Source organism: Bacteroides sp. 1001302B_160321_D4, from assembly GCF_015667765.1.
GTDB classification, from domain to species: Bacteria; Bacteroidota; Bacteroidia; order Bacteroidales; family Bacteroidaceae; genus Bacteroides; species Bacteroides xylanisolvens.
Genome location: NZ_JADPLO010000001.1, coordinates 115,344 through 230,686, shown reverse-complemented (window position 1 = coordinate 230,686; position 115,343 = coordinate 115,344). Strand labels below are relative to the sequence as shown.

The following is a 115,343-nucleotide window of genomic DNA, read 5'->3' as shown; positions in this document are numbered from 1 at the left end:
CTCTTCTCGGATTTCCGTCCTTATCAAAGAAGGGGAATTTTTTATGATCAGGATTGTTCCAGTCGAATTCTGTCCCGTCTTTCATCTGAAACATATCGACATAGGTCAGTGTAGGAGAAGCAACTCCATAACGTACCTGGGCGAACGGTGTCTTTCCCGTAGCATAAGTGGTGAATCTTCTAGAAGAAATCAAGACTTCACCGTTATGGCGATTGAAATATCCTGCTGCAAAATCATCGCGGGGATTACCTGTATTCACCAGTTGATAAGCGTCTGAGTTCTTTTTATTAGCCCGCATAAATTCTAATCCGGCATCCAACGCCTTCTGCCACCTGTCCGGTGAATAGTTGCCATACCAAGTAAGGAACTGAGACGAAGCATCTCCTTCCAGATAGGGCTTTTCAGCATTAAATAAAGGACTCGCCACAAACTGAAGCACTCTGGACTTTAACGCTAAAGCAGAAGCAGCCGTCATTCGTCCGTCATTATCTGCATTCACCTGCCAAGGCAGTACAGAGGCCGCTGCATCCAGTAATCCAACAATCTTCTGTACGGTTTCTTCTACTGTCATACGAGGAAATTTCATCGCATCTTCTGCCGTATATGCATGGTCTATCCACGGCATACCACCATAATAACGGAGCATTTGAGAATAATGATAGGCAATGATTACTTGCGCTTCCGCTTTTCCTATCGCTTTCTCATCCGCAGTCATATCCGGCACTCTATCCACATTCTCAATGTAAATGTAGGCTCTTCGAATACCATAAACCGGCCCTACTCCTATCGTAGTATTGGCGACATCCAACCGATATGGAAGATGTTCCAGATATGTATTTGTTCCGTCCACTGTTCCTGTATAGAATTTAGGCGCTCCCTTTTTCGTCCAGTCACCCAGATCGGTTAGCATTTCCAGAACGCCATATCCCAGACGTCCTTGCATCGGCAGATAATCCGGCAGGGAATGATAAGTTTCCGCCAGTGCCTGCTCAGCATATACCTTTTTGTTAAAAACAGAATCGATATTCTGTTCGTTACTTATCGGCTTATCCAGAAATTTCTCTCCAAATTTAAGGTCTTCGCACCCTATCAGTGTCAATACAGAGAGAGAAAGACAACCTATATATTTTTTATAGTTTTTCATTGTCAGCACTATTAAAAGGTTAGATTAATACCTAAATTATATATTTTAATGATAGGGTAAGAATCCGCATTATTCGGATTACATTCAGGGTCCATGATGTCAAACTTATCAAAAGTCAGCAGATTATAGCCTGTCAGTTTTATGCCTAACTGCTGGATACCCAGTTTCTTCAACATCTTCTTATCTGTGAAGTTATATCCTATTGTCACATTCTTCAGCTTCAAATAAGAACCGTCTCGCACCCACAAAGAGGAGGAACGCATATTATAGACTGCATTTGTCTCTGTAAACCGCGGTGTAGTAGCTGTATTAGCTGTTTCCGGTGTCCAGCGCGTATCTGCATGGAACTGCATCAAACCACGGATTTTACCATTACCAAAAGGTTCTCTGAAAGCTCCGTCCAGCAACAAAGAGCGTTGTGCAGCACCAGTCCAGTTCATCGTCAGGAAAAAGCCTTTGTAATTGATACCATAATTCAATCCGAATGTATAAGCCGGACGAGTCGGGTTTCCAATAATAGTCTGGTCGTCGGAAGTAATTTCCTCATCACCGTTCAAATCCCGGTATTTCACATCACCCGGCTTCACAGACACACCCGGATCGGGCAGACCTGCCACCAGTTTGCCGTTCTCTCCGAAGTCCGCTTCTGTATAGAAACCGTCCGCCACATACCCGAAGAGTGTTCCGACCGGATTTCCTGTCCGCCACATATAAGGTTCATTAGGCTCAACTTCGTCTTGGAAAATAATCTTATTCTTTGAATAGGAAACGTTTGCCTGAACATTATACTGAACCTGCCCGATCTTGTCATTCCACCTCACTTCTACCTCATATCCACGGTTTTTCACTTTACCCATATTTACAGCAGGTAGAATAGATGAAGTCAATCCCGTTAATAAAGGTACTGTCTTACGATTGATGAGAATATCCTTACGTTCTTCGAGGAAATAGTCCAAAGAGATTTTCAGACGGCTCTTCAAGAAATGAACGTCCAATCCATAGTTCTGTTTCAGCGCAGTTTCCCAAGTCACGTTCGGATTGCCCAGACGCTTCTCCAATGCACCCAGAATTAACGCCTTGCTGTTATAACCAAAGTTGAATCCATACTTATTGTTATTCCACCCGTCTACTCCGCTCAGATTCACATCATAAGAATCCGGCAGGAACAAGAAGCGGTTATTTCCAAGATTGTCATTTCCGACCAAGCCGACAGAAGCACGGAATTTCAGATAATCAACCACCTTCTGTTTTTTCATGAAGGCCTCTTCCGACAGGATATAACCGATGGAACCGGCAGGAAACGCACCGAATCTCTTACCCGGAGCAAAATTCTCAGAACCATTATAACCGAAGTTAACTTCTGCCATATAACGAGATTTGTAATCATACGTCAGACGGCCTACAAAACCGATGTAAGCAGACGGTACTCCCACCCACTGAGCGGGATAGTATTTCTTACTCTGATTGTACAAGAACAATCCCCCGACATTATGAAAACCAAACTTACGGTTATATCTCAAGCTTGCTTCCAGATACCAGTCTCGTGCCCGCGAAGAAGTTTCCTCATATTGCAAGTTCTTATTTTCTCCTTTGATCTTATAAACAATATTCTTGTTGAAATCCGGCGAATCATAACCAAGTGACGGATCTTCCAAAGAAGATTGATAGAAAGGCATAAATTGTTCCACTTGCCCTTTACGTTTTTTGGTAAAGCCATAACTCGTATTATAAGCACCTTTTATTTCCGCCGACAACCCTTTGGTTATGAAGTCTAACTTCTGATTCAACAGAAGGTCCAGATTCATCGTATTATTAATAGCTGTTGAGTAACCTGTCCCATAACACTTAGGCAAAGCACTATTGCCCAGATTGATTTTATTATCAAAACGTTCTTCAGGGGTAACTATGAGTTGTCCGTCAATCACACCCGGACTACTGAACGGAGTTGTCTGATTAATCAGTGTCCAAATCGAATTAGTCGCATCATTAATCATCGGCTCATTTCGGTTACCTACAATCCCGCCGATACCGATCTTCAGCGTGGTAGTCTTAGTTACATTAAAGTCTAAATTCGCGCGATAATTATATCTTTTGTATTTATAATTATTATCATACCCCACTCCTTCAAACTGTTTCAGCAAGCCATTCTGATATAAGAAACCTAAAGATATGAAGTAACGTATATCCTTTGTTCCTCCGGAAATATTAAGGTTATGCTGCGTTTGCACAGATGTTTTATTAAGCAGGTACTTTCTCCAGTCGATACTGGGGTACATAATAGGTTCATCATTCAATCTGAACCGTTCAACTGCATAATTATTAAACACCAAATCGTTCTCGGTAGCATTTGGCTTATCATTTGTTATAATCTCATTTCTCAAAGTAGCATACGTATAGCTATCTGCCATTTTAAGCATTCGGGTAGGCATCTGGATACCAACTGAAGAATTCACTGAGATTTTCGCTTTACCTTCTTTACCACGACGTGTAGTCACCAAAATTACGCCATTTGCACCACGCACACCGAACACGGCAGTAGCAGAAGCGTCTTTCAGAACCGTCACGCTCTCTATTTCATTCGGGTCCATTTGATAAAACGAACGTTCTATACCATCCACCAAAATCAAAGGAGAGGAAGCACTTTCTGTTAAGGAACCCACTCCGCGAATAAATACCTTAGGGTCCTCCTGCCCCGGCTGACCGCTAGTCTGAACGGATGAAAGTCCTGTAATCTGGCCCGCCAGCGAATTGGCCACACTTGCATTCGGCGAACGTATCAACGCTTCATTGTTTACAGCAGAAATAGCTCCTGTCAGAGTTTCTTTCTTTTGTGTACCATAGGCCACAACTGTAACTTCCTGAAGTTCATTGGCCGTTTCTTTTAAAATAATTTTCAGTTGTTTGCGTCCATTTAATGGCACTTCTTGAGGTTCATATCCCATGAACGAAATTTGCAGAACTGCTTTTTGAAGATTGCTTACTTTTAAATGGAAAACACCATTCATGTCAGTAATAGCACCGTTAGCCGTGCCTTTTTCCTTTACATTGGCACCAATCACCTCTAAGTTGGATTCATCCAATACAGTTCCCGTTACTGTATTTTGCGCCCATGCCAAGAGCGAACAACACATAAGCATTAACGTACTAATGCACCTCTTGCATCTTTTTAGTCTCGTTAGTTTGTTCATAATAATAAATTTAAGAATTTGAAATAGGTTTGTTAAAAACACTCGCCGCAAATTAAGTGAATGTAATAGTTTTTAAGATACAATTATCATACTAAAAAGGGACAAAATAGTACAAAACAAGAAATAAAAAGCATTAAAATTAGCTGTATTACTCATAGTATCAGGATGTCACGCTAGAAAAATACAGCCTATTCATCGTTTCTTCTTTACTTTACCATACTCGAGAGGTGATACTCAAAAAGTTAATTTACCAAGTTCTTCTTTCATCATAAATCTATGCCAACTTCACATACCATTACCAGACTCCATTGAATAGTTCATAAATAAATTAAAATTGAACTATTGACATACCTATTAGACTTATTATTCTCCTTTATTAATCAAATTATTCCCTATCTTTGACTCCAGAAATTCAAACCTAATACAAAAAACCCATGAAGAAACAACTACTCTCTTGCTGCTTGGCTGCATTGGGACTGACAGCAATTCAAGCACAAAGCTTCAACGAGTGGAAAGACCCGGAAGTGAATTCCGTAAACCGCTCCGCTATGCACACTAATTACTTTGCTTTCGCATCGGCTGATGAAGCTAAAGCCGGCATTAAAGAAAATTCCACAAATTTCATGACCTTGAACGGTCTTTGGAAATTCAACTGGGTAAGACACGCAGACGCACGCCCAACCGACTTTTATCAGACTAATTTCAACGACAAAGGTTGGGATGACCTTCAAGTTCCCGGCGTTTGGGAGTTGAACGGCTACGGTGACCCTATCTATGTCAACGTAGGATATGCCTGGAGAAGTCAATTCAAAAACAACCCTCCGCTAGTGCCGACAGAAAACAACCACGTAGGCTCTTACCGCAAAGAAATCATCCTTCCTGCCGACTGGAAAGGCAAAGAAATTTTCGCACATTTCGGCTCGGTAACGTCCAATATGTACCTTTGGGTGAACGGACGCTACGTAGGATATAGCGAAGACAGCAAACTGGAAGCTGAATTCAATCTGACTAACTACCTGAAACCGGGTAAGAACGTCATCGCCTTTCAAGTTTTCCGCTGGTGCGACGGTAGTTACCTGGAAGATCAGGACTTCTTCCGCTACTCCGGCGTAGGACGCGACTGTTATCTTTACGCACGCGACAAGAAATACATCCAGGACATTCGCATTACTCCCGATTTGGACAGCCAATATAAAGACGGTACATTGAATATAGCCGTTGACCTGAAAGGAAGCGGCACAGTAGCTTTAGACTTGACAGATGCTCAAGGCAACAGCATAGCGACTGCCGACCTGAAAGGTTCGGGCAAATTAAACACGACCCTGACCGTCTCCAATCCGGCGAAATGGACTGCTGAAACGCCTAATCTCTACACGCTGACCGCTACACTGAAAAACGGCAACAACGTAGTAGAAGTAATCCCTGTTAAAGTAGGTTTCCGCAAGATTGAATTGAAAGGCGGACAGATACTCGTAAACGGACAACCGGTACTCTTCAAAGGAGCCGACCGTCACGAAATGGACCCGGACGGCGGTTATGTGGTTTCTACCGAACGTATGTTGCAGGATATCAAAGTGATGAAAGAACTCAATATCAACGCCGTGCGTACCTGCCATTACCCGGACGACAACCGTTGGTATGACCTGTGCGACCAATACGGTCTGTATGTAGTAGCCGAGGCAAACGTAGAATCTCACGGAATGGGCTACGGCGACCAGACACTGGCAAAGAACCCAATCTACGCCAAAGCTCACATGGAACGCAACCAACGCAACGTACAACGTGGTTACAACCATCCGTCCATCATCTTCTGGTCATTGGGTAATGAAGCCGGCATGGGACCAAACTTTGAGAAATGCTACACTTGGATTAAAAATGAAGACAAGACACGTGCCGTACAGTACGAACAAGCAGGAACCAGCGAATTCACCGATATTTTCTGCCCGATGTACTATGACTACGACGCTTGTATCAAATATAGCGAAGGCAATATCCAAAAGCCGTTAATCCAATGTGAATACGCGCACGCTATGGGTAACTCCGAAGGCGGATTCAAAGAATACTGGGACATCATCCGTAAATATCCGAAATATCAGGGCGGATTTATCTGGGACTTCGTAGACCAGTCCTGCCACTGGAAAAACAAAGACGGAGTAAGCATCTACGGCTATGGCGGCGACTTCAACAAATACGACGCTTCGGATAATAACTTCAACGACAACGGTTTGATTAGCCCCGACCGCGTACCCAATCCGCATGCATACGAAGTAGCTTATTTCTATCAGGATATATGGACGACTCCTGCTGATCTTGCCAAAGGCGAAATCAACATCTTCAACGAGTATTTCTTCCGCGACTTATCTGCTTATTACATGGAATGGCAATTACTGGCAAACGGAGAAGTAGTGCAAACAGGCATCGTATCCGACCTGAAAGTAGCGCCCCAACAAACTGTGAAAGTGCAAATTCCATTTGACACAAAGAACATCTGTCCTTGCAAAGAACTGCTACTCAACGTGAGCTACAAACTGAAAGCCGCCGAAACACTGCTGCCGGCCGGAACCACCATCGCTTACGACCAACTAAGCATCCGTGACTACAAAGCACCGGAACTGAAACTGGAAAACCAACAAGCCTCTAACCTTCCGGTCATCGTGCCCACCATTTTGGACAACGACCGCAACTTCCTGATTGTAAAAGGTGAAAACTTCTCTATGGATTTCAACAAACACAATGGTTACCTCTGCCGTTACGACGTCAACGGCATGCAACTGATGGAAGATGGCAGCGCACTGACTCCTAACTTCTGGCGTGCACCGACCGACAATGACTTCGGAGCCGGACTGCAACGCAAATATGCTGCCTGGAAGAATCCGGAACTGAAACTGACTTCTCTGAAACATGCTATTGAAAACGATCAGGCAGTGGTTCGTGCCGAATATGACATGAAGTCGATTGGCGGAACATTATCACTGACTTACACCATTAACAACAAGGGAGCAGTGAAAGTTACCCAAAAGATGGCGGCAGACAAGAGCAAGAAAGTTTCTGACATGTTCCGTTTCGGTATGCAAATGCGTATGCCGGTCAACTTCAACGAGATAGAATATTACGGCCGTGGTCCGGGAGAAAACTATGCCGACCGCAACCACGCGGCCATGTTAGGAAAATATCGCCAGACAGTGGAAGAACAATTCTATCCTTACATCCGCCCGCAGGAAACCGGAACAAAAACGGATATCCGCTGGTGGAGACTTCTGAACATCAGTGGCAACGGACTGCAATTCGTATCGAGTGCTCCTTTCTCCGCTTCTGCCCTGAATTACACCATCGAGTCATTGGATGACGGCGACGGCAAAGACCAGCGTCACTCACCGGAAGTAGAAAAGGCAGACTTCACCAACTTCTGTATCGACAAGGCACAAACCGGACTTGCCTGTGTCAACAGTTGGGGAGCTATCCCACTGGAAAAATATCGTCTTCCTTATCAGGATTATGAGTTAAGTTTTATTATGACTCCTGTATATCATAAAATAAAGTAAAAAACATAGTTAAAAAACACGGTATCAGAGAACAAGAATACCGAATTTAAAGTACTTTTGCAACCGGAAACTAAATTATCTAATTTAGTTTCCGGTTTTTCTTCCTTAACCCCCTTATCTATATAGATGAACAGCACACTGGAAACAAACGCATTAAATTAAAAAACAGATATTTATAAGTATGAAAAGTAGAATTGTTTTATTTGCATTTTGCGTAGCCCTCTTGTCTAGTTGTGGCAATAAGGGCAATGACACAGGAAAGGTTCCTGAATATGCAGTACAAGAGTTACAAAAAACGACTGCTAATTTAACAACTGCCTATCCGGCTACAATTAAAGGAAAACAAGATGTAGAAATCCGCCCCCAAGTATCGGGCTTCATCACGAAACTCTGTGTAGACGAAGGAGCAGCTGTACGTAAAGGACAAGTGTTGTTCATTGTTGATCCGACTCAATACGAAGCAGCTGTACGTACTGCCAAAGCAGCCGTAGCTACAGCAGAAGCAGCAGTGAGTACTCAACAGATGACGTATGACAATAAGAAAGAGTTGAACAAAAAGCAAATCATCAGTGACTATGACCTGGCAATGGCAGAAAACTCCTTGGCACAGACTAAAGCCCAGTTGGCACAAGCAAAAGCGCAACTGACCACTGCTCAACAGAACTTGTCATTCACACAAGTTAAAAGTCCGTCAGATGGCGTTATCAACAATATCCCTTATCGTGTAGGAGCATTGGTAAGCCCTTCTATCGCTACGCCGATGACTACTGTTTCCGAGATTGACGAAGTATATGTATACTTCTCAATGACAGAAAAGGAATTGCTGGCAATGACCAAGTCCGGTAGCACTATCAAAGAAGAAATCAGCAAAATACCGACTATCAAACTGCAATTAATTGATGGTTCCACATACGATATAGAGGGTAAAGTAGATGCTATCACAGGGGTTATCGACCAATCTACCGGTTCGGTAAGTATCCGTGCTATCTTCCCGAATAAGGAACATGTATTGCGTAGCGGAGGTACTGCAAACGTTCTGATTCCTTATACCATGGAGAATGTTATCACTATACCACAGTCTGCAACAGTAGAAATCCAGGATAAGAAGTTCGTTTATGTTTTGCAACCGGACAGCACGGTAAAATATACAGAAATCAAAATCTTCAATCTGGATAACGGAAAAGAGTACTTGGTTACTTCCGGTTTGAATTCAGGAGATAAAATCGTAATCGAAGGAGTACAAAACCTGAAAGATGGCCAGAAGGTTCAGCCTATCACACCGGCGCAAAAAGAAGCAAACTATCAACAACATTTGAAAGACCAACACGACGGTAATTTAGCCACAGCCTTCAACTAATAATCAGATAATCATTATGAAATTAGATAGATTTATTAACCGTCCGGTACTATCAACCGTTATTTCTATCCTGATAGTCATCCTGGGGGCTATCGGATTGGCGACACTGCCTATCACGCAGTATCCGGACATCGCGCCTCCTACCGTTTCGGTAAGAGCCACCTATACGGGAGCCAGTGCATCGACCGTATTGAATTCCGTGATTGCTCCGTTGGAGGAACAAATCAACGGTGTAGAAAACATGATGTATATGACCTCAACTGCGTCAAACACGGGTTCCGGTGAGATATCCATATATTTCAAACAAGGAACAGACCCGGACATGGCCGCCGTCAATGTACAAAACCGTGTTTCTATGGCACAAGGTCTGTTGCCGGCCGAAGTAACTAAAGTCGGTGTAACCACTCAAAAACGCCAGACTTCCATGCTGGTAGTATTCTCTCTCTATGACGAGACAGATACATATAGCGAATCGTTTATTGAAAACTATGCTAAGATCAACTTGATTCCTCAAGTACAACGTGTACCGGGTGTGGGTGACGCCAACGTTTTGGGTCAGGATTATTCTATGCGTATCTGGTTACGACCGGACGTCATGGCACAATACAAGCTCGTTCCCGGTGATGTTTCCGCTGCTCTGGCAGAACAGAATGTCGAAGCTGCTCCAGGACAGTTCGGTGAACGCAGTAACCAGACTTTCCAATACACCATCCGTTATAAAGGACGCTTGCAACAGCCTGAAGAGTTTGAAAATATCGTTATCAAATCTCTTCCTGACGGTGAAGTACTCCGTCTGAAAGATATAGCAGAAATTCAGCTGGACCGCTTGGGATATAACTTTACCAACCGGGTAGACGGACACAAGTCTGTGACTTGTATCGTATACCAGATGGCAGGAACCAATGCGACACAGACCATCAGTGATATTGAAGCATTGCTGGATGAAGCATCAAAAACGTTGCCTACCGGATTGAAGCTGAACATCTCCATGAATGCCAACGACTTCCTTTTCGCTTCTATCCATGAAGTGTTGAAGACGTTGATCGAAGCATTTATCCTGGTGTTTATCGTAGTGTATATCTTCTTGCAGGATTTACGTTCCACATTGATTCCGACTATCGCCATTCCGGTAGCTCTGATCGGTACTTTCTTCATCCTGTCCCTGGTAGGATTCAGTTTGAACTTGTTGACGTTATGTGCGCTCGTGCTTGCTATCGCGATTGTGGTCGACGATGCGATTGTGGTCGTCGAGGGTGTGCATGCCAAGCTTGACCAAGGTTATACATCTGCGCGTCTGGCTTCTATCGATGCTATGAATGAATTGGGTGGTGCTATCGTATCTATTACGCTGGTCATGATGGCCGTATTCGTTCCGGTAAGTTTCATGGGAGGTACAGCAGGAACATTCTATCGTCAGTTCGGTATGACTATGGCAATCGCTATCGGTCTGTCCGCATTGAACGCATTGACTTTGAGTCCGGCTTTGTGCGCTGTTCTTCTGAAACCTCACAAAAAAGAAGATGGAACTACGGAAGACTCCACATTGAAAGAACGTATGAAAGTAGCCTATACGGCAGCCCATACAACCATGATCAACAGATATACCGAGGCTATCGGAAAGATGTTGCATCCGGGAATTACACTTACTTTCACGCTTATTGCCATTCTCGGCATGATCTTTGGTTTGTTCAGTATCAATCCGATAGTTACTGCAATTTTCGTAGTGCTTAGTATTCTGGCACTGATCGGAATGAGTACGAAGAAGTTTAAAAACAGATTCAACGATACATACGAATCAATCCTGAAACGTTATAAGAAACGAGTACTGTTCTTTATCCAGAAGAAATGGTTGTCTATGGGATTAGTTGTCGCTTCCATTGCGATACTTGTATTCTTCATGAACACCACTCCGACAGGTATGGTGCCTAATGAAGATACCGGAACGCTGATGGGAGCAGTGACATTGCCTCCGGGTACCTCCCAAGACCGTTCTGAAAAAATCCTGGCACGTGTAGACAGTTTGATTGCTTCCGATCCTGCGGTATTGTCACGTACCATGATTTCCGGATTCAGCTTTATCGGTGGCCAGGGACCGTCATACGGTTCTTTCATCATCAAACTGAAAAACTGGGACGAACGTTCTATGATACAGAATTCAGACGTTGTAGTCGGTTCCTTATATATGCGTGCACAAAAGATTATCAAAGAAGCACAGGTATTGTTCTTCGCTCCTCCTATGATCCCGGGTTACTCGGCATCTACGGATATTGAGGTAAATATGCAAGATAAGACCGGTGGTGACCTGAACAAATTCTTCGATGTGGTTAATGATTATACGGCAGCACTGGAAGCACGTCCGGAAATCAATTCGGCAAAAACTTCCTTCAACCCGAATTTCCCGCAATACATGATCGACATCGATGCAGCAGCTTGTAAAAAAGCAGGTATCAGCCCGAGCGATATCCTCACTACCATGCAAGGATATTACGGAGGTTTGTATGCATCCAACTTCAACCGTTTCGGTAAGATGTATCGTGTTATGATTCAATCAGATCCATTGTCACGCAAAAACTTGGAATCTTTGAAGAATATCAAGGTGCGTAATAGTGCAGGTGAGATGGCCCCGATTGCCCAGTTCATCTCTGTGGAGAAAGTATATGGTCCGGATATTATCAGCCGTTTCAACCTTTATACCTCTATGAAAGTAATGGTAGCTCCGGCAAGTGGTTATACATCCGGTCAGGCATTGACTGCCCTCGCCCAGGTTGCCCAAGAAAACCTGCCTACCGGTTATACGTATGAATTAGGAGGTATGGCGCGTGAAGAGGCTCAAAGTAGCGGAAGTGCTACCGGACTGATTTTTGTGCTCTGTTTCGTATTCGTTTACTTATTGTTGAGTGCACAGTACGAAAGTTACATTCTTCCGCTGGCTGTATTGTTATCCGTTCCGTTCGGTCTGTTAGGCAGCTTCCTGTTTGTGAACGGTGTAAGTGCTATCGGTAATATTTCGGCATTGAAGATGATTCTGGGTACGATGTCCAACAATATCTATATGCAGATCGCGTTAATCATGTTGATGGGTCTGTTGGCGAAGAACGCCATCCTGATTGTAGAGTTCGCCCTCGACCGTCGTAAGATGGGTATGAGTATCACTTGGGCAGCTGTATTGGGTGCCGGTGCCCGTCTCCGCCCGATTTTGATGACATCATTGGCTATGGTAGTCGGTTTGCTTCCGTTGATGTTTGCCTTCGGTGTAGGTGCCCACGGTAACCGTACACTAGGTACTGCTTCTATCGGTGGTATGTTAATCGGTATGATTTGCCAAATTTTCATCGTTCCTGTCTTGTTTGTTATCTTCCAGTATCTGCAAGAGAAAGTTAAACCGATGGAATGGGAAGATATCGACAATACAGATGCCGTAACAGAGATTGAACAATACGCTAAATAATGAAATTCGATATGAAGAAACAGATTCTATATATGTTGTGCGCAACTGCTCTCTTGAGCAGCTGCCACATCTATAAGTCGTATGACAGACCCGAAGACATCACTACTTCCGGCCTGTATCGCGATCCGGTAGCGGATAATGATACACTGGTTTCGGATACAGCCAACTTCGGTAATCTGCCGTGGAGAGAAGTCTTCACCGACCCGCAACTCCAGTCTCTCATCGAAACGGGACTGAAACAAAATACGGACCTCTTGTCCGCCGCTCAAAATGTGAAAGCAGCAGAAGCATCCCTCATGTCGGCACGCCTGGCTTATGCCCCGTCATTAGGATTGTCTCCGCAAGGAACGATCAGCAGCTTTGACAAGAATGCAGCTACAAAAACTTATTCATTACCTGTCACAGCCAGTTGGCAAATCGATTTATTCGGTCAGTTGCTGAACTCGAAACGAAATGCGCAAGTTACACTGAAGCAAATGAAAGCTTACCGCCAGGCAGTACAAACACAAGTTGTCTCTAACATCGCCAATATGTATTATACATTAATGATGTTGGACCGCCAACTGGAAATAACCAAAGCCACGGCTGAAATTCTGAAAAAGAATGCCGAGACAATGGAAGCAATGAAAAACTCTGCTATGTACAATATCAATTCGGCAGGCGTAGAACAGAGCAAGGCTGCCTATGCGCAAGTACTTGCCACTATTCCCGACATTGAACAAAGCATCCGTGAGACAGAAAATGCCCTGTCCACTTTCCTCGGAGAAGCTCCTCATGCCATCAAACATGGTGTATTGGAAACACAAGTACTTCCAACGGAACTTTCCGCAGGTATACCTATTCAATTGCTATCCAACCGCCCGGACGTGAAAGCAGCCGAAATGTCATTGGCAAGTTGTTATTACAATACAAATTCGGCACGTGCTTCATTCTATCCGCAAATCACGCTCAGCGGCTCTGCGGGATGGACAAACAGCGCCGGAAGTGCGATTATAAATCCGGGTAAGTTGTTGGCTTCTGCCATTGGTTCGCTGACACAGCCTTTGTTCTACCGGGGACAAAACATTGCTCGTCTGAAAGCTGCCAAAGCGCAGGAAGAACAAGCGAAATTATCTTTCCAGCAGGCCTTGTTGAATGCCGGTAGTGAAGTCAGCAATGCGCTAAGTTTATACCAAAAGACGAGTGAAAAGGTAGAATCTCGTCAAATGCAAGTAGAATCTGCCAAAAAAGCTTCGGAAGATACAAAAGAATTGTTTAACTTAGGGACTTCAACCTACCTGGAAGTATTGTCTGCACAGCAGGCTTACTTGAGCGCACAAATTTCACAGGTTTCTGATTGCTTTGATCGGATGCAGGCTGTAGTAAGCCTTTACCAGGCACTGGGTGGTGGAAGAGAAGAATAACTTTAAACTTATACTATTATGATTAGTCCGTTAGCTTACGTAGATCCCGAAGCAAAGCTGGGCAAGAATGTAACCGTTCTGCCTTTTGCCTACATTGAAAAGAATGTAGAGATCGGGGATGATTGCGTCATCATGTCTTACGCTAGTATCCTGCAAGGTACTAAAATGGGAAAAGGAAACAAGGTACATCAGAATGCTGTCCTCGGAGCGGAACCACAAGATTTCCACTATACTGGAGAAGAAAGCAGCCTGATTATCGGAGATAATAACGATATTCGTGAGAATGTAGTAATCAGCCGCGCTACATTTGCCGGCAATGCTACCAAAATCGGAAACGGAAACTACCTGATGGATAAAGTACATCTTTGCCATGACGTACAAATCAACAATAACTGTGTGGTAGGTATCGGCACCACTATTGCAGGAGAATGTACGTTGGATGATTGCGTTATCCTAAGTGGAAATGTCACCTTGCACCAGTATTGCCATATAGGTAGCTGGACACTGATACAGAGCGGATGCCGTATATCTAAAGATGTACCTCCGTACGTTATCATGTCAGGAAATCCGGTAGCATATCACGGTGTAAACGCCGTAGTTCTTTCTCAACATCACAATACATCGGAAAGAATCCTTCGTCACATCGCTAATGCATACCGTTTGATTTATCAGGGTAATTTTAGCGTTCAGGATGCTGTACAGAAGATCATCGATCAGGTTCCTATGAGTGAGGAGATCGAGAATATTGTAAATTTCGTGAAGAACTCGGAAAGAGGGATTGTGAAATAAACAAAGTGAGTCCATATAAAGAAGGTTGATACTTTTTCAAGTATCAACCTTCTTTTTTATATTCAAATTCAAAGATTCAATTCACTATTCAAACTCCAACGTTCCGAAGAAATCAGGGCGGTGGAAATCCGGCTGTTCAATCTGTATCGGATTCCATGAAAGGAAATGAGGGGTCTGCAATTCATCGCCACATTTATAGAAATTAGCTTTTATCTCCTTTCCGTCGAGCGAATCAATCTGGTGCTTAAAGAACACAGAATACGGAATAATAAGGGCCACTTCCCAGTCCGTTTCACCGATGCGTTCAGCAAAAGGCTGATTACCCAGACTAGACCAGCGTTGTACAAGAGCAGTCACCTCTTTCGGTGCATGTTCGCGGTTGTTACGCACAGGTCCGGCACCCACCAGAATAGTTCCGATGCAATTGCATTCTATATTATAATAGATCCCGTCGCCTGCAGGTATGGAAAAGAATTCCACGCAGGAGTCAGTCCATACAGAACCGTTATCTTTTCCATACTTGGCACGTACACTCTCCTCTTTCACTTTAAAATGTAGCAAAATCGAGTTCTGTGTGTGAGCAATTCGAAAATTCACTTTAGGTTTGTAAGGATATTCAGCCCAATTGACACACTGAATCGACTGAAAATCTATTTTTTCTTCATCGAATAGTTTAGGAAGCGAACAAGCCTCCACGTTAGCCGCACTAATTTTCTTTACTTTCATATATCTTTCGTTTGAATGATACAAATATAGTTACTTTCTTTGGTTTACACCTTATTTCTATGTTATTTTTAAATTGCAAATTATTATATCAAAAAATAATATTTAGTTAAATATTACTCAACTATTATATAATGAGATATTTTTTCATATATTTGCCATCACTTAACCGATTAAATAGATACTGTTTATGAAAACATCCCTTAAAGACATAGCAGAAACCTTAAAATTATCCAAGACAACAATCTCTTGGGTACTTTCTGGTAAGGGGGATGAAAAAGGTATTAGTCTTGCTACACAAGAAAAAGTCTTTCAATGCGCCAAACAGTTGAATTACCAGCCTAATTTATTAGCCAGAAGCCTAAATACGGGTATATCAGGCACAATCGGATTAATCATACCGGATATTACAGACTCTTTTTACTCCAAAGTTGCCCGTTCTATAGAAAAGGAAGCGGAAACACAAGGCTATTCATTAATGATTTGTAGCTCTGAATCTGAAATAGAAAGAGAAAACAGAATGATCCGGTTATTCAAAGCGAAACAGGTGGATGGAATTATAGTAGCCCCCACAAAAGTTTCTAAAATTGAAATACAGAATCTAGTCAAAGAAGGCTATCCATTAGTCTTATTTGACCGCTACTTTCCTGAGATGCAGACAAACTACATCATTATTGACAATGAAGGCAGTAGCTACGAGTTAGTAAAGAAAATGATCGATAACGGATCATCTAAAATAGCTATTATTACCACGAATCCTCATCTCCGCACAATGAATATGAGACGAGAAGGGTATGCAAGAGCTTTAATTGAAGCCAACCTACCCGTTGATCCTGATCTATATGGAGAGGTGACCTTTGTTGATTATGAGAAGAATGTTTTCAAGACTCTTGATCAAATATTCAGCAAAGTACCTGATGTAGATGGGTTCTTCTTCACAACCCATATTTTGGCTCTGGAAGCATTCCGTTACTTTTATGAAAAAGGAATCAATATAAATAAAGGATATGAATTGGCTTGTATTCATGGAGTATCAGCATTCCGTGTCTTAGCACCTAATATGAACATCGCAAGAATGCCAATAGAAGAGATCGGTAAGAATGCCGTAAGGATTCTACTTGGCGATATCAAATATCGCTTGGAAAATTCGACCGAAAAAAGAGAAGTAGAAACACTTGTCCTGCCATGTTCATTACCCTAGTCATGATTTTACATTTTTTCTTCAATCACTTAACCGGTTTAGTGAAAATAAATAATGATATCAAATTAACAAATGTAACAATAAAGAAAATAGCCCTCTAATTATTAACATAAAGATACAGAATTATGAAGTTCCAAATTAAAAATGAAAAATACATGCTGGCTCTATTAGGACTTCTAGTATGGGCATGCAGCAGTAACAACATTGATATTGAAAATATGCGATGTGAATATCAAATTTCTCCAATTGGCATTGATTCACCAGCACCGCGTTTTACTTGGAATTACACAACCAATAATGAAGATGCAACAGAGTTTTCTCAAGACAGCTATCAGCTATATATCGCCACCCGGGAACAAGATTTGAGAAACTCATCCGATAATAGCTGGCAATCTGACACTATTTACTCTGATACTCCTCATGCGACCTATCAAGGATCAGAAAAATTGAAATCCAGAACTCGTTATTACTGGCAAGTAATAGCATGGGATAAAACAAAGGAACATAAGATTATCTCTCCTATATCCAGTTTTGAAACAGCTCAACTCAACCAAAGTGACTGGACAGGAGTATGGATTACTGATAATCATGATAAAGATTATACGCCAGCGCCCATGTTGCGCAAGTCGTTTATCGCTCAAGATGATATACAACAAGCAAGATTATATGTAAGTGCCGCTGCATATTATAAAATGACATTAAATGGTAAATCAATAACATCATCACATCTCAATCCGGGTTTTACTCATTATAATAAAAGAAATCTGTATAACACATACGACGTCACTTCACAACTGCTCAAAGGAGAGAACGTACTATCTGCAATACTTGGGAACGGATTCTACAACGAATCGGCCCCTGTAGCAACATGGAGCTATGAGCAAGCCCGCTGGCGTAACCGCCCAAGAATGATCTGCGAAATGGAGATATTATATAAAAATGGAGAAAAGCAAACCATCCATTCAGATTCTACTTGGAAAACGAGTATCGGTCCTTATATACAAAACAATATTTATAGTGGTGATACCTATGATGCATGTCTTGCAATTGCTGGATGGGACAAACCGGGTTTTGATGACTCTAAATGGACAAATGCAATTCAGGTGGCTGCCCCTTCTCCCCTACTAGTATCACAAAACATGCCTGCTATTGAAACGGAACAATTTATCACTCCAATCAATATGCGTTCTTTTGGTGATACAGTCTATGTATACGATTTTGGAGTTAATATGTCAGGGGTCTGTACTCTTTCTATCAATGGCAAGAAAGGCACTAAAGTCAGTATGCAACACGGCGAATTGCTAAAAGATAACGGACGCTTGGAAATGCGCAACTTAGATATTTACTACAAACCATTACCTGGCCTCGCTTTTCAAACAGACACTTATATATTGGACGGAAAACAAGGTACATTCACTCCAGATTTTACATATCATGGATTTCAATATGTAGAAGTTCGTTCAGATCGTCCTGTAAAACTTACTAAAGAGAGCTTAACCGCTCAATTCATACATACGGCTGTTCCTCCTGTTGGTAAATTCAGTTGTTCAAATGAACTATTAAATAAAATATGGAAAGCTGCTAATCAATCATATTTATCAAATCTGATGAGTATCCCGACTGACTGTCCCCAACGAGAGAAAAATGGATGGACTGCCGATGCACACATAACAATGGATTTAGGATTATTAAACTTCGATGGTATTACTTTCTATGAAAAATGGCTCGATGATATGATTGATAATCAAAATGAAGAAGGACGTATATCGGGAATCATTCCTAGTTCCGGATGGGGCTATGATGACTGGATAGGTCCTGTATGGGATGCTGCCATGTTTATCGTGCCAATGGCAATTTACCACTACTATGGAGATACAAGAAGCATCGAAAAACTATGGCCTGTATGTACTAAATACCTTGCCTACCTCGCAGGACGCGAGGACGCGGAAGGAACCGTAACTTACGGAATTGGTGACTGGGTATTCCATAAAACACAAACCCCTACAGAATTCACCACTACCTGCTATTACTATTTAGACAATCTGTATATGGCTAAATTTGCAGAACTCATAGGAAAAGACGGTAGTAGTTATGCTAAGAAAGCAGAAGAATTGAAATTACTTATCAATCACAAATACTTCGACACATCCAAAGCTATTTATGCCAATGGTTCGCAAGCAGCACAAGGAGTTGCCTTATACCTTGGAATCGTTCCTAAAGAATACGAACAGCAGGTTGCAGATAATCTTTCTACGATGATAAAAGCCAATAAAAACCTGCTCGATTTTGGAGTTTTAGGCAGTAAAACAGTCCTGCGGATGCTTTCCAAATATGGATATGCTGACTTGGCATATCAGATGGCCGCACAAGAAGAAGCTCCATCTTGGGGCAATTGGATAAAACAAGGTTTCACTACACTAGCAGAAACATGGATACTTTCACCTGAATTTAGAGATGCCTCCGTAAATCACATGTTTCTTGGAGACATTAATGCATGGATGTACAATATATTGGCAGGCATTAATTATGATGAACAGAAACCCGGATTCAAACATATTCTTATCCAACCTCATTTCGTAAAAGGTCTTGACTGGGTAAAAGCAGAATATAAATCTGTAAACGGAATCATTCGTTCTGAATGGGAACGTAAAGGAGAACAAGTGATTCTCAAAGTCACGATCCCAGTCAATACGAATGCAACAGTAGAATATAATGGTAAAAAGATAGATTTAAGGTCAGGAAAACATCAACTCACATTTTAATTGAAACAAAAGAAAGGAGGTTTAATAGAGGTATATAAAGAAGCAAAAAATGAGACCGTTATGTAATACTATAAAAATATAACACTAGTTACTTTGTCACACCATCAATCAAATCTATTAACAATGAATAAAATCAGTACACTGCTATTTTTGATATTTCTCACTTGTACAAGTGGTGTTTTTGCCGATTCCGGTAGTTCCATCTCCTTAAATGGAACATGGGAACTCTCTTATTGGATGCAACCTGAAGAACCTATAACTTCGCCCAAGGACATGCAACTAGCTGAAGTGAAACATCTATCAGCCCAAGTCCCCGGTAATGTAGAACTAGACCTAATGGCTGCCAACTTAATTAAAGATCCGATGATTGGCAGTAATGTAAATGAATTACGCAAATGGGAAGGCTATCAATGGTGTTATTCCAAATCATTCGTAGCGCCACAACTAAAACCAGGACAACAATATCAACTCTTCTTTGCCGGAATAGACTGTCTGGCCGATATATGGCTGAATGGAAAGCACATTGGCAAAGCAGAAAATATGATGATTGAACATGCTTTTGATGTAACTAAAGAAATAAAAGCAGGAGAAAGCAATCAACTCCAAGTGATACTCCGTTCATCTGTTATTGAAGGACAAAAACATCTGTTAGGGACATTCAGTATTGGAAACTTCCCGTCTGAAGAATCCGTATTCATCAGAAAAGCTCCGCACACCTATGGATGGGACATTCTGCCACGATTAGTCAGTGCAGGTTTGTGGAGAGATGTAGAATTACGCGTATTGAATCCGGCACGTCTCACAGATGTTCACTATATGGTCGCCAATGTAGACACTGCTACCAGAAATGTACGTTTGTATACTGATGTACAAGTAAAACTACCTTTCGAAAAGTTCGACAAAGTGAAAGCCGTATATACATTAAGTCGCCATGGGAAAGAAATATATAAAGGAAGCTCTGTTGTCGTTTCCCCAGCATTCCGATATATAATGGAAATCAAGAATGCTGATTTATGGTGGCCAAGAGGATATGGAGAACCGGCTTTATATGATGCAAAAGTAGAGTTAGTAGATTCTGACGGCACTATTTTATCAACAGATAATAAACGGGTAGGCCTCCGCACGATTCAACTAGACATTACAGACATCAACCTCCCACCGGATCATCCGGGTAAATTCTGTTTCATAGTCAATGGAGAACCTATTTTTATTCACGGAACCAATTGGGTACCCATGGATGCACTCCATAGCCGGGATCATTCTTTCGTAGACGAATCTATCCGCATGGCTGTAGAATTAAACTGCAATATGATACGTTGTTGGGGTGGCAACGTGTATGAAGATCATCATTTCTTTAATTTATGCGATGAAAACGGCATTATGGTATGGCAGGATTTTACGATGGGATGGACTTTCTATCCTCAACGCAGCTCATTTACACAAGCATTGGAAGAAGAGGCCATTTCCGTTGTATGCAAGTTACGCAATCATCCATCACTCGTTTTATGGTCAGGAAATAATGAAGACGATTGTGCACTGCGCTGGTCTTTGCAACCATTTAATATTAATCCAAATCAGGATGTAGTTAGCCGCAAGGTCCTCCCGGCAGTTATTTATGAGTTTGACCCTACTCGCCCTTATCTTCCCAGCTCTCCTTACTACAGCCAAGCGGTATATGAAAGAGGAAGTGCTGACCAATATTTACCAGAAAACCATTTATGGGGTCCCAGAGGATATTACAAAGACAAATTCTATACGGATGCTACCTGCTGCTTTGTCAGTGAAATCGGCTATCACGGCTGCCCTAATTTAGAAAGTCTCCAGAAAATGATGACAAAAGATGCCGTATATCCCTGGACAAAAAATCATGAATGGAATGATGAATGGGTTACCAAATCTGTTCGTAGATTCCCAGAATGGGGAAAGACATTCGATCGCAATAATCTTATGATTAATCAGGTACGTTTACTTTTTGGTGAAGTTCCCTCCAAACTGGATGATTTTATATTCGCTTCTCAATCCGTACAGGCAGAAGCTATGAAATATTTCATAGAAATGTGGCGTGGAAAGAAGTTTGACGACAAGACTGGTATTGTCTGGTGGAACCTGCGGGATGGATGGCCAGTGATCTCTGATGCGATTGTTGACTACTACAATTCAAAGAAGATGGCATATTATTTCATCAAGAATGTTCAACAGGATGTTTGTGTACTAATCAATGATGCAGAAGGCGGAAATTACCCACTGATAGGAACGAATGACACACGCAACGTACAAAGTGGTAATGTAACGGTAACAGATGCATCCTCGGGACGTAAAATCTATGAGAGCACTTTCCGTATTCCAGCCAATCAAAAGGTCAGAATAGCCTCACTACCGGAAGAAAGCGGTCAAGGAATCTATCTGATCCAATACCAGATCGGTAATCAGAAATTCATGAATCATTACCTATACGGCAAGGCACCTTTCAACTTGAAAGAATACAAGCGGCTGTTACAAAAAACCGGATTATACGCTAAAAAATAATAGTTATGAAAGAGAACTTGTTAGGAATTGACGTAGGAGGCACCAAATGCGCCATCATCTACGGTATCAAAGAAAACGACGAGCTACATATCATCGACAAAAAGAAATTTGATACGACCACAGTCGACGAAACAATAGACAGAATTCTCTGTGAAACCGAAAAGATGATGAACCTCCACCAGCTAACCCCTACTAACACAAAAGCGATTGGAATCTGTTGCGGAGGTCCTCTCAACAGTGAAACAGGCATCGTGATGTCTCCCCCTAACCTACCGGGATGGGACAACATCCCCATTGTGGCAATGGTGGAAAAAAAGACGGGCATTAAAACCAGTCTACACAATGATGCCAATGCCTGTGCTTTAGCCGAATGGAAGTTCGGAGCAGGAAAAGGAACTAAGAATATGGTCTTTCTCACATTCGGTACGGGACTGGGAGCAGGATTAATATTAAATGGCAAACTGTATACGGGCACCAATGACAATGCCGGAGAACTGGGACATATCCGCCTGTCGGATTTCGGTCCGATAGGTTACGGTAAAAAGGGCTCTTTTGAGGGATTTGCCAGCGGTGGAGGTATTGCTCAACTCTCCAAAATGTATGTGATGGAGAAATTGCAGACCGGACAGAAAGTTGAATGGTGTACCTTACAGGAACTAGATCAGCTTACTGCCCGAAAAGTGGCTGAAGAAGCTGCCAAAGGTGATAAATTAGCCCAAAGCATATATGAGACGTCTGCCATTTATCTGGGAAAAGGATTATCCATGGTGATCGATATCTTGAATCCGGAAGTCATTGTGATAGGTGGCATCTATACCCGGAATAAAAATATGATGGAACCCATCATGCAAAAGATAATCGATCAGGAAGCATTATCCTGTGCAAACAGAGTATGTAAAGTGAAACCAGCCGCCTTGGGAGAGCAGATAGGAGATTATGCAGCTCTTTCTGTAGCCGCTAACTTAACCGATTAACTATTATGAAAGAGCTTATTGAAACAACACTGGAAGAGGCTCGGCAAACGTTGGAGAGCTTTCTTGAGGAAACAACAACAGTTGAGGTTATTTCACAGGCAGCCTCTACCTGCGCCGAAGCATTAAAAGCCGGAAATAAGATTATCAGCTGTGGTAATGGAGGTTCTTTATGTGACGCCACCCACTTTGCAGAAGAACTAACCGGACGTTACCGCAACAACCGCATCCCACTACCGGCAATTGCAATCAATGACCCGGCTTACATGACCTGTGTGGGAAATGATTTTTCGTTCAACGAGATCTTCTCCCGCTATGTAGAAGCTATGGGATGTAAGGGAGATGTATTATTGGCCATCAGCACAAGCGGACATTCCGAGAACATACTGAAAGCTGCCGTACAAGCACACAACAATGGAATGAAAGTGATAGCGCTGACTTCAAAAGGAAAGAATGAACTGTCACGACTGGCAGACATTGCAGTCTGCGCCCCACGAGCAGCACATTCCGACAGAATACAAGAAATTCATATCAAAGTTATCCACATTCTGATTCAGGCAATTGAGGCAGAATTAGGCTTTGAATAATAACCTACTAAATTTAATCAATATGGCAATGAAAATGACACATATCAGTAAAACTCTATTAAGTATTGTTTGCACACTCTGGGGAATGTCCGCCTGCTCGGATGATTATAACAAATATGACGATTGCCCGGCTTGCAACTATTATCCTGTTGCAGTAGGGAATTCAACAGGAACTCCGGTTCATGCTATCGGTGTCGAGATGGATCCACACTTCTTCTCACAAAACATCACCCGCAATGATGGTTCAAAGGCTGAAGATTGGGAAAATATAGTTGTACAACGGGTAAAGAAAATGAAAGTACAACAATTCCGAATCATGATGCAGCCACAATGGTGGGAACCCTCCAATGACAACAACGATCCTAATGTCGCGGATATGAGCAAATTCACTTTTGATTCGGAAGAAATGCAATCTGTATACAAAGTATTGGATATGGCCCAGGAGAATAATATCGGAGTGACATTAGTCGTATGGGGAGCCATTACCAATATCGACTTACTATCAGGCATTAACAATGGTCAAAAGCATTTCTTATGTGATGCACGAAGTTATAACGTTAATCCGGGTTGGATTGCCGGTATAGATAACTATGAAGAATTTGCAGAAAACTTCTCCACAATGGTGAAATACCTGATTGAAGAAAAGCATTATACCTGTATCAATCAAATTACTCCATTCAATGAACCTGACAGTCATATAGCAGGTTATGGCCGCATCATGTGGCAAGGTGATTTTGAAACCATGGGTTGGCAGGACACCTACGCCCCCATGGTGAAAGCACTGGATGCCAAGTTTAAAGCAGATGGAATACGCAGTAAGGTACACTTCAACCTTTCTGACAATACAGACGGTACACCCGGATATATCGCTGCCTGTGTTTCCGCTTTCACAAACGATGAAGCCGACCTGTATAACTCTCATGTATACAAGTTTGACTACAACACCCCTAATTCGACTCTCGTAAATTGGGAACGTCAGAATATAGCTTCTGCAGGAGGTAAAAGACATTTTGTTGGAGAATTCGGTTTTCCTGGATACGGAAGTGCCCGTCAATATGGTATAGACACATATACGCGAGGGGTACAGCTAATCCGCGTTGCTCTGAACTATCTGAATGCCGGTGCTTGCGGAGTAAGTTACTGGAGTCTGATCGATCAATATTATAACCGCAATGCCTCCTATTCGGAAATGCAGCAACTCGGTTTATGGAAATATCTAAAATCCGCTTATACCGAAGACCCAGATGTATATTCCAAAATCAAGGAAGACTACGAGGTACGTCCTCAATACTATGCATATAGTCTGTTGACACGTTTTGTCCGCCAGGGCGACGAAGTATATCCATTGGATCTCGGCGACGAGTTGATAGCCGGAAGTGCTTTTCTCAACACAGAGGGAAAATGGACGTATGTACTTTCCAACGCTACAGACAAAGACAAGATGATACAGTTGGAAAATGATAAAGAAGGTGCCAATGGAGAATACAATGTCTACAAATATATGGAAGGACGCCTACCGGAAGGTGATAATCTTATAGAATCAACAGAAACGGTCAACACGCAAGAGAATAACCTAAAACTTAAATTATCTCGTTCATCAATCAGGGTATTAGTACAAAAATAGAAGTATATACACCCCATTTAGTGGGGATATATATATACACCGTATTGGGCATATATATTCACCATGTTAGCCATATATATCCACCGTGCTGGATATATATGCCCACCAACCAAGTAATTTATCATCAAAAGTACACGAATGAAAAAAGAAATATCCATAGTAAAAATGCTCTCCGTCATGTTCGGATTCTTCGTTATGGGATTTGTTGACATTGTCGGAATAACCACGAGCTATGTGAAGAATGATTTCAGCCATCTCACCGATACGATGGTTAATCTCATCTCTCTATCCTGTTTCTTGTGGTTCCTGGTGCTTTCTATTCCCACCGGAATGTTAATGAATCGCATCGGACGCAAGAAAACCGTATTACTTAGCTTCGCATTCCATGTATTAGCTATGTGCCTTCCACTCGTTGCATATGACTTTACCGCCATATTAATCGCATTTGCCTTGATAGGTATCGGTAACACTCTATTGCAAGTTTCACTCAACCCATTAGTAACGGATGTCGTTGCAAACGATAAGTTGACAGGTACATTAACCCTAGGACAATTTGTCAAAGCAGTCAGTTCATTCCTGGGTCCTATCCTGGCAGCTTGGGTGACTGGTAGTTTTTTCGGATGGAAAATGATATTCCCCGTTTATGCCGGACTGTCACTGCTCGCTTTGATATGGCTATGGCTTACCCCTATACAAGAAAAACAACAGGAACGGAAGAACATTTCTTTCAAAGTCACTCTTGAATTATTCAAAGACAAATACATTCTTGCTTTCTTTATCGGTATTCTCGTGCTGGTAGGTGTAGACGTAGGTATCAATATGACTTTCCCTAAATTCCTGATGGAACGTTGTGATCTACCACTGACAGATGCAGGAATGGGAAATAGTGTGTATTTCTTCGCCCGCACTGTAGGAGCCTTTTTGGGTGGTATCCTACTGATGAAATATTCAGAAAGTAAATTCTATATTTATAGCGTCTGGATAGCTCTCGCAGGATTGATACTGATGACCATTAGCACTAATCTCTGGTTTATCCTCGGATGTGTAGCAGTTTTCGGGATAGGATATGCCAATCTGTTTTCCATCATCTTCTCTCTGTCTTTGAAACGTGTTCCCGAGAAAGCGAACGAAGTATCTGCACTTCTTATCGTCGGTGTATCTGGCGGTGCCGTCCTCCCGCCTATTTTAGGAGTAATTACTGATTCATTCCACAGTCAGTTATCTGCAATCATAGTACTTGCCATTGTATGGTGCTATCTGATCGGAATAATGAGAAAAATAAAAACCACATAAACCTATATTCTAATGAAACATTTCAAGAAAATCGAATCGAAATTCCTGTTCTCATTACTGATTATGAGTGTGTGGAGCATCATAGCCGTGGGTCAGACGACGGCTAAAATCTCCAAACACATTCCTGAAATCGAAAAATGGATTCAGAAACAATTCGCTAAAGGAAAAACACCTCCGTTCTCGTTTATATGTGACGGGAAACCTTCCGCAGAATTTATCCGCCAATGGGACTATTCCCAGCAAAAGATAGAATCCGAAGAAGCGGATGTGATAAAGTATCTCTTTACCTACTACAATCCTACCAACGGACTGAAAGTAGAATGTACCGTAAAAGGCTATCCCAGTTATCAGGCTGCCGAATGGGTATTGAACTTCACCAACAAAGGTACGAGCAACTCTCCCACTCTGGAACAAGTGAAAGTAGTGGACCTTGCCATGCAATACGCTTCTAAAGGAGAATTCAAGTTACACTATGCAGACGGAAACCATATCTCCAAATATGATTTCCATCCACGTTCGGTTACTCTGGCAACGGGTGAAACCAAACAGATGTCTCCACAAGGAGGACGCTCTTCAGAAGGGGACTATCTTCCTTTCTTCAACATTGAATCACCTGCCGGACAGGGAGTCATATTAGGAGTAGGCTGGTCGGGCACCTGGTATGCAGATGTATGCGCACAAGATAATCGTACAATATCCATGGCTTCGGGAATGAAAACCATGAAATTATACTTACGTCCACAGGAAACAATTCGTACCCCAAGTATCAGTCTGATGTTTTGGGAAAATATCGACCGGATGGCAGGACACAATAAATTCCGCCGTTTTGTCCTGGCACACAAGTCACGGAAAATCAACGGAAAATTTGCCGAATATCCTCTTTCCAGCGGATTCAACTATCGGGACCCCGCACCTTGTACGGAATACTCATGCCTGACAGCCGATTATGCCATTGCCATGGTGAAACGTTACATACAGTTCGGATTGAAACCCGAAGTATTCTGGCTGGATGCCGGATGGAACACCGATGCTGCAGACTTCGAACATGGCAAGACCTGGGCCAACACAGCCGGTAACTGGACTGTAGATACATTGCGCTTCCCCAAAGGACTTCGTCCTGTAGCCGACGAAATACACAAAGTAGGAGCTAAATTCATGGTCTGGTTCGAACCCGAGCGTGTCATCCGTGGTACCCAATGGGCAGTAGAACACCCCGACTGGATGCTCGACATTCCCGAACACAACAATGACACCTACCTACTGTTCGATCTGGGAAATCCGGAAGCCTGCCACTGGATGAGTAAATATATAGGCGATATGCTCGAAGAAAACGGCATAGACTATTACCGTCAGGATTTCAATATGCAGCCGGATATCTACTGGGCAGCCAACGATGAGCCCGGACGTACAGGAATGAAAGAGATACGACACATCGAAGGACTATACTACTTCTGGGATTATCTGCTGAGCCGATTCCCGAACCTGCTCATAGACAACTGTGCCAGTGGGGGACGACGTATTGACTGGGAAACAATCGGCCGAAGCGCACCACTATGGAGGAGTGATTATTATCATTACGACGATCCGGACGGCTACCAATGTCACACGTATGGCCTGAATTTCTTCCTACCTTTACATGGAACAGGTAGTTTACAGACCGATCCGTATTCTTTCCGCTCAAGCGTCAGCACAGCTTTGATTTATAACTGGAAAATAACCGATAAAAATGCCTCCGTTTACGAAATGCAACGTTGTCTGAAAGAATTCCACGAAATCAGACCTTACTATTACGAAGATTATTACCCACTGACGGGTACAGAAGACATGACGCGGGATAATATCTGGCTAGCCTATCAAATGCATCGTCCGTCGGACGACAGTGGTATTATCGTTGCTTTCCGCAGAACCGCCTCCAAAGACAAAAAAATCACCGTCAGACTTTCAGGAGTGGATCCGGAAAAATACTATACAGTGACAGACATGGATAGCCGACAGAGCAAAATCTATCAGGGAAAAGAACTGACCAGTCAGTTGCCACTGATCCTCGAAAAGCCACATAGTTCCTTATTACTAAAATATAAAGTTACCAACGAAAAACCGAATAAAGAATGAAAAAAAGAATACTATATTATCTATTCATTCTGCTTCTGTTCCCTCATAATGGAACAGGACAGACGGTAGCCCGCATGAGCGACCGCCCGGTAAACACCAGCCAATGGATAACCACCCACTTTGCCCGCGGTGTGGTCCCTCCTTTCTCTTTCGAATATGGAGGTAAACCTTCACAGGAATTTATCAAAAGCTGGTCTTATACGGCTACGCGTCAGAAAAGTGACGATCCCAAGGTTCTGAAATGCCTTTATACTTATCGTGAACCATCCGGAGGATTAAAAGTAGAATGTGAAGTGAAAGGCTTTACCGACTTCAATACGGTGGAATGGGTACTCCGTTTCACCAACCAGGGAAAGAAAAATACGCCGGAGATTGCCAACGTAAAAGTGTCTGATATCACATTCCGCTACCAGCATCCGGGAGCATTCAACCTTCATCATTCCGAAGGCAGCCATGCATCCAAATCAGATTTCAGCCAGCAACTTACAATCTTGTCTCCGGGTGATAATCTTTATATGAGACCGGAAGGTGGACGCTCTTCACAAATGCGTATGCCATTCTTCAATATTGAATCTCCGGCTAATCAAGGAGTTATCGTAGCCATCGGATGGACAGGAACCTGGTTTGCCGATGTACGCTGTGCAGACCAGCAAAGCGTAGCGCTTACCTCCGGAATTGAACGTTTGAAAACCTATCTGTATCCGGAAGAGAGCATCCGCACTTCCAGTGTATGCCTGTCATTCTGGAACGGTTCCGACCGGATGAAAGGACACAACCAGTTCCGCCGTTTCGTGCAAGCCCACCACACTTGGAAAGTAGGTGGTAAACCGACCGTATATCCAATATCGACCAGTTTCAACTACGGTGATCCTACTCCCTGTAATGAATATACCTGCCTGACTACAGATTATGCCATTGCTATGGTGAAACGGTATGAACAATTCAAATTAGTACCCGAAGTATTCTGGCTGGATGCCGGATGGTACAATCACTCTGCAGATGTAGCCAATCATAAGAATTGGGCGAACACCGTAGGAAACTGGACCGTCGACTCTATTCGTTTCCCCGAAGGATTACGCCCCATCGCCGACGAAGTGCATAGAGTTGGTTCCAAGTTCATGGTATGGTTTGAACCGGAGCGTGTTATGAAAGGCTCAGCTTGGGCACTGCAACACCCTCAATGGATGTTGGATGCCAGAGGAAAAGCCAAACAGGAAGACTGGACAAAAGATGGTGAGCACGACTCTTATCTATTCAATCTCGGAAATCCGGAGGCATGTCGATGGATGAGTAAATATATCGGAGACTTCCTCGAAGAAAATGGCATAGACTACTACCGCCAGGATTTCAATATAGAGCCGGAAGGTTTCTGGGCTGCCAATGATGAACCTGGCAGACAAGGTATCTGCGAAATCCGATACATTGAAGGACTTTATTCTTTCTGGGAATATCTGCTGAACCGCTTTCCGGGCTTGCTGGTTGATAATTGTGCCAGTGGCGGACGCCGTATTGACCTCGAAAGTATCTCACGCAGTGCACCGATGTGGAGAACAGATTACAGTTATGGAGAACCAATCGGCTATCAATGCCATACTTACGGATTGAACTTATACCTTCCCCTGCATGGTACAGGAACTGTGAGTGCCGATAAATTCACTTTCCGTTCCAGCCTCGGAACCTCTATTATCTACAACTGGAAAATAACCGAAGCTGGACAATCCATCTATGATATGCGCGACCGCCAGGCAGAGTTCAAAGAACTCCGCCCCTATTTCTATGAAGATTACTATCCGTTGAGTGGAATAAACAACATTACTTCGGAAAATATCTGGCTAGCATACCAACTTTATCGTCCGTCGGATGACAGCGGATACATCGTAGCTTTCCGCCGCAAAGACAATCCGGACAAGAGCTATACTGTCAATTTATCAGGGCTACACCCTGACCACACTTATATACTCACCAATAAAGATACAGGAGAAGCTATAAAGAAAACCGGTAAAGAACTGGCTAACGGCTTCACGCTGACACTGGATAACCCGCAAAGTAGTCTGATAATCAAATACCAAAGTTCAACAACTGCCATACAGAAACTTTCTGTAGGAAAGAAAACCGGTGTAAAGCTCCGTGCTATAGGTGCAGAACTAGATCCCCACTTTCTCTCACAAAATGTGACCCGCAATGATGGAGCTAAAGCTGAAGACTGGGATCGCATCGTTGTGAAACGTGTCAAAGAAATGGGACTGCAAAGCTTACGGGTGATGGTGATGCCACAATGGTATGAGCCAAAGAATGACAATCCGGATGCATCCAAAATCGACTGGTATAATTTCACTTTCAACTCTGTAGAAATGCAATCACTCTACAAAGTATTGGATATGGCACAAGAACAGAAAATGGAAGTCACCCTTGTACTTTGGGGAGCCCCTCCGGGACATTTCCTGGCCGAAGGGAATTATGGTAACTGGGTAGTAGCCCCGACTAACTATGAAGAATGGAGCGAGAACTTTTCCGCACTTGTACAACACCTGCTCAACAACAAAAAATACACGTGCGTCAAAGAGATTACTCCGATCAACGAACCAGATTGGTCATATATCATCAAAGGTAAAGCTGCTCCCACCGCCGGCTATATTGAAATGTGTAAAGTACTCGACAGACGTTTCAAAGAGGATGGAATACGAAATAAAGTACATTTCAGTCTTTCTGACAATTCAGACGGAGGTACAGGAACGCATAAATATCTGGCAGCCTGCACGAAAGGACTGGCGAACGTTGCTGACGTATTCAACTCCCACACCTATATCTTCGGCTACGAAACTCCGAACTCCACAATTCTGGATTGGGAAAAACAAAACTCTCAATTGGCCGCTTCAGTTGGAAAAGCCCATTTCATCGGTGAATTCGGAGGTAATCAATGCGTAGGTGCCACCAGGCAAAAAGATATCGACTTGTATGAACGAGGAGTACTCATGACACGCATAGCCATCAATCTACTCAATGCAGGAGCAAGCGGTGTTAGCTATTGGAGCCTGATAGACCAATACTATGGTAAGGATGCAGACTACGGAGCAATGCAGCAACTGGGTTTATGGAAGTATGTAAAGAAAACATACGCTTCGGAACCATACTACAACGATATCAAAAGTGATTACGAGGTACGCCCACAGTACTATGCCTATTCTCTGTTGACACGTTTCATACGCCCGGGAGCTGAAATCTATCCGATAGCAACACCGGAAGAATGGTATGCAGGAACTGCTGTTCGAAACACAAATGGCAAATGGGTATATGTTTTCGCCAATGGAATGGACCAGGAGAAAGCAATAAGCCTCATCAACCAACATACGCAAACCAAAGGGAATTATCAGGTTTACCGTTATATCAAAGACGGTTTACCTACCACAGACCAAATGTTGGCTCCGGACGCCCATCCTCTCAAAGTGAACGATAAAATTCTATGTTTACTTCCGGCTCATTCTGTGATCGTCTTAAAACAAGAATAACTATGTACTCTATTTATTCATTAAACAAATAGTATTTATGAAAACACATTTCTACATTTTATTAATGCTTGGAATGGTATTCCTTTTGGGATGTGAAGACGAAAAGTTAGGCACAGACCTAGGAGTAACCAATGTAGTGCTTCCGGATATTTCGGAAGAATCCCTGGGCACAGAGATTACCATTCAGGGAAATGGCTTTATCGACTGTGATGTACTGGCTCTTTCTCCCCTTTCAGGAGGTACTGAACAGCCCATCTACATGGAAACCAGAGAAGTACAATCCGATCATATCACGGTACTTTACCCCTCTACGGCCACCAAAGATTCTTATGGACTTGTATTGGTACGCGGTAGCAAAATGCGAACATTAGGCGTCATCAACAGTACTGTTGGAGTTATGCCCGACGAAAACCTGCGTAATGCCTTGTCTGCTCTTTTCCCTGATATATTTAAAGGAGAAAAGATATCTTCCAGTGCTAAATATGTCACTTTCACTGATGGCACACTAAATATCAGCGATAAAAATATCACTTCTCTGGAGGGACTCGAATATTTCAGCAACATTCGGAAACTGATCTGCAACAATAATGATATCAGTGAAATTCCTGCAGAAGTACTATCCAGACTGTCTGAACTGACTGCACAAAACACTGGTCTGACCAAACTGGAACTAGCCACTTCGGAACAGCCGAACACGACATTGGTATCTCTCAACATAGATGGAAGTACCAAACTAGAATCTGTCGACCTGTATTATTGTTATAACATTGAGAAGTTCTCTGCTCTAAACTGTAAACTGGTATATCTGGATGTACGCAATTACCACAGTATCTATGGCGGATGTCTGAACTACAACAGCACAGACTTCAAATTTACTTTCAGCGATGACGCAAGTAAAGAACGACTCCTGAAAATGGAATCCTGGTGGATGGACTCATACTACAGCAATAGCGGTTCTATCGTAGATGCCATCAATAATGGAGTGACAGTGGAAGGGTACGACTGGATGCACGACTATCCCGATGGAAACAACAACTATTATTACAGTTACGGAAAATATCAGAAGACAATGAAAAAGTACGGAGAAATTCCTGATATCAATCTGCGAAACGCACTCAAAGCATTGGTTCCGGATGTATTCGATGGAGATAAAGTTCTGACAGTGGCTGCTCTGAATACTGAATACTTCAGGAATAACACGACCCTTGATCTTAGCAATAAGGGAATCACTAATCTGGAAGGACTACAATACTTCTGCGGATACAAAAACCTCATTCTGGATGGAAATAATCTGGGAGAAATCGATCTTAGTAAATACGCAATCAGTACCAGCTACACGGCAGGTCCGGTAGATGAGAAAGGAATTCAGACTTTCAGTGCCAAGAATGCAGGATTAACCAAATTCATTTCTGGCGATCAGTATATGATAACCTCTATAGATGTGAGCAACAATCCGGGATTAGCATATCTGGATATAAACCGGTGCAAATCCATCACATCACTAAATGCATCCGGTTGTCCGCTCACTTATGTTGATCTGCGTAATCTGGCAGGTACTTATTCCGTACTAGGTTACTCCGGTGGAGCTGTAGATGCCTCAAAAGTTCAGTTCTCATTTACCGACAGCTCTTCAACTCAAAGGAAGCTACTAGTAGAAGAATGGTGGATGGATAGCCCATGGAATGGCACAAGCCCATGTATTACCGCAAAGAATCAAGGTGTCCGGATAGAACGCTATGAATACATAGGATACGACAAGGATAAAATGTTGAGTTCATTTAATTAGACAGAAAACAATCTTAAACGTTATAGTTATGAAAAAAAGTTATTGGCTATACAAAATGTGCCTGTTGCTTGGGTTGGGAATCTGTATTCCCGTTACAGGAAATGCATCGGATATCGGAGATGCTACCCTGACACAGCAACAGTCTAAAATAACAGCCTCTGGAGTCGTCGTAGACGAGTCCGGTGAAAGCCTGATCGGAGCTTCCGTCATAGAAAAAGGAGCAGCAACGAATGGTACTATTACAGACATAGACGGTCGTTTCTCTTTATCGGTTGCCCCCAACGCTATACTGGAAATCAGTTATGTAGGTTATCAAAAGCAGGACATTCCTGCTAAAAAAGACATGCGTATCATCATGCATCCGGACGTAGCGAACCTGGAGGAAGTTGTAGTGGTAGCTTACGGTACCCAGAAAAAGGTTTCTGTCATCGGTTCCGTAGCTTCCATTGATCGAAAAGATTTGATGAAATCCTCATCGCCCAACCTAAGTTCCGCTTTATCCGGAAAACTCCCAGGATTGACAACTATCCAGACCTCCGGTGAACCGGGACGTGACGAAGTCACCATGTTCCTGCGTGGTGCTGCCACTACAAACGGAACAAACCCATTAATTATGGTAGATGGAGTAGCTGTAGACGATATGCGATCTATCGACCCGAACGAGATTGCTAATATCTCCGTATTGAAAGATGCTTCCGCAACAGCAGTATTCGGAGTACGTGGTGCCAACGGAGTGATAATGATTACCACTCGTAGAGGTGAAAAAGGAACTGCCCGTATCAGTGCCAATGTAGAATTCAGCATGCAGGAAATCGCTTTCAAGCCCGAACGTCTGGATTCATGGGACTGGGTCAGACTTCGCAATGAAGCACTCGTGAACGACGGAAATTCCGCTGAATTCCTCGGGCCGGACATTGATAAGTTCGACTCATGGAAAACAGGTAATCCTGTAGACCCGGATTTTTATCCGAATAATAACTGGCAAGATATCTTGTTCAGAGATTATGCTCCCATGACCAGAGCCAACATGAACGTTTCGGGAGGTTCGGACAAACTTCAATACTTTGTAAGTGCAGGCTATCTGCATCAGGGAGGTATGTTCAACGTAGAACCTAAATCCAAGTTGGGATACAATGCCCAGTCTTCATTAGACCGCTACAACTTCCGCTCAAATATCGACTACAAAGTCAATAAGTCGGTAAAGATTAACTTAAACGCTTCCTCTTATCTGGAACGGATCAACGGAACTTCCGCAAGTATGTCAAGTGTATTCAACAGCGCTTTGACCTCACGCCCTACTTCCATGTATCTCACCCCGGAAGGTGCATACGCTACTGATGCTATACGTACTTTCCCTATTGGTGCCGGATTATCCGTAGAAGATCCCGCCAACAATTCATTGAGTGCATATCCGCTAATCAACCGTTCGGGCTATCAACTGGAAACCAGATCGGGAATCAATGTTATCGGAGGAGTAGAAATAGATTTGGGATTTATCACTAAAGGGCTCTCTGTCAAAGGCCAGGTATCTTTCGACTCCAAAGGATTTGGGAAAACAATCGGAAAACGTTCCTATACCTGGTATACGTATCAGACATTAGCTTCAGGAGAGCATTTGTTTATCAATCGCCATCCTAGCCTGGAGGACGAAGACGGCCCGATTGAACTCACAAAGTCTTCCGAATCTTATTGGGTTATGAACTTACAGGGACAAATCAACTATAACCAGACCTTCGCCGGAAAGCATAATGTCACTGCTATGTTTCTAGCTCAACGGGACATCAAAGAATCCAAAGAAACATCCGGTGACCTACTGCTTCCTTACAACGTCATCGGTATTGCCGGACGTGCAACTTATGACTATGACAGACGTTATTTTGCAGAGGTCAACGTAGGTTATAACGGCTCTGAACAATTTTCACCGGACAAACGATTTGGTCTCTTCCCGGCTGCCTCTTTCGGTTGGCTGATTACTAATGAGGGCTTCCTTCAGGATAATCCGGTTTTGACCAATCTGAAGTTAAGAGCTTCTTGGGGAAAAGTTGGTAACGACGCCTTCGGTTCAGCCCGTTTCCTTTATCTGGATAATATCAGTCAATATTCCGTAGTCACCGACAGTAAAGGAGATCATTGGTTATCCCCAAGCTTGGGATATGCTTCCAATGGTTCCGGTTGGGGACAAGGTTACAAGATAGCCGAAAACTACATAGGAAACAAAAGCATCACATGGGAAACAGCTGAAAAACAGAATTATGGTATAGACATATCCTTGTATCATGATCTTTCCTTCTCATTTGACTACTTTGTTGAAAAAAGAAAAAATATTCTGATTATCCCGCAGACTACTCCTATGATTCAAGGTCTTCCCTCATCCGCTCTTCCACTGATGAACGATGGTGAAGTAAAGAATCAGGGATTCGAAATGGTCCTCGGATATCAGAAACAATTCAAAAACGGGCTATCTGTTTCTGCTAATGCAAACTTCAGTTATGCCAAAAACAAAGTATTGGAATATGACGAGCCACTATTAGGTAAGGATTATGCTTATCGCACCCGCACCACCGGCTTCTCATTAGGACAAAACTGGGGATATATCATCGACCACAGCTATGATCCTGAAAAAGGGCGTGACGGCACAGGATTCTTCTATAGCGACGAGAGTATTGCCAAGAGCGGACTGACTTATGAAGGTGTAGGAACACCGGAACCCGGAGACTTTATTTATAAAGATCTCAACGGAGACGGTGTCATCAATGACCGTGACAAGGCTCCCATTGGCTATTCCTCCCTATTGCCTCGCATCAACTACGGTTTCTCTTTATCTGCCAACTGGAAAGGATTCGATGTTTCTATCATGTTGCAGGGAGTAGGCCAATACAGCAAGACTTATTCAGGAGCCGGTATTTATGAAAGCAGCGGCAACTTTTACAAGATGCACATGGAACGTTGGAGCGAAGAACGCTATAATAATCACGAAAAGATTACGTATCCTCGTCTGTCCAGCAGTGGCGGCCCGAGCTTGCAGCCCAACGACTTCTTTATCATGGATGCCTCATATATACGTCTGAAAAATGCAGAAGTAGGATATACATTACCGGAAAGCATCAGCAAGAAAATCGGTGCTTCCAATGTACGTTTCTATTTAAGTGGTAACAACTTGTATACATGGACTCACCTGAAGACTGACAGCTTCGATCCCGAACAAAACAGTCCGGCAGCCTATCCAACAATGCGTACGTACAATGTAGGTTTAAATATTACATTTTAACGGCTAAAACAAAACCGATATGAAAAAAAGATTGATTTATATATGCATGTTTGCTTCCTTGCTCACATTCAGTTCTTGTAATGAAGCGTTGGATGTAGCTCCCGACGGAAGATTATCACTGGACGAAGTATTCCAAGATCCCGATCTGACTAAAGCTTATTTCAGTACTTGCTTTGACTATCTGCCTAAAAAGAGTTTACGATATCATTTCTGGAGCAACTATCCCGTAGCACTTAGTGATGAAGCGTGGGATTGCACGGATGGTTCCGGTGCCGGCTTTGCACATGCCGCATCCGGCAACTGTACCACCACCGACTTCTATCTCGACGTTCGCAGAGATATGGGTGACACCTACTCAGAAGGAGGATACTGGCAGTTATACTGGGGGCAAATCCGTATTATCAACACATTCCTCCAACGGGCAGCCACCGCCGCCATACCAAGAGAAAGCGACCGTGACCGTTGGGTAGCAGAGGCTCATGTACTCCGTGCTTATTTCTATATGGAGTTACTGAAATGGTATGGTCCTGTGCCTATTGAGAAAGAGCCATACGGTTTAGACTATGATTATTCAACTCTATCACGTCCTACTTTCGAAGACTGTGCCCGATTCATTGTAGATGATTGCGAAATAGCTTTGCAATCCAGCAACCTCCCTTGGCGACTGACAACACTCAACGAGAAGATCAGAATGACCAAAGGTATCGCAATGGCTATCCGTTCCGAAGCATGTCTATTCGCAGCCAGCACTTACAACAATGGCGGCAAAGATCTTTGGGAATGGGCTTACACAATCAACAAAGACTGTCTGGAACAGCTGAAAGCCAATGGATATGAATTGTATACTAAATGTGCGGATACTGAAAAGTACTATAACAATGCTTATATGGAGTACTTTACGCTCAATAACTATATCGGAACAGATCCCAGTGATAAAGAAACAATCTGGCAAAGTACCGAAGGCTATTGGCCCGACCCATACACCAATCCTTTGTATGACGTTATCGGAGCTCCGGTATTGGGAAACGCTCAATTAACTATTGTTCCTTCCCAAGAATTAGTAGACGCCTATGATATGCTAGCAACAGGAAAGCCTGTACTGGATTTATCGAAACCTTATAACGATGAGAAGCATCTGTCACCTAATTATAACCCTAATAGCGGTTATGACCCAGCCAACCCTTATAAGGGACGTGATCCTCGTTTCCAGGCTACAATTTTTTATAATAACAGTCCTGTGCTGTTAGGAAAGGAACCGGCAGTAGTAGAAACGTACGTGGGAGGAAATAGCGAAATCCGTACAAGTGGAAATACGAATACACGTACCGGTTATTATTGGAGAAAAAGAATGGTAAACGGTAACTGTAAGGCAGCCGGAGTGGCTGGATATGATGGCCGTTTCCGTTTTTACCGATTAGGCAAAATTTATCTGAATGCCGCCGAAGCCGCTATTGAAAGCGGACACCTTACCGAAGGCCTGGAATGGATCAATGAAATCCGTCATCGCGCAGGTTTTGATCCTTCGGTTGATCTGTCGACAAACGACAAGAACGAAGCTCGTTTATTGGTACGCCACGAACGCCAGATAGAGCTGGCTTGTGAAGAAGACAGATATTTCGATATTCGCCGTTGGACACCCGCCAATGAGAATATGGAAAATGAGAAGTTTACCACAGGTATGAGAATCACCAAAAATGGAAACTCATTCTCTTATGAAAGAATCAATCTAGGAACAGACGGCAGCAAACCGAGCAAAATGAGTTATGAAAAGAAATGGCACGTATATCCTATCCCTGCCAATGAAGCAGCCGTATTGGAAGGCACGACAGGACAGACGTGGCAAAATGCAGGATGGTAATCATAAAACAGAATGTATATGAAAAACAGAATAATCACACTTTTGTGCATCGTATGCCTGTTCACAGGCAATGAAGTATGCCGGGCACAAGTGCAAGAAGTTATATCCGGTGTGGTGCGGAATGAGAGCAACGAACCTTTAGACGGCGCAATCATTTCTGTCCCGGACAATCCCGAATACACCACAAGCAGTGATAAAGACGGAAAATTCATCATGGAGATTCCGTCGGGAGCCAGTATGGTCATTTGTAAGATTCCGGGATATCGGAACCAGACAATGAAATTCACTCTGAATAAACCGGTAGAGTTTTGTCTGATATCAGACATCGCCGGTCAGGATACATCTCTCGAAGTAGCCATGCTGCAGAAAGAGAGAAAAGGAGGTTATACAGGAGCAATCTCTACCGTTCAGGGAGAAGAGTTAGTTAAAACACCTAATAGCGGATTTTCAGCTACGCTGACCGGACGCTTGGCAGGATTGACTTCTATCCAATCCACCAGCACACCAGCCGATGATGCAACAACGATGTATATACGTGGTCTGAATTCCATAAACGGTAATTCACCTTTGGTTGTACTCGATGGAATTCCGGCTCCATTATTCGATATGAATACACTCGATGCCAACACTGTAGAATCTGTCAGTATTCTGAAAGATGCCGCAGCTAAAGCATTATATGGTCCGCGAGCTTCTTCCGGAGTAATTCTTATTACTACAAAAAGAGGCGAAATAGGACGTACTAAAGTAAATGTGAACATGGACTTCTCCATACAACAGGCTACCCAGCGTCCTAAAATAGTAAGTACCGGTGAATACGCACAAATGCGTAACCAGGCCTTACTCAATGACGGTGGCACTCCACTCTATTCTTTATATGAAATAGCCGGGTTTACAGATGGAACTATGCCGGGACACGACTGGTATGACACTTTCATGAATGATGCAGCCAGTATGCAACGTTACAACGTAAATATCAGCGGAGGTAACAACCGGGTTAAATACCTTGTTAATGCCGGTTATCTTCACCAAAACAGCCTGATTGATGCAGAGAAGAATGATAATTATAATCCTGCACTCAAATTGCATCGCTTCAACATTTTAGCTAATGTGGACGTCACTCTGCATCGTTATCTAAACTGTTTCCTTAACACAAATGTCACTATCGACCGGATAAATCAAGGATACAACGGGACAGGAGATATCATGAATTCGATCTATCAGATGGCCCCCACCGTACCTGGACCTATCACCGAAGACGGAAAAGTGATTACTGCAGAATACAATGAATATCCTACTTACGGACTTATCAACCGCTCCGGATATAGCCATCAAACAGGTATCAATCTGAACGTCGCTTATGGAATGAATCTGGATCTGGGATTCCTGACTAAAGGATTGAGCGTAAAAGGAATAGTAGGTTATGAAGCAAACTATCACGGAACAATCTATGGTTCTACTGACTACGCACGTTATGCAGCCAATGGCAGCGGACTTTTCGGTACTCACACCACTCTTCCTCTAAGTTTAAGTAAGACCGCTAATATGCGCTACTTTATCAACTTCCAAGGGTTCATCAACTATAATCGTATTTTTGGAGGCAAACATGAAGTAGATGCATTTGTCAGCTATTTCAATGAGAATATGATGAAAAACGGTGATCTCCCATACGATCGTTTGTCATTAATGGGACATGTGAAATACGGCTATGATTCACGGTACTATATACAGGGAGACTTTACCTATGATGGCACAGAACAGTTCAAACCGGGTAACCGTTTTAAATTCTTCCCGACAGTATCTGCCGCTTGGGTGGTATCCAACGAAAGTTTCCTGAAAGACACAGATTGGTTGTCCTTCCTCAAAATACGCGCATCTGCCGGCTGGCTGGGCAATGACCAGATATCTGACACCCGTTTCCTGTATGCTACAGATGTACGTTATAAAGATGCAGGTTACTTACTAAGCAACTACTATGGCTTTCATACTGTAGAAGGTATGCAAGGTAATCCGTATATCCATTATGAAGAATCTTTCCAGCAAAATTACGGAATAGATGTTACCTTATTCAACTCACTAGGTATCACATTTGATTATTGGAACGTGAAACAGACCCAAATGGCTATCCAAAATAACAGTGTATCTTCTGCACAAGGTATCGCCAGTGAAAATCTGCCATTTGAAAATCTGGGTAAGATGAACAACAAAGGATTTGATCTTGAACTATCTTATATCAAGAATCTGAAATGTGGATTAAGAATGACTATCAGAGGGAATATGGGATACAATAAAAATGAAGTAACTGACATAAAAGAGTTGAACCGTACCGCCAGCGGATATTACTATCCATATCGTAAAACCGGCTATTCTGCAGGACAACAGTTCGGATATCTGATTGACTATTCCAACGGAAACGGCTACTATAATAGCCAGGAGGAAATAGATAAAAGCGGTCTGCGATTCTCTGGTGCTTCTCCGCGCCCAGGTGATTTCATTTACAAAGACTTAAATAACGACGGAAATATAGATGAGCGTGACCAGGCACCGATGGACAAAGCCCAGACACTACCTACACTTTCTTATGGTGGTTCTATTCAACTGGAATACAAAAACTTTGACTTGTATGTTCAGTTACAAGGTGTATCAGGTACAGCAGCCTATTACAGTGGATGCGGTATCTTCGATAATGCTTACCAAGGAGTGTACACAGACCTGCACCGTAATGCCTGGACAGCAGATCGCTATGCGGCAAATGAAAAAATCAGCTATCCGGCTTTGACCACAGGAAGCTCTTCAAGTCTCCAATCGAATGAATTCTTCTATTCCAAAAATAACTATATGAGATTGAAGAATGTAGTATTAGGTTATACACTTCCTAAACGTTGGAGCAGTAAGCTGAAACTGGAGAAAATGAGATTCTATATCAGCGGAGCCAATTTGTTGACCACCTCATCTCTCAAGTTCGATAATCTGGACCCGGAACAATATTCCTACTCTGTATACCCCATTTACAGAACATTTAACATAGGACTTAACCTGAATTTCTAAAGACTGAAGTTATGAAAATAAATAAAATCATATCAGGAGTATTCTCCTTGCTCATATTATCCTCATTCATAGGATGTACTGAAATCGAAGATCATCCGGACGGCCGTACGGATTACAGCGATTTGTTTACCACGAACCGTAAAACGTATACTTATATGAATCAATGTTATGGATGGATTCTGAATTACGGAATGAACTATAACTATACCATGCTAGCTGGTTGTACGGATGAAGCCAAAGATTCCTGGGAACTACAGAACGGAGTTACCCGCAAATGGAATGAAGGACAATTATCTCCCTTCAGCAATCCGCTGGAGGGCATCGAAGGAAATCCGGAAAACTACAATTATTATTATCAAGGGATTCGTGCCTGCAACATCTTTCTTGCCAATATCCCTACTGCCAGTGTCTACTCGGAAGATATACGTAACAGTTTCAAGGCACAGGTACTTACATTACGCGCTTTCTATTATCTTCAATTGGTGAAACGTTATGGAGGTGTTCCCATCATAACAACTCCCGACTACGATTATACCAAGGTTAAAAGAGGTACATTTGGCGAGTGTGCCCGCCAAATATTAGCTGATTGTCAGGCTGCTATTGATATTCCCACTGTTGAAGAATGGGGATGGCGTTCCTTAGATAAGGAGAATTACCGTCACGTTATGACAAAAGCCATCTGTGCAGCCATCCGTTCACAGATATCACTCTATGCAGCCAGTCCTCTGTACAATGACGGAACAATCACTTGGACAGAAGCCGCAGAAATTACTAAAAAGTCTCTGGATGACTGTCTGGCGAACAATTATGAACTTTATAAGAAACAGCCGAATGCTACAGCTGGTTATTCTCCTTATGATGTGTATTTCTATTCGCGCACTGACTTGCCGGTAGTTAATGACAAAGAAACCATTATGGAAGTTGGACAAATGTATATGTGGAATTATGCTGGCCTGCCAACTACCGACGGCCAGACAGATGCCGGTGCGTGTCCGTCGCAAGAGCTACTTGATGCCTATGAAGTTGTGAACGGTGACATGACAGAATCTTATCCTCTGCTCAATTTAGAGAGCCCTTATCTAGATGCCAATCATCTGCAGCCTAACTTGAATTCGGCTGTTCAAGGTCTCTACAATCAAGCCAAACCGTATGAGAACCGTGATCCGCGTCTTAAAGCTTCTATTTATTATGATGGTTCCAAACTAAACCTGGAAACCGGTGCACTACTCTCAACCAAGACAGGAGGAAACTGTGCACTTGATCCCAGTAATGCACGTTACACCTGTACCGGCTATTATACACGTAAGTTCTCGCATTATAAATCCGGACGTTCCGGCAATCTGGATGGCTACTTCAAAGAGTTCCGCCTGGCTGAATTATATTTGAATTATGCAGAGGCAGCTAATGAAGCATCCACTACCGGAACTGTACCCAATGATGCGGTAGACGCAGTCAATGCAGTACGTTCCAGAGTAGGTATGCCAGGCATTCCTTACGGATTATCCTGTGATCAGTTTCGTCTGCGAATCAGGAACGAAAGACGCGTAGAACTTGCTTTTGAAGAACACCGCTTCTTTGATGTACGCCGTTGGAAGATACTGGATCAAACAGATAAAGTAATCACCGGAATGAAAGCAAACTCAGATGGAAGTTACTCCCGTTTTGTAGTAGATAATAACCGAAAAGCATATAGTGAAAAATTCCTATTATATCCAATACCGGGTGACGAAGCAATCCGGTTACAGAATGCTTCAGGAACTAACTGTCAGAATCCGGGCTGGTAATCAAATCTAAAAAATACAGATTATGCAAAAGTGGTTATTAACTATTATTATTGCCATACTTCCTGTTATCACTGCATGTTCTAAAACCGATACGGAAGTATCTGTACCGGAAGAAGAAACAGGAAAGAAAACAGAGATTAAGTTCCTTCAACTCAACTTATGGGTGGAGTGTACCAAGGTGGAGCATGCTCCGGAATATCTGATAGAACAGATTGCTACCCTACAGCCAGACATTGCTACATTTTGCGAATTATATAAAGGTCCACAAGACGATCCCGTGATGCCTAAACTAATGCAAGGGCTTAAAGATAAGGGACTCATCTATTACGATGCACGAATAGACGGAAGAGCGGTCATATCAAAATATCCGATCAAAGAGACAGAACGCATCAACAAATGGATGTTCAAAGCGATTCTGGATGTCAATGGGAAACGAGTGGCCGTTTACCCGGCACATTCAGAGTATCGTTACTACACCTGTTACTATCCCCGGGGATACAATGACGGTAGCGTTAATTGGGATAAACTTCCGGCTCCTATCACTGATGTAAACAAGATACTTGCTGTCTGCGAAGAATCAGACCGTATAGAATCCGCCCAAGCTTTTATCAACAACGCTGCCAAAGAGCTAGAGCAAGGAGCACTCGTGTTTTTTGCCGGAGATCTGAATGAGCCTTCTTATCTGGATTGGCAGGCCGATACAAAAGATCTATTCGATCATCGCGGATGTATCGTCAATTGGGGAACTTCCAAATTGTTGGTTCAACGGGGATATAAAGATGCCTACCGGGTAATTCATCCCGATCCGGTGAAATGTCCAGGATTCACTTTTCCAGCAGACAATAAATCAGTCATTCCAGAGAATCTCTCATGGGCACCGGAGGCAGATGAACGCGAACGAATTGATTTCGTTTACTATTATCCAAATAAAAATCTACAAATAAAAAGTGCCCAGATAGTAGGTCCAACAGGCTCTATTGTACGCGGACAAAGAATAGAAGAACAAACCAAAGATCCAATCATTCCGCCCGTAAACAATCAGTGGCCAAGCGATCATAAAGGAGTGCTGATTACGTTTTATATCAAAGAGTAATTACAATGATTAACAGGATGCAAAAGTGGATATACGTCATTATACTCCTGACCGGATACTCAATAAGAAGTTATACACAGAAGACCATAAATCTCAATATTCCTGTTGAGCAAAACTGGATGTTCGATAACGAACATCCAGTACGCTTCATGCTGGAATTGACATCTGCACAGTCAGGTTTTTCGGATAGGATACGCATGGACATTGCAACAGATTTCGGCAATGCTGTATCGTCTACCTTTATAACCTACTCTTTCGGAACAGATTCGATAGCTCCCGGTGGAGGCTTTCGCAGTCGTGCATCAGTCACTCTCACGAATCTCACTCCCGGATTTTACCAGGTTTGTTTCATTGCCGGCACCGACACTCTGAAACATTTCTTCTTTGGATACGAAGCCGAACAGATTTTATCCAAACCGGATGGTCCCCCTAACTTAAAAAGATTTTGGAATAAAACCATCACCGAACTTAAACGTGTACACCCTGCCTATAAAATGACACGTCTACCTGAATCTTCGAAGCCAGAGCGTGATGTTTACGAAGTAGAAATGCGCTCGCTTGAAGGAGAAATCTTACGGGGGTATTGGGCAGTCCCTACAGATGGTCAGAGTCATCCGGCCGTAGTGGTTTATCAAGGTTATGATGCCGTCACCTGGATTCCCAGTCCCGACGACTATCCCGGTTGGTGTATCTTGGTCATTCCACCCCGTGGACAAGGCCTCAACAAACCTTATAACCGCTTTGGTGAGTGGATTGCTTTCGGACTGGATTCACCCAAACATTACTATTACAGAGGTGCTTTTGCTGATACAGTCCGCAGTATTGATTTTATTTTTGCTCAGCCATGCTTTGACGGACAAAACCTTTTTGCTACAGGTATTTCGCAAGGTGGAGCGCTCACATTAGCAGCAGCGTCACTCGACCATCGTATTTCCGCAGCTGCGCCTATCGTACCCTTTCTGTCAGACTATCCCGATTATTTCCGTTTGGTTCACTGGCCTGCCAACTTGGTATTCGAAGGAGCTGCCCGGCAGAATATTGACAAAGATAAAATATTCTCATTACTAACTTACTTTGACTTGAAGAATCTGACCGGATGGATCAAATGCCCAGTATTAATGGGATTCGGACTTCAGGACAACATTACACCACCACATACAAATTTTGCAGCATACAATCACATCCGTACACCTAAACGCTGGATATGTTACCCTACATCAGGACACTTTGCAGCTTATGAGAACATGGACTCATGGATTGCTGAAAGTACTCGTTTTTTCAATCAGTATGTAGTGTGGTAATAATCTGAACTGATAAAAACGAAACAGGCACAAACACTATAACAAGAGGTTAGTTAGGTTAGAAACCGGAAGAGTAATTCTGTTAAATAGAATTCTCTTCCGGTGTTTTATAGTTACTTTCTTCTAATAAGATTCACTGAAATCGAATAAAAACAATATATTTGCATAGATGTAAACACCTTAAAAAATAAATTAGTGAGAAAAGTAATTCTTTTATTTCTGCTATTTTTAAGCGTAGCTGGAGTCCGCACACAAGGTCAAAACATCACTTTTAGCCACTTGACCACGGACGACGGACTCTCCCAATTTTCTGTCAATAGCCTTTATATTGATGAACGGGGGATTATATGGATTGGCACGCGTGAAGGACTGAACCGGTATAACGGTAACGATATCAAAAGTTTCAAACTTAATAAAAACGATCCGAACAGTTTGTTCAGCAATACAGTGCTGCGTATCACCGGAAACAAAAACGGGAAGGTATACCTGCTCTGTACGGACGGGGTAGCAGAGTTCGATCTGACCACACAAAGATTCAAAACGTTGCTGCAAGGCAATGTGGATGCTATTTATTTCAACGAGAAATTATATATCGGGAAAAGAGAAGAAGTGTTTGTATATAATGAAAGTACCGGAAACTTCGATCTCTACTATCATCTTGCCGGAAAAGATATCACCCTCTCCTGCCTCCACCTGGACGAAAAGAAAAATCTGTGGATGGGAACTACCAGTAACGGACTTTACTGTTTATCGGGAGACAAAAAGATTTCCCAACCTGTCACAAGAGGTAATATTGCGAGTATTTACGAAGATTCGTCTAAAGAATTATGGATCTGTACTTGGGAAGAAGGACTCTACCGGATAAAAACAGACGGTACCATCGAGAACTTCCGTCATGATCCCAAAAATCCAAACAGTATTTGCGCCGACTTCGTAAGGAGTTGCTGTGAAGATAATGCAGGAAATCTGTGGATAGGAACCTTTCACGGGTTAAATCGCTATGAAAAGAGCACAGGTAAATTCCAACTTTACACTGCCAACGCGAACAAACCAGACGGACTTACCCACTCCTCCATCTGGTGCATCGTCAAAGATGAACAAGGAACAATTTGGCTGGGTACTTATTTCGGAGGTGTCAACTATTTCAATCCGGAATATGAAATCTATACCCGCTACAAGACGGGAGATACAGAAAAAGAAGGTTTAAGTAGCCCGATTGTCGGCAGAATGACTGAAGATAAAGACGGAAACTTATGGATCTGTACTGAAGGCGGTGGCGTGAATGTGTACGACCGGAAAAACAACACCTATCGGTGGTATCGCCACGAAGAGGGCAAAAATAGCATTTCCCATAACAATGTCAAAGCAATCTACTACGACCGGACTAATGAAATCATGTGGATAGGTACACACTTGGGAGGATTGAACAAACTCGACCTGCGTACCAACCGTTTCACTGTCTACCGGATGAAAGCCGGAGATCCAACCTCGCTACCTTCGGATATCGTCCGAGACATTGTACCTTATAAAGACAAGCTGGTTGTCGCCACACAAAACGGTGTTTGTCTTTTCAATCCGGCAACAGGTGCTTGCCAACAACTCTTCAAAGAGACGAAAGAAGGAAGAGGTATTGGCATGGTAGCCAGTCTTTGCATTGATAAAGACGGTACATTGTGGATTGCGGCTACCGGCGAGGGTGTTTATTCTTACCGGTTCGACAGTGGTAAACTTACTAATTATCCACACAATCCCGCTAATCCGAACAGTCTTAGCAACAATAACATCAACAGTATCATGCAGGACAGTAACGGTAATCTGTGGTTCTGCACCTCCGGAAGCGGTCTCGACCGTTACCGTAAGGCAAGTGATGACTTTGAAAACTTCGATGTACAGACAGATGGTTTATCCAGCGACTGCATCTACGAAGTATGCGAATCGTCCATACAGAAAGGCGACTTATTGCTGATTACCAATCAAGGCTTCTCACAGTTCGACTATCCAAGCAAGAAATTCTATAATTACGGTACGGAAAACGGATTCCCGTTGACCGCCGTCAATGAAAACGCACTATTTGTGACACATGACGGAGAAGTATTCCTTGGCGGTATTCAGGGAATGATTTCTTTCTGGGAGAAAAAATTACATTTCACTCCCAAATCATATAATATCATTCTTTCCCGCCTGCTTGTCAACGGAAAAGAAGTAGTCCCGGGAGATGAAAGCGGTATCCTGGAACAGTCGATCTGTCATACTCCGGAAATCAGTCTGAAAGCGAATCAATCGATGTTTAGCATCGAATATGCCACTTCCAACTTCATCCCTGCCAACAGAGATGAAATTCTCTATCGCCTGGAGGGTTTCTCAGATGAATGGAACCATACTTACCGGAAGCAAACGCTGATTACTTATACAAACCTGAATCCGGGTAAATATACCCTTGTCATCAAATCACAGAGGGAAGGAATAAAAGAGGCCAGATTGCTGATTATCGTACTCCCTTCATGGTATGAGACATGGTGGGCTTACCTGATTTATACCATTGTCACTATCAGCCTGTTATGGTATCTTATTCAGAACTATAATTCGCGCATCAAACTCCGTGAGTCTTTGAAGTACGAGAAGAAGCATATTGAAGACCTCGAAGCATTGAACCAGTCGAAACTCCGTTTCTTCACTAACATCTCGCACGAATTCCGCACACCGTTAACGCTGATTGTGGGACAAGTGGAAACTTTGCTGCAGGTGCAGACATTTACACCTAATATATATAATAAAGTGTTGGGAATCTACAAGAACAGTCTCCAATTACGGGAACTGATTACGGAACTACTTGATTTCCGTAAACAGGAACAGGGTCACATGAAGATCAAAGTAAGCCAGCACAATCTGGTTAACTTCCTGTATGAGAATTATCTGCTCTTCCTCGAATACGCCAGCAGTAAACAAATCAACTTCAAGTTCAACAAACAAAAGGATGACATTGAAGTATGGTATGACCAAAAGCAGATGCAGAAAGTGATAAACAACCTGCTGTCTAATGCAGTGAAGCATACCAAGGCCGAAGATACGATTTCGATTAATGTATCGCAGGAGAAAGACCATGTCATCATTGAAATAAAAGATACCGGTACAGGTATCGCCGCTGCCGAAATTGATAAGATATTCGACCGTTTCTATCAGACCGAGCATCTCAACTCGCTGAATACCGGAGCCGGTACAGGCATCGGACTGGCACTGACAAAAGGTATTGTGGAACTTCATCACGGCACAATCCGGGTAGAAAGCGAACCGGGCAAAGGAAGCAGTTTCATTATCACCCTCAAACTAGGCAAGGAACACTTCACAGAAGAGCAAATAGCGAAAGATGATACGGAAACCATCCAGCAAACAGAGACTATTGTTCCTTCAGTAGAAATAATCCCTGATTCGGAATGGAAAGAAGAAGATAACAAGCGTATCGAAGACGCCAAAATGCTGATAGTGGAAGACAATGAATCTATCAAGCAGATGTTAGTCGGTATTTTCGAAACATTCTATCAAGTTAGTACGGCTTCCGACGGAGTAGAAGCATTAGAGATGATACAGAAGGATATGCCGAGCATCATTTTAAGTGATGTCGTAATGCCACGCATGTCGGGTACGGAACTTTGCAAACAGATCAAGACGGACTTTAACACTTGCCATATTCCGGTGGTATTATTAACCGCACGTACTGCTATAGAGCACAATATCGAAGGTTTGAAGATTGGTGCGGATGATTATATCACGAAACCGTTTAATACCAATCTTCTGATTTCCCGCTGCAATAACCTGGTTAATTCCCGCCGGCTATTGCAAGAGAAGTTCAGCAAACAACCACAGGCTTTTGCCCAAATGTTGGCTACCAACCCGATGGATAAGGAGATGCTCGACCGCGCGATGGCCATTATCGAACGTCATCTGGACAATACGGATTTCAACGTTAATATCTTCGCCCGCGAAATGGGTATGGCACGTACGAACCTATTCACTAAACTGAAAGCAGTTACAGGCCAGACCCCGAATGATTTCATCCTAAGCATACGTCTCAAAAAAGGCGCTGTCATGTTAAGGAATAACCCGGAGCTGAATATCACGGAGATCTCTGACCGGATTGGGTTCTCCTCCTCCCGCTATTTCAGTAAATGTTTCAAGGAGATTTATCACGTCAGTCCGCTGGCTTATCGTAAAGGAGAAGAGAGCGAAGAAGAAGGGGACGGAGAAGAAACAGATTAGCAGGCAACTATACAAGCACTCTTGCAAAATAATCTTATATTATTAGGCACGGATCACACGGATTTCACGGATTAAAAAACGATGAGTATGAAAACAACAGCGTTAATCCGTGTAATCCGTGCCTAAATTTATGATATAAACGGTTTTTTAGTCCGGACATCTTCGCCCGAATAAAGAAGGTAACTTCTTAAGTGTACTATTTTGTACTTCACTTGTACATTCCTACTCATTCTTTTTGTTCCATTCGCTTATCTTTGTGTTCATTACATTATTTCCTAAAACATTCAGCATTATGAAAAACGTTTCGCGTCTAATTCCCCTATTGTCCGGCATCGTCACGCTGTCAGGATGCAATCATGCACCCCAAAAGAACAATGGGCAGAATAGCCAAAAGCCTAACATTATTTATATATTTGCAGATGATCTCGGCATTGGTGATTTAAGTTGTTATGGAGCAACAAAAGTGAGCACTCCCAACATCGACCGGTTGGCAGGACAAGGAGTACAATTCACCAATGCTTATGCAACTTCTGCCACCAGCACCCCTTCCCGTTTCGGACTCCTGACAGGTATGTATCCTTGGAGACAGGAAAACACAGGAATCGCTCCCGGCAACTCTGAACTCATTATCGACACTACCTGCATCACCATGGCAGATATGCTGAAAGATGCAGGATACGCAACCGGTGCAGTAGGCAAATGGCATCTGGGACTCGGTCCGAAAGGTGGAACCGACTTTAACAACCGGATTACCCCTAACGCACAAAGCATTGGTTTTGACTACGAATTTATTATTCCGGCTACCGTAGACCGTGTACCTTGTGTATTTGTAGAAAACGGACATGTCGTAGGACTTGACCCCAATGATCCTATCACCGTAAGCTACGACCACAAAGTAGGCGACTGGCCTACGGGAGAAGAGAATCCGGAGCTCGTCACTTTAAAGCCCAGTCAGGGACACAACAATACAATTATCAACGGCATTCCCCGTATCGGCTGGATGACCGGAGGAAAATCCGCCCTTTGGAAAGATGAAGACATAGCCGATATCATCACCCATAAGGCTAAGAATTTCATTGCATCCCATCAGGAAGAACCCTTCTTTTTATATATGGGTACGCAAGACGTACATGTACCGCGCATCCCCCACCCACGTTTCGCAGGCAAAAGCGGACTCGGCACTCGTGGCGACGTCATCCTGCAACTGGACTGGACCATCGGTGAAATCATGCACACACTGGACAGCCTCCACATCGCAGACAACACCATCCTGATCTTTACCAGCGATAACGGTCCTGTTATCGACGACGGCTATCAAGACCAAGCTTACGAACTTCTCAACGGGCATACTCCGATGGGGATCTACCGTGGTGGGAAATACAGTGCTTACGAAGCGGGGACACGCGTTCCATTTATCGTCCGCTGGCCTGCCCGAGTAAAGCCGAACAAGCAACAAGCTCTTTTCTCTCAAATAGATGTGTATGCATCGCTCGCCTCCCTTTTGGACCAACCTTTACGTAAAGGAGCTGCTCCCGATAGTCAAGAACATCTGAACGTACTCCTCGGCAAAAATAATACAAACCGTGAGTATGTCGTTCAACAGAATCTCAATAACACACTTGCCATCATAAAAGGTCAATGGAAATACATCGAACCGAGCGACGGCCCCGCTATCGAGTATTGGACGAAAATGGAGTTAGGCAACGACAAACAGCCTCAACTTTACGATTTATCCTCCGATCCATCGGAGAAAACGAATGTATCAAAACAATACCCCGACATAGTGAAAGAATTATCTGAATTACTAGAATCCGTAAAAGAAAAATAGTTTATGAGAACAGGAAAATTGTATGATTTTGCACCAATCTTGAATAATTCTATCCATATTAGAATATTCAATCCATCTATCTTTGCAAGCGTAGATTCAATAAAATCACTTAATTTTTAATATATGAAAAAACATTTATCCACTCAAACTAGAAAAAGGATGCTCTCCTCCATCGGACTGATCCTGTTTTCTGTTTCTTTTGTACTTGCACAGGTACTTGTTAAAGGTACAGTGAAGGATAACTTAGGAGAAGGAGTGCCGGGAGCCAGTGTCCAGGTAAAAGGTACTTCGCAAGGAACAATCACTGACCTTGACGGTAAATTTGCTTTTAACGTGCCCAATAAAAATTCGATATTGGTTATTTCTTTCATTGGTTATGTCACAGTAGAAATGAAGGTGGACACTCAAAAGCCAATGGTTATCACATTAAAGGAAGACACAAAGACATTGGACGAAGTGGTAGTAGTCGGCTATCAGGAGATACGCAAGAAGGATCTGACTGGCTCTGTTGCCAAAGCCAGTATGGCGGAACTGCTTAGCACTCCGACTGCTTCTTTCGGCGAGACATTGGGCGGACGTATTGCCGGTGTCAACGTAAGTTCGGGCGAAGGTATGCCGGGCGGACAGATGAACATCGTCATCCGTGGTAACAACTCTTTGACACAGGACAACTCTCCTCTTTATGTCATTGACGGTTTCCCGGTGGAAGACCCCTCCATAGCCGCAGCCATTAATCAGAACGATATCGAGTCACTCGACTTCCTGAAGGATGCCTCTGCTACCGCTATCTACGGTGCCCGTGGTGCCAACGGTGTCGTGATGATTACAACCAAGAAAGGAACAATCGGCCAACCTAAAATTAAATACGACGGAAGTTTCGGTATTCAGCATATCACCAAAACGATCCCGATGATGGATGCCTATGAATTCGTCAAACTACAGGCAGAACGTAGTCCCAAAGATATGGAAACTACCTACTTCATGAATTATGACGGTAAGAAATGGGGACTGGAAGATTATAGAAATATCCCGCAATATAACTGGCAGGACGAAATCTTCCGCAGCGCATGGATGCAAAGCCACAATGTCAGCCTGACCGGTGGTTCGGAAGGAGTTCGCTACAATGCTTCTTTATCTTATTATGACCAGGACGGTATCTTATTGGAATCAAACTACAAACGTGTACAAGGCCGTATGGGTACTACCATCCAAAAGAAGAAACTGAAAATCTATCTGACAACCAACTATTCCAGTACTACAACTACCGGTGGTTCTCCTTCCCAGAACTCATACAGTGGTATGAATAACCTGTTCTATAGTGTATGGGGATATCGCCCTGTGACCGAACCGGACAGACCATTAAACTCGTTGATGGATAACATCATGGACGACGCGATAAACAATACCAACGACTATCGTTTCAATCCTATCATGTCCTTGAAAAACGAATATCGCAAGACGTATGCGAACTACATTCAGTTCAACGGATTTGCAGAATATGAATTTATCAAAGGATTGAAGTTGAAAGTTTCAGGCGGTTACACATTCGATACTCGCAAAGGGGAAACATTCAACAACTCGAAGACCCGTTATGGTAATCCGAAATCATCCGATAAGGTAAATGCAGAAATCTACCATTCTCAACGTGCAACATGGTTGAATGAAAATATTCTGACCTATCAGACCAATATCAAACGGAAGCATTTCTTCAATAGCATGGTAGGTGTAACCCTGCAGAATTCCGACTATGAATACTATTCATACAAAACGGTACAGATTCCGAACGAAGCACTCGGCATGGCGGGAATGAGTGAAGGAACTCCCAGTACGACTAAATCATTAAAGAGTTCCTGGTCTATGCTTTCTTTCCTGGGACGTTTGAACTATAACTATAAATCATTGTATTATGCAACGGTTTCTTTCCGTTCCGACGGTTCTTCCAAGTTCCGTGGTGATAACCGTTTCGGCTACTTCCCTTCCGGTTCATTGGCATGGGGATTCATGGAGGAAGATTTTATGAAACCATTGAAGTCTGTTGTTTCTTCAGGTAAATTAAGAGCAAGCTGGGGATTGACCGGTAACAACCGTGTAGGCGAGTATGATACGTATGCTTTATATCAGATATTGAAGGATAAAGTCGGAGACTTTATTTCGATCGGTAGCCTCCCCAGTGGCGTATATCCGTTCGAAAATAGTCTGACAAGTGTAGGTACAGTGCCCACTTCCTTAAGAAACAGAAAACTGAAATGGGAGACTACCGAACAGTGGAACCTGGGGCTGGACTTAGGCTTCCTGGACGAACGCATCGGATTAACCGTAGATTGGTATCGTAAAACGACTCGTGACCTGTTGCTGAATACTGCACTCCCCACCTCTTCCGGTTATTTCAGTGCCATGAAGAATGTAGGAAAGGTACGCAATCAAGGTATCGAGTTCACATTGAACACGACCAATATCAAGAACCGTCATTTCTCATGGACTACTAACTTTAATATTGCATTCAACAAGAACAAAGTATTAGAACTGGCCGAAAACCAATCTTCTCTATTGAGTGCAGCCAAATTTGACCAGAACTATAACTCCCAATACAGCTACATTGCCAAAGTGGGTTATCCGATGGGAATGATGTACGGATTCATCTACGAAGGTACATACAAATACGAAGATTTCGACAAAGTGGGTGATACATATACACTGAAACGCAATGTTCCGTATTTCTCTTCCGAAAGTAATACACAACCGGGTATGCCGAAATACGCAGACCTAAATGGTGACGGTATCATCGACGATAACGACCGTACTATGATCGGTAACGGTATGCCGAAACATACGGGTGGATTTACCAACAATTTCGAATACAAAGGATTTGACTTGAGCATCTTCTTCCAATGGTCGTATGGAAACGATGTATTGAATGCCAACCGCCTGTTCTTCGAGAACAGCAATAAGACACGTGACTTGAACCAGTACGCAAGTTATGCAGACCGTTGGACACCGGAAAACCCGGAAAGTAATATTCCGAGAGCTACCGACTCCGGTTCCAACAAAGTGTTCTCTACACGCATTATCGAAGATGGTTCTTTCCTTCGTCTGAAAACCGTATCTTTAGGATATACACTGCCGAAACAACTGACCAAGAAATGGAAGATAGACAATGCACGTGTATTCGTTGCCGGTCAAAATCTATGGACATGTACAGGATATTCCGGTTATGACCCGGAAGTATCTATCCGTGAAGGCGCACTGACTCCAGGACTGGACTTCTCCGCTTATCCGAGAGCCTACTCTATCAGTTTTGGTATAAACTTAGGTTTTTAATCAATCATCCTTCAAACAATTACGTATATGAAAACAATAAAAATAATCATCATATCACTTCTTATCGGACTTAACCTGACTTCCTGCGATTTCCTGGAGAAAGACCCGACATACACCACTCCTGAAAACTTCTTCAAAAATGAAGCGGACGCTACCTCTTGGCTGACAGGAACCTATGCCATTCTGGGACAAAGTTCCTTCTACGGAAATGAGTTCTTATACCTTGTAGGAGGTGACGATCTGGGACACTATGGTGGTGCCAACCGCGGACCTAACAAAAGTGGGTTGATCTGTAACAATGCCAACACAAGTGATCCGGCCGTTGCAGCATTGTGGTACACATTATACTCCGGCATCAACAGAGCCAATATTTTCCTGGAAAATATTGATGCAGTGCCCGATATGAACGACGATACCCGCAAGCAGTACAAAGCCGAAGCCCGTTTCTTACGCGCATTCTATTATTTTACTTTGGTAGAATGTTGGGGAGATGTACCTTTCAAGACTACTTCTACAGAAGATGCCTATAACCTCTCCATTCCACGTACGGACAAACAGACGATTTATGATTTTATCATCAAAGAGATGTATGGTTCTGCCGAGGATCTCAAATCTGCTCAAGATTTGAACTATTTACCGGGACGTGTTTCCAAATCGGCTGCTTGGGGAATGTTGGCGCGTGTATATATGTTCCGGGCCGGTGAACCTAAACGTGACAAGGAAGTGGGTTTGGCTAACAACACGACTAGTGCCGAGATTACAGAATATTTCAAAAAAGCAAGTTACTATGCACAGTTAGTCAAGAATGAGGGTCATTCACTAACTGCCAAATATTGGGACTTCTTTATCGACATTTGTTCTGATAAGTATAACACTGCTCTCAATAAGGATGGTGCCAAGGCTAATGAAAGTATTTGGGAAGTAGAATTTGCAGGTAACCGTTCGACGGATGTACGTGCAGAAGGTAGAATCGGTAATATTATCGGCATTCAGGGTAAGGACCTTTCTTCCAAAGCATCCATCACTGGTAAAGGTGATCCGGGCTATGCATACGCTTTTATCTGGAATACTCCTAAACTGCTGGAATTGTATGAAGCAAACGATGACATTGACCGTTGCAACTGGAATATTGCTCCATTCACTTACACCCAGTCAGCAGGAGAAGGTACTCCGGTGGACGGTCGTGAATTTGTAAAGGGAAAAAGAGATGAAGTGGAACAACAATACTGGGATAAATCCTTCAGCTATGGTAAAACAGAGCCGGGTTCTACTTACGGTGATCGTGAATCGAAGAACGATGCCAATAAGAACCGCAACAGGGCTGCCGCCAAATATCGTAGAGAATATGAAGCAGACAAGAAGAGCAAAAACGATACTTCCATCAACTTCCCTCTTCTCCGCTACTCGGACATTCTGCTAATGATTGCAGAGGCAGAAAATGAAGTCAACCATGGTCCTAATGATCTGGCTTATGAATGTATCAATGCAGTAAGAGAGCGCGCCGGGATCAGTAAACTTCAAGAGAATCTGGATGAAACCAATTTCCGTGAGGCTATCAAAGATGAACGGGCTATGGAACTTTGTTTCGAATATACACGACGCTTCGATCTGATCCGCTGGGGAGACTATTACAAACTGATGCAGGAACAAGTAAGTAAAGCTCAAACTGATGAATCCTGGAAGTTCGGAATCAATGTATATACTTACTTCAATATTCCGAAGTCTTACAACTATTTCCCGATTCCTGCGAATGAAATAGGATCAAACGGTGCTATCAAAACGAATAATCCGGGTTGGTAAATCGCTTATTAACTTTAAAAAGAAAAGGATATGAAAACAATATATAAAAGTTTGATGACTATCGCTTTTGCCGGACTGTGTCTCGCTTCATGCGACAAGGAATTAAAAGAAGAAACAGCAATGGAAGTGGGTGTGGTGACAGACAACAATGTCAGCTTTAACGGTAACACTGTAACTGTCAAAAAAGGCAGTCCGGTAACGTTCAGCTTTAATGGAGACCCTGACTTTATCACTTTCTTCAGTGGAGAAATAGGTCATGAATACAAACATCGAAACCGTACAGAAATGAAAGTAGAGGATATTGAAAAGTGTGAACTTAGTTTCCGCATTTGGTATAGATATGGAAACGCAAGCACAATTAAAGGCTCTACTCATGTACTCGTTTCCGACCAATTTAATGGCATAAACGGCAGTAATGTAGATCAAGATAAACAAACTGTAGAAAACTGTGAATGGACAGAGGTATTTGCACAGGAAGAACTTCCAACCAAACCGAACAGCACTAGCGAGACAGCAGAATCCAGCAAAACTTTTACATTCGAATTATCTTCTTATCTTGCTAAAGAAATAACAATAGCGGTTCACTATAACCCCATTGATAACTCAAATACAATGCCACAGCTCAACATCATGGATATGAATATTGACTTGATGTTCACAAACGGCAAAGGGAATACGGTTAATGCAAAAGATTTCGGTTTCTCACCGCTAAATCTCGTATATGATTTAACGAAGCTAAATGACAGTCACAAAAAAGTTCTTAAGAAGGCATTGGGAAATGAGAAAATGCCGGATGAGGACCTAAACAGTGAAGAGAACATAAAAAAATATCCATATTTGCTTGTTGACGGACAAATCCCTGACTTCTGGAGTACCACCACACCTACCAGAATACAAATCGCAGGAGGAAGTAAAGGAACAACAAAAGCAGACACTTGGCTTATCTCGGCTCCCGTCTTGCTGGGTACTTGCTATCCGGATGCAGGACAAAGCATCAAGAATATCTCGCAAACATTAGAGATATACTCACATACCTACGAAGAAGCCGGGACATACACCGCTACCTTCGTAGCCAACAATGCAAACTACGTCCATCAAGGTGGTCAAGTAGTACGTGAACTGACTATAAACGTTGTAGAATAATAGTATATCCCCCAATTTTTCTAACCTTCAATCATAGAAAACGTTTATAAAAATCAGACTTTAATCAATTTAACATTAAAAAGAGAGGGTCCGCGAGGTTCCTCTCTTTTACTTTTACCATATCTTTTCACCTTCTTCCCTTTCTTCTCCTCCGAAAAAATATTTTTCTTTACTCAACTAGCGTATAAATCAACATTTATATATAAGTTTGCACAAAAATAAAAACAATGCAAAAGACTCTTCCTATTCATTTTGCCCCATTACAAGGTTACACCGACGTGATTTACCGTAATGCTCATGCGGCCTGCTTTGGAGGTATAAACGCTTATTACACTCCATTTGTACGACTTGAGAAAGGCACCTTCCGCCATAGAGACGTCCGAGGAATCGAACCCGGGAATAATCAGGTTCCGCATCTGATTCCCCAATTGATAGCCCCTACTGCTGAAAAGGCAGAAAAGATTTTATCCCTATTCATTGAAAAGGGATATAAGGAAGCCGATATTAATATGGGATGTCCTTTTCCCATATTAGCCAAACGCCACAATGGCTCCGGTATTCTTCCCTATCCCGAAGAAGTGCAAGCGTTACTTAGCCTGATTACGAAATATCCGCAAATAAGCTTCTCCATCAAGATGAGACTTGGTTGGGAAGATCCGGAAGAATGTCTCAAACTGGCTCCGATTATCAACGAGTTACCTTTACGACAAGTCGTTATGCATCCACGCCTAGGAAAACAACAATATAAAGGAGAAGTTGATCTTAAAGCATTCGAGGCTTTTCAGCATGTATGTAAACACCCGCTCATTTATAATGGGGACATTAACCATATAGAAGATATTCACCGTATTCAGGAACAATTTCCCGGATTAGCCGGAATGATGATAGGACGAGGATTACTCGCTAACCCGGCGCTAGCATGGGAGTATCAGCAAAACCGCACACTTGAATTCGATGAAATGAAAGAAAAAATACAATCTATGCACACATACGTATACGAGGAATATATAGAACAGCTAAAAGGAGGAGACTTGCAGATTTTGAACAAGATGAAAGCTTTTTGGGAATACCTACTACCAAATGCAGACAGGAAATTATTGAAAGCTATTCATAAAAGCACCAACCTCCACAAATATACTCAAGCAGTTCATGCCTTTTTTAACCAACGATAGATTAATTGCCAGTAATTTTGTGTAATTTTGCGCCCGTTTATAAACAAGCACATTATGAAAAAATACATTTTATTATTTCTTTGTCTGATACAGTTATCAGGCAGTTTCGCACAAATGCAGGATTTCAAGTTCAAATTCTACGGACAGATTCGTACTGATTTCTATTACAACAGTCGCGCCAATGAAGAAACCGTAGACGGATTGTTCTATATGTATCCGAAAGATAAGGTACGTGATCCGGACGGGAAAGACCTGAACTCAACACCCAACAGCAATTTCTATACCTTGTATTCACGTCTCGGAGTAGATGTTGCGGGTCCCAAACTGGGAACGGCCAAGACTTCTGCCAAAGTAGAGGTCGACTTCCGTGGTACAGGTACTTCTTATTCGGTCATTAGACTCCGCCATGCTTATTTGAATTTGGATTGGGGAAAATCGGCTGTATTGCTCGGACAGACTTGGCATCCGTTATTTGGAGATGTATCGCCGCAGATTCTTAATCTTTCCGTAGGAGCACCGTTCCAGCCATTTAGTCGTGCACCTCAAATTCGTTATCGCTATACAAACAAAAATTTCCAACTTACCGGAGCAGCAGTATGGCAATCACAATACACTTCACAAGGTATCAATCCTGACAAACCGAAAGAGAGTAAAAAAAGTCATGAATACTTAAAGAATGGCTGCATCCCGGAGATATATGTAGGAGCTGACTACAAGAAAGACGGCTTACTGGCAGGTGTCGGCATTGAATTGTTATCATTAAAGCCACGCACAAGTGCCTTGGGAGCGAACGGAGATAAATATAAAATAGACGAACGCATAACTACCCTGTCTTACGAGGCCCATGCGAAATATACCCATAAAGCCTGGTTCATTGCCGCAAAGAGTGTATTGGGTTCCAATCTTACACAAGCTTCCGGATTAGGCGGATTCGGCATTAAGTCAGTCAACGAACACACCGGAGAACAAAAATATACTCCCATACGTTTCTCCAGCTCTTGGTTGAATGTTGTTTACGGACAGAAATGGAAACCTGGAATCTTTGTAGGTTATGCTAAGAATTTGGGAACAAGCGATGCACTATATGCTCCTGATGGAACTGACGCTCAAGTGTATGGAACGGGAACCAACCTCGACCAGTTAGTAACAGCAGGGGCAGAACTGACTTACAATGTTCCCCACTGGAAATTCGGATTGGAATATACCTTAAGCTCTGCATGGTATGGTTCACTCAATGCCTCCAACGGAAAAATCAGAGATACTCATGCCGTATGCAACAACCGCATTGTTGCTGTTGCCATGTTCATGTTCTAATCTCTCTCTACACAATTATTTTGATTATATATCTGTCACCTGTCACCGATTACTGCCTAATGATTTGATTATAAACGATTAGCATTGTGACAGCAATCGGTGACAGCATTGTGATGACAATATTGCTGTCACCGAAAACAGCAAACTACATTTCATTAATCGGAGACATTCATTACGGGAGCCCCAACAGTCATATTTACTTCATTTATATACAACCTTTGTTTCATTACGGGAAACGATTAGTTTCACACCGAGAAACCAATCGTTTCGCTATTTGAAACTTTTGGTTTCCTTACTTGAAACTAGAGTTTCATACGCTTGAAACCAAAGTTTCCCTTTGTAGAAACTAAAGTTTCTGCGGCTAGAAACAACAGTTTCAAAGCTTTGGAAACCACGCTTATACAAAGGGAAACAAAACATTTTCTGACTGCCTGACTTCTTATCTCTTTAGTTCCACTTCAAAGCTAGCACCATCTTTGCAACTGAATTGCAAGATTGTTTGCTTTTCATTGGAGGAGACTACCGTACAATAGGGAGTTTCTTCCACATTCCATCGGCCTTTTATGGTCACAGTCACCGGTATTTCACTACTTCCATTATTAATCCACGGACGAGAGTAGATACTACGTTCAATCCGCTTCCCGTCTTTGTCAAACGCTTCGTCACTTGGACCGCGATACAAAGCCAAATCAGGTTGTGCTACCGTCAGTTTAATCTTATCAGCAGATTCTTTATGAGTCATAACCAGGCAGGAAGTATCCACACGTTGCAACAGACCACCCGGCAACGTTGTTTCAGGAGTTTCAAACAATACATAAGAAACAATCTGCTCGGAAGCGGACTCTACAATATGCGCCTTCCGATCTTGCTGCAAAACTTTATAAGTTGGCTTTTTCGCAAACTTCTTCATCGCGATTTCATTCGTTTGAGGCAAAACAGCGTATTCATACCTTCCGTTTTTCGGTGCCTTTCCATGATCTACTACCAAAGAAACCCAATCACCCTTTGTTTCCTTTCCCGTATTCTGCATTCGCGAATATTGAGGGAAGTTTTTCTCAAATCGAATGGCTGTCGGAACATAATAACCTGTTCCCAAATGATCTACCCATACTTTCTTATCTTCCTGATAATTTTTCCAATAGTCATGTCCCGCCTTATCTGTGACTGCCAATTGGAAGATAGTCGTTTCAGTGGAGAATTCCGTATTTGTATTTTCAATATCCGATCCAAGGCAGACAATCATTCCATCGATGAAATGGTAAGATTTACGTGCCCGGTGCGATCCATTATACTTGTCGTGCTCGTGCAGCTTCATTCCGAAGTTACCATTCATCTTCTGTTGAGACAACCCGCCTGCAAAAGCTTCATCAGAATAAAGCATTTCTTCCATTCCTGAATAACGGTCTACATTGAGCACTTTAGCCTGCAATTGTTCCAACGGCAAATGAATAGATGTGACTCCCGGGATACGGTTCCAGTCAAAACCTTCCTGCTGCCAACCACTAGTGGCCGGAGTCACTGTCTGCCCCGGTGCAGCAGTCAATATCTGCAAACTGCCGTGCGCCAGATAGCGACCATATAAATTCGCTCCCAAATAATGTTCAGCCGCCCATAAATAACGGGAATGTCCACGGGCCACGGCAGACCAGTTACTGCGACGTTGAACAGAGATACAACCATAGCCCATTGCTATATTCCCCTGTGGGTCCGGTTCCGGACGGAAACCTTTCTCTATCAGAAGCTTTGCCGCTTTGCGTTCTTCAGCATTTGAAACTTTGGGCATATATTCGGGAGCATCATTCTCAACGCCCGAATTTGAAATCAAACGAAGATAAGAAGATGCCATTTCACTATCATATTCCGCCTTTCCATCGGGAGAACCGGCTAAAGCCATCATGGCAAAATGCATAGGAACCAGTTTACCTTTTCCATCCGGATGACGACCGGACATAGAAAGAGGGAAATTCAGTTTATTGCAATAAAAGCGCATAGTCAGCAATACATTCTTCACCGTTTCATGAGCCAACTTGGAAACTGCAAATTCCGTCCGGCTAAGAAGATAAATCATGTTTGTTGCCCCATCCAGTCCGCCTACGGCATAAGCCGGATAGTTATTGCGATGATGGAAAGCAGCTCCGTCCACTTTAAATGAACCGGACAGCCCCAGTGCAGGACGGCAACCATAATCAATCCAACGAGAGAAAGACCGTAAGTATTGCAGTTTCTCCGGTGTATCTTCCATCATTAGAATACTGGCAATACGCCCTGTGGTCTGTGTATTGAAAGAGTCCATATCAATTCCGTCAACTTCCGGTTTGGGATACACTTCGTTAGTAATCGCATACCAGCGTAATGTCCGTTCGGCCTCTTGAAGTTTGCCTGCTTCCCTAAGCACATCTTTCATCAAGAAATATGCCAGGTACAGGCCGCGAACACTATACCCGTAATGATGGATATTTCCCCAACAACTACCATAAGCAACGCCCTGATCGGTTATGTGATCGTACATTGCTAAAAACTTCTTCTTCATTTCTTCCCGAATCACCGGTTTCGCCGTACTATTATTATATGCAACAGCTATTTTTTTCATCAGATCGAAGTAAGCACGCATCTCCACACCCATCTTAGTGAGCATATCCTTGTTCCAATCCGGAATGATTCGTTCATAAGCTTCGGCGGCACGTACCATATAGATAGGTACTCCCGAAACCTGACCGTTTTTGTAAGTGATCTGATAGAAATCATATTTCTTGCGAATATTTTCAACCTCTTTATCTGTGATCTTGCCTTTCGTGTAGATCATATCACGAAAACGCTTTTCCAACAGTTGCATTTCTGCTCTTTGCTTATCGTCTACAGGAGTCAATTCAATATCCGGTTTCAAAAGCGAGTGTTGATAGACAACCAGCCAATGGTTGGTGGTTCCGGCATTGACAAAAGGGACTTGCAGATCGGCCGTCTGTTGACGTGCATCAACCTTAGTAGCCGTAATCAAATGATCGATGAAAAGGGTTCCTTTTGAATTTGGAGCAATAATTCGGAGTTCATTCATGCCTTCTTCCGGTGTGCCTTGCATATCACGTTCATAGCAGACCCATGCAGCGCGCCAACCACTGAAATTAATACCAAAAGGGAAAGATGTGCATCGTTTGCCGTCTTTCAGAAACTGAAACTCAATAGTCGCATTCTGAGGCACTTCATTATAAACCCACACAATAAAAGCCGAAAGATATAAATCCTTGCCGGTCGGATCTTTCTTCTCAAACTTCAGGTCTTTCTTGAGTTCCAATATACCACCCGGTTCAAATGTCCATTCCAACGAATGTTTTCCATCTTTATAATGCAGATCTGATACCGACAGGCGGGAATGGGTAGCGGTGATACAATCCGGTATTTGCGGTTTTTCAAAAGAAAACATCCGCTCATCTGTTACGACTTGCGCATGAAGGAATGTTGAACACAAAAGAGAAAATAGAATTGTCACTCCTAATTTAATAAAAGGTTGTTTCATCATGGATATATCGTCTTATTAGGTTTTTCAGTATATAAGTCAGAGAGTAGTCACTTTAAAATCTGTAAACAGTACATGATTCTGCAAGAGACGAAGACCGAAGTGTCCATCACCTTCGTCGCCTGTAAGAACATAGCGGAACAGTTCTTCACCATTCACAGAATAAGTCGTGATTCCTTTTTCCACTCTAATCCGAATCTGATACCACTGATTGGGAACAAGCAAGTGAGAGGCATCAGTATATTCTTTCAATAAGGGTTTCACCTTGTCATCTGCTACTCCATAATATTCTCCTCTGTAACGACGGAAACGAGTCGTCGAATTATCATTTCCCCCGTATCCAACGTAGAAAAGGTTTAATGTGTTGTAGTTTTTAAAGATGCCGTCGCGCCACTGACTACGAGTGAAAAGATCATCTGGGTATTTAGGGTCATTGGCAGCCCAAAAACAATTCAAGTCACTCAAGCGATCGTACTTCCCTCCTTGCATCACCATACAAGTGCGGTAACTAACCTCATAATTCCCCGCCAATCGCTGCTGATACCACATAGTCAATCCATCCGGCACGATCAATTCTAATGTATCTGTACGTTCTATCACCTGCAAGGCATGGGATGCATCTTCTATCTTCCATTGTTGTGCAAACGCATTTTCGCATTGTGCAAACAGCACTACACTATCCAAGAGAAATAAAGTAATCAAACTGTAGCTAATAAAAAATCGCTTCGTCATTACGGTATTAGTTTAAAGATAATTCTTCCGGATACAAAGAAACCCCTCTTTTCGAAAAAAGAGGGGCTCAAATTGTACAAAATATCTCAAATAATGTATTGACCGGGATTTTGTATTACCAAGCTTCTACCACTTTTTCAGCAGCCGGATGCAAATACCAATCCTTGTTATCAGCTCCATTGCTAGTCACCCAAGCACGGAATTCAGGATAAGCGTTATCAAAAAGCACCTTTTCATAAGCATGTTTTACGCCAACAGGAACTTTAATTCCCCAAACAAAACCATTCTTATTACAATATGGAACACCTTCCATCATTTCACCGGCTGAATCAGCTTCGTAATTAGTATAAAGATAAGAAGGTCTATAGCCTTTCATGTGAATCTCTTTATTCGTATTTGTCACAATAAAGAAATTCTGATTATGAGTATCAGTAATAAGAGCACGATAAGCTTTCAATTGATCCAAATCTTCAGTAAGACTAGTACGAACCTTAGCTCCCAAAATAATTTCTGCACGCAACATGCCTTGTCCCGGATTTATAAAACCTTTTGTAGTCTGGAAGAAATTAGTATTATCACCCAAAGCACTCAAACCATCCATTATGATAACCGGACTACCGTGTTCCGTGTCTACCGTAACTTTACAAAATTGCGATTTTCCAAAGAGTTGCTGTTGAGGCATTTCTGCTTTCATTTCCCCAGTAGCAAGTTCGGTTTCTTTTCCTTGTCCTTCTTTCAAAAGAATACGGGTTGCAACAGTCTCTATATACTTTTTATCCAAGCCACCTAATACTACACCTAATTTAATAGGATATCTACCGCCTTTAGCACGAATATCCAAAGTCAACTTCAATCCTTCTTTATATCCCTGACCAGCTTCGAACCATTTTTCAGCCTGACATTCGGTTACTTTCAAATCGTACTCAAAAACAACATCGTTCAAATCATTGTCTTGACCTGGTTCAATCGGCCAATTGTCTTCAAACATAGCAACGCCTGTATTATGATAGAAAAACCATCCATCATCTTCCTCACTAGTTACCGCCACCGCATCTTCAGGTACAGTTATTGCTACAGTCTCGCCACTCCGAGTCACGCTATTTATCGGAAATGATGCTGTTTTATCTGTTCCATCAGAATACTTCAAATAAATATTGGCACAGTGAATAGGCACATTCAATTCCAAGTCTTTCTCTCCATCAACAAGCAGGCCACTCACCAACAAACTTCTTTCCTGATTTTCTGAATCCCAATACAAATCAACCGCTACAGGCTTACTTGAATAAACTTTAGCAGAGACAGTACGACTAGTTGCAAAATCAAACCCTGCCGGAATAACATACTGCGGGGAATCATCTCCTCCTCCATTATCCACTATTCCTTCTTCATTGTTACTGTCTGTACAAGCAACAACCAACATCGTCCCCATGAGGACGTACATCAAACTTTTAATCTTCATTTTAATCTAATTTTTAAATTTATTGTTTGTTTCAGTTTCCTATGAAAGCTCTACCTTATCGCACCCATATCCGAGCTCTATATGTTAACTTATCAAAAATATATTTAACGCTTAATGGCTTTTTACCTGCCTTTATTTGTAATTTCAATCCTTTCCATCGAAAATAATCACAAGAGCTCAAATATCGCTCAAAAGCCCTGTTCATGAACAATGGATAATATATACAAGTTATTTATTATATTTGCATTAGACAGAACATTCAATACAACAAATATAGAACTTTTGTTTTGAATATACAAGTTTTATAGATTAAATATCAAGGGAAATGGATCAAGTACTGTATGGTATAGATTACATAGAATATTATTTCTATTGGATATATTACAAGTTTATTGGCTATCCTTTAATCATAAGAATATGCTCAATTGCTGTAATGTTTTGTATTATTGCGTACTTGTTTCTCCTATTCCATATTATATATGGTATATTCAAAAGGCGGAAAGAGAAGCGAAGATACAACAAAGCTTTCGACAAATATTACGAGGAAATGAAATCTATCTCGCTAGATTCCAACACATTGAGTGAAGAGGAAATCGCAGACAGATTACAGTATGATACGAAAAAACGTCCCAAGCCTAATGAATTACGTATTATCACTCAACTATTAACAGAAATCAAGAGTGTACACGAAGATGAGATTAACGAACTAAACTATCAAACGATTCAAACCGTATTCCAGATCACGCGTTTCCTTGAACGCGAACTTCAATTCGGCTCCAAAAGAGCAAAGATACAAGCGCTGAAACTTATTCAATCCATCAACGGATATGCCTCTGAAGCAGTATTGGTGCGCTTCCTCTATCATCGTGAAATAGAATTGAGGAACTCTGCACGCTACACTTATATGTGGCTAAGCCAGGGAGATCCGTTCCGTTTCTTCGACGAAGACATCGGCATGAAGTTGAGACAATGGGATATGATGGAATTGCATGCCATCTTGGAACACCGCAAGAAGGTGGGATATAACACACCGAGCTTTATAAAATGGGTGAATACTTCGGCCGAAGAGAATGTTAAGATATTCTTTATCAACGAAATCCGGTTATATAATGAAACCGATAGTGCTCCCATTCTGGCTAAACAAATCAACGCACGCTCTACCGAAATCCGGGGCGAAGCGATCAGAACTTTAGGAAAACTAAAATATAAAGAGATCGAGCCCAAGCTGATTGAAATGTATCATGTGCAACCGGAAGAAGTCAAGCGACAAATCATTTCGGCTGTTGCAGACCTGAAAACAGATAAAGCATTAGGATTTCTTTACAATGCTTATGATGAAGCAGACAACTGGGGGACAAAACGTATCATCCTGAAAGCCCTCTATGAATACAGTTCAATGGGAAGAAAAACATTCGATCAATTGGAGAGAAAAGCTGATTCCCACACAGCTATATTGTTTGCCCATACCAAGCATCCGTTAATCAACCAGTTAATTTAGAGAATATGAGAGATATAATATTTACATTCTTCAATTATTTCGTATTCTTTTATACGAGTATGCTGGCGATATTCTTCGTCACATTCGCCTTCCTCTCTTTCATTTCTCTGAAACGGAGAAAAGATTACTATGTGGAAAGTTATATGCGGAAAACAATTAAAGAATCTCCCTATACACCGGGTATTTCGGTAATTGCCCCTGCTTTCAATGAAGAAAAGACAATCATTGATAACGTGAACTCTATGCTCGCATTGGAATACCCGCTTTTCGAGGTGGTGATTGTAAATGACGGAAGCACGGACAGTACGTTGAAGAAGATGATTGAACATTACGAACTGATAGAAGTCCCCTATGCCTATATTGAGCGAATCAAAACCAAACCGTTCAGAAGACTCTTCAAATCTACCAGTCCGAAATACAGTCGGCTCATCGTTGTAGACAAAGAGAATGGAGGAACCAAGGCGGATGCATCCAACGCAGGTATCAATGTTTCTTCATATCCTTATTTCATCTGTACGGACGTAGACTGTATCTTAGAGAAATATGCTCTTTACCGCTGTATATCGCCCATCATATCTTCCGATAAACAAGTAATCGCAGTCAGCGGAACGATGTTGATGGCAAACGGATGCGTAGTGAAAGACGGGCAGATAGTAGACGTGAGAACTCCGCGTACTCCGATTCCGCTTTTCCAGAACCTCGAATACATGCGTTCCTACCTGATTGGTAAGATGGGATGGTCTGCAATCAATGGTATGCCGAATGTTTCCGGTGGATTCGGTCTTTTCGACCGTTCCGTAGCTATTGCAGCCGGAGGATATGACGGTACTTCTTTTGCAGAAGATATGGACCTCATTACCCGCATGGTAGGATACATGTGCGACTTCTCCCGTCCTTATAAGATTATTCAGATTCCTGATACTTGCTGTTGGACGGAAGGCCCTCCCAACTTGGCGATGCTTTACCGTCAACGTACCCGTTGGGCACGAGGATTGTTCCAGACACTTAGTATCCACCATAAGATGATCTTCAAGAAAACATATAAACAGATGGGATTGCTGACTCTGCCTTATATGTTCGTATTTGAGTTTTTGGCACCTATCATCGAACTTACCGGTTTGATCGTATTTATCTATCTGGCCTTTACAGGAGCGGTCAACTGGAATACGGCGTGGATGATTTACCTGACGATCTATACGTTCTGCCAGTTCCTTTCCATCGTCGTTATTACCTACGACTATTACGTCGGGATGCTTTATAAAAGAGGATACGAATATCTGTGGATTATCATAGCGTCCATATTGGAGCCCATCTTCTATCATCCCATCATCACTTTCTGTTCATTGAGAGGATACCTTAGCTATCTGACCAATAGAGACTTCAAGTGGAAGAATATGGAGCGTAAAGGATTCAAGCAGAAAGAAGAAAATACGGATGATGCTGAAACAGCGGCTATGAAGCCTGAACCGGCAACGATTTAAACAAGAAAGAAAGATTAAAGACAAGATAGAATGAACAGAGAATTTCTCCATAAGATCACCTTATTAGGTTGTCTGTTTTTGCTGATAACCTCTTCCTCCGGAACCGATAATGGATTCCAGACGCCGGAGCAATATGCCCAGATTGTGCAGGAGCATTTTGCGAACGAGGAATGGGAAGCAGGGAAAGAGCTGTTGGAGGAGGGCCTTCAGAAATACCCGAATGTTTCTGACCTTGAATGGCTCATGGGAAAATACTGGTTCCACGAAAAGAACTATGACCAGTCGCGTTATCATCTTGTCAAAGCGATAGATGACAATTACAACAACGTCAATGCCAAACATCTGCTGGTAGATGTAGAAGATATCACCGAGAATTATTCCAGTGCTATTTGTTACGTTAATGAGTTGCTGGAAGTGAATCCGTATTGGAGAGGTTTATGGCGAAGAAAGATTGGACTGTACCGCAAGCAGAACAACGATGTGGAAGCAGATCGTCTGTTGAAACGAATCAATCAGATTTACCCGAACGATACCATTCTAAGGAAGGATTATATCTACAGCATGGAGGTAGGCTACCAGCAAATGAAAAAAGGCGGTAACCGAAAAGAGGCTATCGAAAAGCTGACGGAGCTTATCAAAGTATCTCCTCAAAACGAAGAATATTATCTGGACATCATTAACCTGCATTTACAGGAAGGAAACCGGGAAGCTGCTCTAGGCTGGTCATCCAACGGTTTGGCTGCCATACCGGGAAGCGGTGCGCTTATCGTCAAAAGGGCGAGTATCCTTAGTGAATTGGCACGTTATCCGGAAGCTCTGGTGTTTATACGCGAGCAAATGCGAAGAAACAACAGCCCTGCCATACGGCGTATGTATAACGACCTGTTAATGGAGGCTGCCCGAGCAGAGAAGCAGCGGGATCCTTATGTATTATATGGCATGGCCTACGAAGGAGGTAATAAGAACAAGGAAGCATTAGACTACCTGCTGAACACTTCCGTCACCCGGGGATATACCGATGACGCACTCTTCTATATCAGAGAAGCTAAAAAACAATATGGCAACAATGATAAAGGAATTCTTTATAAAGAATATATGCTTTATCGCCAGATGAATGAGGATGATCTTGCCTATTCAACGCTGAAAAAGATGTATGAGATGTATCCTGATGATTATGATATTACGCTTGCCATGAGCGCACAACACATGAAGAAAGCTGAAAAACTGATGGAACTTGGTCTGTACGCAGAAGCATTGCCGCACGTATTGTTCGTTTCTCAAAAACATGTAGACGACAATGAAGTGAACGGTGCCGCATGGGAAAAAGCCTTGAGTTGCTATATCAATATGAAACGTTACAATGAAGCACTTGCAACATTGGACACCATCACTCTTCACTTCCCTGATTACGAAAACGGCACGTTGAAAAGGGCATTTATTCTCGATAAAATGGATAAAACCGAAGAGGCTTTGCAACTGTATCTATCTGCCATCGAGCAGAGTGATGAGGATATGCGCATTTTCTATGTTATCGGATACGAGGAACTAGCAGTGCCGTACATCAAGAAATGTATGGAAGCCGGAGCTACGAAGAAAGCATACGAGGAATCTGTTAAGCTAATTAGCCTGAATCCATCAAGCGATCTCGGATTACGGTATGCCATCAATTCGTCCGGTTTACTCGGAAAATACGATGAATTCGAGAAATATACAGTACAAGGAATCAATTATTATCCTGAAGAACCATTCTATCAGGCTAAAAGAGCTACCGTGCTTGAACGTGACAAGAGATACGAAGCTTCTTTGGAATTCCTGAAGCCGATACTCAACAAATACCCGAGCAACAAAGAGATTATAGGCGCATTCTCACAGAGCAGTGAATACCGTGCCCTGCAACTGACAAAGGCCAAAGAACCGGAAAAGGCTCTCGCTGTTCTTGATACAGCTTTGCTTTATGACAGTCAGAACAAATCATTGAAGTACACTAAGGGAGTGGTATATGAAGCCAACCGTCAAGCGGATTCAGCCTATTATTACCAAAAGTACTACGAGCCATCCATCATGGAATATCGCTCTTTCCAACGACATTTATCGGGCCTTAGAAGCATGATGCTCAAGAATGAGATTGCTTTGACCTATCTCCGTGCACGCTACGGAGAAGAAGATATCATTACCTCTGTTGCAACAGCCGAATATACCCGAAAAGGCCAGAAGAACAGCTACACAGGACGCCTCAACTATGCAGGGCGAAGTGGCTCGGCAAGCGACAGCATGGAGGCTGAAGAACAGACACCAGGAGGGGTTGGCATTCAGGTACAAGGTGAGTGGACGCATCACTTCTCACCGAAGTGGAGCCTCACGGCCAATGCAGCCTTTGCGACCAAATACTTCCCGGACATTACCGCCGATGTTGCCGTTCGGCATTATCTCAAGAATGATTGGGAAATAGGCGCACACGTAGGCTATAGACGCGTAGCCGCTTACACAAAGCGTTATGAATGGAACGATGAATTCTTTGCAGGGGGCACCGGAGATAACGGTTATCTATTTACCGGTTGGAATGAATCAAAGACCAATCTGCTCACTGTAGGCGGAGAATTAGCCAAAACCATCGAAGTCGTTCGCCTCAACACGAAGCTGGACATGCATTTCTTCAACTCCAACTTCTATTACAATGTTCAGATTGGCGCCAAATACTTCCCGGCTAATGACGGAAAGACGAATATCAACGCTATGGCAAGCATCGGATCGGCACCGGAAACGGCCGTACTGGACTATGCACTACCCGGCTCTTTCTCCCACACCAATACCATGGTGGGATTGGGAGGCCAGTATATGGTCAGTCCTAACATTACCATAGGCTTGATGGGTACCTGGAACACCTATTATAACCAAACCAATACGGTGCGAGGGACAAGTCCGTCCAACCAGATAGAATCCATATCGACACGCTATAAAAACTTATATAACATTTATGCACAAGTTTATATTTCATTCTGATACGCTTGGCCCTGTATTGGCAGGAATGATATGTATTTGCTGCCTTTTATCCGGCTGCCGTATGCAGGCACGCACGGAGATGTTCCCATCTAAAGAAGGGTATCTCGTCACCATTGGTGAGGATCCGACCGACAGAGACACCCGGTGGGCGAAATACCTGTACGAACATCTCAAGAAGCGTGCAAACGACGATGAAATAGTAGCTTTTGGCGTTTCCGAAATGGACATGTGGCGCATCATCATACAGATAGACCCAACATTGCAGAGAGGATTCAAAGTAGCCTGCAAAGGCTCTGATATCAGACTGACCGCAAGTGACGACAAACAAATGTTATGGCTGCAATACCAACTGATAAAGAAGATCAGCAAAGAAGACCCGCGTATAGACGGTTCGGATCTTCCTCCCGCCCTTATCAATCTCAACGATACTTGCGGAGCTTTTGCATTTGACTATCAAAGTATTTATTCTCCATACGGCCTGAACGCCGATCATACAGGCGTTATCGGCCTGGACAACTTTGACGACAGCTGGGGAATATGGGGACACAACCTGCGAAAAGTCTTGGGAAAAGATGCAGAGAAAGTATATGCCACCATTCACGGGAAGACAGATGACTCACAACTGTGTTTCTCTTCCGAGGATATGTATCGCCAGATAGAAAGTTACATCGTAGATAACTTCGGTGAAAAGGGGAATTTCCGTTTTGTAATCGCACCGGATGATACTCCGTACGCCTGTACGTGTGCCACCTGTACCGCATTGGGAAATACAGAGAAGAACGCAACCCCCGCCGTTACGGAACTGATCCTCCGCCTGTCGCAGCGTTTTCCCAAACACACGTTCTTTACGACTTCCTACCTGACTACGCAACAAGTCACAGACAAGCAGCTCCCGCCTAACGTCGGGGTAATTGTCAGCGCTATCGACTACCCGCTCCGCCGGACAGACGGCAAGGACGAGCAAGACAAGAAATTTGCGGAACAACTCGACAACTGGAAGAAAGTAACGAACAACATCTATATATGGGACTATATCAACAACTTCGACGACTACCTCACTCCTTTCCCCATATTAAAGATAGCCCAGCAAAGACTCCAACTTTTCAAACAACACGGAGCCAGCGGCATATTTTTCAACGGAAGCGGCTACAGCTATTCTTCTTTCGATGAAATGAGGACTTTTGTATTATCAGCCCTTCTTATCAACCCGGAACTTCCGGTTGATGAGTTAATTAAAAGCTATTTCAATCAGGAATACCCGGTATCCAAAAAATGGCTGTACGATTACTACACAGAGCTAGAAAACAACGCCCAATCCGGAAAGCGGCTCGGACTTTACGCCGGTATCAGAGAATCGGAAAAAGGATTCCTCTATCCGGAGAAGTTTATCAAATTCTATGATGAAATGGGAGATTTTGTATCCGAAGCAAAAGGGAAAGAGCGCAAAAAGCTGCACGAGCTCCAGACCGCCTTGTCTTTCACGCGCATGGAATTAGCACGTGACCACGGTTTCGACGCTTACGGATATGCCAAGCGGAATGGAAAGGATATTCAACCGCTTCCCCAAGCTCGTAAATGGGTCACCCAGCTCAAAGAGCATCAAGCATTTGCCGGAATGGAATATTATAATGAGTCAGCTTATGAGATTGACTATTATATAAAGGAATGGGAACAATATATACTTGCTTCCGACATAAAGAAAAGTTTGTTTCTGGGAATGAATCCTTCCACAGCCCCTAAACTAAATAAAAATGATTCAAAGAAACTGACCGACGGCACTCACGGTTTACCCGGAGACTATCATTGCGGTTGGGTTATCATTCCGGGAGAAGAATGTACCATCAACCTGCCGGTTAAAGGACTCAATGCATCAGGAACATTCTATATCAGTTTTCTGAATCTTCCCCGCCACCGCATCTATGCTCCACAGCAAGTTCAACTGTTGAAAGACGGAGTAGCCTATAAAACAATAGACTTAAAACCGGAAGACTCCCCAGAAAAAGGAGAAATGATGAAAGCCACCGTTCCGGCAGACTTGAACGGAACAGAACAATTAAGCATAAAAATCAGTTGTTTAAAGAAGCTGGGAACGCAAATGGGTATCGATGAAATTGCATTCATCCCTTAAATGCTGAAAAAGTGATATAACAAAAATAAATGGCAACAATGAATAAATCTATATTCTATATTTTACTACTGACGGCACTTCCGCTCTGCTTTACAGGGTGCAGGAAGGAAGTACGTCCCACCAGCATGACGATAAAAGATTCCGTCAGACACTATTACCCTATCAAGCAAGGTCAGCAACTCGATATCATGTTTACCATCACCAACACGGGAGATGCTCCGTTAATCATTTCAGAAATGCAACCTTCCTGTGGCTGTATCATTCTGGATAAAAGTTCGCATATCATCATTCCAGAAGACGGTATCAGGCAATTCAAGGCAACCTACAACAGCATCAAGAATGTAGGCGAAGTGGTTCACCGCATCCGGATTTTCGGCAATATGCTCCCAAATGGAAAAGCAGAACTAAAATTTGATGTTAACGTAGTCCCCGACGCAGATTATACACGTGATTATGAAGAACTCTATCAGGATTTCAACACTAAAAACGGCATTGTCAGGGAGATGGTGGACGGAAAAGAATCGGAGTTAGGATATTATGTAGGAGAACCCTAATAATAAGTATTAAATATCAAGTATTAAGTATTAAATGACTGGCTAATACTTGATACTTAATATTTGATATTGATACTTATCTCTACGGATGTATTTCTTTGAAAGCAGCATTCTCTTCTTTCACATTCTGAATAGTCTGTTTTAACTCCCCAATCGGCAAGTCATATCCATACCAGCCTGTATAGCAATCCACCACATACCATTTCCCGTCAGCCTGCAATTCGAACTCAACACGCAAATCCACTTCGGACTCTTCATAGCCCGCTTCAAAGATTTTGTGTTTCGGTTCATTCAGCGTAAACTTGGAGACATAGATTCCCCCTTCTTCCTGAGTGATACGTTCTTCTTTCATGGTTTCACTATCCAGCAACGGCCATTTTTCCTTGGTGAAAGGGAACGTTTTTTCGGTTTCACCATCGTCTGCCAATAAAGTAATCGGAGTCTTTAATGGGAACTTGATACGAGTATACTGGAAGGCTGCACTGGAAGTAAATTTATCCAGAAACGATTTGAAATCTTCACCGTCTTGCGTAGTCAGTTCACTATCGGCTTTTGCCTTGGAACTATTACCGCAGGAGATAAACGAAACACCGGCGAGCAGCATAGCCAGCAAGCAGCATACAAACTTTTTAGCTCTCATAACACTATACAAATTAAGAGTTTAATTGACGGCGCAAAGATAATGACAAGTTTGTCATCTTGGTTATTTTAAGAACTAAATATTTGCGCCTATATAATCAATTTCCCGAATCTATGTATGTTTCAGATATTCATAACCGAAGCGACAGTACAGACACTTTCGCTTATCACAGTACTCTTTTTGCAATTGTATCAACGCCTGACTATCCGCCGCACTGACAACCGGAAGCCCGGCATCGCTCCACGAACGGATAATATGATTGCTCTCCGCCTTCAATTCTTCCAGAAAACGTCCGGCACGTTCACACATTCGTTCATCTGCCTTATGCAAGCCGTATGTATAAAGAAAAGGAACCACTGTATTTATGATTATCAAATCCTTGGAACGCTCTCCCATCGCCTTCTCCTTTTGTGAAGAAAGTCGTCCGAATAAATAATGATTTTCCCAATAAGGAGACGTACGGGCATCCAGCAAGGTTCTCACATCCGCCAGAGTTTCCGCTTCCAGCAAACGTGAAAACAACTTATCCCCTTTCTGATAGAGATAAGCCAACTGCGCCAGGCGAATATGCGGAAAGTTTTCCGGACGAAGCCGTAGAAAACGCCATAACGTAGCATCCATCCCCTGCCCGATTTCAAACTTCCGCTGCAAATAACGAAACTCCTTGCAAAGACGGAGACTATACTCGTCTTCCTGTTCCTTTTTCAGCAACGTTTCTTCCAACAATCCAGCCAAACCATAAAAAAAAGCCTCTATCTGAAACAAATCATTCCGGTGCTTGTCCATCGCCCGAAACGGCAGTAATCCCGCCCACGTTTCAAAAGCATCTCCATTCAAGCCAAAACCGAAATTACGGGCAAGGGTGATAAAGAAAGCATCTTCCCAATTACTGTTACAATGTTTGAGACGCTGTGTGATTAATTGCGCTTTCTGCTCCAAACGTTCCGTTTGCAAAGCGGTCAGCCAAGAATGAATGGTAAGTTGGGGAAGAGAGGCAAGGATGGGATAGCAAGCCGGATACTGATCGGCTACACAAAGTTCGTGGTAATGCAATTGCACATTTTCCGGACAGGTAAGTAACAGTTGCGGTATCTGTTCACCGTTGGAACGGGTTATTTCCGTATCTGCTTCGCTTACTACATGAAGAATCACAGAATCGTATGTTTTGTCAGAATGATGTCCGTGGCGGAACCAGTCGGAAGAATGTGTATGTATTTCGATGTTTCCCACCCATAAGGCGCCGTCAATCTTTAGTTTCGCGTTGAAAAAGTCGGGACCGGCGTTGGGGTTTTGCAGACCGGGGTCAATCACTTCTACCGGTAAGCCGTTAGTGGTTTGCAGTACTTTCAGGGGAAATAATTTATGCTTCCACACGTAGTGGAGAAGATGTTCCATGTTAACAAGACGTTAATGTGCGCTGCAAATGTAATAAAAATCTTATCTTTGCGACTATTATTTTGAATATAAGTCAGAAAACAATGAAAATAGCACTGATCGGTTACGGAAAGATGGGCAAAGAGATAGAAAAGGTTGCCCGTAGTCGCGGACATGAAATCGTCTGCATCATTGACATCAATAATCAGGATGACTTCGAATCGGAAGCATTCAAATCGGCCGATGTGGCCATTGAGTTTACCAATCCGATGGTAGCTTACAGCAATTATATGAAAGCGTTCAAAGCCGGTGTGAAACTGGTATCGGGCAGTACCGGATGGATGGCCGAGCACGGCGAAGAAATCAAGAAGCTCTGCACGGAAGGGGGCAAAACACTCTTCTGGTCGTCCAACTTCAGCCTGGGAGTCAGCATCTTCTCCGCTCTCAACAAGTATCTGGCTAAAATCATGAATCAGTTCCCTGCATACGATGTCACCATGAGCGAGACACATCATATCCACAAGCTGGATGCCCCCAGCGGAACAGCCATCACACTGGCAGAAGGTATTCTTGAAAAGATGGACCGTAAAGACAAATGGGTGGAAGGAACTTTCCTTGCGCCGGACGGAACCATTAGCGGAACCAACGATTGTGCGCCTAACGAACTTCCTATCAGTTCCATTCGTGAGGGTGAAGTTTTCGGACTTCATACCATCCGTTATGAGTCCGATGTAGACACCATTTCTATCACCCACGATGCCAAGAGCCGCGGCGGATTTGTATTGGGAGCCGTATTGGCAGCCGAATATACTGCCACACACGAAGGTTTTTTGGGTATGAGTGATTTATTCCCGTTCTTAAATGACTAAAATATCAGAAGCTAGTTCTAAACAAATATAACATTATGAGACAAGCCACACGCGCACAATGGATCAAATGTGCCACTGCTATTCTACTTTACCTCATCTTCCTTATCTGGGTACGGAGTTGGTGGGGATTAATTGTTGTTCCTTTCATTTTCGATATTTATATCACAAAGAAAATCCCCTGGTCTTTTTGGAAGAAGTCGAAGAATCCGGCTGTCCGCAGTATCATGAGCTGGGTAGACGCCATCGTGTTTGCGTTGGTTGCTGTCTACTTCGTCAATATCTACATCTTCCAGAATTATCAGATTCCTTCTTCTTCATTGGAAAAATCATTGCTGGTGGGCGACTTCCTGTATGTAAGCAAGATGAGTTACGGTCCCCGCGTACCGAACACTCCCCTTTCCATGCCGTTGGCACAGCATACACTACCTGTCTTCAATACTAAATCATATATCGAGTGGCCACAATGGAAGTACAAACGGGTACCGGGCTTCGGCAAAGTGAAACTGAATGACATTGTTGTCTTCAACTTCCCGGCAGGAGATACGGTAGCAGTGAACTACCAACAGACAACGGACTTCTATACGCTGGCTTACGGCGAGGGACAACGTATCTATTCCAAACAGATTGAAATGGATAGTCTGACACGCGCCCAGCAACGTGCCATCTATGATTTGTACTATGCTGCCGGACGTAAACAGATAATGAACAACCCGCGCACTTACGGAGAAGTCCTTTGGCGTCCGGTAGACCGTCGCGAGAATTATGTGAAGCGTTGTGTCGGCCTGCCCGGTGATACCCTTCAGATTGTAGACGGACAGGTGATGATTGACGGTAAAGCGATTGAGAACCCCGAAAACCTGCAATTCAACTATTTCGTACAGACCACTGGTCCGTACATTCCCGAAGATATGCTTCGTGAACTGGGTATCAGCAAGGACGACACCATGCTGATAGAAGACTCCGGCTGGGAAAGCGGACTGCTGGAAATGGGACTGGACAGCCGGAATGCACAAGGCAAACTGAATCCGGTATATCATTTCCCGCTAACCAAGAAGATGTATGAAACGCTTTTGGGCAACAAAAAGCTAATCAGCAAAATAGTAATGGAACCCGAAGATTATGCCGGACAGATATATCCGCTCAATCTTTATACCAAATGGAACCGCAACAATTACGGTCCGATCTGGATTCCTGCCAAAGGAGCTACCATTACCCTCACAGAAGACAACCTGCCTATCTATGAGCGTTGCATCGTAGCCTACGAAGGCAATAAGCTGGAAGTGAAACCGGACGGTATCTACATCAACGGTGAAAAGACCAACGAGTACACCTTCAAAATGGATTATTACTGGATGATGGGTGACAACCGTCACAACTCCGCCGACTCCCGTTATTGGGGTTTTGTACCCGAAGATCACGTAGTGGGCAAACCGATTGTTGTATGGCTATCGCTTGACAAAGACCGTGGATGGTTCGACGGCAAGATTCGCTGGAACCGCCTCTTCAAGTGGGTAGACTGATAAGTGTACGGATAGAATAGAGTGATAAGGTGATAAAAGTTGATGAACATTCGTAAATTCAAATGGATACTAGCATTTGCCGGAGCAGTAGCCGTAGTGCTTCTGCTCCGGGGATTTGCTTTCACGTCCTGCCTTATCCCTTCCACCGGCATGGAGAATTCCATTTTTCAGGGCGAACGTATCCTGGTAAACAAATGGAGTTACGGGCTGCGGGTTCCTTTCATGTCGCTTTTTTCTTATCACCGCTGGTGCGAGAGTCCTGTGCGTCGGCAAGACATCGTAGTATTCAATAATCCTGCCGGAATCCGGCAACCTGTCATCGACCGTCGGGAAATCTATATCAGCCGTTGCCTCGGAGTGCCGGGCGATACGTTATTGGTCGATTCTCTTTTCTCCGTTATTTCTCCGGAGGCACAGTTCAACCCGGATAAGAAAAGACTTTATTCGTACCCCGCTTCAAAAGAAAATCTGATTACGTCACTCATGCATACCCTTTCCATCACCAACGACGGATTGATGGGAAGTAATGACAGCACCCATGTGCGCAGTTTCAGCCGTTACGAATATTATCTGCTGGAACAGGCCATGAATGGGAAAGAGAGTTTCATCCAACCTTTGTCAAACAAAGAAGATGCCGAACCAAATCCGCTGATTGTCCCCGGAAAAGGGAAATTTATCCGGGTCTATCCCTGGAACATGACCTTGCTGCGGAATACCCTCGTGATGCACGAAGGCAAACAGGCAGAAATAAAGAACGACACTCTCTACGTGGACGGAAAACCCACACAACACTGTTATTTCACCAAAGATTACTATTGGATGGGGTCTAACAATACCGTCAACTTCTCCGACTCACGGCTCTTCGGATTTGTCCCGCAAGACCATATCATCGGAAAAGCCTCCATCATTTGGTTCTCTAAAGAAAAAGAAACAGGGTTGTTTGACGGATATCGATGGAGGCGTTTCTTCAGAACAGTGAAATAATCTTCCGGATCATCAAAGAAACAACCCCTTCATAATATCTCATAATATCCTTAATAACAAAGCCTCCTAAACGAATTAAAATGAAAGAAATGAACATCGCTTATTTATCTTCAGCCTATCTCGCTCCCGTTGAATATTATACCAAACTACTGGCTTATGACAAGGTATTTGTAGAACAATACGACCACTATATAAAACAAACCTACCGCAACCGGTGCACCATTGCCGGTCCATCGGGTGAGTTAGCTCTTTCCATCCCAACCGTAAAGCCCGATACATTAAAGTGCCCAATGAAGGATATCCGTATCTCCGACCACGGCAATTGGAGACATCTACATTGGAACGCCATCGAATCGGCCTACAACAATACTCCTTTCTTCGAGTACTACAAGGACGACTTCCGCCCCTTCTATGAAAAGAAATACGAGTTTTTAATCGATTTCAACGAAGAACTCTGCCGGATGGTCTGTGAACTGATTGATATTCACCCCACCATTGAGCGCACTTCCGAATATAAGATGGAGTTTGCTCCCGGAGAATCCGATTTTCGGGAAGTAATTCATCCGAAAAAGGATTTCAGGGAAGTGGATACAGAGTTTGTTCCGCAACCTTACTATCAGGTTTTCGAGTCCAAACTGGGTTTCCTGCCTAATTTGAGTATCATAGACCTGTTGTTCAATATGGGACCGGAAAGCCTGTTGGTACTGGGCAAGCGATAACCTCACATTGTTTGTGCCCAGTATGTTATCCTTCATTTTTGCTAAAGTGAAATAAAGATATGATAAATGATTTGAGAAACAAGAGAACTTTCTTATCTTTGTATTCGTTAGATACTTAATAATGAAAGGGAAATAGTTATGGATACAACTATGAATCAAGGTGTTTTTTTGAGTATACCAAAGTCTGATATAAAATTCTTCAAAGAGCTTGCAAAGAAAATGGGTTGGGACATTGATATCAGAGAAGACTTTTTAAAAGACTATATAGCATCACGTCCAAAAAGAGTGAATCTTTCTGAAGAAGAAATTCTTGCAGAATTAAATGCTATAAGATACGAGAAATGAGAATAATTATTGATACAAATCTATGGATTTCATTCATGCTAGGACGCAAGATTGCGACTATGCGCACATTACTTACCCATCCCTCGTTAGAAATATATGTATGCCGTGAGCTGCTAGATGAATTCTATGATGTTTCTTCGCGGGAGAAAATACGAAAATATATTCGTCCGGAAGATCTAGACGATACACTTAAACTTATCCATTTATATGGGAAATATGTCGTCATCCAAACAAAAAGCAAATCAGAGATTAGAGACAAAAAAGATCTTTATTTACTCTCTCTAGCCGATACGATCAAAGCTAACTACATTGTTACTGGAGACAAAGATTTATTAGTCCTAGAAAAACATAACCGGACAAAAATTGTAACTATAACAGAGTTCATGAAGTTATTGTAGCCCTCCCATCTGGAGGAAAATGTTTACCGCTTCAAACTGTCATTATCTATAAATATTTCTATCATTGACAAAATGATTAGGGTTTAGCGATAGCGTCACATGTGATGTATCTCATATCATACTCTCAACTAAACCATAATCACTAAATGAGCTCTATAAAGCTGTTTATACCGCTACTTCTTCACGATTCTTCTCTTCATTAGATTCTGCCGCATCCAACCGATTCAATAAGTATCGTACATTCTGAAGATGTATATTGTTATTCCGATCCATTTTTTTAAATTGCCAACTGTTTTTAGTGGTATTCAGTATACAATTCATTAACGTTCCCACTGCATCAGCACTCTGGAAACGATTGGTATTGGAGATTTGCGTATTCATCATGTGCGCGCCGAATCCTCTAATCACCTCTTTCACACTTATCGACTTATAAGTACGGATAGCTTCAAAGGCCGCCACATTACTATAAAGCGTATTAGCTAAATCCTCCAGTCTCTTTCGATCTGTTCGTTCCACTAGATAGCTTTCAGGATTCATAAAACAATTGAGGGTCAGATAAAAAGACATCATTTCATCATCGGATGAAAAGATAGCGTGCATGAGTTGCGTCGTGTCCCCCGGACGGGCCTCCTGGTTGCTTAAAACTTCTTCCATAAGAATTTTAATTAAATGGTGAATAAATTAAGTTTAATGGGGCGATACAGAAAGGTAGTTTTAAGGAATAAAAGAAGCGGTTCCGCCTGTCCCATTGCTCTTCACCATCCACAACAGGCAGTAGGTGCATTAACATCCTACATGGGGGTGCGAAACCGCCATATAGGAAAATGGGACAAGCATAAAAAAAGCTTGCCACATTAGATACAGCAGGCTTCCCTGCTGTGGATTTTGATAAAGAGCATTGCAAAGATAGAATATAAAATCAGAAAAGAGAAAAGAAAATCAGTATTAATTGAAGTTTACAGCAATAAGCTTAAGACAGAACCGTCTAAAGACTACTTGCAACTATAAGATTCATTTTGAAGGTTCACCGGTTTCACCTTTAGCTGAATGACTATAAATCAAAACTTTATGGTGAAAGAGGATGCAAAATACAGAAAGAGCCATCCTTCACCTCCTTCACAAAATAAAACAATACGACATCGCAGAGACGCTTACAAGATAAAAAACAGAAGGATAAATGACAAGATAGCACTATAGAGATGCTTACATCATATAGATTAATGGGTGTATACATCCAATTTGTTGGGTATATATCTCCAATGTATTGGGCATATATATCCTGCACGTTGGATATATATATCCTGCGTCTTGGGTATATATGTCCAACAACTCAAGTATTAATAACCTAGATACAAAGTATTAATAGCCTATAACTCAAGTATTAATACTTAAAACAACACAATATACAAATGAGTGGAAGTCTTATCAAAAGAAGCCCTACAAGATTAAAACATAAAACTAAATCCTTTATTGTGAGAAGCTTTATATTTTTGAATTTCCAAAGACAGTGATTTTTTCAATTGCACCGCCATGAAATCCAAAAAAGGCTGGCTGGTTTCATCATCTTGTGCTTGTTGTAAAGAAAGGATATAATCTGCCCTATCCTCTTTAAAAATCTTAGCGGGAAAAAGATGATAGCAGAATTGAATGTAGTTCATCAATAAACGAGCTGCTCTCCCGTTGCCATCCACCCAAGGATGAATAGTCACTAAATTGAGGTGAGCATTAAAACTTAGTTCGTATTGTTCACGAAATGTTTCCACACTCTTTTGCCGCTCCTGCAACAGGAAGCAAAGTCCCTCTACTTTAGCAGATACTTTTTGATAACCCATATAAGAACGCCCACCTACACCAGCCGTAACACCACACAAACGAAACTCTCCTCTGGAAGAATCAAAAGAGCCGCCTATTGTATTATGTATCCCCCCTGTTGTCCGCATCAAAGTAGCATTTAACTTCTGCAAGAAAGCAGGAGTTATAGCAGTATTACATTGCGCTTCCTCTTTGGCAAGCTCGTATGCTTTCTTCAGGTCCTCATTCATCAGATGATATACCAACGGCTTTCCTTTAGCTGTTACACCTTCATCAAAAAGAAGCTGTGCATCCATTTCGGTTAGTGTAGAACCTTCAATGGCTGTAGAATGGGTAATAAGAGAATAGAGGTAGTACTTCTCATAGTCTACCGACTGACTGATACCGAGTTGCTGAAACTCCATATACAGTTCCTCTATTTCCTGCCAAATACCCTTTTCCATCATAGGTTACCTTGATTGTTATTTTTCCCAAAATTACTTATGATACAACACTTTACCAAGCGAAACGACTATTTTCTTACTATTTTTTGCAAACACAGAGAAAATGTAGGTAATAAAAAAACGCTAAGTCGATTTGTTACAACCACTTAGCATTTTGCGAATACCCAAACTCGCCGCCATCTCCTTAAAAGAATCTCTAACCAAACATCAACCTATTTCAATTCAAACGGCACAGTACCTTTCACATCTCTGGATGAACTACCGATGATTGTCTCAAACTGGTACGAACATGAAGTAAACTTATATGCTATACAGAACTAAAACAGCATAGCTTTGCGTCTATTCCACTTAGTAGAATTAAGTTGTACGACACCCGGGTCTCATACATACCAACACCCGGGTGTTGACCATGCTGACACCCGGGTGTCAGGTAGCACGAGACCCGGGTGTCAGACAAATCATTATTGCAGGATCTTATTTCCTGCCTTACTATTAGTAATAACTCCAATCACTGTTAGGCTGAAAAAATTTATTGCAAACAATAAAGATCGTGACGATATGGTAGGCGATTTATGTAGTGATTTGATGAGAGATAAAAAATTCAAGAGTTTGCATACAGAGGATGAACAACAAGAGTTTATCATGATCGTTGGAAATATCCATGAACACATACAAGATACTATCATACAATTATTTAAAGAATATTCTGGAGAAGAAGTAGTATTTGAGGAAGAGGAAGAAGAGGAGGAAGAATGGATATAATTGCTTCAAATCAGGTAAGCACCCGATACGGAACAGGCAAATCGTCCACAGTTTGTGGACAAATTCGATTTTATCCTTTTCTCATCGAACTTAAAGCTACTTTTTCCTATATGGGAAGATAATACAAATTAAGGGTGAATGGTAGTAAGTTCTATCCTGACTATAAACAAAGAAGGCGGCTCCTGTACCCGGAACCGCCTTCATCTCCTAAAAAAAGATCTCTAACCAAACATCTACCTATTTCAACTCAAATGGTACAGTACCTTTAATATCTCTGGATGAACTACCGATGATTGCCTCAAACTTACCCGGTTCGGCCACCCATTCGTGTTTAGCATCATCGAAGAAGCTCAATGCTTTCTTATCAATCGTCAGCGTTACCGCTTTCTCTTCTCCCGGAGCCAGTTTCACTTTTTGGAAACCTTTCAACTCTTTTACCGGACGAGGGAGAGAGGATTTCTTATCACTGATATAAAGCTGAACAACTTCCTGACCTTCACGAGTGCCTGTATTCTTCACATTGACTGTGAAAGAAATGGTATCATCTGCAGTCATTGTTTTCTTGTCGGCCGAGGGTTTTCCATAGGAAAAAGTAGTGTAGCTCAATCCATGTCCGAACGGGAACAGCGGTTTGATTTTCTCTTTATCCGCCCAGCGATAACCTACGAAAATATCCTCCCGATAGATTTCATTAATGGTGTCCCCTCTATGTTTAGACTGTGCCAGTTCTTCTTTATTACCCGGATATTCTCCCAGTTTATGAGCACCTACATCTTCCAGTTTTGCAGGGAAGGTGAAAGGAAGTTTTCCTGAAGGGTTAGCGTCTCCCACCAATACAGAAGCAAGAGCTGTTCCGGCTTCCGAACCCAAGAACCAACCCTGAACAATAGCAGGCACTTCATTCACCCAAGGCATAGCCACTGCATTGCCGGAGATATTGACAACAATCAGGTTTTTATTCACCTTTGCCAGTTCGCTTATCACTCTATCCTGCGCGTAAGGCAAACCTAAAGAAGCGCGGTCCGAATCTTCACAATCCTGATGATTGCTCTTGTTCAAGCCACCGAAGAAGATAACATAGTCGGCATCTTTAGCCACTTGCAAAGCCTCTGCGAGCAGTTCATCTTCCGAACGGTTGTCTTTCAAATCCTGACCGGTTTTCACACCGTTATACTCTCCTGTCGGATCGCCTACATACCCACGGGCATATACCACTTCCGCTTTTGAGCCCACACGGCTTTTCAGTCCATCCAACGGAGAAATCTCATATTTCACTTTCAAAGAAGAGCTACCACCGCCCACAGTCATCATCTTTATCGCATTTTCACCGATCACTGCGATTTTCTTCGTTTTATTCAAATCAATAGGTAATACGTTACCGTTGTTCTGCAACAAGACAATTCCTTCTTCAGCTATCTCACGTCCGGCTTGTCCGTGCTCGGGAGAACCTAAAGAGCCGAACGGTTTGTGCGGATCCATTGAAGTACGGAATATCAGACGAAGGACATTGCTAACCTTTTCGTCCAGTTCCTTTGTTCCTACTTTACCCTCTTTTATCAGTTTCAGGTAAGGGAAAGCAAGGTAATAATTATCATACGCATTTCTCGTTCCGGCAGACAGTCCGTTCGTCCAGGAACCAAATTCCAAGTCCATACCATTGTGAATAGCCTGTTCGGTGTTGTGCACACCTCCCCAGTCGGACACTACAACGCCATCAAAACCCCATTCATCACGAAGAATATCTTTAAGCAGACGTTTGTTGTGACAAGCGTGCTGTCCCTGATAAAGATTATAAGAGCCCATAATCGACCATGTTCCACCTTCCTGAACAGCCGCTTTAAAAGCAGGCAGGTATATTTCATAAAGAGCACGATCACTCAATTGCACATTGGTGGTATGACGGTTGAACTCCTGATTGTTCAATGCATAATGCTTCACACAGGCAGCTACCCCATTCTCTTGTACACCTTTGATGTAAGGAACCACCATAGTGGCGGACAGATACGGGTCTTCTCCCATATACTCGAAGTTACGTCCGTTCAAGGGAGTACGGTAGATATTCACACCGGGCCCCAACAAGATGTCTTTCTTGCGGTAACGCGCCTCTTCACCGATACTTTTCCCATAAAGATGCGACATTTCGGGATTCCATGTAGCAGAAAGACACGTCAATGCCGGATAGGCAATACAGGAATCGTTTGTCCATCCAGCCTGATCCCATTCATCCCACAACACTTCCGGACGGATACCATGAGGACCGTCGGTAGCCCATACTTCGGGAATTCCGAGGCGGGGAACGCCTGCCGAACTAAATTTAGACTGTGCATGAATCATCTTCACCTTTTCTTCAAGGGTCATCCGGTTCAATGCATCTTTCACTCTCTCTTCGATAGGCTTACCAGTGTCCAGATACACGGGCTTCTGCGCAAAGGCAGGCAACGCAGTTATCACAGACAAGCCAAGTAACATTGCTTTGAATTTCATGTTCATTTATGATATAAGAAATAAGTTCATACTTTATTTATATAGACTCCCAAACAGGGGATATTTCCTAGTTGCGGACGAGTTTATTAATGTTTTTTACATTATTCCGACCAAAGATGAATCCTGAAAGGGTACAATTCATCATACCCTTTCAGGATAGTTTCAATAAAAATCCGGCATTAATCTTCAGATCAATTTATTTTCTCAACCTTCAGATCAGCATTTGCATTGCCATTCGTTACATCAATGGTAAATCGATAGACAGCTCCTTCTTCAAATGCTTTATTATCCTGCATTTCCAAATTTCCGGAATCTGCAAGTTTAAGCTGTTCCACTAAAATAGAGCTTGCATAATTGCCGAATTCTCCTCCCCAATCATTTTGATGGAAGAACTTAAAACTAATCACTTCCGGGTCACCACTAGTCTTCAACGTTTCCCCGGCTTTCAAGGTTAGCTGATACTTTTTAGAAGCAACTTGCGCCAGACAGAGCGCTTTACTTGGCTCCCAACCTACTTCGGAAGACGTAACAGAAGGCTTACCGATTCCTTTTCCGATAGCCCAGATTGCACCCGTTCCGTCATCTTGCAATTTGGCCGGTTTACCATCTTTCAAAGCCATTACAGAAAAATACTTCAAAACAGCATTAGCTGTCACCCGATAATCTCCGTTAATCGGCAGGAACTTCAATGCACCATCACTTTGTTTCTCAAAGAAGTCAGGATCGATCCACCATTCATTCAAATTATCAATGCCTGTAACAGTTATCATTTGTCCTTGTGTAAACGCCTGATCCGACTTATATATATCAGTATCTGTCACCTCCATCTTATCATTACCAAAGAAAATATCCGGTGCAGGTAAATCTACCTTCCCTACTTTCTCCACTGTCAACACAGCCTTGGTATTGCCTTTCGTCACATCAACTGTAAACCTGTAAATACCTCCTCTTTCGAACTTCTGACCTTCTTCCAGTCCCAAGTTTCCGTCCGATGAGATTTTAACCAATTCACTCGTTGTAGAAATAGCATCACCCTTAAACTCGCCATTGTCCCATTTATTGATATGGAAGAACTTAAAGTTAATATCATCCACTTTCATGGTAACGCCAGCTATAAATGTCAGTTGATACTTCTTCGCAGTAAGCTGTGGCATACACAGACCGTTTTCCGGAGTCCACCCTACTTCAGAAAGTGCCACCGACGGTTTACCGATTCCTGTTCCAATAGCCCAGATAGCACCTGTTCCATCATCCTGCAACTTGGCAGCCTCACCATTCTTCAAAGCAATGACAGAGAAATACTTCATTTTACCATTGGCTGTTATTTGGTAACTTCCGTCAATCGGCAGGAATTTCAATGTTCCATCTTCCTGCTTTTCAAAATAATCCTGGTCTATCCACCAATTATCATAATCAGGCACCCCTTCAAACGCTAGAATGTCATTCTTCTTCAAAGTCAACTTGATTGCATAGATATCATTCTCTACCAATTCCATATCTTCACCGTTCACCTTTAACTTGGCAAATGGTTCTGCCTCGTAAGTCAACGTATTAAACTTGATAGCATAATTTCCCGGTTCCGTATTAGAAAATGAGATAGCATTAGTAGAACCGGCTTCAATCGTTCCATTCTCCCAGCCGAAAGTCAATTCGTTCCCATTCTCTCCCACTTTCGGAGTCTTGATATACGCTTTCATCTTTTGCGAGAAGTCTCCTGTCACACTATACTTGTACATGGATTGACGTTCCATCCGGTACTCTTTTCCTTCCTCATCCACTAATGTCAGGTAGGGGAAGTCCGGTCGTGCCAGAGCGAGTTCTTTCGTCATTTCTGTGGTAGTAAAATGAATGTTCTGAAGAATATATTTCAAAGTTGCCGTTCCATTAGGAATATTAGCATAATAAGGAACAAAGATTTTACCAGTATAGTCATTTCCGCTTGTCTTTGTACGGATAACCGTTTCAGATACTTGTTCTTCTCCATAAAAAAGCTGTGCTTTCAACGTAGAAAGAGGCACATCCACATCCGAAGCTTTAATCGTAAACGGAAGACTATCACCAAAAAGAGCATCTGCATTCTCTGCTTTGATTTCCATACTCGGATTACCGGGCAAGAATTCGTCATCATTACAGGAATTCATGGATAACATTCCTGCCAAAGCCAATATAATATAACTGTTTTTTTTCATTGTCTTGATCGTTTTAAGGTTCTTATTCCGACTTTGCCCAACGATAGGAAGTCACAGATTTGCCCGGAACATCATAAGCAAAATGACGCTTACCATCACTTAAGGTTATCTTTTTAGTCTTTTCATTATTATTCATCAGTACAAAAGCGTATGTTCCATCCGGATTCTCGAAAGCAGAATACATGATATTGCTATCAGCATAGCCGGATGCACCGATACGTACCGCTCCCGGTTTCACCACACTTGAAAGATGGGCGATGATATAATAATGTGAGTTGCGGATAATTGTCTTATAGTCGCTATTACTGATATCCACCGCTCCGTAGCAAGTCTGGCAACCGCCTTCACGGTTAGGAGCACGGTCATTATCAAGCATCAGGTTCCACACTATAACTCCCCTACACCAGTTGTTGATCGTACCCAATGCTACTTCTTTCATATCTTCCAACAATCGTTTCGACAAATCACGTCCGCTATTCCATGTTCCGATAGAAGTCTCCGTGAAAAGAAGTTCCTTTTCAGGATAAGCTTTATGTATATTTAAAAGCTCTTCGCGGTTCCCGCCATAGTTGTGATAAGCAGCTCCGGCCAGGTATTGGGAAGCAGTTGCGTCTTCATACATCTTACCGGGGTAGTTCTTTTCCGTTTCAATATCACTATAATCATAGTTATGATCGTATGCATAAATTTTCGTAGCCAGTCCGGCTGTTTTAAATTTAGGTCCGAGTGCTGTTTTCACAAAGTCCCTCTGTTCTTCCCAACTCATATAAAGCGAAGCGGAATTACCACGGTTCAACGGTTCGTTCTGGGGAGTTACAGCATAAATATCAATGCCTTCGGCGTTGAAGGCTTGTACCCATTTCACAAAATAAGTGGCATAGTCCTGATAATAGGCCGGATTCAGCTGACCGTTTGTCCATGAATCCAGCGGAGTAAGGTCTGTGAGACTCTTTACTTTCATCCATTTTGGACAAGTCCAGGGGGCGGCAATGACTTTAATAGAAGGGTTGATGCTCAGAATCTCTTTCAGAATCGGGAGGATATAATCTTTCTCTTCACTCTGCAAAGCAAAATGCTCAATACCTTTTGTATCGCAACAAGTATATTCACTCAATGAAAAGTCCGAGCAGCCGATGGAGATACGGATATAGCTAAATCCGAAGCCTTTGTCGTCAGAGAATGTTTCCGTAAGGAAGGCGTGACGATCTTCCGGTTTCATTTGCAGAAGATTAAAACAAGTGGCACCTGTGATAGCAGCTCCGAAGCCGTCCATCGTCTGATATTGTTCAGTCGGATTCAATGTGATTGAAGTAGGTGCCAGATTATCTTTCGAGCTGAAATTAACGGCATCACGGGTCAAATCGCGAGTCAGGCTGCTAGTGGTTGCATAAATAGTCACATCTCCGGTCGGAACAGGTGTAACCGGTTTCTCCGCATCGTCACTGTTGCTGCATGCAGCTAATATAGTGAAGCATCCTAAAAAGGTCAATGCTATATTTCTCATGTCTATCATAATCTTAAGTTTTCTATGTTTTTAGTTGAATTAATAACCCGGATTCTGGTGAATCTTATCATTCGCGTCAATTACCGACTGCGGAATTGGCAAACGATAAGAGTTCTTATCAAAAGTGTAAATCTGCGCTTTGCGTCCTGAATCCTTAGCATACACTGCATTCATCACCTCTTCTACCTTGTCCAGACGGACCAGATCAAACCATCGTTGTCCCTCAAAAGCCAGTTCTAACCGACGTTCTTTAAGCAAAGCATTCAGCATGGCATTTTTGTTTGAACGGACAGAGGTGGGAAGTGCTCCCAATTTGGCACGGTCGCGAACTTTATCTATTATATCAGCGGCTCCTTCCAAATCCGGCGTATCCTGCATAATCAGCGCTTCTGCTTTCAGCAACAGGACATCGGCATAACGAAACTTGATGATACTGCTGTTGGCAGAGCGGCATTTATACATGAACGGATAATTATCAGACGGATAATAGTTGCTCCAATTACAATCGTAATAGACTATTGATTCTTTGAAACGGACTTCATCCCCTTCCTGTTTGAAAGCACTAATCAGGTCACGTGACGGAGTCACCCATTTCGCCCACGTGAAATTGTTATTCCAGTTCACGAGATCACGCCCGAACATCCATGTACACCAGTTACCTGCTCCGGATGTAAATTGTGCTTCAAGAATCGATTCTTTTGTATTACGCATCTTTGCATCTGTTCCCGCAGCATTCATTCCAAACAAATCACTGAAATCATCTACCAAATCAAAACCGTCTGCTTTCACCTCATCACAATATTGGATAACTTTCGTATAATCACGCAAAGGTTTCTCGGCATATATTTTAGCCAATAAGGTACGAGCTACAGATTTAGAAAACAACGTCTTATTCCCCGGCGTATTGTCCGGAGCATACAATACTGCATCCAACAAATCCTTTTCAATCTGCTGATAAGCTTCAAGTTCCGTATTTTGTTTGGGGAAATATTGCGGATATACCTCATCAATGTTTTCAGAAGTAATATCATCAGCCACCGTTGTAATCACCGGAAAATCACCCCACAGACGTACCATGTCAAACATTACCATGGCACGGAATATCTTCGCTTCTGCTTTGTATTGCGCCCGTTCGGCAGTAGTCAACGAATTATCTGTCACCAGGTCAATGTTACAAATGAGTTTATTGGCACGGGCCACATCCTCCAAATAACGGTTCCAGTCACGTTCCAACACAGAATTGGAACCTTCAATCGAATTATTCTCAAACGGGACAACTTCCGCTCCGGTAGTACCGGCATAAGCATTATCCGAATGGGAGTCTGAAATCAAAAGTAAATCCACATACCAATGTTCCTGACGGTCACGCATTTGATTATAAAGCGTTGTCAGATGACTTTCAACTGCAGCTTTATCCTTGAATACGATTTTTGTACCATCACTTGTCACTCCTTCCGTCACATCCGAATAGGTGTCTAATGGCTCATAATTCAGCGAGCAGGAAGAAAGTCCCAATAGCAAGCCGGAGGTTAATCCGTAAAATATAGTTCTTAGTTTCATAATCTTTCCTTTCATTAGAATTCAACATTAATACCAAACACGTATGATCTGCAATGCGGGTAAGTACCCCAATCAATACCTTGTACCGTACCGCTGTTACCCCATTGGTTTACTTCCGGGTCCATTCCCGAATAGCTGGTCCATGTCAGCAGGTTAGTAGCCGTGAAGTAAGGTTGCAAACGGGTAATTCCCCATTTCTTCAACAGTTTACCTTTAACGTTGTAGGACAAGGAAACATCCTTCAATCTTAAATAACTGCCATCTTCTACAAAATAGGTAGAATTGAGTAATTTGAAATTAGCCTTAGGCACGTCTGTTATCTGTCCGGGTATTTTCCAACGATTCAGTACACGGGCCGACTGATTCTTACCATCATACATACCTTCCGTTTCAATACGTGAAGCATTATAAATATCGTTTCCATAAGAACCTTGGATAAAGATACTCAAATTAAAGCCTTTCCATGAAAAGGTATTAGTCATACCATAGGTGAAATCCGGATTCGGATCACCGATATAGGTACGGTCGGAAGATGATATTTTACCGTCATTGTTCAAATCACGATACATCAATTCACCGGTTTCAGGATCTACCCCATCACTTATATAACCGTAGAAACCTCCCAAAGCACGGCCCGGCTCATTACGTACCACATAGTCATTCACCACATCCGCAGTTTTAGCATCGTAATAAACTTTCTGTAATTCCAGCTTTGTCAATTTATTCCGGTTAAAAGAGATATTGAAGTCTGTATCCCATGTAAATGCTCCTCCACGAAGATTTTTCGAACTAATAGAAAGCTCAAAACCCTTATTTACCATTTCACCCTCGTTACGGGCAATAGACGTAGCGGCTGCGGCACCGGCAGGTAATGACACATTCATCAACATGTTTTTGGTCTTCTTATAATAATAGTCGGCATTAAACGTCAACCGTCCGTTCAATAGGGTCAGATCCAGACCTATATTAGTCTGTGTTGTGGTTTCCCATGTTAAATCAGATGTACGCAAGTTGGCCTGGCTAATGGTAGGAACAGCATTTGCATAATCAGTAGAATCACCTTCGCCGCCTTTCTTAAACCATTCGATACGACCGATATTGTAACGCTGCAAATATGCATAGTCACCAATGCCCGACTGGTTACCGGTTTGTCCCCAGCCACCGCGCAATTTTAAATCGTCAATCCATGTAAGGTTCTCCATGAACTTTTCCGAAGAAATACGCCAGGCTGCAGAGAATGAAGGAAATACGCCCCAACGATGATCGGGATGCAATTTAGAAGAACCATCGGCACGAAGATTAGCTGTTACCAGGTATTTACTGTCGAAGTTATAAGCTACACGTCCGAAGAATGACATAATTCCCCATTGAGATGCCCCCGTACCTGTATTATCCCAAGATATTTTATTGGCAGCATTCAGCGTTTGAATCTGATCGCTACGATAGTGTGAACCGTTGATCCAGCTATTTGAATAGTCTGAATCCGTCCATGACGAACCGGCCATTACTTCCAAGCCATGTTTCTTGAAGTTTTTATTATAAGTCAATACATTATCAAATGTCAGCACTGTGTTCATATTCCGATTGTCCGAAGCCTCACCGTACTGATTGCGACCCCAAGCAGTAGAAATTGGATCAAGAAAAGTGGTATTAACGGCGTTGCGACGGTCAAGAGTAAGAGTAGACTTAAACTTCAGTTCCGGAAATGGAGTCAGCAATATATTACCCGATGCCAACAAGCGGTTTTCTTTGTCTTTGTTATTTTTCGCACGGGCCATATTTTCTAATGGATTTGTGATATTACCCACTCCATAGAAGTTATTGTAATACTGATTAGGGTTCAAAGCATCCCACACCGGCGCATAAGTCGGTGTATTGATAACAGCCAGAATAACACCACCCCGATTCGAGCCTGTTCCCATTGCTCCGCCTCCATTGCTTGTATAATCTGAATAAGAGATATTAGCACTTACTGTCAGCCATTTACGAACCTGATTTTCCAGATTTACCCGGAAATTGTAACGCTTGTAATAAGAGATGTCCAACACTCCCTGTTCTTTGAGGTAACCCGCAGAAAGGTAATATTTCATTTTCTCATTACCATTGGATACAGCTACCTGATAATTTTGAGTCTTTCCGGTCGTATACGTTTCATCAAACCAGTCGGTGCGATCGGGTAATCCGTCCGGCAAAGACACTAGTCCGATTTCATCCTGCAATTCTTTATATTGTGCTGCATTCAGGGATTCTACTTTATCGGCCACTTTGTTCAAACCGAACTGGGCTGTCAAAGAAACTTTGGCATTACCGGCTGCACCGGCCTTCGTAGTAATTAGAATGACTCCATTAGCGGCACGCGAACCGTAGATAGATGCTGATGAGGCATCTTTCAATATCTGCATACTCTCAATATCATTCGGAGAAAGGAACTTGATATTGTCTACAGGCACTCCATCTACTACATACAACGGATCATTACTACCATTCATTGAAGTAGTACCACGAACACGGATAGACATTTCACCGCCCGGCGTACCGTTAGGCTGAATCACCGAGACACCGGCTGCCTTACCTTGAATGGCCTGTCCGGCCGAAACAATGGGCCGCATATCCAAATCCTTGGTAGATACGGAAGAGATAGCGGTGGTCACATCTTTCCGTTTCACCGAACCATAACCGATGACCACCACTTCATCAAGCACTTCATTATCTTCCTGAAGTGTGATCTTCATCTGTTGGGCTGCCTTTACCTCCTGCGACTTATAACCCACATAAGAGAATATCAAAATGGCGTTTTGCTTAACGTTTAATGTGAAGTTGCCATCTAAATCGGTAATTGCTCCGTTAGACGTACCTTTCTCTTGTACACTAACACCGATTAGCGGTTCTTTTTGAGCATCCAGGACCTGACCGGATGCAGTAATTTGCTGTGCGGATGCACTCAAAGATAAAAACATTGCCAAGATAGCAAAGAAAATCTTGCGACTCCCCGAAAGGATTTTTCGCCTGTTTTTTTTCATGCGTACTAAGTTTTAAAGTTAATAATAAGACGCTCGTCAGCAATGGGCTACTCTCATTACTTTCGAAGCACAGGTCAAAAGTATAAAGAAATTAAAGTGAGCTAACAAGAAGGGGGCAATAAGTGGATCATACAAAACGATAATCCACTTATTTTCACCCATTTACATTCAAAACGTATACCTAAAAAAGTGGTTGATTTACAGTCCGAATTAGCGAATTTTTCGCACTAAATCGTCAAAATCCTCTCTCGATCCACGGGCTTTATTCCTTACTTTCGCCCGATAATTATAAATTGTATTCACCGAATAACGAAGAAACTCCGCAATTTGTGAACTGTCTTCAATACCCAGACGTATCAAAGCAAAGATGCGCAGTTCAGTATTCAATAACTCGCCTTTCTTCGGTAAAATCTGTTCATTTTCCTGTAATAAGTCATTGAATTTTCCCACAAAGTTAGGGAAGAGATGCAAAAAGGCTGTATCAAAGTTAGCATACAATTCTTCCAGTTCTTCATCAAGAGCATCCTGGGAACGCGTTATCTTTAATAATTCCGCAATTTGTCCGGCAGACACTTTCTTATTCACCATCCGCCGGTAAGCGTCTAAACGGTTGATATAAGTAGAACACAGCTTGATGAAACGGGCAATATATTCTTCCTTAATCTGATTGGACTCCGAGAGTTCGATATTGGTAGAAGACAGGCAACTATTCATTTGCCTCAACTCCTCATTCAATCCGTTTAACTGCTTATTAGCTACCTGAAGATGATTTCTTGCATCTGCCAGCTTTTTCATCTGACGGTAGATATATCCCAAAGCTACAATCAACAACACCAACAGTGCAGTGATAAGCAGCAGGTTCTGTTGAAGACGGTCGTTCTGCTTTTCAATCATTGCCTGATAGGTTTTATCAATCAATGAAAGCACGTCAGCACTCTGCCAACTACGCAAACGGGCATTGTAGAACTTGGTCGCATTCCACGAAAAGCGCATATATTGGTACGCACGTTCCATATCACCATCTTCGTAAAGTAGCTGGGCAAGCATCCACAACGAAGCATGGTCCTTAATGGCAGAACGAATATCCGATATAGCAGAAAGACAAAGATTCCGTTTCTCTCCCAGACTATCATTACTGTACTTGTAAATCAAAGAACGATGATAAGTAGCCATCGCATATTGGGGAGTATATGGTTCTATTTTCGTCAACCGGAGATCATTCACTTTCAGGGCATCCTCATACTGGTGTTGATCGCGAAATGATGCTTCACGCATCAGCAGGTATTCTTCCGATTCCGGAGGCAATATAGCATATAATGAATCTCTATATGCCTGCGAGATACTCCAATAACGTCCCGAAAGGGTTTTATCCTGTGTATAAACGCCCAACTCGCCATACACATGGTCAAAGCAGGTGTAATAATCGGCTATTAAACGAGGAATGATTTTCCGACGGTCTACCGATTCCAGCACATCAAGAGACTCTTTATACATTCCAGTTGATGATAATAATAGCGAAAGCTGCAACTGACTTTCTATCTTCCGGTCCGTATCACGCAAGCGCTCTGCAATCCGGATATTTTCATTCAAATAGTGGATGGCAGAGTCGCAGATAAAGGCTTTATATTCTTTGTATATCTGACTGTTCAGATTGTACCGTTCCGCGGAATTAGGTTCTATTCCGTGTGTCAGTTCTTTAAGGTGCTTGATACGTGATTCACGTTGAACCACATAAATTTCATGTTCCTGAATCGTCAAATCAAGCACATTCAACAGTGAGTCCAAGGTCTTATCGGCCCGGGTATATAGTGGAAAAGAGAGAAGTAAAAGAAATATCAGGTACTTTTTTTTCATCGGAGTATTAAACTTTAATAGAAGATTACAAGACTAATAAAGACAAATGTAGAGAAAATCTTCGTATTTTAAAGAATAAAACGGCTAGAAATTAAAAGTACATCTATTCTACTATTCCACTAATTACTGCCAATAACAGCTGGTCACACTTTGCTTATCCCTATAAAACAACTTTGCTTTTACAACAGCAGCCTGACAGGCTACGGGAGTCTCCCATAGCTCCGACTCAACCGTCGGTTCAGTCCCATCCGTCGTATAGCGTATCTGTGCTCCTTCGATAGAAGTATTTGCATACAGAAGTCCGTCCCGGATGGTGAGTCCGGGATGAGGTAAACGGAAGTTTACCCCCATCCGGCTCCAGCAAGGCATTTCCTTTACACTGATTTTTTCATAGAACAGTGCCAGATCTCGGTCAAAGGCTTGCTGCTCCGCTACGCCGGAAAGCGTTTCCCAATCCGGATGCGCATTCCAGCCACGCTCTACCAGTCCCATCACTTTAGGGAACATATAATATTCTACCCATTGAAATCCTCGAATTGTTTCGGCAAACAGTTGTGCCTGTACCCCTTTTATTTGTTTCCTGCCGGATGCGGTCAATGTCGTTTTTCCTTTTCCTGCGGAACCAATTTCCACCGGATTGCCCGCCATATCCGTACGTGAAGAACGATAGACATCGAACGGAAGCATGGAGAATGCTTTGGATTCATCCACATATCCTCCCCAAAAGTGTCCCGGTTCATCGGGATGAGCATCATAAGCCAAATCCAGATAGAAGTTATTCACATTGCAGAGGATGACCGGATAACCGTTATTGGCTATCTGATAAGGTATTTCATCCTCTTTCCATTCCGGAACAGTCTTCCACGAATTGATACCGGATGCCCGCTGGGATAAATAAGTATGCGTATCTCTCTTATGCCCCAAAGCTACTTCCTGCCAGCCATTAAAAGACAAATGATGCTGTTGCAGACAATCAACTACCCGGGTGATGAAATATTCGGCCAGGTCATGCGCTTTTTCCATGCCTTGCTCTTCCATTAACGCCCTGCATAAAGGGGAACCCATCCAAGCGCCCTTAGCCACTTCATCACCTCCCAAATGGATGGTAGTCAGCGGTGCACCGGCTTCCTTATACATAGCCACTATTTCCTGAATCACCTTTTCCATAAAACGATAAGTGGAGGGCAAGGCTACATTCATAACATTATCCGTATAGGCTTGTGCCGAAACATACCGGGAAGTATCCTGCAAGTCACTCAAAAGATATTCTTTCGCTTTCTCCGGATCGGTATCGATGTATTTCTTATAACGTACATTCATTGCCACAATCGCCGCACGTGCATGGCCGGGGGATTCTATTTCCGGGATGACCTGCACATGTCTTTCCGCCGCATATCGTAATAAATCAATGAATTCCTCCCGGGTATAATAACCATTTCCCGATGTTGCGGCATACGGATCATATCCGCCATCATAAGCCGGATACAACCAGTCCTTTTCATCGGTTGTATGTCCCCGCCGCGAACCGATTGCAGTCAGCTCCTCCAATCCCGGAATTTCCAGCCGCCAACCTTCATCATCCGAGAAATGGAACTGGAGCACATTCAGTTTGTAAGAAGAGAGTATATCAATCAGCTTCTTTAAGTGATCCACCGTTGTATAATTCCGGGCAATATCAAGCATCTGTCCCCGGTATAATAAGTCAGGATAATCCTGTATAGACATTGCTTCCAACCGGAACGGGCTTTCCTGCCCTTTCAGCAATCCTAACAGGGTCTGTGTACCATTAAAAACTCCATGTGGAGTAGCGGCACTAATCCTTATTTGCTGACCGTCAATGCACAGTTCATAATATTCCTCATTGACTGCTTTTTTCCTGTCAGAAAGATAGTCCAAGACAATGGTTACCGAGGCTTCCGGCACAACTTCCAATCCATGCCATGCAGTGAGCTTCTCTTTCAACAGTTTTCCTTCATTGGCAAAATCCTCATGGAAAGTCAAAGCAAGTTGTTTTTCCAACACCGTTTCCCCTCCGGTAACAAATACCTTTTTTACGGAAGGTATGATATCCGTCGTCCGGAACTCCGGAGTATCTGCATTTAGTAAACGAAGATTGGTTTCGTACGTCTTCCGTGCAGCCGTCCTTTGCCATTCCGTAATAGGCAATGGAATGGCATGTAACGTCACAGGCAGCGGCTTACCTTTCGATGCCCCCGACTGACTTACCCAATAACTCCCTTCGGGCGCATGTGAATTCTTCGGCACTTCCCCGTCACACTGGAATATCACTTTCAATGAATCTCCCGGAGCCAGTGAAAGAAATCCTTCTCCCGGATATATTTTAAATAGGGTCGCATTTACTTCCTCTACCCTAACCGGCGACGAAGCATCCTGCCGGATCGAACGGGGAAACTGCGAATAATAAATCTCCCAATCCTTTCCTATAGGAGCATCCGAAACATTCTTCAGTACAAAAGAATTCTCATAATATTTACCATTCCCATCGTAGCTTCCCATTTCCCAGGTTAAAGCAACCGGAGCTCTCGATTCATTCGCCGACTTACAACTGCCTGCAAGGAGCAGGATGAACAACCATCCCGCTGCCCATAAAGAAAACTTTATATCATTCATAAATTTAGTCTTAGTGATTAGTCATGCCATCCTTTACTTCTCAAATAATCGAGCATAAAAGCCGGACTGTCTGTTTGGAGGATTCTTGCCCCCAACTTGTTTATCAGATACCCATAATTTGCGTCCGGATCTTTCCTGGCAGCCTCATCATCATGTCCTCCTGCCAGAGAAGCCCACAAAGTGTTATACCAAATCAGACTTTTCCCTGCCAGCCTGCGTTCCATCCGGGCAGGCACCGGACTTGCAACATTCCGGTAACACAACTCAAAAGCAACCGGATGCAACTGTTCCATATAGTCCTCGACCACCTTCATCGATTTCTCCTCATCAATCGTTACGACAGGCATATAGATTACCTTATCCAGATAAGAACCAAACTCCCGCTTCACCGTCTCCACGGGTTGGGCACCTTTCATTATCACTAAATCGGCAGTATCGGTTTTCTTCAATATCACATATACATCATCAAAAATGCTGTAAGCCTTATCCAGATTAACCATTATCTGGCCTTTGGCAGCCAGCAAAGCTTCTTCCAAAGTAGGAACCGTATGTTCCGTCAGTCGGCCGTCTTTATCTTTCAACCGAAGTTGCTTTATTTCAGCCAATGTCTTATCTTTCACTTTTCCTGTACCATTGGTGGTGCGATCTACCGTATCATCATGCATCAGTACCAGCTGACCATCTTTCGTCTTACGGATATCAATCTCTACAATGTCCACTTTCATCCGAATAGCACTATCGATAGCCGCCAGGGAGTTTTCGGGGGCAATACTCCAATTTCCACGGTGCGCCACCACCAATACTTTGTCCAGGCACGGATTCAATACATCCTTGCGGATGGCCTCCGCCCGTTGTGCAGCCAGGAAACCTGGCTGCAAACAGAAAAGTAACAAAAGCACTATAAACCTGCTTTTCTTCATATCTATCATTATTTAATCTTTCTGCTCAATTTTGTTCAACTACCTATTGCCTCACTGCTACAACCCGGCATCATAAGCACCAGCCTGCATCTTGTTGACATTACGGGCAACTCCTCGTTGGTCTACTCCAAAGCCGTTTTCACCCACCCAATTGATAAATTGCTGTCCCACAGTTGCGTCGAAAGATTTCACCGCATCAATTACAGCCTGTTTCGTTGCAAATTCATCAATAGTACCGGTTACCGTCCATTGGTAAACACCATCGGTCAAAATTGCGGCGGGAAGAGTTTGGGATGAATAGTCCGTGTCCGTAGCAATAGCTCCCCAGCCTGCATCCGCAGCCTGATATACATTATATCCGCCGGAAGTGATATTACCTGCATAAATCGTCCTGTTTCCGGCTCCTTTGGCAAATAAAGAGTTGACCACCAGAGACGCGTTCTTCCCTGCACGGAAGACACCGTTCGGATTACCTGAATTTCCAACAATGGTAGTATTGGCAAGCATAAAATAAGCATCTCCATTGACTGTGATACTATTTCCTCCGGTAGCGGTGGTACCTAGTACGGTTACATTATTCATACAGGCATATCCGTTTCCGGCATGAATGGCAGTTCCCCAGGCGCCCGGTGCATAATTCTCATGCAACAAGCAGTTGTTCATAAACAGGAAGCTGTTTGCAGCGGTGGTAGTGATGGCTCCTCCCCTTGCGGTCGCCTTGTTATTCACCATCTCTACATCATTTAGCAAGACTCTTCCCTTTGATACTTTAACGGCTGCTCCACCATCTGTTCCACCATCACTTCCGCGATTGAAGTTCTTGATGACACAATTATTCAGTTGCAGGGTTGCATCACCTCCACCTGCCGCAACAAATACGGCACGGACACTTCCTGCATCGTTCAATCCATATTGTCCGTTGAAAGTACAACCGTCGAAAATAATATTTGTTTGATTGCCCAATACTAATAAAGAGTTGGATGTCGCAGACGCTCCACTACCGGCATTTCTGACAAAAGCAGTCGTGTGTTTGCTAATGTCACGCTTCGTCAAGTCCGTTCCCGTGCTTAAAGGATCATATCCGCCTTCAATCGTTATTTCCACTTGCTTGCTATAACCGCTATATTCTATCTTCACGCCGGAATTTTCTTTCGCCATCTCATAAGAGCCTGCAGCTACATAAATCTTCTTGCCATCCAGTTTGACTGCATTGGCGTTGGAGATGTCACTGTTACCATTCGTTTGTAACAAGTTGCGCAGCGCATCCACTCCCATAGCATTATCCCAATCCATACCGGTTGCGTTTCCGGCAGGCTGTTCTTTTACGTAATAAGCCGCAAGCTGCAGTTCTTCCGCATCTCCTCCCGGCAAAGTACCGCTATCCCACGGAGACACAATGGGTTCACTAATACTTATAATCGAACCTTCCACTTTCAGCGTGAATTCATAACACTTTGCGGGCTTCAATTCCGGAATACCGGGTAATACCAAATCTTCTCCCAAATAATTCAAAGAGACAAAGGTAGCGGTGGTTCCGGCTTTTCCGGGAGCTACGATGGCAGTATAAGTACAACCGTTCTGTCCTGCCTTACCACCTTCGGGAACTGTAATGAACGGTGATATCAAAGAAGTGCCCGATACCACTTCACCATTCGTGTATCCCTGATAAGAACCGATCTTTACTCCCTGCACCTTGCCTTGTCCGCCTACATCTGCAAGCGTCATAATCACTTTTGCCATTTTCCGGTTCATACCCAAACGAAGAATACGGGAACCATCATCTGTTGCATTCTCCACAGTACATGTCATATAGTCGGCTTTGGCCAGGTTTTCCAGACGTTGCTGGTTGGTGGGAAGTGTAAAGTTGGCCGTACTGGCTCCGCTCACCACCGGATAGAAAGCCGAGTAAGTCACCGGCTCCGCACCCCACCTTAAATAATAGTTATCCGTCGGTATCCATTTTCCTTCCGAGAGTACATAGCTCAAATACCCATCCTCACAACTTAACTGAATCTCATCACCCTCATTAAATTGTTTCTGCTGATCTCCCGCCGCACCGGGATTACTGCGGGTAAAGGCAGTATTAATAGAGGCTTCAATCCGGATAGCACCGGAATCTTCACCATACATAGCTATATTCTTATCTGTATCACAAGCCGCCATACTCGTCAGTAAATACGCAGCCAATATCAGTTTTGTAATCTTCATCGTTTATCTCCTCCTTCTTTAATTCCGGTCGATAAGTTGCCCGGTTGCCCAATTTCTGGCCATTTTAGCAGCCAGTCGGACTGTTGTGTTTACATTGAGAGTTAAGGTATGTTCCACTCCTTCTTCCAGTTCAATGGCCTCTTTAGCAGTCCAGATATACAGTTTCCCGTCATAGCTGAAATTGACAGAGAAGCCCTCTGCTATTTTTTGAGGAGGCAGGATACATTCGCAAGATTCCGTCCCTTTATAGGGAGCCACAGTTGCCACTACCGCATCCGCCGCAGGAACAACTACCGGAGCCGCTGCTGACAAATCACAAGTGGCATTGACAACAGCCCCATTGATAGCCATATCTCCTAACTTACTCATGGAAGCATCCGTCGTACCATTGACCGTGATTTTTATAATCAACTTACTCATGGCATGATTCAAAGAGATTTTCAGTTTCCCATCTGCCGTCAAATCCTGCTCCGGGTCAACTGTTGCTTTCATCAACAGGAAATCGGAGGATTTCACATTTTCTTCGGTAGACTGGTTGGTTAACGCATTGACCGTCAACGAAGCGTCCGGAGTGGCTTCACTCATAAATGGCGCATACGCTATCATCGTCACAGGTGTTCTTTCTGCATCCCAAAGCATCTGTTGACCGTCAGACGTACTCCATGCACTGCCGGAACCAACCATTTGTTTATGATAGTTATAAGCAGCATTTTCGCTGTTCCGGATCATTAATCCGAAACGTTCCAGATTCATGGCGTCATACCCTGCACGCGACAGAGGTTCATTCACTTCGGTAATGACGCGGATGACATGATCTTCGGGGAAACTGCCCGTTGATAGTAACTCATCCTCGTTGTTTGAGCATCCGGCTAGTGCGATACCCAAAGCTATTATATAAAATATCTTCTTCATGTTACAGTCGTTTTAAAGTTTAATTTGTCAGAACCGCATCATAAGCACCGGCTTGCATCTTGTTCGCATTACGAGTCACTCCGCGTTGGTCTATACCGAAAGCATCTTCACCGATCCATTCCACAAACACTTCTCCCAAATCAGCAATAGGCGAAGCCACCGGATTAAAACTTTTCGCAACTTCTATCACCGCCTGTTTGGTAGCATATCCTTTTACCGAACCAATCAGATTGAGATCCCACACATACACTCCCTTTTCATTCAGCGTGCCATTCACCGGATTGGGATAAGCCGTGTCGGACGCGCTCATCGTTATTCCCGTCACGCGCTGATACACATTATATCCTTTTGAGAAGGCTTCAAAGTTACTGCCATTCAGATTAAAGCTCGGAGCCGAAGGATTTTCAGAGATCAACAGGTTATTAATAAACTTCGTATCACCACCGGCACCTGTCTCACAACGTACCGCTCCATGAGTATCGCTCGCATTTCCAATGATTGTATTATTGGTCAGCAGGATGCTTCCTCCTCCGTTCAAAGCGGCACCCGTCCCCATATTATCTATCAGCGTGGTATTGTTAATACAGATATGTCCTTCCGACATCTGAATTCCATTTCCCCACGAGCCGTTATGAGAGTTGCCTTTCAACAGACAACCATTCATAAACACCACCGCTGTCTTGCTACTACAACGAACAGCTCCTCCACGACCGACAGCCTTATTATCCAGCAAGTTCACCTTATTCAGCCGCACCTGTCCCGACAAGACAAAGACTGCCGGACCACCCTGCTTGGCAGAAGTCGTTACTGCTGACGTACAATCTCTAATCACGCAATCGGTCAACTCGATGGAAGTATCACCGACACCACCGCTCACGTAAATTCCACTACCACATTCGGTTGTACTGGCATCTGCTTCAGACACATATCCATATTGGAAAGTAACTCCCTCAATGGCAATATGCCCTTTCTTCACCAATAACAAACCACAGTCACCGGCATCCGCCTGTTTATTTCCGTTCACATCGCCGCTGATAACAGTCACATACGCATCTATATCACGTGCCGAAACATCGGTCCCTTCGCTAAACTGACTATATCCGCCCTTAATCGCCTTTACATTCTTGCGAACAATTACACCAAGTCCACTTTCTTCGGACATGACATATTTCCCCTGACTCATGTAAATCGTACTCTTGGACAGATCGACAGAACCGCTCAACAACTTACGGAAGCCAGCCACATCCAACGCCTGTTCCCAGGAACTACCATCCATTTCCCCTTCACCGAATTGAGTCACGAAGTAACTCTCCAGTCCTTTCTGCATAATCACTTCTTCGTCCAGATCATCGTCGTAGTCGGTCATCATCGGCGGATCTATCATCTCATAGTCTTCCTGGCATCCCTGTGCCAACAGGAGAATGAAAGCCAGCATACATAGCTTCGATATTATGAATAAACTATTTTTCATTTTCTTTCTTTTTTAACTTGTACATTAGATAAGAATAATCACAAATTCACCGATTTCACCGGGCAATATCCGGATAACCGGGATTCTGTTTCAGGTATTCATTCTGTTCCAGTTGTGTCTGCGACAAGGGGAACAGTTCATAATGATTGTCCGCATCCCGTGGTTTGTCCCACCATGCTTCCTGATACCTGCCGAAACGAATCAAGTCTGTACGACGACGGCTTTCCGCCAGAAATTCCCGTCCCCACTCATCCAACATTTCTTTCTGATCGAGTACCACGTTGCCTTCCGGCTGGTAAGCGATATTCGCTGTAAAGTTTTCGTAGTTGCGCTTACGCACGCTGTTCAGCAATTTGCCAGCCTCACCTGCTTGTCCGAGACGGAGAAGGGCTTCAGCTTGAGAATAAATAATCTCTGCCAAACGAATCTCTGTATAGTCGGACTCAATATAATAACCTCCGGTAAACGGATAGAAAGGATACTTCACACAGTAAAGTCCGGAATTGAAGTCACCATTACCCAATTTAGATTCCTTATAAGCCGGATTAGAGATATAACCTGACTCTGCATTTCCCTCAAATCGTCCGACCTGGTCACGCAAATAAATCACATATTGATTATCCGGGTTCTTGGCATATCCTCCACTGACAGCGGAGTTGGCAATCTTACCTTCGAGAAAAAACATACCTTCGCGGGTATTGTTACCGGTGTTTACATATTGCTTATAACGTATGTCCCCCTGATATTTGGCAAACTTCCGGGTAACCATTCCCAATCCATAGTCGAACAGTTCGCGTGGCTGCTGATTGTCATAGCTCGGTGAAAGCGCGTATTTCGGATTCCGTTCGCCGTTTCCCTCTATTTTCAGGTAATACGCACTACCATAAGGCAAACCACGTCCGTAAACCGTTCTTCTGTCATTTTGCAGATGCCAGCTGGTCAGCCCGTAAGAACCGGGAAAACCGAAGATCACCTCATTGCACATTTCATTGTTCCAGTCGAAAGGTTCATACCAGTTATCGGCAATCGCATAATATCCGAACTCTCCTCCCGTGATACGTTTACACATATCGATACATTCCTGCCATTTCGCCTGACCAATCCATACCTCCGCATTCAAATAGAGACGCACCAATAAGGATGCCGCAGCAGCTTTCGTGAACTGTCCCTGTTGGCTACCATTCCCAGATTGTCCACTCTTGACGGGCAAAGCTGCCAGACAGTAATCTTTCAATTCACTCTCGATGAAATCGAACATTATTTGCGGAGAGACTTGCTTCCGGTTTTCCGGCAGTTCGTTCACAGCCTGGTCTGATGTAGTGGTGAGAATACAGTTGCGATGGGTATTCAACAGACGGAGATAACCCCAGGCACGCATACAGCGCAACTGTGCTTTAAAACTTTCAAATTCACTGTCACTCAAACCAAAATTGGACGGATTCAATTGGTTCAAGTCGTCCAATACCATATTACATTGGCCGATACCTACATAAAAGTTTTCCCATTCGCTCAACCAGTCGCCCTGATTGATATCATCATATTGATGACGGTGATACATTTCCCACAAACCTCCATCGTACCACCAAGTGCCACGAGTGGGAGTAATCAACTGGTCTGCGGGAAGTTCCTCGTTCTCATGGCGTATCCAGATACAGCAATACATGTGCTCAAAGGGACGGAAAACGGCGTTGATAACATCCTGTTTCGTGTTATAATAGTTTTTGGACATCACCTGGTCATACACCGTTTCCGACAGATCCGTACAAGACGGTAAGCCTAACACTGTGCCCGCCATCATACTTAATCCTATGATATATTTTGTTATTTTCATAATGGTTCTTTTTTTAAAAACTAACTTGTAAACCTAAAATAAACTGGAAGGCAGACGGATAATAGTTGTATCCTCCTCCGAAAGTACCCGGCGTCAGTCCGTTCACTTCGTAGGTAGAAGGGTCTACACCGGTGAACTTCGTGAATGTATAAAGATTGTTGGCTGTGCCGAACAAACGTATCTTTTCAATATACTTCTTATTCAGGTTCATGGTATATCCTAAAGTGATGTTGTCTATCTTCAGGTAATCACCCGGTTCGATGAAATAGTCGGTAATCACATTCTTACCCGTCATGATATGCGCATTCTTCGAATAGGCGGTAGTCAACTGGTTGGTACTCATACTCTGCAAGCCGAAATAGAAATCGTGCACATTGAATATATCAAACCCGGCAGCACCACGGAGGGCAACAGTCAAGTCGAAGTTCTTGTAAGTGAAGTTGTGCGTCATAGAACCGGTGAATTTCGGCAAACCGTTTCCGGTCACTGCCTTGTCTTCTTCCGTACCCTGCGCAACAGGAATCACATTTCCTTTCTTGTCATAAATCAGCCAGTCACCCTTTTTATCCACTCCTGCATAGCGGTAGGTGAAGTAGTTGCCGATACGTTCGCCTTCTTCAATCCGCTGCAAATATCCCGGATTGTTAGGATTCGCCATGTTGCAGGTGGAGTAATATTTCTGTCCCTTGTATACATCATTGGAGAAGCTGACAAACTTATTGTTATTGGTAGCTCCCACTAAGGTGAAACTATAAGTGAAATCCTTTGTCCGGACAGCATTTACGGTTATGTCAAGCTCGAAACCGGTATTGCGCAATGTACCTACATTGGCATAGATAGTAGAAAACAAATTGGGCGGAACCGATACGGAATAGCTACCGAGCAAATCGCTTTGTTTACGGTGGAAATAGTTAAATGACCCGGTCACTTTGTGCTTGAAGAGCGAGAAGTCCAAACCGATATTCTGATTGTGCCCTTTCTCCCAACGGAGTTCCGAATTGACATTCTTACTCGGTCCCCATACATGGAAGTTGTTGCCGCCATACTGATACCAGCCATAGGCTCTATAGGTTGCCAAAGACTGGTAATTACCTATTTCCTGATTACCTGTCACCCCATAGTCATAACGCACTTTCAAGTCGTCAATCCATGAGAGTCCTTTCATAAACTTCTCATCCGAGATACGCCAGCCGACAGATATCGCCGGGAAATTACCCCATTTATGATTCTCACCAAAGCGGGAGGAACCTTCGTGGCGTAAAGAGAAAGTGAACAGATAGCGCTCTTTCCAATCGTAATTGACACGTCCGAAGAAGCTGATTAATTTATGGTCATTTTTATAAGAACTCATCATGGTTTTTCCTTCTTTGGCTGCTTCCAGACCGGAGCCCAGATTATTGTACGTCAATCCGTCGGAAGAGAAGTCCCAGTTTTCGGCTCCCATACCCGAACTTACCCCATAATTGTAGCTATAACCTACCATTGCACGGATTTGATGATCCTTGATGCGTGTAGAGAAGTTGGTCACCCATTCGAGATTGTTGTTAGTGTTTTTATCAAAGTCACGGCTCGCTTTTCCGGCAACGCCCGAATTGACATTGGGACCATAAGTAGACGGAATGAACCATCCGTTGAACTTATCCACCTGATACTGTGAAACAGTAACCTGTGATTTCAAGACCATGTTCGGATTATTAGGATTGAACAACGGCAACAAATTAACGGCAGCAGTAGCATTCCATTCCAGCAATTTAATCTCTGTGCCATTCTCTTCCTCATTCAATTGTTCGACAATATTCGAGCTGTCGCCTCCAGACGGAAAACGATAATATCCGTTAGCTGATTCAGGATCATAAACCGGCATTGTCGGATTATTCTTGATGACACTGCCATAGACACTGGCTGACTTGTTCCGGTCGATGACACGGGGAGTCATGTTAGCTGCAAAGGTAAACAGGCCGTCTTTCGTTGTGTGGCTGATGGTAGCACGCGCACCATATTCCCTACGGTCGGAACGCAAGTCAATTCCCTGCGCTTTGCGATAATCGGCTGTTACACGATAATTGGTTCTCGCATTGCCTCCGGAGAAGGTCAACGTGTGCATGTGTGTCACTCCCAAACGGGTAACGGCATCAAACCAGTCCGTACTGGCTCCCATATCGGAAAGTGGATTGGAAACCGTGCGGTAAGCACGATATTCTTCCGCATTCATAATGTCGAGCTCTTTCTTTGCTTTATTGAAGGTGACGGCAGCACTGTAAGTCGTATGCACTTCCCCGTCACGGGTTCCTTTTTTCAGATTCACAAGGATCACACCGTTGCTACCCCGTGTACCGTAGATAGCGGAAGCGGCACCGTCTTTCAACACATCGATCGATTCAATATCGGCGGGATTGATATTCGTCATATCGCCTCCTGGCACTCCGTCTACAACAATCAACGGGCCCAGCCCGGCATTACGCGAAGATATGCCACGAATCTGGATACTTCCCGTACTGTTCGGATCGGCCAAAGCCGTATTGGAAACAGATACACTGGATACTTTCCCCTGCAACAGCATGGAAGCATCGAGACTGGAGATTTGATTCAGGTCTTTCGCACCGACATGGGAAATAGCCGAGGTCATTTCTTTCCGTTTCATCGTACCATAACCCACCACTACCACTTCATTCAACGCTGTGGATTCTTCTTTCAACACGATTTTCAGTAATTGCCGGTCTTTGATAGCCACCTCTTGTGTCTCATAACCGATATAGGATATTTTCAGGCGACCGTTCTGCGGAGCATTCACCTGAAATTTACCGTCGATATTGGTGATGGTGCCTTGTTTCGTCTCTACAACTACCACCGAAGCTCCGATGACAGGTTCCCCCTTTTCGTCGATCACCGTACCGGATATTTTACGTTCCTGCTGCACTTCTAAAGAAGCTCCTCTTGCCTGAATACCGGAAAACAGCATCAGCAATATACCTAACAGACAGGTACACGTTTTGAAATGAATATTTCTCATAAATAGATGATTTTTATATTAGATGATAAAGTTAACGAAGCCCTCTTGCCTGTAATGCCGGAATCAACAAGTCCGGTAAGTCCGTCTGTATCATACATACCATCGGATAGATTTGCAAGAGTTCATTCAGATAATCCTCGTTCAGTGTCCATTCGGATACGCTACTGCCACTTGCCGGAAGCATATTTACCGTAGCAAGCATTCCGTCATTGATTGAACTTCCCAAAGGAGTGCTTTTTCCGTTTGTCAGGTAGCTGTATTGCACAAAGTAATTGCCCGGCAGCCCTATCATCGGTTTATGACTTCCTGTCCATGTGTACACGTGCGCTTTAGGAGTAATGCCCAATACTTCTTCTGCTTTCTGCGCACTGTTACAATAGAAAAATACAGATTCCATCATATCCAGTTTCATCACGATATCCACCACCTGCTGCGAAGTAGCCGTGCGCGGAGAGTAGTCGAGATTGTAATAAATTCTACCTCGGCCTGCTTTCAGAAACTCTTCCAGAGTAGGCATTTTTTCATCAGTCACCCGGCCATTCCGGTCTTTCAGGTTGTACTTCTGTAATTCCGCATAGGTCATTTTTGTGATGTCGCCTGTGCCATCCGTAGTGGCATTAATGGTTTGGTCATGGCATACCACTACCACTCCGTCACTTGTCACATGAGTATCACACTCGATCACTTCCGCGCCCGAATCAATGGCATCTTCTACGGAAGAGACTGAATTTTCGGGAACAGTTCTGTCCGACGTGTGCGCCCGGTGTGTCATGACCCATACTTTTTTGTTGTCCGGCTCTCTGAATTGCTTCATCGCCTCCGTCAGTGCCAACAGATTATAGATACGGATTCTCTTCTGCACCTCATACTGACCTGCCGTAACATGCAGCGTGTAGTCACCACTTTGGGTATAGGCATAAGTGATAGGGGTAGCAGCTTTTCCTTCCTTGACCGTCCCGTCACCAAAATCGACAGTAATATCGGTATTTCCATCAATGTTGTTGAATTTGACCTCCACCACTTCTTTCAGCAGGGCACGGGTACTTACTTGCAGGTAAGGATTCTTTTTTACAGGATCATCGTCAGAGCAAGCGTTGCAGACTATTCCCAATAGAATAGCCCAACAGCATAACCAGCTTATCGGCTGGCGTTTTGTTCTTCTTCCTTTTTCCGGAACAAAAAAATGCAGTAATTCATTTTTCATTTGTATTTCTATAAAGGTTAATAAAAAAAGGAACTCCCGAAGGCGAAACCTATTCGTTCCGTTCGGTTATGACAAAAATAGAGGGAAATGCCCCGATAAAAAATAGCAAAGGGAATATAAGTGGAAATCTACAATTCTCTCAAAGAAATAACCACTTGATTATTAATATCTTACCTCTAAACAAGCTCACATTAAAAGGTAGATTGGGCACAGATTTTATTAACGGATTTTTGCCACCAAATCTTCAAAATCGTCTCGTGAAACACGTGCTTTTGTTTTTACTCTCGAACGGTAATTATAGATTGTATTCACCGAGTAATGCAGAAGTTCCGCAATCTGCGAACTGTCTTTTATTCCCAAACGTATCAAAGCAAAAATACGCAGTTCGGTATTCAGTAGTTCATCCGGTTTCAAAACAATTTGCTCATCCGGCAATAATAAGGCATTGAGAGATTCCACGAAATTAGGAAAGAGATGCAGAAAAGCGGAATCAAAGTTCGCATATAATTCTTGCACTTCAACGGTTACAATGTCATTGCTAAGATGTGTCATTTTGAGCAACTCTGCCACTTGTCCGCGTTGCAGTTTCTTGTTTACCAGCTTTCTGTACGCTTGCAAACGGTCTACATATACAGAGCACAGTTTGAAGAAACGGGCAATATAGGCTTCTTTAATGAGATTGGACTCGGAAAGCTCGAGATTGGTGGAACGAAGATGACGGTTCACTTCTTCGAGTTCTTCATTTAACGAGAAGAGCCGTTCGTTTACTTCCTGCAATCCTTTTTTCGCGATGGAAAGGGCTTTCATCTGCCGGTAGATATAGATTAATGCGATCACCAACAGTAATGCCAACAAGGCTACGCACGCAATATAGATCAGTAATTCCCGGTTCTGCTGCTTGATAATATCCTGATAATTCCCGTTTATCATAGAAAGTGGGGTGATATTCATCCAGCTCCGCAACCGCGTTTTATAGAATTGTGATATTTCCCATGAGAAATTGATATAGTCATAGGCACGTTTCAAATCTCCTTTGCTATTCAGTTCTTGTGCCAGTACCATCAAAGAAGATTGCTCTTTAATGGCGGAACGCACATCTGAGATGGCTGAAAGCACCAGATAATACAAATGCTCGTCTTTCTTGCCCATGCTCTCAAAAAGACGGAAACGCTGATAGGCTACCAATGCATATTGAGGTGTGCCGAAAGAAGATTCCGCAAGCCGACGGTCACTGAATTCAAGAGCCTCATCGTATTTTCCGGCTTCTCTTAATTGCGTCTCACGTAACCACAGGTATGTAGCCGAGGACGGATCTAAAGTGACCTGCATCGAATCACGGTATGCATGGCTCAATTTTGCATAACGGGAAGCAAACATCTTATATCGGGGTTGTGCCGCTCCTGCTTCGAAATATACATGCTCGTAACAAGTATAGTAATATCCCAAAAGGGACGATGGCAATGTCTGACGATCAATTGAGTTAAGTATATCCGCTGCTTCCATATACATTCCGATGGAGGATAACAGATAGGATAGCTCCAATTGAATTTTAAGTTCCCGCTCTTTGTCATTCAACTGGCGGGCCAGCAGCATATTTTCATTCAGATAGTGGAGTGCGGAATCGGAACTATATGCTTTATATTCAAGATAAATATCGTTATTCAGATGATAGCGTTCGACAGAAACGGGAGGTGTCTTTCGTGCTTCTTTTTTCAGTTCATGGAGTTTATTCTCTTTGACCTGTACATAAGTATCGGCTTCCTTAATCGTTTTATCAAGCACATTCAACAATGAATCCAGGCTTTCACCAGCAAAAGCCGAATAACAGGAAAAGAAGAGCAAAAAGCAGAGTAGACAGTTCTTTTTCATTGGGCGGATAGACTTTAGTGAGTATGAGATGATAGAGATTAACCGGACAAATGTAGAGAAAATCTTCGTAACCTAAACTATAAATGGCTCATAAATTAAAGGAACAAACAGACTATTATAAAGAAAAAACAGAAGCCAGACAGAGTATATGTTACATTATTATTAATAAAAATGAGTCTTACTCTATCAGACAAATCCATTCCCAGATACAGATCTGATGAAAATAAATACCATATTACCAATCCAAGCTCTTACCAATAAAAGTATTATCTTTGTTGCATGAAAAAGTTAGTCATTGTAGGATGTGGACGACTTGCAGAAATCGTTGCGGATGCAGTTGTCAAAGGCTTATTACCAGATTATGACTTGGTAGGTGTCTATTCGCGTACGGCTTCAAAAGCAGCGCACATCGTTCATAAAATGCAGCAACATGGCAAGCCTTGCATCGCTTGCGCCACATTGGAAGAGTTATTAGCATTAAAACCAGATTATCTGGTGGAATCGGCCTCTCCTGCCGCTATGCGGGAATTGGCTTTGCCGGCATTGAGAAACGGAACGTCTGTCATTACCTTGTCTATCGGTGCTTTGGCAGACGAGACATTCTATCGGGAAGTGGCAGAAACCGCCAAGGCAAATGGTACACGAATCTATATCGCATCCGGAGCTACCGGTGGATTCGATGTTTTAAGAACTGCCTCTCTGATGGGAAATACGACGGCTCGCTTCTTCAATGAAAAAGGTCCTAATGGACTCAAAGGAACTCCCGTTTATGATGATTCTTTGCAAACGGAACAACGTACCGTCTTCTCCGGAAGTGCTGCGGAAGCTATTCGCCTCTTTCCAACCAAAGTGAATGTTACAGTTGCCGCCTCACGAGCTTCTGTCGGTCCGGAGAACATGCAGGTATCCATACAATCTACCCCCGGATTTGTGGGAGATACGCAAAAGGTAGAAATCAAAAATGACCAGGTGCATGCCGTAGTAGACATTTATAGCGCTACATCAGATATTGCAGGGTGGTCAGTAGTGAGCACCCTGATTAATATCGCATCACCCATTGTATTCTGACAGATTGGCCAATACTTTTGCGCTCAGGCGGTCAAACGCCTGACGCGTACGGCCAGTAGACACCTGCATACAACGTACATGCGGATGATTGAGCAGTTGCTCACTCCCCAATGCGCCTATCGTATCACAAAAGCAAAGGTTATCACCTTCCAGCCATTCAGTAAAAGCAGCCTCATCCCATGCCGGCGACAAACCGGTATTGAATAAGATCTTCCGGTCACCCATCTGCTTAAATTCCT

The 115,343-nt window shown here is 43.0% G+C and carries 67 protein-coding genes (2 of these 67 cut by a window edge); 41 read left to right on the top strand and 26 right to left on the bottom strand.

The window, feature by feature from the left end; genetic code table 11:
- Window positions 1-1,144 carry the 5' portion of a RagB/SusD family nutrient uptake outer membrane protein gene (locus KFO40_RS00770; protein WP_008776100.1) on the bottom strand. 653 nt of this gene lie to the left of the window's left edge, so 1,144 of the gene's 1,797 nt are visible here — the first part of the coding sequence; its start codon is at window positions 1,142-1,144; the stop codon falls past the left edge of the window.
- 11 nt (window positions 1,145-1,155) lie between these two features.
- The gene (locus KFO40_RS00765; protein WP_008776101.1) at window positions 1,156-4,281 is read right to left on the bottom strand and encodes a SusC/RagA family TonB-linked outer membrane protein; all 3,126 of its coding nucleotides are present in this window, start codon (window positions 4,279-4,281) and stop codon (window positions 1,156-1,158) included.
- Between the two features lie 485 nt (window positions 4,282-4,766).
- Here KFO40_RS00765 and KFO40_RS00760 point away from each other — a divergent pair, with 485 nt between their 5' ends.
- The 5 genes from KFO40_RS00760 to lpxA all read left to right on the top strand — a co-directional run bounded on the left by KFO40_RS00760 (window position 4,767) and on the right by lpxA (window position 14,871).
- Complete coding sequence (locus KFO40_RS00760) at window positions 4,767-7,874, top strand: glycoside hydrolase family 2 TIM barrel-domain containing protein (protein WP_211145977.1); 3,108 nt, start codon at window positions 4,767-4,769, stop codon at window positions 7,872-7,874.
- A 181-nt stretch (window positions 7,875-8,055) separates the two neighbouring features.
- A complete protein-coding gene (locus KFO40_RS00755) occupies window positions 8,056-9,231 on the top strand; it encodes an efflux RND transporter periplasmic adaptor subunit (RefSeq protein ID WP_008776103.1) in 1,176 nt (391 codons plus the stop codon).
- Window positions 9,232-9,247: 16 nt separating this feature from the next.
- Entirely contained in the window at window positions 9,248-12,679 is a 3,432-nt protein-coding gene (locus KFO40_RS00750) for an efflux RND transporter permease subunit (protein WP_008776104.1), read from the top strand.
- An 11-nt stretch (window positions 12,680-12,690) separates the two neighbouring features.
- Window positions 12,691-14,082: a TolC family protein gene (locus tag KFO40_RS00745; RefSeq protein ID WP_008776105.1), complete on the top strand. Its 1,392-nt coding sequence runs from the start codon at window positions 12,691-12,693 to the stop codon at window positions 14,080-14,082.
- An 18-nt stretch (window positions 14,083-14,100) separates the two neighbouring features.
- Window positions 14,101-14,871: an acyl-ACP--UDP-N-acetylglucosamine O-acyltransferase gene (gene lpxA, locus KFO40_RS00740; RefSeq protein WP_008023953.1), complete on the top strand. Its 771-nt coding sequence runs from the start codon at window positions 14,101-14,103 to the stop codon at window positions 14,869-14,871.
- A gap of 84 nt (window positions 14,872-14,955) precedes the next feature.
- Here the strand turns inward: lpxA and KFO40_RS00735 are convergent, their stop codons facing one another.
- Window positions 14,956-15,597 carry a carbohydrate-binding family 9-like protein gene (locus KFO40_RS00735; RefSeq protein ID WP_004310385.1) on the bottom strand — a complete coding sequence of 214 codons (642 nt, stop codon included), beginning with the start codon at window positions 15,595-15,597 and terminating at the stop codon, window positions 14,956-14,958.
- 187 nt (window positions 15,598-15,784) lie between these two features.
- Between KFO40_RS00735 and KFO40_RS00730 the strand changes: the two genes are divergently transcribed.
- From KFO40_RS00730 to KFO40_RS00620, 23 genes are all read left to right on the top strand, one after another.
- Window positions 15,785-16,795 carry a LacI family DNA-binding transcriptional regulator gene (locus KFO40_RS00730; RefSeq protein WP_008023950.1) on the top strand — a complete coding sequence of 337 codons (1,011 nt, stop codon included), beginning with the start codon at window positions 15,785-15,787 and terminating at the stop codon, window positions 16,793-16,795.
- A gap of 125 nt (window positions 16,796-16,920) precedes the next feature.
- Window positions 16,921-19,557, top strand: coding sequence for a family 78 glycoside hydrolase catalytic domain (locus tag KFO40_RS00725; RefSeq protein WP_032849531.1), 2,637 nt, complete (start codon window positions 16,921-16,923; stop codon window positions 19,555-19,557).
- A 123-nt stretch (window positions 19,558-19,680) separates the two neighbouring features.
- Window positions 19,681-22,083 carry a glycoside hydrolase family 2 protein gene (locus tag KFO40_RS00720; RefSeq protein ID WP_211145976.1) on the top strand — a complete coding sequence of 801 codons (2,403 nt, stop codon included), beginning with the start codon at window positions 19,681-19,683 and terminating at the stop codon, window positions 22,081-22,083.
- A 5-nt stretch (window positions 22,084-22,088) separates the two neighbouring features.
- Window positions 22,089-23,057, top strand: coding sequence for an ROK family protein (locus tag KFO40_RS00715; protein WP_008998209.1), 969 nt, complete (start codon window positions 22,089-22,091; stop codon window positions 23,055-23,057).
- A gap of 5 nt (window positions 23,058-23,062) precedes the next feature.
- Window positions 23,063-23,641, top strand: a complete 579-nt coding sequence (locus KFO40_RS00710) for an SIS domain-containing protein (protein WP_211145975.1) — start codon at window positions 23,063-23,065, stop codon at window positions 23,639-23,641.
- 22 nt (window positions 23,642-23,663) lie between these two features.
- Window positions 23,664-25,265, top strand: coding sequence for a hypothetical protein (locus KFO40_RS00705; RefSeq protein ID WP_065540026.1), 1,602 nt, complete (start codon window positions 23,664-23,666; stop codon window positions 25,263-25,265).
- A 138-nt stretch (window positions 25,266-25,403) separates the two neighbouring features.
- The gene (locus KFO40_RS00700; protein ID WP_008649023.1) at window positions 25,404-26,558 is read left to right on the top strand and encodes an MFS transporter; all 1,155 of its coding nucleotides are present in this window, start codon (window positions 25,404-25,406) and stop codon (window positions 26,556-26,558) included.
- A gap of 12 nt (window positions 26,559-26,570) precedes the next feature.
- A complete protein-coding gene (locus tag KFO40_RS00695) occupies window positions 26,571-28,670 on the top strand; it encodes a glycoside hydrolase family 36 protein (protein ID WP_004310368.1) in 2,100 nt (699 codons plus the stop codon).
- Window positions 28,667-32,176 (top strand): alpha-galactosidase, encoded by a 3,510-nt coding sequence (locus tag KFO40_RS00690; protein ID WP_211145974.1) that lies wholly within the window; start codon window positions 28,667-28,669, stop codon window positions 32,174-32,176. Before KFO40_RS00695 ends, KFO40_RS00690 begins: the two co-directional genes overlap by 4 nt.
- A gap of 37 nt (window positions 32,177-32,213) precedes the next feature.
- Window positions 32,214-33,962, top strand: coding sequence for a hypothetical protein (locus KFO40_RS00685; RefSeq protein ID WP_004310365.1), 1,749 nt, complete (start codon window positions 32,214-32,216; stop codon window positions 33,960-33,962).
- A 28-nt stretch (window positions 33,963-33,990) separates the two neighbouring features.
- Window positions 33,991-37,230, top strand: a complete 3,240-nt coding sequence (locus tag KFO40_RS00680) for a SusC/RagA family TonB-linked outer membrane protein (protein WP_008641742.1) — start codon at window positions 33,991-33,993, stop codon at window positions 37,228-37,230.
- A 19-nt stretch (window positions 37,231-37,249) separates the two neighbouring features.
- Entirely contained in the window at window positions 37,250-39,088 is a 1,839-nt protein-coding gene (locus KFO40_RS00675; RefSeq protein WP_004310363.1) for a RagB/SusD family nutrient uptake outer membrane protein, read from the top strand.
- A 12-nt stretch (window positions 39,089-39,100) separates the two neighbouring features.
- Window positions 39,101-42,133 carry a SusC/RagA family TonB-linked outer membrane protein gene (locus tag KFO40_RS00670; protein WP_151936307.1) on the top strand — a complete coding sequence of 1,011 codons (3,033 nt, stop codon included), beginning with the start codon at window positions 39,101-39,103 and terminating at the stop codon, window positions 42,131-42,133.
- 11 nt (window positions 42,134-42,144) lie between these two features.
- Entirely contained in the window at window positions 42,145-43,917 is a 1,773-nt protein-coding gene (locus KFO40_RS00665) for a RagB/SusD family nutrient uptake outer membrane protein (protein ID WP_008776112.1), read from the top strand.
- A 22-nt stretch (window positions 43,918-43,939) separates the two neighbouring features.
- Window positions 43,940-45,010, top strand: coding sequence for an endonuclease/exonuclease/phosphatase family protein (locus KFO40_RS00660; RefSeq protein WP_004310360.1), 1,071 nt, complete (start codon window positions 43,940-43,942; stop codon window positions 45,008-45,010).
- Between the two features lie 5 nt (window positions 45,011-45,015).
- On the top strand, window positions 45,016-46,311 hold the full coding sequence (locus KFO40_RS00655; protein WP_004310359.1) for an acetylxylan esterase: 1,296 nt from the start codon (window positions 45,016-45,018) through the stop codon (window positions 46,309-46,311).
- Between the two features lie 195 nt (window positions 46,312-46,506).
- The gene (locus KFO40_RS00650) at window positions 46,507-50,565 is read left to right on the top strand and encodes a two-component regulator propeller domain-containing protein (protein ID WP_128857392.1); all 4,059 of its coding nucleotides are present in this window, start codon (window positions 46,507-46,509) and stop codon (window positions 50,563-50,565) included.
- A gap of 292 nt (window positions 50,566-50,857) precedes the next feature.
- Window positions 50,858-52,393: a sulfatase-like hydrolase/transferase gene (locus tag KFO40_RS00645; RefSeq protein WP_004298359.1), complete on the top strand. Its 1,536-nt coding sequence runs from the start codon at window positions 50,858-50,860 to the stop codon at window positions 52,391-52,393.
- Between the two features lie 159 nt (window positions 52,394-52,552).
- Complete coding sequence (locus KFO40_RS00640; RefSeq protein ID WP_004310356.1) at window positions 52,553-55,711, top strand: SusC/RagA family TonB-linked outer membrane protein; 3,159 nt, start codon at window positions 52,553-52,555, stop codon at window positions 55,709-55,711.
- Between the two features lie 27 nt (window positions 55,712-55,738).
- Entirely contained in the window at window positions 55,739-57,511 is a 1,773-nt protein-coding gene (locus tag KFO40_RS00635; RefSeq protein ID WP_211145973.1) for a RagB/SusD family nutrient uptake outer membrane protein, read from the top strand.
- 30 nt (window positions 57,512-57,541) lie between these two features.
- Window positions 57,542-58,654, top strand: a complete 1,113-nt coding sequence (locus KFO40_RS00630) for a DUF5017 domain-containing protein (protein ID WP_008023918.1) — start codon at window positions 57,542-57,544, stop codon at window positions 58,652-58,654.
- Window positions 58,655-58,881: 227 nt separating this feature from the next.
- The gene (locus KFO40_RS00625; RefSeq protein WP_008023915.1) at window positions 58,882-59,826 is read left to right on the top strand and encodes a tRNA-dihydrouridine synthase family protein; all 945 of its coding nucleotides are present in this window, start codon (window positions 58,882-58,884) and stop codon (window positions 59,824-59,826) included.
- A 54-nt stretch (window positions 59,827-59,880) separates the two neighbouring features.
- A complete protein-coding gene (locus KFO40_RS00620; protein WP_087320923.1) occupies window positions 59,881-61,140 on the top strand; it encodes a DcaP family trimeric outer membrane transporter in 1,260 nt (419 codons plus the stop codon).
- Window positions 61,141-61,579: 439 nt separating this feature from the next.
- Here the strand turns inward: KFO40_RS00620 and KFO40_RS00615 are convergent, their stop codons facing one another.
- From KFO40_RS00615 to KFO40_RS00605, 3 genes are all read right to left on the bottom strand, one after another.
- The gene (locus tag KFO40_RS00615) at window positions 61,580-64,654 is read right to left on the bottom strand and encodes a chondroitinase family polysaccharide lyase (protein ID WP_211145972.1); all 3,075 of its coding nucleotides are present in this window, start codon (window positions 64,652-64,654) and stop codon (window positions 61,580-61,582) included.
- A 36-nt stretch (window positions 64,655-64,690) separates the two neighbouring features.
- On the bottom strand, window positions 64,691-65,383 hold the full coding sequence (locus KFO40_RS00610; protein WP_134985051.1) for a DUF6250 domain-containing protein: 693 nt from the start codon (window positions 65,381-65,383) through the stop codon (window positions 64,691-64,693).
- A gap of 115 nt (window positions 65,384-65,498) precedes the next feature.
- Window positions 65,499-66,842 (bottom strand): LruC domain-containing protein, encoded by a 1,344-nt coding sequence (locus tag KFO40_RS00605; RefSeq protein WP_008641725.1) that lies wholly within the window; start codon window positions 66,840-66,842, stop codon window positions 65,499-65,501.
- Window positions 66,843-67,167: 325 nt separating this feature from the next.
- On the opposite strand from KFO40_RS00605, the gene KFO40_RS00600 reads away from it, so the two are divergent.
- Genes KFO40_RS00600 through KFO40_RS00580 form a run of 5 tightly spaced genes read left to right on the top strand, consistent with a single transcriptional unit; the run spans window position 67,168 to window position 75,503 of the window.
- On the top strand, window positions 67,168-68,340 hold the full coding sequence (locus KFO40_RS00600) for a HEAT repeat domain-containing protein (RefSeq protein WP_004324275.1): 1,173 nt from the start codon (window positions 67,168-67,170) through the stop codon (window positions 68,338-68,340).
- A gap of 5 nt (window positions 68,341-68,345) precedes the next feature.
- Window positions 68,346-69,821: a glycosyltransferase family 2 protein gene (locus KFO40_RS00595; protein ID WP_004324274.1), complete on the top strand. Its 1,476-nt coding sequence runs from the start codon at window positions 68,346-68,348 to the stop codon at window positions 69,819-69,821.
- 30 nt (window positions 69,822-69,851) lie between these two features.
- Complete coding sequence (locus tag KFO40_RS00590) at window positions 69,852-72,821, top strand: hypothetical protein (protein WP_211145971.1); 2,970 nt, start codon at window positions 69,852-69,854, stop codon at window positions 72,819-72,821.
- The gene (locus tag KFO40_RS00585) at window positions 72,796-74,949 is read left to right on the top strand and encodes a DUF4838 domain-containing protein (protein ID WP_211145970.1); all 2,154 of its coding nucleotides are present in this window, start codon (window positions 72,796-72,798) and stop codon (window positions 74,947-74,949) included. The genes KFO40_RS00590 and KFO40_RS00585 overlap by 26 nt, the downstream gene beginning before the upstream one ends.
- Before the next feature lie 38 nt (window positions 74,950-74,987).
- Window positions 74,988-75,503, top strand: a complete 516-nt coding sequence (locus tag KFO40_RS00580; RefSeq protein WP_004324271.1) for a DUF1573 domain-containing protein — start codon at window positions 74,988-74,990, stop codon at window positions 75,501-75,503.
- Between the two features lie 82 nt (window positions 75,504-75,585).
- Here the strand turns inward: KFO40_RS00580 and KFO40_RS00575 are convergent, their stop codons facing one another.
- Together KFO40_RS00575 and KFO40_RS00570 are read right to left on the bottom strand one after the other, a co-directional pair.
- Entirely contained in the window at window positions 75,586-76,143 is a 558-nt protein-coding gene (locus KFO40_RS00575; RefSeq protein ID WP_211145969.1) for a DUF4348 domain-containing protein, read from the bottom strand.
- A 111-nt stretch (window positions 76,144-76,254) separates the two neighbouring features.
- Complete coding sequence (locus KFO40_RS00570) at window positions 76,255-77,538, bottom strand: DUF2851 family protein (protein ID WP_211145968.1); 1,284 nt, start codon at window positions 77,536-77,538, stop codon at window positions 76,255-76,257.
- 83 nt (window positions 77,539-77,621) lie between these two features.
- Here KFO40_RS00570 and dapB point away from each other — a divergent pair, with 83 nt between their 5' ends.
- The 6 genes from dapB to KFO40_RS00540 all read left to right on the top strand — a co-directional run bounded on the left by dapB (window position 77,622) and on the right by KFO40_RS00540 (window position 82,352).
- Entirely contained in the window at window positions 77,622-78,386 is a 765-nt protein-coding gene (gene dapB / locus KFO40_RS00565; protein ID WP_211145967.1) for a 4-hydroxy-tetrahydrodipicolinate reductase, read from the top strand.
- Window positions 78,387-78,421: 35 nt separating this feature from the next.
- Window positions 78,422-79,906 carry a signal peptidase I gene (gene lepB, locus KFO40_RS00560; RefSeq protein ID WP_211145966.1) on the top strand — a complete coding sequence of 495 codons (1,485 nt, stop codon included), beginning with the start codon at window positions 78,422-78,424 and terminating at the stop codon, window positions 79,904-79,906.
- Window positions 79,907-79,948: 42 nt separating this feature from the next.
- Complete coding sequence (gene lepB, locus KFO40_RS00555) at window positions 79,949-80,890, top strand: signal peptidase I (RefSeq protein WP_211145965.1); 942 nt, start codon at window positions 79,949-79,951, stop codon at window positions 80,888-80,890.
- Window positions 80,891-80,970: 80 nt separating this feature from the next.
- The gene (locus KFO40_RS00550) at window positions 80,971-81,609 is read left to right on the top strand and encodes a WbqC family protein (RefSeq protein WP_049701561.1); all 639 of its coding nucleotides are present in this window, start codon (window positions 80,971-80,973) and stop codon (window positions 81,607-81,609) included.
- Between the two features lie 138 nt (window positions 81,610-81,747).
- Window positions 81,748-81,954 (top strand): hypothetical protein, encoded by a 207-nt coding sequence (locus tag KFO40_RS00545; RefSeq protein WP_022199954.1) that lies wholly within the window; start codon window positions 81,748-81,750, stop codon window positions 81,952-81,954.
- Entirely contained in the window at window positions 81,951-82,352 is a 402-nt protein-coding gene (locus KFO40_RS00540) for a putative toxin-antitoxin system toxin component, PIN family (protein ID WP_008023883.1), read from the top strand. The genes KFO40_RS00545 and KFO40_RS00540 overlap by 4 nt, the downstream gene beginning before the upstream one ends.
- A gap of 165 nt (window positions 82,353-82,517) precedes the next feature.
- Here KFO40_RS00540 and KFO40_RS00535 read toward each other — a convergent pair whose 3' ends face one another.
- Together KFO40_RS00535 and KFO40_RS00530 are read right to left on the bottom strand one after the other, a co-directional pair.
- Window positions 82,518-83,006, bottom strand: coding sequence for a hypothetical protein (locus KFO40_RS00535; RefSeq protein WP_128859172.1), 489 nt, complete (start codon window positions 83,004-83,006; stop codon window positions 82,518-82,520).
- A 791-nt stretch (window positions 83,007-83,797) separates the two neighbouring features.
- On the bottom strand, window positions 83,798-84,607 hold the full coding sequence (locus KFO40_RS00530) for a Fic family protein (protein WP_121960575.1): 810 nt from the start codon (window positions 84,605-84,607) through the stop codon (window positions 83,798-83,800).
- A gap of 558 nt (window positions 84,608-85,165) precedes the next feature.
- Here KFO40_RS00530 and KFO40_RS00525 point away from each other — a divergent pair.
- The gene (locus KFO40_RS00525; RefSeq protein WP_134985258.1) at window positions 85,166-85,369 is read left to right on the top strand and encodes a hypothetical protein; all 204 of its coding nucleotides are present in this window, start codon (window positions 85,166-85,168) and stop codon (window positions 85,367-85,369) included.
- Between the two features lie 237 nt (window positions 85,370-85,606).
- On the opposite strand, the gene KFO40_RS00520 is transcribed toward KFO40_RS00525, so the two are convergent.
- The 15 genes from KFO40_RS00520 to KFO40_RS00450 all read right to left on the bottom strand — a co-directional run bounded on the left by KFO40_RS00520 (window position 85,607) and on the right by KFO40_RS00450 (window position 114,036).
- Window positions 85,607-87,859, bottom strand: a complete 2,253-nt coding sequence (locus tag KFO40_RS00520) for a glycoside hydrolase family 3 C-terminal domain-containing protein (RefSeq protein ID WP_211145964.1) — start codon at window positions 87,857-87,859, stop codon at window positions 85,607-85,609.
- Between the two features lie 185 nt (window positions 87,860-88,044).
- Entirely contained in the window at window positions 88,045-90,042 is a 1,998-nt protein-coding gene (locus tag KFO40_RS00515) for a DUF5125 domain-containing protein (RefSeq protein WP_134985259.1), read from the bottom strand.
- A 22-nt stretch (window positions 90,043-90,064) separates the two neighbouring features.
- Window positions 90,065-91,555 (bottom strand): glycoside hydrolase family 30 protein, encoded by a 1,491-nt coding sequence (locus KFO40_RS00510; RefSeq protein ID WP_120143843.1) that lies wholly within the window; start codon window positions 91,553-91,555, stop codon window positions 90,065-90,067.
- A gap of 30 nt (window positions 91,556-91,585) precedes the next feature.
- Window positions 91,586-93,121 (bottom strand): RagB/SusD family nutrient uptake outer membrane protein, encoded by a 1,536-nt coding sequence (locus tag KFO40_RS00505; protein ID WP_199722815.1) that lies wholly within the window; start codon window positions 93,119-93,121, stop codon window positions 91,586-91,588.
- Window positions 93,121-96,126 (bottom strand): SusC/RagA family TonB-linked outer membrane protein, encoded by a 3,006-nt coding sequence (locus KFO40_RS00500; RefSeq protein ID WP_211145963.1) that lies wholly within the window; start codon window positions 96,124-96,126, stop codon window positions 93,121-93,123. Before KFO40_RS00500 ends, KFO40_RS00505 begins: the two co-directional genes overlap by 1 nt.
- Before the next feature lie 210 nt (window positions 96,127-96,336).
- The gene (locus KFO40_RS00495; RefSeq protein ID WP_087320957.1) at window positions 96,337-97,980 is read right to left on the bottom strand and encodes a DUF6377 domain-containing protein; all 1,644 of its coding nucleotides are present in this window, start codon (window positions 97,978-97,980) and stop codon (window positions 96,337-96,339) included.
- A 123-nt stretch (window positions 97,981-98,103) separates the two neighbouring features.
- Complete coding sequence (locus tag KFO40_RS00490) at window positions 98,104-100,611, bottom strand: family 20 glycosylhydrolase (RefSeq protein ID WP_211145962.1); 2,508 nt, start codon at window positions 100,609-100,611, stop codon at window positions 98,104-98,106.
- 17 nt (window positions 100,612-100,628) lie between these two features.
- A complete protein-coding gene (locus KFO40_RS00485) occupies window positions 100,629-101,531 on the bottom strand; it encodes a glycerophosphodiester phosphodiesterase family protein (RefSeq protein WP_211145961.1) in 903 nt (300 codons plus the stop codon).
- 57 nt (window positions 101,532-101,588) lie between these two features.
- Window positions 101,589-103,739, bottom strand: a complete 2,151-nt coding sequence (locus tag KFO40_RS00480; RefSeq protein WP_008023869.1) for a fimbrillin family protein — start codon at window positions 103,737-103,739, stop codon at window positions 101,589-101,591.
- Window positions 103,740-103,757: 18 nt separating this feature from the next.
- A complete protein-coding gene (locus tag KFO40_RS00475) occupies window positions 103,758-104,651 on the bottom strand; it encodes a fimbrillin family protein (RefSeq protein ID WP_008023868.1) in 894 nt (297 codons plus the stop codon).
- Window positions 104,652-104,670: 19 nt separating this feature from the next.
- Complete coding sequence (locus KFO40_RS00470; RefSeq protein WP_008023867.1) at window positions 104,671-106,122, bottom strand: right-handed parallel beta-helix repeat-containing protein; 1,452 nt, start codon at window positions 106,120-106,122, stop codon at window positions 104,671-104,673.
- Between the two features lie 55 nt (window positions 106,123-106,177).
- The gene (locus tag KFO40_RS00465; protein WP_008023866.1) at window positions 106,178-107,953 is read right to left on the bottom strand and encodes a RagB/SusD family nutrient uptake outer membrane protein; all 1,776 of its coding nucleotides are present in this window, start codon (window positions 107,951-107,953) and stop codon (window positions 106,178-106,180) included.
- A 13-nt stretch (window positions 107,954-107,966) separates the two neighbouring features.
- Window positions 107,967-110,963 (bottom strand): SusC/RagA family TonB-linked outer membrane protein, encoded by a 2,997-nt coding sequence (locus KFO40_RS00460; RefSeq protein WP_008023865.1) that lies wholly within the window; start codon window positions 110,961-110,963, stop codon window positions 107,967-107,969.
- 31 nt (window positions 110,964-110,994) lie between these two features.
- Complete coding sequence (locus KFO40_RS00455; protein ID WP_008023863.1) at window positions 110,995-112,167, bottom strand: glycerophosphodiester phosphodiesterase family protein; 1,173 nt, start codon at window positions 112,165-112,167, stop codon at window positions 110,995-110,997.
- Between the two features lie 219 nt (window positions 112,168-112,386).
- Complete coding sequence (locus tag KFO40_RS00450; RefSeq protein WP_211145960.1) at window positions 112,387-114,036, bottom strand: DUF6377 domain-containing protein; 1,650 nt, start codon at window positions 114,034-114,036, stop codon at window positions 112,387-112,389.
- A 279-nt stretch (window positions 114,037-114,315) separates the two neighbouring features.
- Between KFO40_RS00450 and KFO40_RS00445 the strand changes: the two genes are divergently transcribed.
- Window positions 114,316-115,104 (top strand): aspartate dehydrogenase domain-containing protein, encoded by a 789-nt coding sequence (locus KFO40_RS00445; RefSeq protein ID WP_211145959.1) that lies wholly within the window; start codon window positions 114,316-114,318, stop codon window positions 115,102-115,104.
- Here the strand turns inward: KFO40_RS00445 and KFO40_RS00440 are convergent.
- A protein-coding gene (locus KFO40_RS00440; protein ID WP_211145958.1) for a D-isomer specific 2-hydroxyacid dehydrogenase family protein crosses the window boundary here: on the bottom strand, window positions 115,087-115,343 show its 3' portion. Its footprint extends 628 nt past the window's final position; the window shows 257 of its 885 coding nt (coding positions 629-885); the start codon falls outside the window, past its right edge — the gene reads right to left on this strand; it ends in the stop codon at window positions 115,087-115,089. The two genes, KFO40_RS00445 and KFO40_RS00440, sit on opposite strands and share 18 nt — an antisense overlap.

What these genes read in the sequence shown, in the direction of transcription:
- KFO40_RS00655 (WP_004310359.1), top strand. Translation starts at nt 45,016, where the DNA reads ATGATTAACAGGATGCAAAAGTGGATATACGTCATTATACTCCTGACC.
- KFO40_RS00460 (WP_008023865.1), bottom strand. Translation starts at nt 110,963, where the DNA reads ATGAGAAATATTCATTTCAAAACGTGTACCTGTCTGTTAGGTATATTG.
- KFO40_RS00695 (WP_004310368.1), top strand. Translation starts at nt 26,571, where the DNA reads ATGAAACATTTCAAGAAAATCGAATCGAAATTCCTGTTCTCATTACTG.
- KFO40_RS00605 (WP_008641725.1), bottom strand. Translation starts at nt 66,842, where the DNA reads ATGAAGATTAAAAGTTTGATGTACGTCCTCATGGGGACGATGTTGGTT.
- KFO40_RS00450 (WP_211145960.1), bottom strand. Translation starts at nt 114,036, where the DNA reads ATGAAAAAGAACTGTCTACTCTGCTTTTTGCTCTTCTTTTCCTGTTAT.
- KFO40_RS00710 (WP_211145975.1), top strand. Translation starts at nt 23,063, where the DNA reads ATGAAAGAGCTTATTGAAACAACACTGGAAGAGGCTCGGCAAACGTTG.
- KFO40_RS00755 (WP_008776103.1), top strand. Translation starts at nt 8,056, where the DNA reads ATGAAAAGTAGAATTGTTTTATTTGCATTTTGCGTAGCCCTCTTGTCT.
- KFO40_RS00620 (WP_087320923.1), top strand. Translation starts at nt 59,881, where the DNA reads ATGAAAAAATACATTTTATTATTTCTTTGTCTGATACAGTTATCAGGC.
- KFO40_RS00665 (WP_008776112.1), top strand. Translation starts at nt 42,145, where the DNA reads ATGAAAATAAATAAAATCATATCAGGAGTATTCTCCTTGCTCATATTA.
- KFO40_RS00705 (WP_065540026.1), top strand. Translation starts at nt 23,664, where the DNA reads ATGGCAATGAAAATGACACATATCAGTAAAACTCTATTAAGTATTGTT.
- KFO40_RS00635 (WP_211145973.1), top strand. Translation starts at nt 55,739, where the DNA reads ATGAAAACAATAAAAATAATCATCATATCACTTCTTATCGGACTTAAC.
- KFO40_RS00615 (WP_211145972.1), bottom strand. Translation starts at nt 64,654, where the DNA reads ATGATGAAACAACCTTTTATTAAATTAGGAGTGACAATTCTATTTTCT.
- KFO40_RS00675 (WP_004310363.1), top strand. Translation starts at nt 37,250, where the DNA reads ATGAAAAAAAGATTGATTTATATATGCATGTTTGCTTCCTTGCTCACA.
- KFO40_RS00525 (WP_134985258.1), top strand. Translation starts at nt 85,166, where the DNA reads ATGGTAGGCGATTTATGTAGTGATTTGATGAGAGATAAAAAATTCAAG.
- KFO40_RS00465 (WP_008023866.1), bottom strand. Translation starts at nt 107,953, where the DNA reads ATGAAAATAACAAAATATATCATAGGATTAAGTATGATGGCGGGCACA.
- KFO40_RS00700 (WP_008649023.1), top strand. Translation starts at nt 25,404, where the DNA reads ATGAAAAAAGAAATATCCATAGTAAAAATGCTCTCCGTCATGTTCGGA.
- KFO40_RS00475 (WP_008023868.1), bottom strand. Translation starts at nt 104,651, where the DNA reads ATGAAGAAGATATTTTATATAATAGCTTTGGGTATCGCACTAGCCGGA.
- KFO40_RS00725 (WP_032849531.1), top strand. Translation starts at nt 16,921, where the DNA reads ATGAAGTTCCAAATTAAAAATGAAAAATACATGCTGGCTCTATTAGGA.
- KFO40_RS00640 (WP_004310356.1), top strand. Translation starts at nt 52,553, where the DNA reads ATGCTCTCCTCCATCGGACTGATCCTGTTTTCTGTTTCTTTTGTACTT.
- KFO40_RS00515 (WP_134985259.1), bottom strand. Translation starts at nt 90,042, where the DNA reads ATGAAAAAAAACAGTTATATTATATTGGCTTTGGCAGGAATGTTATCC.
- KFO40_RS00625 (WP_008023915.1), top strand. Translation starts at nt 58,882, where the DNA reads ATGCAAAAGACTCTTCCTATTCATTTTGCCCCATTACAAGGTTACACC.
- dapB (WP_211145967.1), top strand. Translation starts at nt 77,622, where the DNA reads ATGAAAATAGCACTGATCGGTTACGGAAAGATGGGCAAAGAGATAGAA.
- KFO40_RS00690 (WP_211145974.1), top strand. Translation starts at nt 28,667, where the DNA reads ATGAAAAAAAGAATACTATATTATCTATTCATTCTGCTTCTGTTCCCT.
- KFO40_RS00645 (WP_004298359.1), top strand. Translation starts at nt 50,858, where the DNA reads ATGAAAAACGTTTCGCGTCTAATTCCCCTATTGTCCGGCATCGTCACG.
- KFO40_RS00735 (WP_004310385.1), bottom strand. Translation starts at nt 15,597, where the DNA reads ATGAAAGTAAAGAAAATTAGTGCGGCTAACGTGGAGGCTTGTTCGCTT.
- KFO40_RS00595 (WP_004324274.1), top strand. Translation starts at nt 68,346, where the DNA reads ATGAGAGATATAATATTTACATTCTTCAATTATTTCGTATTCTTTTAT.
- KFO40_RS00505 (WP_199722815.1), bottom strand. Translation starts at nt 93,121, where the DNA reads ATGAAAGGAAAGATTATGAAACTAAGAACTATATTTTACGGATTAACC.
- KFO40_RS00660 (WP_004310360.1), top strand. Translation starts at nt 43,940, where the DNA reads ATGCAAAAGTGGTTATTAACTATTATTATTGCCATACTTCCTGTTATC.
- KFO40_RS00580 (WP_004324271.1), top strand. Translation starts at nt 74,988, where the DNA reads ATGAATAAATCTATATTCTATATTTTACTACTGACGGCACTTCCGCTC.
- KFO40_RS00455 (WP_008023863.1), bottom strand. Translation starts at nt 112,167, where the DNA reads ATGAAAAATGAATTACTGCATTTTTTTGTTCCGGAAAAAGGAAGAAGA.
- KFO40_RS00485 (WP_211145961.1), bottom strand. Translation starts at nt 101,531, where the DNA reads ATGAAGAAAAGCAGGTTTATAGTGCTTTTGTTACTTTTCTGTTTGCAG.
- lepB (WP_211145965.1), top strand. Translation starts at nt 79,949, where the DNA reads ATGAACATTCGTAAATTCAAATGGATACTAGCATTTGCCGGAGCAGTA.
- KFO40_RS00480 (WP_008023869.1), bottom strand. Translation starts at nt 103,739, where the DNA reads ATGAAGATTACAAAACTGATATTGGCTGCGTATTTACTGACGAGTATG.
- KFO40_RS00765 (WP_008776101.1), bottom strand. Translation starts at nt 4,281, where the DNA reads ATGCTTATGTGTTGTTCGCTCTTGGCATGGGCGCAAAATACAGTAACG.
- KFO40_RS00715 (WP_008998209.1), top strand. Translation starts at nt 22,089, where the DNA reads ATGAAAGAGAACTTGTTAGGAATTGACGTAGGAGGCACCAAATGCGCC.
- KFO40_RS00545 (WP_022199954.1), top strand. Translation starts at nt 81,748, where the DNA reads ATGGATACAACTATGAATCAAGGTGTTTTTTTGAGTATACCAAAGTCT.
- KFO40_RS00585 (WP_211145970.1), top strand. Translation starts at nt 72,796, where the DNA reads ATGCACAAGTTTATATTTCATTCTGATACGCTTGGCCCTGTATTGGCA.
- KFO40_RS00590 (WP_211145971.1), top strand. Translation starts at nt 69,852, where the DNA reads ATGAACAGAGAATTTCTCCATAAGATCACCTTATTAGGTTGTCTGTTT.
- KFO40_RS00530 (WP_121960575.1), bottom strand. Translation starts at nt 84,607, where the DNA reads ATGGAAAAGGGTATTTGGCAGGAAATAGAGGAACTGTATATGGAGTTT.
- KFO40_RS00550 (WP_049701561.1), top strand. Translation starts at nt 80,971, where the DNA reads ATGAAAGAAATGAACATCGCTTATTTATCTTCAGCCTATCTCGCTCCC.
- KFO40_RS00500 (WP_211145963.1), bottom strand. Translation starts at nt 96,126, where the DNA reads ATGAAAAAAAACAGGCGAAAAATCCTTTCGGGGAGTCGCAAGATTTTC.
- KFO40_RS00490 (WP_211145962.1), bottom strand. Translation starts at nt 100,611, where the DNA reads ATGAATGATATAAAGTTTTCTTTATGGGCAGCGGGATGGTTGTTCATC.
- KFO40_RS00520 (WP_211145964.1), bottom strand. Translation starts at nt 87,859, where the DNA reads ATGAACATGAAATTCAAAGCAATGTTACTTGGCTTGTCTGTGATAACT.
- KFO40_RS00670 (WP_151936307.1), top strand. Translation starts at nt 39,101, where the DNA reads ATGTATATGAAAAACAGAATAATCACACTTTTGTGCATCGTATGCCTG.
- KFO40_RS00510 (WP_120143843.1), bottom strand. Translation starts at nt 91,555, where the DNA reads ATGATAGACATGAGAAATATAGCATTGACCTTTTTAGGATGCTTCACT.
- KFO40_RS00610 (WP_134985051.1), bottom strand. Translation starts at nt 65,383, where the DNA reads ATGACGAAGCGATTTTTTATTAGCTACAGTTTGATTACTTTATTTCTC.
- KFO40_RS00540 (WP_008023883.1), top strand. Translation starts at nt 81,951, where the DNA reads ATGAGAATAATTATTGATACAAATCTATGGATTTCATTCATGCTAGGA.
- KFO40_RS00630 (WP_008023918.1), top strand. Translation starts at nt 57,542, where the DNA reads ATGAAAACAATATATAAAAGTTTGATGACTATCGCTTTTGCCGGACTG.
- KFO40_RS00750 (WP_008776104.1), top strand. Translation starts at nt 9,248, where the DNA reads ATGAAATTAGATAGATTTATTAACCGTCCGGTACTATCAACCGTTATT.
- KFO40_RS00575 (WP_211145969.1), bottom strand. Translation starts at nt 76,143, where the DNA reads ATGAGAGCTAAAAAGTTTGTATGCTGCTTGCTGGCTATGCTGCTCGCC.
- KFO40_RS00680 (WP_008641742.1), top strand. Translation starts at nt 33,991, where the DNA reads ATGAAAAAAAGTTATTGGCTATACAAAATGTGCCTGTTGCTTGGGTTG.
- KFO40_RS00600 (WP_004324275.1), top strand. Translation starts at nt 67,168, where the DNA reads ATGGATCAAGTACTGTATGGTATAGATTACATAGAATATTATTTCTAT.
- lpxA (WP_008023953.1), top strand. Translation starts at nt 14,101, where the DNA reads ATGATTAGTCCGTTAGCTTACGTAGATCCCGAAGCAAAGCTGGGCAAG.
- KFO40_RS00720 (WP_211145976.1), top strand. Translation starts at nt 19,681, where the DNA reads ATGAATAAAATCAGTACACTGCTATTTTTGATATTTCTCACTTGTACA.
- KFO40_RS00745 (WP_008776105.1), top strand. Translation starts at nt 12,691, where the DNA reads ATGAAGAAACAGATTCTATATATGTTGTGCGCAACTGCTCTCTTGAGC.
- lepB (WP_211145966.1), top strand. Translation starts at nt 78,422, where the DNA reads ATGAGACAAGCCACACGCGCACAATGGATCAAATGTGCCACTGCTATT.
- KFO40_RS00470 (WP_008023867.1), bottom strand. Translation starts at nt 106,122, where the DNA reads ATGAAAAATAGTTTATTCATAATATCGAAGCTATGTATGCTGGCTTTC.
- KFO40_RS00760 (WP_211145977.1), top strand. Translation starts at nt 4,767, where the DNA reads ATGAAGAAACAACTACTCTCTTGCTGCTTGGCTGCATTGGGACTGACA.
- KFO40_RS00685 (WP_004310365.1), top strand. Translation starts at nt 32,214, where the DNA reads ATGAAAACACATTTCTACATTTTATTAATGCTTGGAATGGTATTCCTT.
- KFO40_RS00495 (WP_087320957.1), bottom strand. Translation starts at nt 97,980, where the DNA reads ATGAAAAAAAAGTACCTGATATTTCTTTTACTTCTCTCTTTTCCACTA.
- KFO40_RS00535 (WP_128859172.1), bottom strand. Translation starts at nt 83,006, where the DNA reads ATGGAAGAAGTTTTAAGCAACCAGGAGGCCCGTCCGGGGGACACGACG.
- KFO40_RS00570 (WP_211145968.1), bottom strand. Translation starts at nt 77,538, where the DNA reads ATGGAACATCTTCTCCACTACGTGTGGAAGCATAAATTATTTCCCCTG.
- KFO40_RS00445 (WP_211145959.1), top strand. Translation starts at nt 114,316, where the DNA reads ATGAAAAAGTTAGTCATTGTAGGATGTGGACGACTTGCAGAAATCGTT.
- KFO40_RS00730 (WP_008023950.1), top strand. Translation starts at nt 15,785, where the DNA reads ATGAAAACATCCCTTAAAGACATAGCAGAAACCTTAAAATTATCCAAG.